At 53.1% G+C, this 115,343-nt stretch carries 116 protein-coding genes and 3 pseudogenes (1 of these 119 running past the window's edge); 20 read left to right on the forward strand and 99 right to left on the reverse strand.

Annotated elements, in window-relative coordinates; translation table 11 throughout:
* The 22 genes from GSF01_RS19610 to GSF01_RS19715 form a co-directional block, all read right to left on the reverse strand.
* The coding region (locus GSF01_RS19610) for an IS110 family transposase (RefSeq protein WP_201305441.1) at positions 1-584 on the reverse strand (584 nt) is incomplete at its 3' end.
* Between the two features lie 998 nt (positions 585-1,582).
* Positions 1,583-2,476 (reverse strand): ribosome biogenesis GTPase YlqF, encoded by an 894-nt coding sequence (gene ylqF / locus GSF01_RS19615; protein ID WP_159886991.1) that lies wholly within the window; start codon positions 2,474-2,476, stop codon positions 1,583-1,585.
* A 47-nt stretch (positions 2,477-2,523) separates the two neighbouring features.
* The gene (gene lepB, locus GSF01_RS19620) at positions 2,524-3,114 is read right to left on the reverse strand and encodes a signal peptidase I (protein WP_159886992.1); all 591 of its coding nucleotides are present in this window, start codon (positions 3,112-3,114) and stop codon (positions 2,524-2,526) included.
* A 75-nt stretch (positions 3,115-3,189) separates the two neighbouring features.
* On the reverse strand, positions 3,190-3,531 hold the full coding sequence (gene rplS, locus GSF01_RS19625; protein ID WP_159886993.1) for a 50S ribosomal protein L19: 342 nt from the start codon (positions 3,529-3,531) through the stop codon (positions 3,190-3,192).
* Between the two features lie 245 nt (positions 3,532-3,776).
* Entirely contained in the window at positions 3,777-4,517 is a 741-nt protein-coding gene (gene trmD, locus GSF01_RS19630; RefSeq protein ID WP_159886994.1) for a tRNA (guanosine(37)-N1)-methyltransferase TrmD, read from the reverse strand.
* Entirely contained in the window at positions 4,514-5,038 is a 525-nt protein-coding gene (gene rimM / locus GSF01_RS19635) for a ribosome maturation factor RimM (RefSeq protein WP_159886995.1), read from the reverse strand. Before rimM ends, trmD begins: the two co-directional genes overlap by 4 nt.
* 73 nt (positions 5,039-5,111) lie before the next feature.
* Positions 5,112-5,342, reverse strand: coding sequence for a KH domain-containing protein (locus GSF01_RS19640; protein ID WP_159886996.1), 231 nt, complete (start codon positions 5,340-5,342; stop codon positions 5,112-5,114).
* A 28-nt stretch (positions 5,343-5,370) separates the two neighbouring features.
* Positions 5,371-5,643 (reverse strand): 30S ribosomal protein S16, encoded by a 273-nt coding sequence (gene rpsP, locus GSF01_RS19645; protein WP_159886997.1) that lies wholly within the window; start codon positions 5,641-5,643, stop codon positions 5,371-5,373.
* A 39-nt stretch (positions 5,644-5,682) separates the two neighbouring features.
* Positions 5,683-7,050 (reverse strand): signal recognition particle protein, encoded by a 1,368-nt coding sequence (ffh, locus tag GSF01_RS19650; RefSeq protein WP_159886998.1) that lies wholly within the window; start codon positions 7,048-7,050, stop codon positions 5,683-5,685.
* Between the two features lie 43 nt (positions 7,051-7,093).
* A complete protein-coding gene (locus GSF01_RS19655) occupies positions 7,094-7,444 on the reverse strand; it encodes a putative DNA-binding protein (protein ID WP_159886999.1) in 351 nt (116 codons plus the stop codon).
* A 117-nt stretch (positions 7,445-7,561) separates the two neighbouring features.
* A complete protein-coding gene (gene ftsY / locus GSF01_RS19660) occupies positions 7,562-8,551 on the reverse strand; it encodes a signal recognition particle-docking protein FtsY (protein WP_159887000.1) in 990 nt (329 codons plus the stop codon).
* A gap of 81 nt (positions 8,552-8,632) precedes the next feature.
* Positions 8,633-12,208, reverse strand: a complete 3,576-nt coding sequence (gene smc / locus GSF01_RS19665) for a chromosome segregation protein SMC (protein WP_159887001.1) — start codon at positions 12,206-12,208, stop codon at positions 8,633-8,635.
* Positions 12,209-12,327: 119 nt separating this feature from the next.
* On the reverse strand, positions 12,328-13,032 hold the full coding sequence (rnc, locus tag GSF01_RS19670; protein ID WP_159887002.1) for a ribonuclease III: 705 nt from the start codon (positions 13,030-13,032) through the stop codon (positions 12,328-12,330).
* A gap of 97 nt (positions 13,033-13,129) precedes the next feature.
* Positions 13,130-14,368: a beta-ketoacyl-ACP synthase II gene (gene fabF / locus GSF01_RS19675; protein WP_159887003.1), complete on the reverse strand. Its 1,239-nt coding sequence runs from the start codon at positions 14,366-14,368 to the stop codon at positions 13,130-13,132.
* 183 nt (positions 14,369-14,551) lie between these two features.
* The gene (gene acpP, locus GSF01_RS19680) at positions 14,552-14,785 is read right to left on the reverse strand and encodes an acyl carrier protein (RefSeq protein ID WP_072334722.1); all 234 of its coding nucleotides are present in this window, start codon (positions 14,783-14,785) and stop codon (positions 14,552-14,554) included.
* Between the two features lie 168 nt (positions 14,786-14,953).
* Positions 14,954-15,694, reverse strand: a complete 741-nt coding sequence (fabG, locus tag GSF01_RS19685; RefSeq protein WP_159887004.1) for a 3-oxoacyl-[acyl-carrier-protein] reductase — start codon at positions 15,692-15,694, stop codon at positions 14,954-14,956.
* A 65-nt stretch (positions 15,695-15,759) separates the two neighbouring features.
* Positions 15,760-16,704, reverse strand: a complete 945-nt coding sequence (gene fabD / locus GSF01_RS19690; RefSeq protein WP_159887005.1) for an ACP S-malonyltransferase — start codon at positions 16,702-16,704, stop codon at positions 15,760-15,762.
* 31 nt (positions 16,705-16,735) lie between these two features.
* On the reverse strand, positions 16,736-17,722 hold the full coding sequence (locus tag GSF01_RS19695; protein ID WP_159887006.1) for a beta-ketoacyl-ACP synthase III: 987 nt from the start codon (positions 17,720-17,722) through the stop codon (positions 16,736-16,738).
* Between the two features lies 1 nt (position 17,723).
* The gene (gene plsX, locus GSF01_RS19700) at positions 17,724-18,725 is read right to left on the reverse strand and encodes a phosphate acyltransferase PlsX (RefSeq protein WP_159887007.1); all 1,002 of its coding nucleotides are present in this window, start codon (positions 18,723-18,725) and stop codon (positions 17,724-17,726) included.
* Entirely contained in the window at positions 18,709-19,317 is a 609-nt protein-coding gene (gene fapR / locus GSF01_RS19705; RefSeq protein WP_159887008.1) for a transcription factor FapR, read from the reverse strand. The genes plsX and fapR overlap by 17 nt, the downstream gene beginning before the upstream one ends.
* 281 nt (positions 19,318-19,598) lie before the next feature.
* A complete protein-coding gene (gene rpmF / locus GSF01_RS19710) occupies positions 19,599-19,772 on the reverse strand; it encodes a 50S ribosomal protein L32 (RefSeq protein WP_159887009.1) in 174 nt (57 codons plus the stop codon).
* Between the two features lie 44 nt (positions 19,773-19,816).
* The gene (locus tag GSF01_RS19715; protein ID WP_159887010.1) at positions 19,817-20,341 is read right to left on the reverse strand and encodes a YceD family protein; all 525 of its coding nucleotides are present in this window, start codon (positions 20,339-20,341) and stop codon (positions 19,817-19,819) included.
* Positions 20,342-20,472: 131 nt separating this feature from the next.
* On the opposite strand from GSF01_RS19715, the gene GSF01_RS19720 reads away from it, so the two are divergent.
* Positions 20,473-21,762: a nucleotidyltransferase gene (locus tag GSF01_RS19720; RefSeq protein WP_159887011.1), complete on the forward strand. Its 1,290-nt coding sequence runs from the start codon at positions 20,473-20,475 to the stop codon at positions 21,760-21,762.
* Here GSF01_RS19720 and GSF01_RS19725 read toward each other — a convergent pair.
* Entirely contained in the window at positions 21,729-22,817 is a 1,089-nt protein-coding gene (locus GSF01_RS19725) for a SepM family pheromone-processing serine protease (protein ID WP_159887012.1), read from the reverse strand. The genes GSF01_RS19720 and GSF01_RS19725 overlap by 34 nt on opposite strands.
* Before the next feature lie 125 nt (positions 22,818-22,942).
* On the opposite strand from GSF01_RS19725, the gene GSF01_RS19730 reads away from it, so the two are divergent.
* Positions 22,943-24,223, forward strand: coding sequence for a nucleoside recognition domain-containing protein (locus GSF01_RS19730; RefSeq protein ID WP_159887013.1), 1,281 nt, complete (start codon positions 22,943-22,945; stop codon positions 24,221-24,223).
* Positions 24,224-24,226: 3 nt separating this feature from the next.
* Here GSF01_RS19730 and coaD read toward each other — a convergent pair whose 3' ends face one another.
* The 5 genes from coaD to GSF01_RS19755 form a co-directional block, all read right to left on the reverse strand.
* Entirely contained in the window at positions 24,227-24,751 is a 525-nt protein-coding gene (gene coaD / locus GSF01_RS19735; protein ID WP_159887014.1) for a pantetheine-phosphate adenylyltransferase, read from the reverse strand.
* A gap of 24 nt (positions 24,752-24,775) precedes the next feature.
* On the reverse strand, positions 24,776-25,330 hold the full coding sequence (gene rsmD, locus GSF01_RS19740) for a 16S rRNA (guanine(966)-N(2))-methyltransferase RsmD (RefSeq protein WP_159887015.1): 555 nt from the start codon (positions 25,328-25,330) through the stop codon (positions 24,776-24,778).
* A 286-nt stretch (positions 25,331-25,616) separates the two neighbouring features.
* Positions 25,617-26,300, reverse strand: a complete 684-nt coding sequence (locus GSF01_RS19745; protein ID WP_159887016.1) for a hypothetical protein — start codon at positions 26,298-26,300, stop codon at positions 25,617-25,619.
* Position 26,301: 1 nt separating this feature from the next.
* Positions 26,302-27,171: an ATP-binding cassette domain-containing protein gene (locus GSF01_RS19750; RefSeq protein ID WP_159887017.1), complete on the reverse strand. Its 870-nt coding sequence runs from the start codon at positions 27,169-27,171 to the stop codon at positions 26,302-26,304.
* Positions 27,172-27,178: 7 nt separating this feature from the next.
* Positions 27,179-27,547 (reverse strand): GntR family transcriptional regulator, encoded by a 369-nt coding sequence (locus GSF01_RS19755; protein ID WP_159887018.1) that lies wholly within the window; start codon positions 27,545-27,547, stop codon positions 27,179-27,181.
* 247 nt (positions 27,548-27,794) lie between these two features.
* Here GSF01_RS19755 and GSF01_RS19760 point away from each other — a divergent pair, with 247 nt between their 5' ends.
* The 3 genes and pseudogenes from GSF01_RS19760 (at position 27,795) to GSF01_RS19770 (ending at position 32,634) form a co-directional block, all read left to right on the forward strand.
* Positions 27,795-28,499: an ABC transporter ATP-binding protein gene (locus GSF01_RS19760; protein ID WP_159887019.1), complete on the forward strand. Its 705-nt coding sequence runs from the start codon at positions 27,795-27,797 to the stop codon at positions 28,497-28,499.
* 2 nt (positions 28,500-28,501) lie between these two features.
* Positions 28,502-30,829 (forward strand): ABC transporter permease, encoded by a 2,328-nt coding sequence (locus GSF01_RS19765; protein WP_159887020.1) that lies wholly within the window; start codon positions 28,502-28,504, stop codon positions 30,827-30,829.
* A 190-nt stretch (positions 30,830-31,019) separates the two neighbouring features.
* Positions 31,020-32,634, forward strand: a pseudogene (locus tag GSF01_RS19770) (IS1634 family transposase).
* 270 nt (positions 32,635-32,904) lie between these two features.
* Here the strand turns inward: GSF01_RS19770 and GSF01_RS19775 are convergent.
* The 3 genes from GSF01_RS19775 to GSF01_RS19785 all read right to left on the reverse strand — a co-directional run bounded on the left by GSF01_RS19775 (position 32,905) and on the right by GSF01_RS19785 (position 35,473).
* Positions 32,905-33,675, reverse strand: coding sequence for an HNH endonuclease (locus GSF01_RS19775; protein WP_159887021.1), 771 nt, complete (start codon positions 33,673-33,675; stop codon positions 32,905-32,907).
* Positions 33,676-33,934: 259 nt separating this feature from the next.
* Positions 33,935-34,471: a GNAT family N-acetyltransferase gene (locus tag GSF01_RS19780; RefSeq protein WP_159887022.1), complete on the reverse strand. Its 537-nt coding sequence runs from the start codon at positions 34,469-34,471 to the stop codon at positions 33,935-33,937.
* Between the two features lie 18 nt (positions 34,472-34,489).
* Positions 34,490-35,473, reverse strand: coding sequence for a hypothetical protein (locus tag GSF01_RS19785; RefSeq protein WP_159887023.1), 984 nt, complete (start codon positions 35,471-35,473; stop codon positions 34,490-34,492).
* Between the two features lie 197 nt (positions 35,474-35,670).
* Here GSF01_RS19785 and GSF01_RS19790 point away from each other — a divergent pair, with 197 nt between their 5' ends.
* Genes GSF01_RS19790 through GSF01_RS19800 form a run of 3 tightly spaced genes read left to right on the forward strand, consistent with a single transcriptional unit; the run spans position 35,671 to position 38,055 of the window.
* Positions 35,671-36,207 carry an ATP-binding protein gene (locus GSF01_RS19790; RefSeq protein ID WP_159887025.1) on the forward strand — a complete coding sequence of 179 codons (537 nt, stop codon included), beginning with the start codon at positions 35,671-35,673 and terminating at the stop codon, positions 36,205-36,207.
* The gene (locus tag GSF01_RS19795; RefSeq protein WP_159887026.1) at positions 36,207-37,706 is read left to right on the forward strand and encodes a PIN domain-containing protein; all 1,500 of its coding nucleotides are present in this window, start codon (positions 36,207-36,209) and stop codon (positions 37,704-37,706) included. Before GSF01_RS19790 ends, GSF01_RS19795 begins: the two co-directional genes overlap by 1 nt.
* The gene (locus GSF01_RS19800; protein WP_159887027.1) at positions 37,684-38,055 is read left to right on the forward strand and encodes an ASCH domain-containing protein; all 372 of its coding nucleotides are present in this window, start codon (positions 37,684-37,686) and stop codon (positions 38,053-38,055) included. Before GSF01_RS19795 ends, GSF01_RS19800 begins: the two co-directional genes overlap by 23 nt.
* A gap of 173 nt (positions 38,056-38,228) precedes the next feature.
* On the opposite strand, the gene GSF01_RS29780 is transcribed toward GSF01_RS19800, so the two are convergent.
* From GSF01_RS29780 to GSF01_RS19865, 13 genes are all read right to left on the reverse strand, one after another.
* Positions 38,229-38,462 carry a hypothetical protein gene (locus GSF01_RS29780; RefSeq protein ID WP_235941630.1) on the reverse strand — a complete coding sequence of 78 codons (234 nt, stop codon included), beginning with the start codon at positions 38,460-38,462 and terminating at the stop codon, positions 38,229-38,231.
* Positions 38,463-39,024: 562 nt separating this feature from the next.
* Positions 39,025-39,495: a YhcH/YjgK/YiaL family protein gene (locus tag GSF01_RS19810; RefSeq protein ID WP_159887028.1), complete on the reverse strand. Its 471-nt coding sequence runs from the start codon at positions 39,493-39,495 to the stop codon at positions 39,025-39,027.
* A gap of 59 nt (positions 39,496-39,554) precedes the next feature.
* A complete protein-coding gene (locus GSF01_RS19815) occupies positions 39,555-40,409 on the reverse strand; it encodes a MurR/RpiR family transcriptional regulator (RefSeq protein ID WP_159887030.1) in 855 nt (284 codons plus the stop codon).
* A gap of 27 nt (positions 40,410-40,436) precedes the next feature.
* Positions 40,437-41,321, reverse strand: coding sequence for an ROK family protein (locus GSF01_RS19820; protein WP_328803699.1), 885 nt, complete (start codon positions 41,319-41,321; stop codon positions 40,437-40,439).
* A 3-nt stretch (positions 41,322-41,324) separates the two neighbouring features.
* On the reverse strand, positions 41,325-42,014 hold the full coding sequence (locus tag GSF01_RS19825; protein ID WP_159887031.1) for an N-acetylmannosamine-6-phosphate 2-epimerase: 690 nt from the start codon (positions 42,012-42,014) through the stop codon (positions 41,325-41,327).
* A gap of 25 nt (positions 42,015-42,039) precedes the next feature.
* A complete protein-coding gene (locus GSF01_RS19830) occupies positions 42,040-42,885 on the reverse strand; it encodes a carbohydrate ABC transporter permease (RefSeq protein ID WP_159887032.1) in 846 nt (281 codons plus the stop codon).
* Between the two features lie 16 nt (positions 42,886-42,901).
* Positions 42,902-43,777, reverse strand: a complete 876-nt coding sequence (locus tag GSF01_RS19835) for a carbohydrate ABC transporter permease (protein ID WP_159887033.1) — start codon at positions 43,775-43,777, stop codon at positions 42,902-42,904.
* Positions 43,778-43,852: 75 nt separating this feature from the next.
* Positions 43,853-45,256 carry an ABC transporter substrate-binding protein gene (locus tag GSF01_RS19840; RefSeq protein WP_159887034.1) on the reverse strand — a complete coding sequence of 468 codons (1,404 nt, stop codon included), beginning with the start codon at positions 45,254-45,256 and terminating at the stop codon, positions 43,853-43,855.
* 101 nt (positions 45,257-45,357) lie between these two features.
* Positions 45,358-46,269, reverse strand: a complete 912-nt coding sequence (locus GSF01_RS19845) for a dihydrodipicolinate synthase family protein (protein WP_159887035.1) — start codon at positions 46,267-46,269, stop codon at positions 45,358-45,360.
* A gap of 282 nt (positions 46,270-46,551) precedes the next feature.
* Positions 46,552-48,132 (reverse strand): histidine kinase N-terminal 7TM domain-containing diguanylate cyclase, encoded by a 1,581-nt coding sequence (locus GSF01_RS19850; RefSeq protein WP_159887036.1) that lies wholly within the window; start codon positions 48,130-48,132, stop codon positions 46,552-46,554.
* Between the two features lie 159 nt (positions 48,133-48,291).
* Complete coding sequence (locus GSF01_RS19855; RefSeq protein WP_159887037.1) at positions 48,292-49,077, reverse strand: glycoside hydrolase domain-containing protein; 786 nt, start codon at positions 49,075-49,077, stop codon at positions 48,292-48,294.
* Positions 49,078-49,274: 197 nt separating this feature from the next.
* Positions 49,275-49,526, reverse strand: a complete 252-nt coding sequence (locus tag GSF01_RS19860) for a YolD-like family protein (RefSeq protein WP_159887039.1) — start codon at positions 49,524-49,526, stop codon at positions 49,275-49,277.
* A gap of 49 nt (positions 49,527-49,575) precedes the next feature.
* A complete protein-coding gene (locus GSF01_RS19865; RefSeq protein ID WP_159887040.1) occupies positions 49,576-50,238 on the reverse strand; it encodes a hypothetical protein in 663 nt (220 codons plus the stop codon).
* 143 nt (positions 50,239-50,381) lie between these two features.
* On the opposite strand from GSF01_RS19865, the gene GSF01_RS19870 reads away from it, so the two are divergent.
* Complete coding sequence (locus GSF01_RS19870; protein ID WP_159887041.1) at positions 50,382-50,600, forward strand: hypothetical protein; 219 nt, start codon at positions 50,382-50,384, stop codon at positions 50,598-50,600.
* An 88-nt stretch (positions 50,601-50,688) separates the two neighbouring features.
* On the opposite strand, the gene GSF01_RS19875 is transcribed toward GSF01_RS19870, so the two are convergent.
* From GSF01_RS19875 to GSF01_RS19890, 4 genes are all read right to left on the reverse strand, one after another.
* Positions 50,689-51,072: a hypothetical protein gene (locus GSF01_RS19875; protein WP_159887042.1), complete on the reverse strand. Its 384-nt coding sequence runs from the start codon at positions 51,070-51,072 to the stop codon at positions 50,689-50,691.
* Between the two features lie 39 nt (positions 51,073-51,111).
* A complete protein-coding gene (cyoE, locus tag GSF01_RS19880) occupies positions 51,112-52,029 on the reverse strand; it encodes a heme o synthase (RefSeq protein ID WP_159887043.1) in 918 nt (305 codons plus the stop codon).
* Positions 52,030-52,260: 231 nt separating this feature from the next.
* Positions 52,261-52,380, reverse strand: a complete 120-nt coding sequence (locus GSF01_RS19885; protein WP_159887044.1) for a sporulation protein YjcZ — start codon at positions 52,378-52,380, stop codon at positions 52,261-52,263.
* Between the two features lie 139 nt (positions 52,381-52,519).
* A complete protein-coding gene (locus GSF01_RS19890) occupies positions 52,520-53,485 on the reverse strand; it encodes a 3'-5' exoribonuclease YhaM family protein (protein ID WP_159887045.1) in 966 nt (321 codons plus the stop codon).
* 210 nt (positions 53,486-53,695) lie between these two features.
* Here GSF01_RS19890 and GSF01_RS19895 point away from each other — a divergent pair, with 210 nt between their 5' ends.
* Both GSF01_RS19895 and GSF01_RS19900 read left to right on the forward strand, forming a co-directional pair.
* On the forward strand, positions 53,696-54,463 hold the full coding sequence (locus GSF01_RS19895) for a sulfite exporter TauE/SafE family protein (RefSeq protein ID WP_159887117.1): 768 nt from the start codon (positions 53,696-53,698) through the stop codon (positions 54,461-54,463).
* 252 nt (positions 54,464-54,715) lie between these two features.
* The gene (locus GSF01_RS19900; protein WP_159887046.1) at positions 54,716-55,558 is read left to right on the forward strand and encodes a hypothetical protein; all 843 of its coding nucleotides are present in this window, start codon (positions 54,716-54,718) and stop codon (positions 55,556-55,558) included.
* A gap of 154 nt (positions 55,559-55,712) precedes the next feature.
* Here GSF01_RS19900 and GSF01_RS19905 read toward each other — a convergent pair whose 3' ends face one another.
* The 11 genes and pseudogenes from GSF01_RS19905 to GSF01_RS19950 all read right to left on the reverse strand — a co-directional run bounded on the left by GSF01_RS19905 (position 55,713) and on the right by GSF01_RS19950 (position 64,371).
* Positions 55,713-56,507 carry a (2Fe-2S)-binding protein gene (locus GSF01_RS19905; protein WP_407945781.1) on the reverse strand — a complete coding sequence of 265 codons (795 nt, stop codon included), beginning with the start codon at positions 56,505-56,507 and terminating at the stop codon, positions 55,713-55,715.
* A gap of 176 nt (positions 56,508-56,683) precedes the next feature.
* Entirely contained in the window at positions 56,684-56,815 is a 132-nt protein-coding gene (locus GSF01_RS30080; RefSeq protein WP_268893726.1) for a hypothetical protein, read from the reverse strand.
* A gap of 230 nt (positions 56,816-57,045) precedes the next feature.
* Positions 57,046-57,435, reverse strand: coding sequence for an SMU1112c/YaeR family gloxylase I-like metalloprotein (gene gloA2 / locus GSF01_RS19910; protein WP_159887048.1), 390 nt, complete (start codon positions 57,433-57,435; stop codon positions 57,046-57,048).
* Positions 57,436-57,454: 19 nt separating this feature from the next.
* The gene (locus GSF01_RS19915) at positions 57,455-57,889 is read right to left on the reverse strand and encodes a DUF350 domain-containing protein (protein ID WP_159887049.1); all 435 of its coding nucleotides are present in this window, start codon (positions 57,887-57,889) and stop codon (positions 57,455-57,457) included.
* Between the two features lie 16 nt (positions 57,890-57,905).
* Positions 57,906-59,225, reverse strand: coding sequence for a glutathionylspermidine synthase family protein (locus GSF01_RS19920; protein WP_159887050.1), 1,320 nt, complete (start codon positions 59,223-59,225; stop codon positions 57,906-57,908).
* Positions 59,226-59,286: 61 nt separating this feature from the next.
* Entirely contained in the window at positions 59,287-59,565 is a 279-nt protein-coding gene (locus GSF01_RS19925; protein WP_159887051.1) for a hypothetical protein, read from the reverse strand.
* Positions 59,566-59,644: 79 nt separating this feature from the next.
* Entirely contained in the window at positions 59,645-60,094 is a 450-nt protein-coding gene (locus tag GSF01_RS19930) for a hypothetical protein (protein ID WP_159887052.1), read from the reverse strand.
* Positions 60,095-60,404: 310 nt separating this feature from the next.
* The gene (locus GSF01_RS19935) at positions 60,405-60,848 is read right to left on the reverse strand and encodes a hypothetical protein (protein ID WP_159887053.1); all 444 of its coding nucleotides are present in this window, start codon (positions 60,846-60,848) and stop codon (positions 60,405-60,407) included.
* A gap of 81 nt (positions 60,849-60,929) precedes the next feature.
* A complete protein-coding gene (locus GSF01_RS19940; RefSeq protein WP_159887054.1) occupies positions 60,930-62,321 on the reverse strand; it encodes a sensor histidine kinase in 1,392 nt (463 codons plus the stop codon).
* A pseudogene (locus GSF01_RS19945) lies at positions 62,318-62,846 on the reverse strand (response regulator transcription factor). Before GSF01_RS19945 ends, GSF01_RS19940 begins: the two are co-directional and overlap by 4 nt.
* Positions 62,847-63,024: 178 nt before the next feature.
* On the reverse strand, positions 63,025-64,371 hold the full coding sequence (locus GSF01_RS19950) for a right-handed parallel beta-helix repeat-containing protein (protein WP_159887055.1): 1,347 nt from the start codon (positions 64,369-64,371) through the stop codon (positions 63,025-63,027).
* 93 nt (positions 64,372-64,464) lie between these two features.
* On the opposite strand from GSF01_RS19950, the pseudogene GSF01_RS29785 reads away from it, so the two are divergent.
* Positions 64,465-64,731, forward strand: a pseudogene (locus GSF01_RS29785) (glycosyltransferase); the annotation flags it as partial.
* A 161-nt stretch (positions 64,732-64,892) separates the two neighbouring features.
* Here the strand turns inward: GSF01_RS29785 and GSF01_RS19960 are convergent.
* The 5 genes from GSF01_RS19960 to GSF01_RS19980 form a co-directional block, all read right to left on the reverse strand.
* The gene (locus GSF01_RS19960; RefSeq protein WP_159887056.1) at positions 64,893-65,180 is read right to left on the reverse strand and encodes a stage VI sporulation protein F; all 288 of its coding nucleotides are present in this window, start codon (positions 65,178-65,180) and stop codon (positions 64,893-64,895) included.
* 119 nt (positions 65,181-65,299) lie between these two features.
* A complete protein-coding gene (gene recG / locus GSF01_RS19965; RefSeq protein ID WP_159887057.1) occupies positions 65,300-67,354 on the reverse strand; it encodes an ATP-dependent DNA helicase RecG in 2,055 nt (684 codons plus the stop codon).
* A gap of 63 nt (positions 67,355-67,417) precedes the next feature.
* The gene (locus tag GSF01_RS19970; protein ID WP_159887058.1) at positions 67,418-68,272 is read right to left on the reverse strand and encodes a DegV family protein; all 855 of its coding nucleotides are present in this window, start codon (positions 68,270-68,272) and stop codon (positions 67,418-67,420) included.
* 33 nt (positions 68,273-68,305) lie between these two features.
* Complete coding sequence (locus GSF01_RS19975; protein WP_159887059.1) at positions 68,306-70,126, reverse strand: DAK2 domain-containing protein; 1,821 nt, start codon at positions 70,124-70,126, stop codon at positions 68,306-68,308.
* A 59-nt stretch (positions 70,127-70,185) separates the two neighbouring features.
* Positions 70,186-70,548 carry an Asp23/Gls24 family envelope stress response protein gene (locus GSF01_RS19980; RefSeq protein ID WP_159887060.1) on the reverse strand — a complete coding sequence of 121 codons (363 nt, stop codon included), beginning with the start codon at positions 70,546-70,548 and terminating at the stop codon, positions 70,186-70,188.
* Positions 70,549-70,890: 342 nt separating this feature from the next.
* Here GSF01_RS19980 and rpmB point away from each other — a divergent pair, with 342 nt between their 5' ends.
* Positions 70,891-71,079: a 50S ribosomal protein L28 gene (gene rpmB, locus GSF01_RS19985; RefSeq protein WP_054798201.1), complete on the forward strand. Its 189-nt coding sequence runs from the start codon at positions 70,891-70,893 to the stop codon at positions 71,077-71,079.
* A gap of 194 nt (positions 71,080-71,273) precedes the next feature.
* Here rpmB and spoVM read toward each other — a convergent pair whose 3' ends face one another.
* From spoVM to GSF01_RS20080, 19 genes are all read right to left on the reverse strand, one after another.
* Positions 71,274-71,354, reverse strand: coding sequence for a stage V sporulation protein SpoVM (spoVM, locus tag GSF01_RS19990; protein WP_014652194.1), 81 nt, complete (start codon positions 71,352-71,354; stop codon positions 71,274-71,276).
* 390 nt (positions 71,355-71,744) lie between these two features.
* A complete protein-coding gene (locus tag GSF01_RS19995) occupies positions 71,745-71,993 on the reverse strand; it encodes a hypothetical protein (protein WP_159887062.1) in 249 nt (82 codons plus the stop codon).
* Between the two features lie 8 nt (positions 71,994-72,001).
* Positions 72,002-72,661 carry a ribulose-phosphate 3-epimerase gene (rpe, locus tag GSF01_RS20000; RefSeq protein ID WP_159887063.1) on the reverse strand — a complete coding sequence of 220 codons (660 nt, stop codon included), beginning with the start codon at positions 72,659-72,661 and terminating at the stop codon, positions 72,002-72,004.
* A gap of 2 nt (positions 72,662-72,663) precedes the next feature.
* Complete coding sequence (rsgA, locus tag GSF01_RS20005) at positions 72,664-73,602, reverse strand: ribosome small subunit-dependent GTPase A (protein ID WP_159887064.1); 939 nt, start codon at positions 73,600-73,602, stop codon at positions 72,664-72,666.
* The gene (pknB, locus tag GSF01_RS20010; RefSeq protein WP_159887065.1) at positions 73,602-75,785 is read right to left on the reverse strand and encodes a Stk1 family PASTA domain-containing Ser/Thr kinase; all 2,184 of its coding nucleotides are present in this window, start codon (positions 75,783-75,785) and stop codon (positions 73,602-73,604) included. Before pknB ends, rsgA begins: the two co-directional genes overlap by 1 nt.
* 8 nt (positions 75,786-75,793) lie before the next feature.
* The gene (locus tag GSF01_RS20015) at positions 75,794-76,567 is read right to left on the reverse strand and encodes a Stp1/IreP family PP2C-type Ser/Thr phosphatase (RefSeq protein ID WP_159887066.1); all 774 of its coding nucleotides are present in this window, start codon (positions 76,565-76,567) and stop codon (positions 75,794-75,796) included.
* A gap of 8 nt (positions 76,568-76,575) precedes the next feature.
* On the reverse strand, positions 76,576-77,661 hold the full coding sequence (rlmN, locus tag GSF01_RS20020) for a 23S rRNA (adenine(2503)-C(2))-methyltransferase RlmN (protein WP_235941631.1): 1,086 nt from the start codon (positions 77,659-77,661) through the stop codon (positions 76,576-76,578).
* A gap of 87 nt (positions 77,662-77,748) precedes the next feature.
* Entirely contained in the window at positions 77,749-79,356 is a 1,608-nt protein-coding gene (rsmB, locus tag GSF01_RS20025; protein WP_159887067.1) for a 16S rRNA (cytosine(967)-C(5))-methyltransferase RsmB, read from the reverse strand.
* Complete coding sequence (gene fmt / locus GSF01_RS20030) at positions 79,353-80,339, reverse strand: methionyl-tRNA formyltransferase (protein ID WP_235941632.1); 987 nt, start codon at positions 80,337-80,339, stop codon at positions 79,353-79,355. The genes rsmB and fmt overlap by 4 nt, the downstream gene beginning before the upstream one ends.
* A complete protein-coding gene (gene def, locus GSF01_RS20035; RefSeq protein ID WP_159887068.1) occupies positions 80,336-80,824 on the reverse strand; it encodes a peptide deformylase in 489 nt (162 codons plus the stop codon). The genes fmt and def overlap by 4 nt, the downstream gene beginning before the upstream one ends.
* Positions 80,825-80,870: 46 nt before the next feature.
* Positions 80,871-83,426 carry a primosomal protein N' gene (gene priA, locus GSF01_RS20040; protein WP_159887069.1) on the reverse strand — a complete coding sequence of 852 codons (2,556 nt, stop codon included), beginning with the start codon at positions 83,424-83,426 and terminating at the stop codon, positions 80,871-80,873.
* A complete protein-coding gene (gene coaBC / locus GSF01_RS20045) occupies positions 83,423-84,643 on the reverse strand; it encodes a bifunctional phosphopantothenoylcysteine decarboxylase/phosphopantothenate--cysteine ligase CoaBC (protein WP_159887070.1) in 1,221 nt (406 codons plus the stop codon). Before coaBC ends, priA begins: the two co-directional genes overlap by 4 nt.
* A 193-nt stretch (positions 84,644-84,836) precedes the next feature.
* Complete coding sequence (rpoZ, locus tag GSF01_RS20050) at positions 84,837-85,070, reverse strand: DNA-directed RNA polymerase subunit omega (RefSeq protein ID WP_159887071.1); 234 nt, start codon at positions 85,068-85,070, stop codon at positions 84,837-84,839.
* Positions 85,071-85,712, reverse strand: coding sequence for a guanylate kinase (gmk, locus tag GSF01_RS20055; RefSeq protein WP_159887073.1), 642 nt, complete (start codon positions 85,710-85,712; stop codon positions 85,071-85,073).
* On the reverse strand, positions 85,702-85,962 hold the full coding sequence (remA, locus tag GSF01_RS20060) for an extracellular matrix/biofilm regulator RemA (protein ID WP_009672664.1): 261 nt from the start codon (positions 85,960-85,962) through the stop codon (positions 85,702-85,704). The genes gmk and remA overlap by 11 nt, the downstream gene beginning before the upstream one ends.
* A gap of 74 nt (positions 85,963-86,036) precedes the next feature.
* A complete protein-coding gene (locus tag GSF01_RS20065) occupies positions 86,037-86,918 on the reverse strand; it encodes a YicC/YloC family endoribonuclease (RefSeq protein WP_159887074.1) in 882 nt (293 codons plus the stop codon).
* 29 nt (positions 86,919-86,947) lie between these two features.
* Complete coding sequence (locus GSF01_RS20070; protein WP_159887120.1) at positions 86,948-88,840, reverse strand: bifunctional homocysteine S-methyltransferase/methylenetetrahydrofolate reductase; 1,893 nt, start codon at positions 88,838-88,840, stop codon at positions 86,948-86,950.
* Between the two features lie 36 nt (positions 88,841-88,876).
* Positions 88,877-89,740 (reverse strand): diaminopimelate epimerase, encoded by an 864-nt coding sequence (gene dapF / locus GSF01_RS20075; RefSeq protein WP_159887075.1) that lies wholly within the window; start codon positions 89,738-89,740, stop codon positions 88,877-88,879.
* 185 nt (positions 89,741-89,925) lie between these two features.
* Positions 89,926-92,703 carry a calcium-translocating P-type ATPase, SERCA-type gene (locus tag GSF01_RS20080; RefSeq protein WP_159887077.1) on the reverse strand — a complete coding sequence of 926 codons (2,778 nt, stop codon included), beginning with the start codon at positions 92,701-92,703 and terminating at the stop codon, positions 89,926-89,928.
* Between the two features lie 158 nt (positions 92,704-92,861).
* Here GSF01_RS20080 and GSF01_RS20085 point away from each other — a divergent pair, with 158 nt between their 5' ends.
* On the forward strand, positions 92,862-94,700 hold the full coding sequence (locus GSF01_RS20085; RefSeq protein ID WP_159887079.1) for an Rqc2 family fibronectin-binding protein: 1,839 nt from the start codon (positions 92,862-92,864) through the stop codon (positions 94,698-94,700).
* 120 nt (positions 94,701-94,820) lie between these two features.
* Here GSF01_RS20085 and galU read toward each other — a convergent pair whose 3' ends face one another.
* From galU to GSF01_RS20110, 5 genes are all read right to left on the reverse strand, one after another.
* Entirely contained in the window at positions 94,821-95,693 is an 873-nt protein-coding gene (galU, locus tag GSF01_RS20090; RefSeq protein WP_159887081.1) for a UTP--glucose-1-phosphate uridylyltransferase GalU, read from the reverse strand.
* Positions 95,690-96,538 (reverse strand): PHP domain-containing protein, encoded by an 849-nt coding sequence (locus GSF01_RS20095; protein WP_159887083.1) that lies wholly within the window; start codon positions 96,536-96,538, stop codon positions 95,690-95,692. Before GSF01_RS20095 ends, galU begins: the two co-directional genes overlap by 4 nt.
* 67 nt (positions 96,539-96,605) lie before the next feature.
* Positions 96,606-97,517 carry a selenium metabolism-associated LysR family transcriptional regulator gene (locus GSF01_RS20100; protein WP_159887085.1) on the reverse strand — a complete coding sequence of 304 codons (912 nt, stop codon included), beginning with the start codon at positions 97,515-97,517 and terminating at the stop codon, positions 96,606-96,608.
* A gap of 148 nt (positions 97,518-97,665) precedes the next feature.
* Complete coding sequence (locus tag GSF01_RS20105) at positions 97,666-98,112, reverse strand: hypothetical protein (protein WP_159887087.1); 447 nt, start codon at positions 98,110-98,112, stop codon at positions 97,666-97,668.
* Between the two features lie 241 nt (positions 98,113-98,353).
* Positions 98,354-98,620 carry a YlbG family protein gene (locus GSF01_RS20110; RefSeq protein WP_159887089.1) on the reverse strand — a complete coding sequence of 89 codons (267 nt, stop codon included), beginning with the start codon at positions 98,618-98,620 and terminating at the stop codon, positions 98,354-98,356.
* A 51-nt stretch (positions 98,621-98,671) separates the two neighbouring features.
* Here GSF01_RS20110 and GSF01_RS20115 point away from each other — a divergent pair, with 51 nt between their 5' ends.
* The gene (locus tag GSF01_RS20115; protein WP_159887091.1) at positions 98,672-99,694 is read left to right on the forward strand and encodes an asparaginase; all 1,023 of its coding nucleotides are present in this window, start codon (positions 98,672-98,674) and stop codon (positions 99,692-99,694) included.
* Positions 99,695-99,804: 110 nt separating this feature from the next.
* On the opposite strand, the gene GSF01_RS20120 is transcribed toward GSF01_RS20115, so the two are convergent.
* From GSF01_RS20120 to GSF01_RS20130, 3 genes are all read right to left on the reverse strand, one after another.
* Positions 99,805-100,251 carry a YlbF family regulator gene (locus GSF01_RS20120; protein ID WP_159887093.1) on the reverse strand — a complete coding sequence of 149 codons (447 nt, stop codon included), beginning with the start codon at positions 100,249-100,251 and terminating at the stop codon, positions 99,805-99,807.
* A gap of 78 nt (positions 100,252-100,329) precedes the next feature.
* Positions 100,330-102,396 (reverse strand): helicase-associated domain-containing protein, encoded by a 2,067-nt coding sequence (locus GSF01_RS20125; RefSeq protein ID WP_159887094.1) that lies wholly within the window; start codon positions 102,394-102,396, stop codon positions 100,330-100,332.
* Positions 102,393-104,129 (reverse strand): DNA repair helicase XPB, encoded by a 1,737-nt coding sequence (locus GSF01_RS20130; RefSeq protein WP_159887095.1) that lies wholly within the window; start codon positions 104,127-104,129, stop codon positions 102,393-102,395. Before GSF01_RS20130 ends, GSF01_RS20125 begins: the two co-directional genes overlap by 4 nt.
* A gap of 189 nt (positions 104,130-104,318) precedes the next feature.
* Between GSF01_RS20130 and GSF01_RS20135 the strand changes: the two genes are divergently transcribed.
* Entirely contained in the window at positions 104,319-105,032 is a 714-nt protein-coding gene (locus GSF01_RS20135; RefSeq protein WP_235941633.1) for a thermonuclease family protein, read from the forward strand.
* Between the two features lie 61 nt (positions 105,033-105,093).
* Here the strand turns inward: GSF01_RS20135 and GSF01_RS20140 are convergent, their stop codons facing one another.
* Both GSF01_RS20140 and GSF01_RS20145 read right to left on the reverse strand, forming a co-directional pair.
* Complete coding sequence (locus GSF01_RS20140; RefSeq protein ID WP_159887096.1) at positions 105,094-105,531, reverse strand: CBS domain-containing protein; 438 nt, start codon at positions 105,529-105,531, stop codon at positions 105,094-105,096.
* 120 nt (positions 105,532-105,651) lie between these two features.
* Positions 105,652-106,848 carry a M20 family metallopeptidase gene (locus tag GSF01_RS20145; protein ID WP_201305445.1) on the reverse strand — a complete coding sequence of 399 codons (1,197 nt, stop codon included), beginning with the start codon at positions 106,846-106,848 and terminating at the stop codon, positions 105,652-105,654.
* Positions 106,849-107,070: 222 nt separating this feature from the next.
* Here GSF01_RS20145 and GSF01_RS20150 point away from each other — a divergent pair, with 222 nt between their 5' ends.
* Positions 107,071-107,418: a YugN family protein gene (locus tag GSF01_RS20150; RefSeq protein ID WP_159887098.1), complete on the forward strand. Its 348-nt coding sequence runs from the start codon at positions 107,071-107,073 to the stop codon at positions 107,416-107,418.
* Positions 107,419-107,431: 13 nt separating this feature from the next.
* Complete coding sequence (gene ftsW, locus GSF01_RS20155; RefSeq protein ID WP_159887099.1) at positions 107,432-108,583, forward strand: putative lipid II flippase FtsW; 1,152 nt, start codon at positions 107,432-107,434, stop codon at positions 108,581-108,583.
* Between the two features lie 90 nt (positions 108,584-108,673).
* On the opposite strand, the gene GSF01_RS20160 is transcribed toward ftsW, so the two are convergent.
* Both GSF01_RS20160 and GSF01_RS20165 read right to left on the reverse strand, forming a co-directional pair.
* Positions 108,674-109,072: an Asp23/Gls24 family envelope stress response protein gene (locus GSF01_RS20160; protein WP_159887100.1), complete on the reverse strand. Its 399-nt coding sequence runs from the start codon at positions 109,070-109,072 to the stop codon at positions 108,674-108,676.
* Positions 109,073-109,281: 209 nt separating this feature from the next.
* Positions 109,282-110,595, reverse strand: coding sequence for a hemolysin family protein (locus tag GSF01_RS20165; protein WP_159887101.1), 1,314 nt, complete (start codon positions 110,593-110,595; stop codon positions 109,282-109,284).
* Between the two features lie 240 nt (positions 110,596-110,835).
* Between GSF01_RS20165 and GSF01_RS20170 the strand changes: the two genes are divergently transcribed.
* Complete coding sequence (locus tag GSF01_RS20170; RefSeq protein WP_159887102.1) at positions 110,836-111,615, forward strand: DUF1836 domain-containing protein; 780 nt, start codon at positions 110,836-110,838, stop codon at positions 111,613-111,615.
* 86 nt (positions 111,616-111,701) lie between these two features.
* Positions 111,702-112,754 (forward strand): calcium/proton exchanger, encoded by a 1,053-nt coding sequence (gene cax / locus GSF01_RS20175; RefSeq protein WP_159887103.1) that lies wholly within the window; start codon positions 111,702-111,704, stop codon positions 112,752-112,754.
* A gap of 38 nt (positions 112,755-112,792) precedes the next feature.
* Here cax and GSF01_RS20180 read toward each other — a convergent pair whose 3' ends face one another.
* The 4 genes from GSF01_RS20180 to GSF01_RS20195 all read right to left on the reverse strand — a co-directional run.
* The gene (locus GSF01_RS20180; protein ID WP_159887104.1) at positions 112,793-113,083 is read right to left on the reverse strand and encodes a YlaN family protein; all 291 of its coding nucleotides are present in this window, start codon (positions 113,081-113,083) and stop codon (positions 112,793-112,795) included.
* A 196-nt stretch (positions 113,084-113,279) separates the two neighbouring features.
* The gene (locus GSF01_RS20185; protein ID WP_159887105.1) at positions 113,280-113,528 is read right to left on the reverse strand and encodes an HPr family phosphocarrier protein; all 249 of its coding nucleotides are present in this window, start codon (positions 113,526-113,528) and stop codon (positions 113,280-113,282) included.
* A gap of 132 nt (positions 113,529-113,660) precedes the next feature.
* Positions 113,661-114,779, reverse strand: coding sequence for an aminopeptidase (locus GSF01_RS20190; RefSeq protein ID WP_159887106.1), 1,119 nt, complete (start codon positions 114,777-114,779; stop codon positions 113,661-113,663).
* A gap of 19 nt (positions 114,780-114,798) precedes the next feature.
* Positions 114,799-115,343: the 3' portion of a TVP38/TMEM64 family protein gene (locus tag GSF01_RS20195; RefSeq protein WP_159887107.1), read on the reverse strand. 82 nt of this gene lie beyond the right edge of the window; 545 of the gene's 627 nt are visible here — the last part of the coding sequence; the start codon falls outside the window, past its right edge; the stop codon is at positions 114,799-114,801.

Consider the following 115,343-nt stretch of genomic DNA (forward strand, 5'->3'; position numbering starts at 1 on the left):
TTTACACTTTCGTCCACATCGTCAGCGTCGACGTATCCTTTTGTAATTAGTTTTTCGAGCAGATTACGCCCCGATACGCCAAATATATCGGTTGCGACTGTACCAAGTTTCACGTTACTCATTTCCAAGTATTTCTGGATGCGGTTTTTTTCTGCAGTAAGGTTTCCTATACGTTTCTTACGAAGACGGCATAGATCGCGAAGTTCTCGCAAGTCTTCGCAAGGTACAAAACTCGGCTCAATTAAACCGACCCGAAGCAACTTCGCAATCCATTCTGCATCACTTACATCCGTTTTCCGACCGGGGACATTTTTGATGCGATGAGCATTGGCAAGCGTCATGTCAAAGTAACCTTCCAAGATGTTGTACACCGGTTTCCAGTAAATTCCGGTGCTTTCCATGGCTACATGGCTTATCGACTTCGCCTCAAGCCACTTTAATAATTCAAACAAGTCTTTGGTCATCGTTCCGAACGTACGCGTCTCACTTTCCACTCGCCCATCTTCGCCAGTGATTAATGCGCAAGCTACTATTGTTTCCTGATGAACGTCCATTCCCACACATTGTGGGTACAATACTTCCATGTAACCGACTCCGATACTAAATGATCTCATGGTGAGGATGGGCTCGAGCTTTACTATTTTTCTGTTCGCAGTCACCTGAATGGGCAGTTCAGGGCTAGCAGGGAGTTGTTCACTGAACCCGTCCTTACAGTTTTCGTAAAGGGGTCAAACCACCATTAATCCTAACGTAGTATTTCACCATGGTGTTACAAGTATGGAGCGGTAAACATTACTGTAAACACATGCTGCTCATTTTCATGCTGGAGTTGTGCCTGAAAGGAAAGAAGACATGACTGTTTTCGTACAAAAACGGCTCATTTTCATCTTAAGCGGGCATATATATACGATTTTTCGTATAAAACGCAAACTTCGAGCAACTATATGCGCCTCTTTATACGATTTTTCGTACAAAAACGGCTCATTTTCATCTTAAGCGGGCATATATGTACGATTATTCGTATAAAACGCAAGCTTCGAGCAACTATATGCGCCTCTTTATACGATTTTTCATACAAAAACGGCTCACTTTCACCTTAGGCGGGAATATATGTGCGATTTTTCGTACAAAAACGGCTCATTTCACCTTAGGCGGGGATATATGTACGATTTTTCGTATAGAGCCGTTAGCGGTTGGGATGGACACGGATACAAATGTAAGGGACCTATTGGACCGGTAGAGCGACAATTTCTTGGTTTTTCCGGCGTTGGAGACCGCTAAGAGTACACAAAGGCCATGTCCGTTAGCTGATTCCGATACCCATTCAGGTAATGGGGAGGACCAGCAACGTTACCTCGGGAACGTTCAACTAGTCACTCGTTCAAGCTGAAAGCCGTCTCTCCACTCACCAAGCCGTACTGCTCTCTCTCTATACAAAAATAAAGCCGGCAAGCACGCTGCTCGCAACACGAGCGGCTTGCTTGCCGGCTTGGACAGACCGGTATTCCTTCCTTGGCTTCATCGAGCCCCAAGCACGCACAGAGGCATTCCTATGCTGACTTGAGTCCACGGCGATCCGCTTCTAGCCTTCCAATGATTGGACGGCCGGTTCCCCCTCGGGAAGCTCCATCGTAACACGGCCGAGCTTGCCTGCCCGCAGCTCGCGCAGTATCGCAAGCGATGCCTTCTCCAGATCGACCCGCCCGCCGCTGATCAGCGCTCCGCGTTTCCGGCCCACTTCCTCCATCAGCTCGACGACCGCATCCGTATCCGACGGATCCTCCGGAAGCTTCTCCACCCCGAAGCGCTCCTTCAAGGCGACGGGATAATGTGCGACCAGATAGCGCATAGCGAACAAGGCGATTTCTGCGGTATCCAGAATTTCTTCCTTGATCGCGCCCGTGGCCGCCAGGCGGAAGCCGACCGTCTGATCCTCGAACTTCGGCCACAGGATGCCGGGAGTGTCCAGCAGCTCCATCTCCGTGCCTACTTTGATCCACTGCTGGCCCTTCGTTACCCCCGGCTTGTCGCCCGTTGCGGCAATCTTGCGGCCGGCCATTTTATTGATCAAGGTCGACTTGCCGACATTCGGTATACCGACGATCAGTCCGCGCATCGTGCGCGGTTTCATCCCCTTGCGCAGCTGGGCTTCAATCTTGGCGGAGAGCAGCTGCTTGCTCCGCTGGATAATTTCGCGTGACGGATTGCCGCCTACCGCATCGATCGGTACCGCCTCCAGCCCTTTCTCCGCGAAATATTCGATCCAGCGGCGCGTTGCCTCCGGATCTGCCAGATCGCTCTTATTCAGCAGTACCAGCCTGGGCTTTTGCTGCAAAATCTCATCGATCATGGGATTTCGGCTCGACAGCGGAATCCGCGCATCAAGCAGCTCGATCGCCACATCGATCAGCTTCAGCTTGTCTTGAATCTGACGACGGGCCCTTGTCATATGCCCCGGAAACCATTGTATAGACATGTGGAATGCTCACCTCACTTTTATATGAAGTCAGCCTAACCCACAGATTAGTGGATCAGGCTGATTTTGTTGAGCGGCCAGTAGATGACATCCGCTCTTCCTACGATCTTTTCGAACGGAACGAAGCCAACGCGGCTGTCCCGACTATCCAAGCTGTTCGAGCGGTTATCGCCCATGGCGAACAAGCTGCCTTCAGGAACGGTCTGCTCCGCAAAGTTATTGAGACGGTTGTAAGGAGTGCCTCTCTTGGCCGCTTCCTCAAGCACGGATTGCAAATATTCTTCCGAGATTTGCTTATCGTTTACGAATACCTTATCTCCCTCGACGCGCACCTTGTCTCCAGGCAGCGCGATTACGCGCTTGATGTAATCCCGTCCGTCCGGAGCATGGAAGACGATTACCTCTCCGGCCTTCGGCTCTGCAAATCTATATAGAATTTTGTTAACGATCATTTTTTCACCGGTATAAAAGTTAGGCTCCATCGACGGACCATCCACGACGAACGGAGAACAAATCAGCCAGCGGATCAAGATGACGAGCACGGCGGCAATCAGCAGCGCTTTTGCCCATTCCCAAGCTTCATTCTTGATGCTAGTCGCTTTTTTAACGGTTTGTTGCTGCTCTTGCTCCTGCTCCATCAGCTTCCTACCCTTCGCACCATTATGCTAAAGAAAACGAACGGGGGCTTGATAACCAAGCCCCCGGTGTCCATTCTATCGGATTTCTTGAATTCTCGCTGCTTTACCGCGAAGACCGCGCAGATAGTAGAGCTTCGCGCGACGAACTTTACCACGGCGAGCCACTTCAATCTTGTCAATTTTCGGAGTATGCAATGGGAACGTTCTTTCAACGCCGACACCGTAAGAAATTTTTCTTACTGTGAATGTTTCGCTGATGCCGCCGCCGCGACGTTTAATAACAACGCCCTCGAACAGCTGAATACGTTCGCGCGATCCCTCGATAACCTTAACGTACACTTTCAAAGTGTCGCCGGCACGGAAATTCGGAATGTCGCTGCGAAGCAGTTCCTTTGTAATCTCTTGAATCAAACTCATGGATGACTCCCTCCTTCCACACAGGTGTTCTTGCCGCTTCTCCAGATGCCTGTCTTGTCAATAGTCACGCGCAGAGGACCACCGTACTCGTGGCGAATGCCACAACGTTAGATATCATAGCATAAATCAAATTGAAACTCAACTGAAACTATGAAAAAAATAGGAGACCATTCGATTGCCTTATCCGTGTTCGATTGAAGCCCCGCGAATGCTCGTCATTACTCCTCCGAGCCGGGGGCTCCGCCCTACTTGTCCTCCTGCTGGAATTCCGCCAGCCACTTGCGGTCCTGCGCCGTCAGCTCGATACGTTCCAGCAGCTCCGGGCGCTTCCTCCAGGTACGATACAGCGATTGTTTTCGTCTCCACTGGTCAATATGGGCATGATTGCCCGAGATCAGCACATCGGGTACATCCCAGTCCCGGAATTTGGCCGGCCGCGTATAGTGGGGATATTCCAGCAGGCCCGTACTGAATGAATCCGTAACCGCAGACGTCTCGTTGCCGAGCACTCCAGGCAGCAGCCTGACAACGCTATCGATAACGACCATCGCAGGCAGCTCTCCGCCGGTCAGCACATAATCGCCGATCGATATCTCGTCAGTAACCAAATATTCGCGGATACGCTCGTCATAGCCCTCATAATGGCCGCAAACAAAGATCAGATGGCGTTCCTGAGACAGCTCCTCCGCCTTCTTCTGCGAGAACGGTTCCCCTTGCGGGCACATCAGGATAACCCGGGGCTTCGTCTGTTCATCCACAGGCCTTATATCTTCAACGGCCGCAAAGATCGGCTCTGCCTTCAGCACCATGCCTCCGCCCCCGCCGTACGGGTAATCGTCAACCGTATTATGCTTGTTGTTCGAATAATCCCGAAAGTTAACCGTATTCAGCTCAACCAGGCCCTTTTCCTTCGCCTTGCCCAGAATGCTCGAATGAAACACCCCATCGAACATCGCAGGAAACAAAGTCAGCACGTCGATTCTCATAGGTCAAGCAAGCCTTCCATCAGACGAACCGTAACCTTCTTGTCCTTTACGTTTACATCAAGCACTACTTCATCGATGTACGGGATCAGCAGCTCCTTGCCTTGCGGACGTTTGATTACCCATACATCGTTGGCGCCGGGGGACAAAATTTCCTTGATCTCCCCCAGTACCTCCCCTTCCTCAGTAACGACCGAGCAGCCGATAATCTCGTGATAATAATATTCATCCTGATCCAGCTCAGACAAATACTGCTCTTCCACCTTCAGCAGCCAGCCTTTATACTTCTCAACCTCGTTGATATTACCGAATCCTTGGAATCGAATAATAAACATGAGCTTATGCTCCCGCGCCGACTCTACCGTCACCGGCAGCTTAGCTCCCGAATTCGGATCAACGAATACGAGTTTGCTATTCTTCGCAAACCGCTCGGCCGGAAAATCCGTCTCGGAAACCACCTTCAGCTCTCCACGGATTCCGTGCGTATTCACTATTTTACCAACCGTATACAGCTTATCGCTCATAGTACTTTTTATGCCTCCTTGCTGGCCAATGAGAAAAGAGTTAGGAAGCATCTCCTAACCCTCATCTTTTCCATTATGATACGATCTCAACCGAAACGCGTTTCGATTCTTTCACTGCAGCAGATGTGACTACCGTGCGAAGCGCCTTCGCGATTCGCCCCTGCTTGCCGATCACCTTCCCGACATCGGAAGGGTGAACGGACAGCTCGAACGTAATGCTGCGGTCGTCTTCTACGATATTCACACGTACATCCTCCGGATGATCGACGAGCGCCCTGGCAATTACAGATACAAGATCTTTCATCGGGATCGGACCCTCCCAATCTCACAGATTACTTCTGCAGTTTGGATTCGTGGAATTTCGTCATAATGCCAGCTTTGCTGAACAGACTGCGAACCGTATCGGAAGCTTGAGCACCAGTTTGAAGCCATTTCAGTGCTTTCTCTTCATCAATATTTACAATGGCTGGTTGTGCAACCGGATTGTAAGTACCAATTTCCTCAATAAAGCGGCCATCACGCGGGGAACGGGAATCCGAAACCACTACGCGGTAGAAAGGAGCTTTGTGAGCGCCCATACGCTTAAGACGAATGCGAGTTGCCATATTAAAAATTCACCTCCCTAGTAAGATAAACCAGAACGTTTAGAACGGAAATTTCATCCCGCGACCCATTTTCTTCAGCTGCTTCATCTGCTTGGCGCCCTTCGGCCCCATCATGCCGGAGAATTGCTTCATCATCTTGCGCATTTCGTCGAACTGCTTGATGAAGCGGTTCACATCCTGTACCGAGTTGCCGCTGCCCGCTGCAAGACGCTTACGGCGGCTTGGGGACAACAGGTCCGGATTTTGCCTTTCTTCCTTGGTCATCGACTTGACGATGGCCGCTACGCGGGACATCTGCTTGTCGTCGACCTTGACATCCTTCATTCCCTTGATCTTGCCTGCTCCTGGCAGCATATCGAGCAGTTGATCAAGCGGGCCGAGCTTCTTGACTTGCTCCATCTGCTCCAGGAAATCATCGAAGGTGAACTCCGCCTGCCTGAGCTTGCGTTCCATCTCCTTAGCCTTGTCCGCATCGATACCGGCCTGCGCCTTCTCGATCAGAGTCAGCATATCTCCCATACCGAGTATCCGGGAGGCCATCCGCTCCGGGTGGAACGGCTCAAGGGCATCCATCTTCTCGCCCATCGCCGCGAACTTAATCGGACAGCCGGTAACCGCCTTGACGGATAATGCAGCCCCGCCGCGCGTATCGCCGTCGAGCTTCGTGAGCACGACGCCCGTCAGCTGCAGCTGCTTGTGGAAGCTATCGGCCACATTCACGGCGTCCTGCCCTGTCATCGCATCCACGACGAGCAAGATCTCATCCGGCGATACAGCCTCGACGATCTGCTTAAGCTCATCCATCAAGCTCTCGTCGATATGTAATCGGCCTGCCGTATCGATGATCAGATAGTCGTGATGCTGGTCCTTAGCTTGTTGAAGCGCCTGCTTGGCGATCTCGACCGGGCTTACTTTATCGCCGAGCGAGAAAACCGGCACCTTCAGCTGCTCGCCGAGAACCTGCAGCTGCTTGATCGCAGCCGGACGGTAGATATCGGCCGCCGCCAGCAGCGGACGGTGATTCTGCTGCTGCAGCATCTTGGCCAGCTTGCCTGTCGTCGTCGTCTTCCCTGCGCCCTGCAAGCCGGCCATCATGATAACGGTAGGCGGCTTGTTCGCTTTAGCCAGCTTGCTGTTCGTACCGCCCATCAAGGCAGTCAGCTCTTTATTTACGATATCGACGACAATCATGCCGGGAGTAAAGCTATCCAGCACTTCCTGGCCGATTGCCCGTTCCTTCACTTTGGCCACGAATTCCTTGACGACTTTAAAGTTGACGTCCGCTTCGAGCAGGGCCAGACGCACTTCGCGAAGCGCCTCGTTAACGTCGTCCTCGGTCAGCTTCCCTTTGCCTCTCAGCTTGCTGAATACACTCTGAAGCCGGCTGGATAATCCTTCGAATGCCATCCGTGGTCACCACCTTCAAGGGAATAATTCTTTACCTCAGCAGTCAATCCAACGCCTGCAGCCTGTCCGCCAGCTCCTTCAGGGTCTTCCCCTGCTCGCCGGGCATCCCGCCCGCCAGCTCGTGCAGACTATGAAGCAGCTTCTGCCTCTGCTCATGCTTATCGAGCAGCCGCAGCTTGGATTCATACTCCTCGAGCACCGACTCGGCACGCTTGATATGCTCGTAAACGGCCTGCCGGCTAATATTGAATTCCGTTGCGATTTCGCCAAGCGAATAATCGTCGTGGAAATAATGCTTCATAAACGTTTGCTGCTTTTCCGTCAACAGCCGCTCGTAGAAGTCGAACAGCAGGTTGATCCGGTTTGTTTTCTGAAGGGCGCTTACTTCCGTCACTTTGCGTTACCCCCTTCGTTAAGGTAAATCCCTTGACACCTAAGCAACATCACCTATCATACAGAATCAGGCATAGGATGTCAAGTCTTTCTCCTTGTCAGCTATAGCCCTCGGCATTCAGTACTGCTTATCGGCCTCGGCTATCCACTTATTGAAGAGCGCGTGCACGAACTGGTCGGAGTCAAATGGCTGCAGATCGTCCTGCTTTTCCCCAAGACCGACAAACTTGACCGGCAGCTTAAGCTCTTGGCGAATAGCAACGACTATGCCGCCTTTTGCCGTTCCGTCCAGCTTGGTCAGCACGAGACCTGTCAGGCCCGACTTCTCGTCGAACAGCTTCGCCTGCATCAAGGCGTTCTGGCCTGTCGTGGCGTCGAGCACCAGCAGCACCTCGTGAGGAGCATCGGGCACTTCGCGGCGAATGACGCGGAAAATTTTGTTCAGCTCCTCCATCAGGTTCACCTTATTTTGCAGCCGTCCCGCTGTATCGCAGAGCAGCACGTCGGCGCCGCGCGACTTGGCCGCCTGCAGCGCGTCGAACATCACTGCGGCCGGGTCGGAGCCCGCTTGCTGCTTGATGACGTCTACGCCTACCCGGCGTCCCCATTCTTCAAGCTGCTCGATCGCGCCAGCGCGGAAGGTGTCGCCGGCCGCCAGCATAACCTTCTTGCCTTGCGATTTGAGCAAATGAGCCAGCTTGCCGATCGTCGTCGTTTTGCCGACGCCATTGACGCCGACAAACAGAATAACCGTCAAACCGGCATCCGCCATGTTGAGGCCCGCCTGCTCGTCGCCCTTGAGGAGAGCGATGATTTTCTCCGACAGGATGGGCTGCAGCTCACTCGGACTTTCAATTTTACGCTTGCGCACTTCGGCACGCAGCTCTTCAATCAGCTTGAGCACCGTGTTCACGCCTACGTCAGCGCCGATCAGAATTTCCTCTAGCTCTTCGTAGAATTCCTCGTCAATTTTTTTGCGTCTGGAAAACAAGTCATCCACACGCTCGATGAACACATCGCGCGTCTTGGCAAGACCTTCCTTGAACTTATTTGTTACCTCTTCCGTCTTCGAGGAAATGCTTTCTTTCAACCGTTTAAAAAAATTCATCCGCCATCACTGCCTTCATCTTTGAATTTATCTATGAACCCGGGGGGGAATATGCCTGCCCGGGCCCTGAATTTCCTAACTTTAGCCTGCCTCCATCACGGCATCGTCCTCTTCCAGTCGTACGGACACAAGCTTGGATACGCCGCCTTCCTCCATCGTCACGCCATAGAGCACATCGGCCTCTTCCATCGTTCCTTTGCGGTGAGTAACGACGATGAACTGGGTTTGCTCCGAGAACTCGCGCAAATATTCGGCAAAGCGCGTCACATTGGCTTCATCCAGCGCCGCCTCGACTTCATCGAGCACACAGAAGGGAACCGGTTTAACCCGGATAATGGAGAACAACAGCGCGATAGCAGTAAGCGCCCGCTCTCCTCCGGAGAGCAGCTGCAGATTTTGCAGCTTCTTGCCCGGCGGCTGTGCGACGATCTCGATGCCCGTATCGAGCAAATTATCGGGCTCGGAGAGGATGAGATCCGCCCGCCCGCCGCCAAACAGCTTGGCGAACACGATTACGAAATGAGAGCGAATCGCATCGAACGTCGTACGGAATCGCTTGGCCATCTCCTCATCCATCTCGCGAATGACGCCGTACAGCGCTGTCTTGGCTTCCACCAAATCATTCTTCTGCTCCGACAAGAAGGTAAAGCGCTCGTTCACGCGCTGGTACTCTTCGATGGCGCCCAGGTTAACCTCGCCGAGAATAGCGATTTCGCGCTTGAGGTCCCGCACCAGATTTTGAGTGCCGAGCACGTCCTCCGGCACCGGATAACGTTCCTTAGCGCGCTCGTAGCTAAGCTCGTAATCATCCAGCAGCTTCTTCAGCAAATTCTCCAGCTCCACGTCAAGCCGGTTCACCTTCACTTCCGTCTGCCTGAGCTGCTCTTCAATGCTGCGAAGCTGATTGCGCTGCTCGCGGGTTTTGTTCTCCTCCGCCTCTATCCTTGCATTCCAGCTTGCCCGCTCGGCCCGGTTCAGCTCCAGTTCCTCGGCTGCCTGCTGCTTCTTCAGCTTCAGGTCGTTCAGTTGCTCGATCTGGCGTATCGTCTCCTGATCATGATGCTCCATATCGTACTCCAGCTGGCGCAGGGACTCCCTGCATGTCTCCAGCTCTCCCGAAATCACATTCAGCTCGGCGACAACCCGGCGCTCCATCTCCTGCAGCGCTTGCTTGGCCTGCGACTGCGACGCGACCTGTACTTTAAGATCCGTCATCTGCGACTGCAGCTCCTCCTTGGCCGATTCGCTCGCCTTGCGGCGAATTTCGGCCTCGCGGATCGCCTGCTGCAAAGCCGCTTCTTCCTCCCGAAGCCGCTCCATCGCCGCCAGCGCCGCCTCCCGGCGACGCTGCAGGTCGCTGCGCTCCGCGCTCATCGACTCGTCATCGGCGCCATGAAGCGCAAGCTGCTCCGCCACCTGCCTGGACTCGCCCGCAAGCGGCTCCAGAGAGGCTCGGATCTGCTGCTCCTCGATCCGGCGCGCCTCCCCCAGCTCCCGCAGTTCGTCGAGCTGCTTGCCCGCGTCGCCGATCTCGCGCCGCATCGCATCGGCCTTAGCCTTATAGCTAGCCAGCTGTTCTTGAGATACGACGATTTCCTTATCCATCTCCTCGATCTGCCGCTGCCGGCTGAGCAAGCTCGTCGCCTTCCTCTGCTGGCTGCCGCCCGTCATCGAGCCCCCAGGGTTCACGACATCCCCTTCCAGCGTGACGACCCGGTACCGGTATTGAACGCGGGCTGCTATCTTGTTCGCCAGCTCCAGCGATTGGGCGATGATGACGTTGCCGAGGAGACTGCCGATGATCTGCCGGTATCGATCCTCGAACTGGACCAAATCGACCGCAATCCCGACGAACCCCTCCATGCTCTCGATACCCCGCTGTTCGCTTTCGGGGATCGAGCGTGCGCGGATGACGTCCAGCGGAAGAAAGGTCGCCCGGCCTAATTGACGACGCTTCAGGAAGCCGATCGCTTCTCGCCCGTGGGCCTCGCTTTGGACCACCACATGCTGAAGCGCACCGCCAAGCGCCGTTTCCATCGCCGTTTCCACATGGGCAGGCACCTTCACCAGCTCCGCGACCGCCCCGTGAATGCCTCGGAGATCCGCACGGTCCTTCGCCTTCAGTACTTCCTTAACCCCATGCATAAAGCCATCATAATCGCTGGCCATCTCATTCATCGTATCGCGCCGCGAGACCAGCGCCTCTATCTTCTGCTCCCACTTGCGCACAGCCGCCTGGGCCTCTTCCGAGAGCGCCTGCTTCTCCCGTACGCCTTGACTAAGCTCCAGATACCGGTTGCGCGCCTCTTGAATGCCCGCCAATGCCTTGTCCAGTCTCTTCTCCAGCGCGGACTTGCGGGCCGCGATGCTCTCCTGCTGATCGAGCCACTTACGGTTTTCGTCGCCCAGCCGATCCAGTCTCCGGCCAAGCGCCTCAAGCTGCTGCTCGGTATACCGGGCTTCGTTGCGAGCATTAGCCGTCTGGTTCAACACCTCGAGCAGCTCGCCCTTCAGCCGGTCCTCCTCCGCGCTGCTGATGCCGCCGGACACCCCGAGCAGACGGTCTTCCTCCGCCTTCAACTGCTGCTGAACTCCGGCCAGCTGATCGGCAACCACGCGCAGCTTCTCGCGAGCTTCACCGAGCTCAGCCTCCTTCTCCGCCATTCGGCCTTCCAGCTGCCGGGAATTGATCTGCAGTTGAGCGCGATTGGCGGAGTAATTTTTTTTCCGCTCCTTAAGCACCTCTCCCTGCCCTTCGCATTTCTCGAAGTCTTCGCTGATCTGCAGCAGCTTGCCCTGAAGCTCCTCGATCGCTTCCTCCTTACGGCGAAGCTCCCACCGATCCGTCTCCAGCTGCGCATCATGCGCGCTGACGAAGCCCGACAGCTCGAGCTGCGATTCCTTGAGCTTGTCCAGACGTTTGTTCGTCTCCTCCCAGGTCTGGTAGATCTGCTCGATCTGATACACATACATGGCGATCTCGCTGGACTTGAGCTCCTCCTTCAATTCCTTGAAGCGGATCGCTTTCTCGGACTGGGTGCGCAGCGGGTCCAGCTGATCCTCCAGCTCCGACACGAGATCGTGAATCCGCAGCAGATTCTGCTCGGTCTCCTGCAGCTTTTTTTCCGTTTCTTTCTTGCGCGATTTATATTTGACGATCCCCGAAGCTTCCTCGAAAATGCCCCGGCGCTCCTCTGATTTCGTGCTCAAAATCTCTTCGATCCGGCCTTGCCCGATAATCGAGTACGCTTCCTTCCCGATTCCGGTATCCATGAACAGCTCCGTGATATCCTTCAGACGGCAGGACTGCTTATTTATCAGATATTCGCTCTCGCCGCTGCGATGTACTCGCCTGGTGACGGTGACTTCCTGATAATCCAGAGGCAGAGACTGGCTGGCGTTGTCCAAAGTCAAGGATACTTCCCCGTAGTTCACGGCTTTGCGGGCATCGCTTCCTGCAAAAATAACGTCCTGCATATTGCCCCCGCGCAAGCTCCTTGCACTTTGTTCCCCGAGCACCCAGCGGATCCCGTCGGAGATGTTGCTTTTACCGCTGCCGTTCGGACCTACAACTGCCGTGATGCCCTGGACGAATTCCAGCTCCGTGCGGTCCGCAAACGACTTGAAACCCGACAGCTCAATACGCTTCAAAAACAAGTTGACTCACCTCTTAGCGCTATTGTATCATATCCGCCGCCCCGCGTAGAGCGTGCTTTTGTCTTCCGCTCAGCGCAAAAAGAAGCGGCGACCGATGGCCGCCGCCTGCTTCTCTTCCGCTATGATTTGGGCGCCCGAACCTTTAACGTATCCAGGGCGCCGGCGGCGGCATGCTGCTCCGCCTCTTTTTTGGAACGCCCCGTACCTTGCCCGAGTCGCTGATCGAACAAAAATACCTCCGCGATAAATTCGCGCTCGTGCGCGGGTCCACGCTCGTCGACAATCTTGTATTCGAGCGGCCCCATATTGTGCTGCTGGGTAAACTCCTGCAGGAGGGTCTTAAAATCCGCCGTCAGCAAGCGTCCCTGCTCAGGCAGCCGCGGAAACATGTGGGCGCTCAGAAAATCCCGCACGACCTCAAGGCCCTGGTCCAGATACAGAGCGCCAATGAACGACTCGAACACATCGGCCAGCAGCGCTGGCCGCGTTCGACCTCCGGTTAGCTCCTCGCCTTTGCCTAGCAGCACATACAAGCCGAATTCGAGCTGCTCGGCAAAACCGACAAGCGACGGCTCGCAGACGATCGAGGCACGCAGCTTGGTAAGCTCCCCTTCTGAGCGATCCGGGTATTTATTATACAAAAATTCGGATACCGTAAGCTCAAGCACCGCATCCCCTAGAAATTCAAGTCGTTCGTTATCCCTGTGATGCCCCATCCGATGCTCGTTCACATAGGAGGAGTGAGTAAATGCTTGCTTGAGCAGCTCGGGATTGCGGAACGGGATGGACAAGTCGGTCTGCAATTGCTTTAAATTCCGATGCATGGCGATCACCTTCGTGTCAGCTGATGGTTCCAGGGGGCTTCTCCACCCCCCGAAACATTGTGGTTAGTATAAGGCAGCCTTCATTAACTTATGCTTTTTATGCTTCGTATTTCTTCATAATTACGGTGGCATTATGTCCGCCGAACCCAAATGAGTTGGACATGACGATGTTAAGATCCGCCTCGCGCGGCGTATTCGGCACATAATCCAGATCGCATTCCGGATCCTGATTATCGAGGTTGATCGTCGGAGGAATAACGCCATGCTTCAGCGCTAGCGCACAGATCAGCGCTTCAACCCCGCCGGCAGCGCCGAGCAGATGGCCCGTCATGGACTTCGTCGAGCTGACCGCGAGCTTGTAAGCGTGTTCCCCGAAAGCCTGCTTAATAGCCGTCGTCTCCGACTTGTCGCCCACCGGAGTTGACGTGCCGTGGGCATTGATATAATCAATCGCCTCGAACGGTATACCGGCGTCCTTGACCGCCTTCACCATACAGCGGGCTGCGCCGTCCGGATCCGGATCGGTCATATGATGGGCATCCCCGCTCATCCCGTATCCGATGACTTCGCCATAGATGCGCGCACCGCGCTTCTGGGCATGCTCCAGCGACTCCAGAATCAGAATACCGGCGCCCTCTCCCATCACGAAGCCGTCGCGTCCGGTATCGAACGGTCGGCTTGCCTTCTCCGGCTCGTCATTGCGAGTCGACATGGCGCGTAGCGCGCAGAAGCCGGCAACGCCGGTCGGGCTGATCGTTGCTTCCGCACCGCCGCAGATCATAACATCCGCGTCGCCCCTCAGGATCGTTTTGAACGCATCGCCGATGGAATGAGTGCCTGTAGCACAGGCCGTGACAGCCGTGCTGTTCGGACCCTTGGCTCCGGTAATCATCGAGATTTGACCGGCTCCCATGTTGGCGATCATCATCGGGATGAAGAACGGACTTACGCGCTTCGGCCCTTTCTCCAGCAATATTTTATGCTGCTCTTCCCAGGTCGACAAACCGCCGATGCCGGAGCCTACATAGACGCCGACACGCTCGGGGTCCGTCTGCTCGCGGATATCCAAAGCGGCATCCTTCAGAGCGTTCATCGTTGCCGCAACGGCAAACTGAACGAAGCGGTCCATCCGGCGCGCTTCCTTCTTGTCTACATAGTTCTCAACCACAAAATCTTTAATCTCTGCAGCGATCCGCGTCGGATATTCGCTCACATCGAACGATTCAATGTTGCTGACTCCTGACTTGCCTGCAAGCAAGTTCGACCAGAACGTTTCCACATCTTGGCCGATGGCGGACATCACGCCAAGACCGGTAATCACGACTCTCTGCTTCACTCGATACCCACCTCTATGAATACGGCTTAGCGGCGGCCGGTCCTAAGCCCAAAGCAGCCGCTGTCGCCAGAATATACTACTTCATGTCATGCAACGATCCATCTGAAGGCCGCCAAGGCCCTTAAATGGACTGGATATGGAGATAAGTCCCGTCACTGAACAGCATAACGGGACTTATACGTCTTACGTATGAGATTTTATGTACTCAACTACTTGACCTACAGTAGCGATTTTCTCTGCGTCTTCATCAGAGATTTCCATATCAAACTCATCTTCCAATTCCATAACCAATTCCACAACATCGAGAGAATCGGCACCTAAATCATCTTTAAACGATGCTTCCAGGGTCACTTCCGCCTCATCGACGCCAAGACGGTCTACTACGATCCGCTTTACGCGATCTACAACGTCGGACATCCGGTTCACCTCCTCTTTGGTATTATACTGAACTTATGGACAAATTGCCATAGCTAGTGTGCCAGGCGGGCAAAAATGTATCAGCGCGTCCGCAGCGGGCTGCGAACGAGCTTCCACGCGGGGCCTTGCGCCCAAGAGACCCCCGCGTAATTTGCCCGGAAGGACCTGCTACATATACATGCCGCCGTCAATATGAATCGTCTGGCCGGTCATATAGCCGGCATCCTCGGATACGAGGAAGCGGACGGCCTTCGCAATATCTTCGGGCTGTCCAAGGCGGGCAAGCGGGATTTGCTTAAGCAGCCCGTCGCGCAATTCCTCCGACAGCTTGTCGGTCATATCCGTCTCGATGAAGCCCGGGGCTACGCAATTCACGTTGATGCCGCGCGAAGCCAGCTCCTTGGCCGCCGCCTTGGTCATGCCGATCACGCCAGCTTTGGCCGCCACGTAGTTGGCCTGCCCGGGATTCCCCAGCGCGCCTACCACAGACGAGATGTTGACGATGCGGCCCGAGCGCTGCTTCATCATCGGCCGGGTCGCTGCTTTCACGCAGTTGAACACGCCCTTCAGGTTCGTCTCGATCACTTGATCGAACTCCTCTTCCTTCATGCGCATGATCAGATTATCCCGCGTAATCCCGGCGTTGTTGACCAGGATATCGATCCTGCCGAATGCCTCGAGCACCTGCTTGAACATATCCTCGACTTCCTGAACCGAGCCCACGTTGGCCCGAATCTTGAAGGATCGGCGTCCCAGCGCTTCAATCAGTCCCACGGTCTCCGCTGCGGCAGACTCGCTGCCGGCATAGTTGACGACTACGTCGGCTCCCGCCTCCGCAAGCGTAACCGCGATGGCCCGGCCGATGCCGCGCGATGCGCCCGTTACGAGCGCCACTTTCCCTGTAAGCATTTCATTTCCCTCCCGAGGCGGAAAGTCTGACAAGAGGTTCTCCCCTGAAGACTCTCACGTGTGAGTTACTGCGCCGTGGCAAGCTGGAACTGCTCGAGCGCTTCCAGACTATTGATCGAATGCACCTTCACGCTGCGGTCGATCTTTTTGATCAAGCCGGCCAGCACGCTGCCGCTCCCGAACTCAATAAACGTGTCTACACCTTCGGCGATCAGGTAGGCTATGCTATCCTCCCACAGTACCGAGGAATGCACCTGATCGACCAGCAGGCGACGAATCTCGTCAGGCTCCTGCACAGGTTTGGCGTTAGCATTGGCGATAACCGGCACGGACGCGCGATTCATCTCCACTTGCTGCAGAACGGCTGCGAGCCGCTCCGAGGCCGGACGCATCAGCGAGGAGTGGAACGGCCCGCTGACTTCAAGAGGAATGACGCGCTTGGCGCCGGCCGCTTCTTTCCCCTGCTCGACGATAGCTTGTACCCCTTCGACGCTGCCGGAGACGACAATTTGACCCGGACAATTCAGGTTCGCCAGCTCGACCGGGGTTCCGCCTGCGCTGATGCGAGAGCAAAGCGCCTGAAGCGGTTCGCGATCCGCACCGAGGACAGCTGCCATAGCTCCCTGACCGCTCGGTACAGCCGATTCCATAAACTCGCCCCGAGCCCGGACGGTGCGTACGGCGTCGCCGAAGCTGAGTACTCCCGCCGCCACCAAGGCGCTGTATTCGCCCAGGCTGTGTCCGGCGACATAGTCGGGCTGCAGCGCATATTTAGCCTGGAACCGCTCGAGATAAGCAATGCTCGTCGTCAGCAGCGCCGGCTGCGTGTTCGCAGTTGCCTTCAAGTCCGCTTCCGGCCCTTCCAAAATAATGCGGCTGATCGGAAAGCCGAGCGCTTCATCCGCCTCGTCATACCGTCGCTTGGCCGCAGCGTCCGACTCGATTAAATCTTTCCCCATGCCCACGGCCTGAGCGCCTTGACCGGGAAATACGAATGCCACTTTACCCATAACCGTCAACCTCCTGCCAGTTCTCTCTCTCTTACCAAACCAATACGGAGGCTCCCCAGGTCAATCCTCCGCCGAAACCGACGAGCACCACGGAGTCGCCGTCCTTGACCCGGCCTTGCTCCACAGCCTCCGCCAGAGCAACCGGGATCGAGGCCGCCGACATATTGCCGTACTTATCTACATTGATCATGCACTTGTCAGCCGATAGGTCCAGCTTCTGCAGCGACGACTGAATAATGCGGATATTCGCCTGATGCGGAACGAGCAGGTCGATATCGCCCTTCTCCATGCCGGCCTTACGAAGCGCCTCCTCCGCTGCATTTCCCATGATGCGCACCGCGAATTTGAATACCTCGGAGCCCGCCATATAGATGTAATGCCCTTTGCCCGCGAGCGTCTCCGGCGTGGCCGGACAGCGCGAGCCGCCAGCAGCGACCTGCAGCAGCGGGCCGCCCGATCCGTCCGCGCCCAGCTCGAACGACTTGAAGCCGCGTCCTTCTTCTACTTGGCCCAGCACAACCGCTCCCGCGCCGTCTCCGAACAGAATGCATGTATTGCGATCCGTATAGTCCGTAATCTTCGATAAGCATTCCGCGCCGACCACCAGTACATGCTTGTACATGCCGGTGGCGATAAAGTTGGAGCCGGTCGCAAGACCGTATATAAATCCGGAGCAGGCTGCAGACAGATCGTATGCTGCCGCTTTCTTCGCTCCCAGCTTGTCCTGCAGGATACAGGAGACCGATGGAAACGCCATATCCGGCGTTATCGTCGCGACGATGATCAGGTCCAGCTCCTCCGGACTTACGCCTGCCGCCTGAAGTGCGGCGAGCGAAGCCTCATAAGCGAGATCGGAAGTAGCCTGCTCCGCAGAAGCGAGCCGACGTTCCCGGATCCCCGTCCGAGTGACGATCCATTCGTCATTCGTCTCAACCATTTGTTCCAGTTCCTGATTCGTTAACACACGATCAGGCACATACTTGCCGGTACCGATAATGCCTACAGGCAGTAAACTCATATTAGGACCTCTCGCTTCCATTGCTGATTTCTGCGCGTATGCCGCCGATCAAGTCGCTCTGGACGGCAATACGCGCCTGCCTTACCGCATTCTTTACTGCCAAGGCGCTGGAAGAGCCGTGGCTCTTGAGCACAAGCCCGTCCACCCCAAGAAGCGGTGCTGCGCCATGCTCATTGTAATCCATCTTATTGCGGAACTTGCCAAGTCCCTTCTTCACGGTGGCTGCTGCCAGCTTCGTATACCAGGTGCGCGTAAATTCTGCCTTGAGCGCAGAGAAGATGACCGAAGCCGCTCCCTCGAGAGACTTCAGCATAATATTCCCGGCGAAGCCGTCGCAGACAATGACGTCGCATGGCTTGCTCAGCACATCGCGCGATTCCACGTTACCGATGAAACGTACGGGCGCCTGCTCCAGCAGCGGGTATGCCGCCTTCGTCAGTTCATTTCCCTTCATCGCTTCCGTCCCCACGTTCAGAAGCCCGACCTTGGGCTCCCGGATGCCGTGCACTTTGCTGCGGTAAATGCTGCCCATGATCGCATACTGGACGAGCTGCTCCGGCGTGGCGTCCATGTTTGCGCCCAGATCCAGCGCCAGCACGCCCTCCCCGTCCATCGACGGCAGCATGGGAGCAAGCGCTGGCCGCTCGATTCCCTTCATCCGCCCGACGACGAGCAGACCGGCTGTCATCAGCGCGCCGGTATTGCCTGCCGAGATCATCCCGTCCACCGCACGCTCCTTCAGCATGCGTCCGGCTACGACCATCGAGGCGTCCTTCTTGCGGCGGACCGCCTTCACCGGCTCATCGTCCGCTTCAATCACCTCCGACGCGTGGACTACCTCCACATTCGCCGGCTTCCGGCCCTGAAACAGCGGTTCGATTCGGGCATTGTCGCCCACGAGCACGACGGTCGTATCCGGCCATTCGGCCGCTGCCAGCAGCGCACCCTCCACCGTGGCCTGCGGCGCGTGGTCCCCGCCCATCGCGTCAATCGCTATCCGCATGCAGGTCTCCTCCTTCGGAGCGTTCTTTGCTCGCATGATAAATAATGAAATTCCCTTGAAACACCATCTCTTCGCCTACGTAAGTGAAAACCTCCACCTTCGCCTTGCCTTTGGAAATGGAGCGGACATAAGCTTTGGCTATGCACTTCTCCGCAAGCCGGACAGAGCGTACGAACCGGATGTCCGCCGCTGCCGTCAGCGCAACCGAATCGTTGATCAGCGCGACGGCAAGCGAGTTGGCCTGAGAGAAAATATGATGGCCGCGCGCGATCTTCGTCCGGGAGAAGACATGCTCCTCCTTAATCTCAAACATGGAGATGCCGCTCTTATCGAGCTGCAGGTCGATGACGTCTCCGATGACCTCATGCAGAGGCAGCGAACGGACCTGATCATAGGACTGTTCGGCCATCAGCTTCATCCGCTCGCGAAGCTCGGGGATTCCCAGCTCCAGTCGATCCAGACGAATAGTCTGTATACTGACCTGAAAAAGCTTGGTCAGCTCCTCATCCGTAATGAACGGATTTTCTTCTATCGCTTTGGCCAGCTGCTGCTGGCGCTGCCGTTTGGGAAGGCGTTCGATCGCGAGCACCACCTTTTACCGTTTCAAACTGCTTCTGTCCAGATCCTTATGTAGCCAATCTATGAACTGACACTATATCTTATGACCAAGTCATAACGAAAAGTATACTGGATTCTGAAGCAAAAGGGAAGCGGAAAGCGGGGAAAACCGAGTCGCTCCGCTAGCACTTTCTGCGAAGATAGGTATAGAACCCGGACTAAACCCCGTCATTAATAAAGATGATATGACAAAAAAGACAAAAAAATAGCACTCAAGCCGAAGGGCGAGCACTATCTCTTTGACCTTGTATGAAATTACTGATTGATGATCTCTCTGCTCTTGTACGTGCCGCAAGATTTGCACACGCGGTGAGCCAATTTCATTTCGCCGCAATGGCTGCATTTCACCATACCCGGTACTTCCAATTTAAAGTGAGTCCGACGCTTGTCACGGCGTGTTTTGGACGTTCTCCTTTGAGGTACTGCCATATTTCCCACCTCCTTCAACGAATTCACGCGTACGGCGCCCCGTCCTACTCGTTCTTGAATAAATCTGCAAGACCTGCCAGACGCGGGTCGATCTTGTCCGTTCTGCAGCCGCACTCCCGCTCGTTACGATCGGTACCGCAGGAGGGGCACAAGCCTTTGCAATCTTCTTTGCATAGAGGAATGTACGGAAGCGAGAACATGACGCTCTCAGCCAGAAACGGCTTGAGCTCGATGCGGTCGCCCGACACGTACAGGACATCGTCAGCATCCTCGTCCTCTTCGTCCGGTTCTTCCGCCGCGTTCTCCTCGCCCTTCACAAACGTTTCATGAAAAGGAATCTCCACATGATCGTGAACAGCCGTCAGACAGCGGGAGCAGGAAAGCTCCACGTCCAGCTCCAGGTTGCCTTCCACCACGGCCGCGCCATCGACATCGCGCGCTTCGAGCTGCACGCTTAGCGGTCCGTACCCGGTTAGGCTTCCATCCTTGGGCAGCACGTCCGTCAGGTCTTCTTGACCCTCCAGCTTCAGCAGCCCTTTCGACGACAATTCCTTCCAATGTATAAACATAGTTATCACCCCAAACAAACAAAGATTATTATATCGATTAGTCTTACCTTTTGTCAACATTTTCACTTCATGATATAGTGATGAATCATAGGCCATTGACTGCGAAATGTCAATATGCGGAGGAATTATCCATGCGGACCGTCGGTCTCATCGTTGAATACAACCCGTTACATAACGGACATCTCTACCATTTCCAGCAGTCCAGGCAAGCTGCGGACGCCCAGGCCGTAGTCTGCGTGATGAGCGGCCACTTCCTTCAGCGAGGCGAGCCTGCCCTGGCGGACAAGTGGGCGCGCGCCGAGATGGCGCTGGCGATGGGCGCGGATCTCATACTTGAGCTGCCCGTCGCCTATTCGTCGCAGCCGGCCGAATGGTTCGCTTACGGAGCGGTCGCCACGCTGGAGGCTACCGGCATCGTGGACAGCCTCTGCTTCGGCAGCGAAAGCGGGGATCTTGGCGAGCTTGACGCAGCCGCCGCCTTGCTGCAGGAGGAGCCGCCGGCGTTCCGGGAGGCCCTCGCCGAAGAGCTGGCCGGGGGAGCTCCTTACCCGGCAGCCTACAGTGCAGCCGTGGCCCGGCTGCTGCCCGGCACCGACAAAGCCGAGCTGGCCAAGCCGAACAATACGCTCGGCCTTCATTATCTGATCGCGCTCCGGCGTCTTGGCAGCGCGATCCAGCCGTTGACCATCCGCCGCACCAAGGCGGAGTACAGTCAGGCTGAGGTGACGGACGCTCGGATCGCCAGCGCGACGGCCTTGCGCAAGCTGCTGCTGGAGAAGGGCACGCTGGATGAGATTCGGCCGTACGTGCCGGAGGCGACAGCGCGCATCCTGGAGCGCGAATGGCATGCAGGCCGTGCTCCGGTCCACTGGGAGCTGTTCGCCAAGCCGCTGCTGCAGAGACTGCTCACGCAAACGCCCGAGCAGCTCGCGTCGATCGCGGAAGTGACCGAAGGGCTGGAGCATCGCATACGCGCCGCGCTTGGCAGCTGTGTCCCGCCTCATACTCCTGTCGTCGATACGCTGCTGGGACAGCTGAAGACAAGACGGTACACCCGCACCAAGCTTCAGCGGATGCTGCTTCGCATATTGCTCGGCCATACCAAGGAAGAGCTTAGCGCCGACAAGCTCGCCCGCGGGATTTCGTACATTCGCGTGCTGGGCTTCAGCGAACGCGGACGCGGACTGCTGAAGCAGATGAAATCAAAGGCGAAGGTGCCCGTCGTCACCAAAGTCACGACCTCGCCTTCGCCTTTCCTGGAGATGGATATTCGCGCCACGTCCGTCTATTCGCTGGCCTTCCCCGAATCGTCGGCCCGCGACTGGCTGCGCGATTATTATGAACCGCCCGTCCGAACGGAAGAGGCGCCGGCTTCTGCGACGGACGATCAGGAAGCCTTGGGGGCCAGCTCCGCCAAATAGCGGAGCGCGTCCTCCACGGTGCCTACCGGCACGATCTTCATGCTCGTACCGATCTCCTTGCCGCGCTCCACGGCGGCGGAATAGTTAGGTATCGTAGCGCCGTTAGCCGCTTTGGCATCCTTCGGGGCGAAAAAAATCTCCGCTCCCGCCCGGTCCGCCGCAACGACCTTGTGCAGGATGCCTCCGATGACGCCCACCTTTCCGTCCGGATCGATCTCCCCGGTTCCTGCGATCCGATGTCCCTTGGTCAGGTCCTCCGGACTAAGCCGATTCATGATCTCCAGCGTAAACATCAGCCCGGCGGAGGGTCCGCCTATTTCGCCCGCCTGGATCGTGACCTGATGCTCCGGCTTGTCCGGCTGCACGCTGTGCACCTCAGCCGGCGCAATCCCAAGTCCTACGCGTCTGGCCGACGCCTCCACCTTCTCTTGATCCGGCAGAACAGCCAAAGCGATCTCCCGCGTTCTCGTCACATCCCCTCGTTTAAAGCCTACCCGTGCCGTGTCCCCGGCTTTTTTATTCTGAAGCGCCGCCCGCATCTCGTCATAAGTATGGATAGGCTTGCCTTCCAGCTCTACGATGGTATCTCCCGCTTGAAGCTCGCCCGCTGCCGGAAACCCAGGAAATACCTGCAAAACCACGACGGCATCCTTTCGGATGTGATAGGGAATGTGCAATTGGTTATATGCCGCTTGGATCGCATCCGCCTGCGACGTATGCATCACGATTTCTTGACGCTGGGAGTACTCCGCTTGGGTTTCGTTGTTTTTCAGCAGATCCTTCTTCGCTCTCAGCTCCTGATACGGCGTGAGGAAAGACATCATATACGCTGCCAGGTTAACTTCGCTTAATTGAACGGTCGTCAGCATGAACTGTCCCTTGTCCTCGCCGGCCGGCTCCTTGACCTGCACCATAGGCGCAAGCACCTCCGCCGTCCCCGGCTTGAGAATGTAATACGGCATCGGAACAAAATAAACGACGTATAAGAGTAAAATAGCCGCGAACACCGAAAATACGATGCGCGACGCTTTTTTTATGTGTCCGGTATCTTCCATAGCTCTCCCACCTCTGTCTGCACCGACTTCCGATTTGCCCTCTTGCCCTAGCGTACGCGCCACAGGTCTATTCCATGCAATCGGCGCGTAAACATGTACCAATCTGACAAGCCGGAGGGATTCGGATGCCCCGCTTATCCGCCCTGATCTCCCCCAGGCTGGCCACCTTTCTGCTCGGCGCCGGAGCTCTTGCCCTCGTGGTCAGCATCATTGCGTTCCCCGACCAAGCCTTCCGATCCTCGCTGCAAGGGCTGCATCTTTGGTGGAAGCTCGTCTTTCCCGCTCTGCTGCCGTTCCTGATCCTGACCGAGCTGCTCCGCGGCCTTGGCCTGATGCACGGGTTCGGCGTATTGCTGGAGCCGCTGTTCCGTGCGCTGCTGCGCATCCCCGGCATCGGGGGCTTCGTCATAGCGGTCGGCTTCACCGCAGGGATGCCGGCCGGGGCCGCCGCCGTCAGCGCGCTTCGTTCCAATCGCCAGCTGACGCGCGAGGAAGGCGAGAGGCTCCTGGCCGCCTCTCACCTGCTCAGTCCGGTTATTCTGATCAGCGTCGTCGGCGTGGGCTTTCTTAATAGCGCACCCGCCGGGCTGGCGCTCGCGGTCATCCATTATGGCACCGCCTTGATCCTCGCGGTCGTCCACCGTTTGAGGCTGCCGGCCCCTGCCGATAAGACCTATTCTGCCCGCCCAAATGCCGGTGTGTTCCGGCGTTTCTTCTCGGCATGGGAAGAAGCGCGAGAACAGGATGGCCGAACATTCGGCAAACTGCTCGGTGATGCCGTAGTCTCAAGCGTACAGCAGCTTTTCGTGATCGGCGGCTTCATGATGATGTTTTCGTTGATTCTTCAGGCCATTACGTTGACCGGCTTGGTCGAAGCGGCGGCGTCCTTCCTGCTGGCCTGGAGCGATGGAGCGCTGTCCGATCTACTAAGCCCGATACTTGCCGCCTCCGTCGCCGGGCTATTCGAGCCGCATCTGGGCGCCTACGCCCTTACCCGGCTGCTAGCTCCCGGAACGGAAGGCGGCCTCCCGTGGGGCATCGCTGCGCTCAGCGCTTTTCTAGCCTGGGGCGGCCTCTCTTCCCATGCTCAGGTGCGAAGCCTAACGGCCGCGACAGATCTACGCTTCTCGCGCTTCGTGCTGGCGCGTCTGCAGCACGGAGGCATCGCCTATATCGCGACCCTGCTGGCCTGGCATCCGCTATATGCGTATTTCGGCCGCCCTGCGGCCATCTCCGCCTGGGCCCCCTCGCTAGCTCAAAACCACAGCTGGCTGATGGAGCAACACCGCTGGTGGCCTTTTATCAGCCCGATGATGCTGCAGTTCGGCAGCACTCTGCTCGCCATGCTTCTGCTGTCCATTTTTGCGGCTTTCTTATTTCACCGGGGCCGCAAATCCTCCAAGTAGCCCTTACTCACTGCGCTCTTCGCCGTATTTCTCATGAAGCGCCTGCTCTACGACCGGTGGAACCAAATCGCCAACCGGTCCTTGGAAGCGGGCGATTTCTTTGACAATGCTAGAGCTTAGATAAGAGAACTGCGGGGAGGACGTCATAAAGAACGTCTCGATGTCCTCGCACAGCTTGCGGTTCGTAGACGCCATTTGCAGCTCATATTCGAAGTCGGAAACCGCTCGGAGTCCTCTGACTATCAAATGCGCATCCTTTTGCTTCATATAATTAATGAGCAGATCGCGGAAGCTATCGATCTCGACATTGGGCAGATCCGCCGTCGCGTGCCGCAGCAGCTCCATCCGTTCCTCTACCGAGAACAGCGGGTTCTTGCTGGTGTTATTCAATACAGCCACGATCAGCTTATCGAAAACATGAGCCGCCCGGTGGATAATATCCAAATGCCCGTTCGTTACCGGATCGAAGCTGCCCGGGTACACCGCAATCGTATAACGCCGTTCGGCCGGCTTATTCGTGATTTCCATCGGCAAGGTCATCTCCTTCTCTCTTTATCCGCCCATGCGGAACACGGTTATGGTCGTATCTCCATATTCCGCCCGGCGTATCGGCACCAGCTCACCGATCGGCTCTCCATAGTGATCGTCGGTATCGTGCTCCACAACCACCCTCGCCCCTTCCGTCAACAGCGCCTCGCCTGCAAGCTCCTCCAGAAGCTCTTGAATCACCTTTAACCGGTAGGGCGGGTCCACAAACACCAGATCGAAGGCATGCTCCCGCTTCGCCAGCGCCTTCAAAGCTCTTAGCGCATCGTTGCGGTATACCTCGGCTCGATCCTCGAAGCCTGTCGCCTTCAGGTTCATCCGAATCGTATCGATCGCTTTTTTGTCCATATCCGTCAATACCGCCCGCTGCATCCCGCGGCTAAGCGCCTCAATGCTCAGGCCGCCCGTTCCCGCAAACAGATCAAGCACGAGGCCCCCGTCAAAATACGGGCCGATCATACTGAATATGGCTTCCTTCACTTTATCCGTGGTGGGCCTTGTCCCCATCCCCGGCACCGCTTTGAGCGTCCTGCCTTTGGCGCTGCCCGAAATTACCCTCATGTTCGTGCATCCTTCCTTCTTCTAGCTGAATACCGTTATCGTACCATAAAGAGGAAACGTTGCACAAAGCGATGCGAAAAAAATGTGCGGCGCATGTATAGCTTTCCGTAATTTCGGCTATCCTACCATTATCGACATCCGAAAATGTCGTAGATAACCGCGGAGAAGGCTTACGTTCCCCATAAGCTCTTCGTCCGGTTTCTCCTCTCCCATGAATTTGGACCTCGTCGCGAGACGGGGTCCGATTTTTTATGGGTATTAAGGATGCTTTGGATCCGTGCCTCTTTTAATGCGCCCTTCCCCTCGTAAAAAGCAAACCGCCAGCCACGAATATCGCATATAGAATTAGGTTAAATCCGACTCCCAGCCATAGCGAGTCGTTGAATAGCAGTGCATTGAAAAAAGCAACGACATGAACGCGAAGTGACGGAATCGCCGTTCCGATCGGAATGAACGCAATGAGCAGCGCCCACATCAGCCAGCCCACAGGGTGGTAATAACCGGAGCTCAACATACTCAGAAGCGCCATTGCCATCAAGTAAAAGGCCGTTTGATAAAGGATGGAGCCTGCAAAACCAAAATCGTTCCAATGAAAAGCTTCAATTAGATCAACAGCGCTGGAGTAATTTCCGAACACATGGACTTGAAGCACAACCCATAAAGAGTTGCATAAAGCGACTGCTGCCGCCCAGACGGCAAAAACGGTATGGATCCCCATAAAATACTGCTCCCGGCTTGCACCCAAGCTCACGATACGCTTGTAATAACTGAGCGGCAGCACAATAGCGAGAAGCGGCAATATGAGAATCAGCAGATTGCTTTCCGATAGACGGCTATCTCCGATGTTCTCTATAGTGAGGTTAACGATAAGCTCCGCCAGCCTTCCAAGCAGGATCAGAAAAATAACGCACCAGATATAAATCCTCATTTGCAAGTAAGTTGCCTTTACATGAACGGCCGCTGCACCCAACTTAGGAACCCCCTTCGATTAAATACGAGAAAAACTTTTGAAGCGTCAGATTCTCAATCGAAATGTCCAACTGGCGCGCCTGCTGCCTGTCCCCATCATCCAGCTTCTCGTAAATAGCGGCAAGTGTGCCGCGGCCGTAAGCTTCGCTGTATAATACCCGCTTCTCAGCCGTAAACAAGGCCACTGCCTCGGAATTTCCCCGGATCAGATGAGCAGCCGTACGTATGTATTCCATGTCGTCATGAAGCAAGAAAGAACCGGCTTCCATGATATAGACTCTTTCCACGACAGGGGCAATTTCGTCAATCAAATGCGTGGAAAGTAAAATCGTACGAGGATGATTGGCGTAATCCTCCAACAGCGTCTTGTAAAATCGGTCTCGCATTAATACGTCGAGCCCAAGTACCGGCTCATCGTATAAAGTAAGCGAAGCCCGGCTGGCCAGACCAATGATGTTTCCTACGAGTGACTCCGTGCCCCTTGAAAGCTGTCTGATTTTTTTTTGCGAATCGATCCGAAAGATGCTTAGCAGTTCATGTGCGTACGTCCAATCCCATCGAGGATGGAACTTCGCGGCAAACTGCAAAATTTCGATAACCCTCGCTCCTCCAAAGTGTTTATATTGGTCGCGTACGTAACAGAAATCTGTTGGAAGCTCCCCTCTGCCCAGCTGTTTGCCATGGACCTCAATTGTGCCGGAGTTTGGCAAGATTCCACCCGCGATTGTGTTAAGCAACGTGGTTTTTCCAGCTCCATTCCGTCCGAGCAAGCCATAAATTAAATTTTCCTCCAATTGAAGGTCCAAATTCCGCAAGGCGTGGGTTCGACCGTATTTTTTGTTCAAATTGCCGCATGCCAAGGCTATACTCACGGCTCTCTCAGTCCTTTCTCAGCTGTTTGATCATGTCGATGATCTCTTCAATCGTCAGGCCAAGCTTGTCTGCCTCGCTTAGAAGATCCGACAACAGTTCTTTATGGAAACGATCTCTCCGTTTCAGTTGGATCTTCTGTTTCGCCTCCGGTGTGACAAACATGCCAAGCCCTCTTTTTTTGTACAGAATACCTTCATTTACGAGCAGGCCGATCCCTTTGACTACCGTGGCCGGATTAATTTGAAACAGCTGAGAGAATTGCGCCACGGAAAGAATTTGTTCGTCCACGTGGAAAGTGCCGTTCAGAATATCATCCTCAATGATGTAGGCGACCTGTTGAAAAATCGGTTGCTTATCGTCAAAAGTAACGTTCATTTTGTCACCATTCACCCTATTAGTATGTTACCTGTATAGCACACCATAATAGAAACGGAAACAGTTGTCAACATTCCAAATCTCGCTCATGCTGCATCGTCATCGGGATTAAGCGCGAACAAACGATCGTGTATTGACAACCAAACAGCGAGGTATTATGGTATGTTATATGAGTAGTACACTAATACACAGACATTGAAGATTCCATTCATGGGATTAAAGCAGATGATTAAGGGAGATGGAAGAAGTGAAAAAGCTAATTGAATTCAAACAGGTCACGAAGGAATATCAGGTGGGGGAAGTGCTAATCAAGGCGCTGGACGGCGTTGATTTTTCCATATCGGAGGGAGAGTTTGTCGTCGTGTTGGGAGCGAGCGGTGCGGGAAAAAGCACGATTCTGAATATACTGGGCGGCATGGATACCGCTACCTCGGGCGAAGTGATGGTTGGTGATCAGGACCTTACAAAATTAAGCGAAAACAAACTAACCCAATATCGCGGCGAGAAGGTAGGCTTTGTTTTTCAATTTTACAACCTGCTCCCGAATTTAAGCGCCTTGGAAAATGTTGAATTTGCTACTGAAGTATGCAGGAACCATCTGAATGCCAAAGACGTTTTGCATCAAGTCGGCTTGAGAGATCGGATCCGAAACTTCCCGTCCCAGCTTTCCGGAGGCGAGCAGCAGCGAGTGGCGATAGCAAGAGCCGTCGCCAAAAATCCTTTGCTTTTGCTTTGCGACGAACCAACCGGCGCTTTGGATTATGTGACGGGCAAGTCCGTTTTAAAGCTTCTTGAAGATTTGAACAAGGAAACGAACAAATGTGTCGTCCTGGTCACGCATAATACAGCGATTGCTGCTATGGCCGATAAAGTGATCAAGGTGAAAAGCGGTAAAATCGAAAGCATTACGATGAACGACAGAAGACAAAGCGCTGAAGGGATTGAATGGTGAGTATGACATTATTCCTAAAACTATTGCGGGATATAAAAGGATCCGCCGGGCAGTTCCTGTCCCTTGCACTGGTTGTGGCTGTTGGGGCATTTTTCTATACGGGCCTGGTCACCTTGAGCGATAATTTGAACGCTTATACGAAGGCCTACGTGAGCAAGCATAATTTAAGCGACTTGAATGTGTACTTCAGCCAAATTTCCAAACAAGAGGTGGCGGGTTTAAGCGAAGTGGAAGGCATCAACAAACTAGAAGGGCGCTATACCTTTGATGCTACGGAAGCTTTTGACGGATACAACGCCGCACTGAAAGTTCATTCGATCCCTCCCAACCATGAGATCAATACGCTTGCAATGATGGAAGGCAGCCTCCCGTCGGGCCGAGGGGAAATTGTTATAGATTCCCGGTATGCCATGGAGCATCAGTACCGCGTCGGCGATGAGATCCAGCTGCGGGCGAACGGTAAGGAATGGGGGTTTACGATTAGCGGCTTGGGCGAAAATGTGGAGCATGCGAAAAAGAACGACATTCAAGACCATAAAAACCACGGCATCGCTTATGTTGGGGAAGAAATGATCCCTGAGGTGGCGGGAGGCTTCTTCTATAATGAAATCCTGGTGGATGTAAAAGAAGGTTACAATACCGACAAAATAGGGGAATCCATTGAAGAAAAGTCCAAGCAGCTACCTTACTTAAGCCAGGAAAGCAAGGAACGGTCGTTCAGTTATTCCCGGATACAGGCTACGCTTCACAATAATAGCTTAATGAGCAAGGTGATTCCGTTGGTTCTGTTTTTGATCGAAGCGATTATCTTGTTTCTAGCTATGTCGAGGATGATCGATTCTCAACGAAGTCAAGTCGGGGTCATGAAGGCAGTGGGGGTGAAAAACAGCAGCATCATGCTTCACTATATGGGATACCCTGTGCTAGTCGGGTTGGCAGGCTCGATCTTGGGCTATGTCATGTCCGCTACGGTATTTGTTCCTTTCATAGCGGTATCCAATGCAAGGTCCTACACGCTGCCAGGCATTGAATTCTCGCTCTCCTATTATTCGATCCTTCCTCCCCTCCTTGTCTCCAGCGTGTTCGGGATGCTTGCCTGCTACTTAAGCGGCAGAACTATATTGAAGGAACGCGCGGCTCAGGCCATGCGCCCAAGGCCGCCAAAAGCGATGAAGCGAATACTCCTGGAAAGAATTCCGGGCTTTTGGGGCCGTATGCCTTACAGCTACAAGCTCATCTTGAGAAATATTTTTCTGAATAAGCAAAAAGCTCTGGCAAGCTCGGTTGGCGTGGCGGTCAGCACGGTATTATTGATAACGGCATTCGGCACTCAAGCCTCCCTGCAGAAGGTAGCGAACCAGTTCCAACAGGTGTATACCTATGATCTACGAGTCGATTTCAAGAAGGGAGAATCCGCGAACACAGCCATTTCTCTCCCCGACGGCGTAAAAAACAGTTTTTTGTTGTCCACCTTGCCTATTGAATTGAAACAAGGAAATCAAACCGAGAAGGCTTCTCTCGTCGTAACGGAAAAAGAAAACAGTCTCATTCATTTCTTTGACGAAAAGGATAACGCGATAAGCCTCGAAACTAACGGTGTGCTTGTCCCGAAATCTTATGCCGATCACTATAATATTTCGGAAGGGGATCTTGTCACCATCCTGTTTGCAGCGCCGGAGCTTCGGAATAAAACGGTGGAGATGAAGGTTCTGAACATTTCTACGCAGTATTCAAGCCCGTCGTTTTATATCACGCCCGCATATTTGGAAAGCTTTGGACTGGATTACAATCCGACCTCGCTTCTCGTGGAAGCCGATCAAGCAGCAGCTCTGCCAAGCATTCGCGGTTATTTCGAACAACATCCCCATGTAGATACGATCGCGGACAAGACGGACCTGAGGAAAGAAGCGCGGTACATTTTGCAGCAAAACAGCTTCGTCTTTATCATGTTCATCATTTGTTCCGTCGTCCTCTCCTTCGGCGCTATTTACACGATATCTTCCATCAACATATATGAGAGGAATCGTGAGCTTGCAACCCTTAAAGTATTGGGCTATCAAAAAAATAAAATCAACCGGCTTATCTTTTTTGAAAATATCATCATCACCACGTTTGCAGTACTTGTAGCTCTGCCGGTAAGCGGCTATGTTTATACGCTGGTAGTAAAGGCACTGTCGAGCACGCATCAACAAATCCCGGATCAATTGAATGTACTCATTATCTCGCTGTCGGCTCTCCTTGCATTCGCGCTTACCATTCTCTCAAACCTGCTGCTTCGGAGAAAAGTGACCGGCATTCATATGATTGAAGCATTAAAGAGCGTTGAATAGCGGTTAAGTGATAATTAGCCGGGGTTCGACAGTTTGAAACCCTCTGTAGGCACCTATGGATAAATTATTACCTTTTTGGGCGCGGATTTTTTAACTTGCTTGGTCTTGCTTGGAGCATCGTGCGGCTTTTGGGGAGCGCCTAATGTCGAATAACCTGGATTCCCGTCAACCATAACGAGGTGAGAGGCAGATGGCAACTATCGTTTACCAAAAAGATAAGCGTTCAGGGATAACTTACGCATACGAGTCCGTGTCCTACTGGGACAAAGAGAAGAAACAATCCCGTGCTAAACGTACACTGATTGGCCGGGTAGACCCACTTTCAGGGAAAATCATCCCCACTGATGGCAGGGGGCGAAAACAAGCGCAAAAGGCCCCCGCCACTGCAAAAAGAGGGCCAGTTCCCTCGACCCAAACAGCGAGGAAGTTTTACGGCACTACTTATTTGCTTGATGCCATTGGAGAAAAGCTGGGCATTGCTCAAGACCTGGAGAAATACTTCCCAGGCTTAGTTCAACAACTCTTATCGATCGTCTACTATTGGATCCTTGAGGATAAGAATCCACTGTACCGCTTCGAAAAATGGAGCCATATACATAAGCACCCGTACGGAGACAATAGCTCCTCCCAACGAAGCAGCGAACTATTTGCTTCCATAACCGAAGAAGCCAAAAGCCAGTTCTTCCGCTTGCAAGGAAAGCGGCGAGTAGTCAAAGAATATTGGACTTATGACATCACCTCTATCTCCAGCTATTCAGAGGGGTTGCGCCAAGTCCAATACGGACGGAATAAAAAAGGTGATCCGCTCGCGCAGCTGAATTTGGCGTTGGTGTTTGCAGAAAGCTCCAACCTGCCGTTTTATTACCACAAGCTGGCGGAGAACATTCCTGGCGCGAAGACCATTACGAATTTACTCTCTGATTTCTCTACATTCGAGTTCTCTAAGGTGAAGCTGGTCATGGACCGCGGATTCTACAGCGAAAGCAACATCAACGCGCTTTATAAGGCACACTTAAAGTTCTTGATTTCGGCCAAAATGTCTCTGGCATTCATTCGGAAAGAATTGGGCGGCATTTATGATCATTTCTGCTCCTACGAACAATTTAATGAAAAGTATGAACTCTACTGTCATACCGTGCCGACGCAGTGGAGTTATACCGAGCACCGTCCCTACAAAGGAGACACGCTTACGGAACCGAAGTGCAAGTATATCCACTATTATTACAACATAGACAAGGCTGCTGAGGATGAAAAAGCCTTTGATCGTAAATTGATTTGGCTGCTGCAGGTACTGGAGTCTGGAAACAGAGTCCCAGAGCACGAACCGCAGTACAAGAAGTACTTTAGAAGTCAAAACCACGCCTAAACGGGGTGCGCGTGTTACGATGAAAGAAGACGCTGTGGCCAAGGCCAAAAGGTATTATGGTTACTTCGCCTTAATCACCAATGAAACAATGGATGCCGAGACCGCGCTAGAACTATACCGAAATAAGGACGTTATGGAGAAAGCCTTTGGCAACTTAAAGGAACGGCTCAATATGCGCCGTACATTGGTTTCCTCCGAGCAGAGCCTGGATGGAAAGCTGTTTGTTGAGTTCGTGGCCCTCATTTATCTTTCATACATTAAGAAACAAATGCAATATACCGTACTATTGAAGAAGTACACGATGCAAAGTGCACTAGATAAGCTAGATGTCATTGAATGCTTTGAAGCGCCCGGCCAACAAGTGCGTGTCGGAGAACTGCTGGAGAAACAAAAAGAGATCTACGCTAGCCTTGGAATAGACCCGCCATCCTCGTTATGAGTGCTCGGGAATCTAGGTTGAATACCATTTTCCTAAGGAAAATAAAGTTTCAGATTGGCAAACTTTTTGATTGCGGGTTTCACCTCACAAATCGGCAGCATTCATTAAATAATTTTTGACTGACACTGACCTCCGTTATAAAAGCACTGAGTTTACGACATGACAAAATTGGCCTATAAGAATGCTCAGCGAAAAACCTGCCTAATCAATTTTTTAACCAGCACTTATAGAATTATTCATCGTATAGTGCCCCAGTCCAACATTAGGGCTCTATGTTGCTTTTGTCTTTACTATAGTCATTTTTATTGAATTAAGAGCATTAAAGCCTTCAACATACTCCTCTACTGAAGGAGACGTAAGATTGCAGGCGAAAAGATGGTTACGAAAAGCAAAAAATAGTATAATATCTCCACTTGTCATTTTCCCAATTTCGTAATGATAGATTTGATGAGTAATAAGTTCTCCATAATCATCATATCTAACAGACAATGTAAGGTCTTCCTTTTCCGGATAAACAGTATATCCAAACTCCCAAAAGCTACCTGGGTCTGCAAACCGTGAAAAACGTCTGGCTCTGTCGTGATCAGAAGTATAAGGATCAATATTTCCTTCAGTTAGCAATGCTTCGAGCCCAATCTTTAATAACATTCTAACTATAAATGAATCTTGCTTATGGCTATGCTTAGGAATAAGTAACGATGTACTATCAGTTTTGATTAAGACATTACTGTATTCACCAGTTAATATAATATGATCTAATCCTAACGGATAAATAAATAAATTTGAATCTAATTGAGCCAAAGGACTCTTCTTCTTTTTTGTTTTTATGTTCGCAGCAACTCTCTCAATATTAAATGGAGGATTATTTAATGCCTCTCCTTCTATTTTTGAACCAAAGTACTGGTTGCACGAATCACAAACATATCCTAACGGCAGTACTAAATCATCATTGCCCAATGATTCAGGAATGACATGTTCTATTTTTAAAAAAGATACATCTCTTCTCAAACAAAATAAACATCTACCCCTTGGAATTTCCAATTAATTATCACCTCTTCATCTTAAAATCCCAAATCCATTTGAGGCTCTACTTAGTATCCGTATCCTTCCAAACATTAATTTAACTAAAATCCATTTATTATTGATATTTTCCGATTAAGAGTATTGTCTGAACCGGAAATATGTCCTTCAATTGTAGTAACAGGTAAAGGAACGGTAGTTCCACAACTCAATTTGAGTGCGGCGCTACCGTTCTAGCAATATTCTGTTAATTTGTTTAGTTTGTCATTACCAGTTTTAATTATTTCAAGTACCCGTTAAATACATACTCAATTGAATCTGGTTTATATATTCCGCAAATTTCTTGTGTTTTTTCGAATTTGTATTTTTCAATGTGATACATAAACATTTCAATTCGGTCTTCCGAGATAGTTATAATTGGTTTTCTTGTGCCTAGGTATTCAAAACACCTTTCAAAAAGTTCTGTACCTATTCCTTTATTTTTATAATCTTGATGAACACGAAAAGTACAAATTTTCTTTTCATCCTTTGTTTTTTTAAGAATAGCAATTCCACTAAGAATTGCTTGAGGATTCCCCTCAATCTCGGAGAGAACAACCAATATTTCCCTCTGTCCATTCTTTTTTTCAACTTCAGGAATCACAACATTATAAAACCACTCTTCAAATTGCGGATAGCTCTCTGACAAGTCTTTTAAATAGTTATATAACTTATCCTTAGACTTTTCGCCTATTTCACTAATAATAAATTTTCTTAATTCACTCGGTTCTATTTCAGATATTTTGAGAAATATATTCTTAACAATGGATACTTCCACTATTGGAAACATCTCCTTTTAATTAAAAAGAAACTGAGACAACCAATTTCCACCCACACCAGCAAATGTCCCAAGAAGAACAATTCCTCCTATGTAACAAGAAATAACAAAGGTCGTGCCCTTTTTGTATTGAAATCGGGATAAATCGGAAAAATCTTCAACATATTTTTTTATAGACTCTCCTGTATGAGGATCAATGACTTTCTTAGCCTTGCTCTTCATATGATAAGCGATAATGTTGTAATCAACTCCTTCTATATAATCTTTCCACAGATCGTTCTCTAACATCCTACTATTAATGTCTTTACCATACTGAATAATTACATCATTAGCATTTCTCAGTATAAGATAGTGTACTGCTAAAAAATTAAATTTATATCCTTTTTGAAACTGTTCCCTTAACTCTTCACTACAACTACGAATATCATTTAATCTAAAATCAATAATCTCAGTGTTTGTAAAATGGTCATTTAAAAAGCTCACTCCTTGAATTTCATTGTTAATTAGCTTAATATCATTTTTATTGACTTTTAAACGGAAGCGAAAATAATATCTTTTTATTACATCTAGTTTAATTCCTTTAATGTCTAATTCAATTATCGTACCAGGAGTAACTGATCTACTTTTACACTTTCTAAGTATAAGTTGGTCTTCCTTATCTAAGGAATAGATGATAAAATCCGGTTTATTTTTCACACCGTTTACAATAAGCCGTTTTGGTTGACCTTCAGTAGTAGTAAAATCTTCATTAAAAATTGCGTTGACTAATTGATTGTTTGAAATAACACTACCAAGATCAGTAATTTGAGTGCTATCAATCTTAAATGGTGCATACAAAAAGACTTTATCGATTTTTGTAACATCCTCAATCAAAAGACCAAAGTCAAAACAATACGTCTTATTCTTTACGTTCTGATCCCACAAATTAATATGTACAGTTGCTTCTTTATTTGGGTCAAGATTGGAATCCTGTACTGAATACCATAAAGCAAAACTTCTCAAATCTAACACCTCATTATCTTAAACTCTTCTCAAGCATTACTTCAAGTAGAATCAAGATGCTAAACACCTATATTATACTTACTATACTCCTGTTTATTCAATCTTGATTTACATGCCCTCTCACACAAGTAAAATGATTCCAATCAAAAGGGTTCATGATATAATAAACATGTAGAGTTTTAATTGGAGGGAAATGAATGAAAAATCTCATCTTCATGGGAGGAATACATGGAGTAGGAAAAACAACTTTTTGCAACGAACTCTCTAATAGGTACCCGCTATCATCATTCTCAGCGAGTAGAATTATTTCTGACATAAAAAAACAAAAATTCACTTCAAACAAGCAAATCACAGATATAGATAAAAATCAAGATTTTCTTATACAAGGAATTGAGCAAATAGAATCAGCTTCTATAATCAATATTATTGATGGTCATTTTTGCTTAATTGATAAGAAAAACAACATCTCAAGAATACCTAAAGAAATATTTACTAAACTTGAACCTATTCTACTGATTGTTGTGATAGATTCGGTAAATAAAATCATAGACAGGCTTCAAACCAGAGATAAACTAGTCTACTCCCCATTATTCATCGAATCTTTTCAAAATGAAGAAATCAAGTATGCAAAGATGATAGCAGAAATGCTAGGCAAACCGCTCTTCATTTTCAATAATACGCCCGAATCAAAACTCGAATTACATGAATTTATCACCGAGCTGGGAGTGATATAATGAGAGTTTTACTAGATACAAACATCATTATACATAGAGAAACAAGTTCAATTGTAAAGAATGAAATTGGAATCTTATTCAGATGGCTTGACAAACTAAAATACTCTAAGTGTGTGCACCCACTAACAGCTAGTGAGTTGCAAAAACATAGAGATCAAAAAACTGTTAATTCTATGTTGATAAAACTTGATAGTTACCATCTATTAAAAACTGAAGCACCGTGGAATACATATTTACAAGAATTGTCACATAAATACGACAAAAATACGAATGATGTCAACGACTCGAAAATTTTAAACGAGTTAATTGCAGGAAGAGTCGATATTCTTATCACGGAAGACCGAAAAATGCATTTTAAAGCCGCAAGGCTTAAATTTGCTGATAAAGTGTTTACAATTGATTCTTTCTTAGAGAAGGTTACCAGCGAACATCCTGAATTAATTCAGTACAAAGTCCTCGCTGTCACAAAAGAGTACTTTGGCAATATTGATATTAAGGATGATTTTTTTAATAGTTTAAAAGAAGATTACCCTGGGTTTGAAAATTGGTTTAATAAAAAGTCTGATGAAATGGCCTATATATGTAAAATTGACGAAAAGATCTCCGCCTTCCTATATTTGAAAATTGAAGGAACTGATGAGAACTACAGTAATATTACTCCCCCGTTTGCCAAAAAACGTAGGCTAAAAATAGGCACATTCAAAGTCACTCTAAATGGTTACAAACTCGGAGAACGGTTTATTAAAATTATTATAGATAATGCATTAAAAGCACGGGTAGACGAAATTTATGTTACTATTTTTGATAGAACAATTGACCAAATTAGGTTAATCAACCTTCTTTCCGACTACGGCTTTACCAAACATGGATTAAAGGATGGTTGTGAACTTGTTTATACACGCGATTTTTTGCCCGCCTTTGATGAAAGCAATCCAAAGTTTACTTTCCCATATGTTAGCTCGAACAAAGAAATATTCCTAGCGCCTATTTATCAAGAATATCATACAAATCTCCTGCCCGACTCTATCTTACGAACTGAGTCACCTAAGAATTATGTTGAAAATGAACCATTTAGAAACGCGATTAGCAAAGTATTTATCTCTCGTTCAATGGAAAGAAATTTATGTCCAGGGGATATAATTATCTTCTATAGGACGGGAGGTTACTACACAAGTGTTGTCACTACTCTTGGCATTGTTGAAAGTGTTAATAATAATATAGCTGACCCGGAGCAATTCATCTCTCTCTGTAAAAAAAGAAGTGTTTTTAACGATAACGAACTTCTAGAATTTTGGCATTTCAAAAGGAGCAAACCCTTCATTGTAAATTTCTTGTATTCATATACTTTTCCAAATCGGATCAATATGAAAAGATTAATTGAGTTAGGAGTTATCCAAAATGTTCATTCCGCCCCGAGGGGGTTTATGAGAATAACATACCAAAATTTCAAGGACATCATTCGGGAGGCGCAAGTCGATGAACGTATTATTATCAATTAAGCCTGAGTTTATTGATTTAATTGTCTCGGGTGAAAAACAATATGAATTTAGAAAAACTATATTTAAGCGAAAGGATGTCTCTACAATAATAGTCTATGCGACTACGCCAGTCAGTAGAGTTGTCGGAGAGTTTGAAGTAGATTACATTCTTTGTAAAGATGTTAACTCGTTGTGGGAAGAGACTAAATCTTTTGCAGGAGTAGATGAGGATTTTTTCTTCAATTATTTCAACAACAAAGAAAAGGGGTATGCTATTAAGATTAAAAACTTCAACCAATATCCTGAACATAAAATGTTAACTGAAATATATCAATCGCCCCCTCCTCAATCATTTGCGTATATTTCCTAGTCTAACACAATAATCATGAAAGGCCATCTCCGTTTTGCTTGCGAAGGTGGCCTTCATGCCGATTTATTGCCGATTCCCATGTTTTTCATTCACCTCGTAAAAAACGGAATAGCGGATTCGTAATATCCTCTTCATACGTATCCTTATTGATAAACCGTCCCACCGATGGGTCATTAGTACCTTGCCCTTAGGTAATACAGCCCTGTCTCAGCGTCGTACATTTCCCCAGCATATTTGAACGGATTGCTTACCTGCTCGACAGGGAGGCCGACCAGATTGCCCCATTCGTCATACTGGTAGCTGTTTTTAATCGTTCCCTGCGTATCGACAATCTGCACAACATCGCCATGCCCATTATACAAATAGTAATAGGACTGAAATGTAGCGCGATACCATTTGGCCAGCAAGCAATCCGGTCCCCATTTTTCAGGCGAAGTCCATCGGGCTCGGGTGCATAGTCGAATTCCACGACAGAACCGTTTTTCTAGACATTCGTCAGTTGATCCCACACATTGTATGAATAGTGGCTTAAATTCGGTGCAAACAGGTCAGCGGAGTTCTGAACAGTTGTACGATTACCGCGAGCATCGTATGCATACTTGATCACTTCCACAGCTAACCCACAGTATATTCCTACTCATATCATAAGTATAACGGTATTCGGATAAGACGACTGTGCCTTTTTGGGTTGCTATCTTTGGTCAGCCGGTTGATTTTGTCATACAAAAAGGTAGACTACAGATATGTCCGCTCGGTCACTTGACCTGTTGCATCTGTCACACGGATAAACCGATTAAGCTCGTCATATGCATAGGTGGTACTGCACGAGCGCGGATCAACGTTCGTCTTCTTCAAACCTGCTAGCATATGAAGACTACTAAGAACGACCTCCTCTATTTTCCAATATATAACAAAAGAAAAGACAGAGCGCCTCCCTTCAGCGCTCTGCCTACATTCAATTATTCCAGTTTATCCTCTGAGCAACCCCACATGAATCTTCACTACCGCTTTCTTGATTTTCCCCGGCTTCCCCATGCCTGGCCTGTGAATATCATGAGGGAAAAAGACGGCGAACATGCCAGGCTTAAGGTGGAGCAAATTTTCGTCGGATACGGGCGCATACAGCGCATAATCCTGTTCCGGGTCATAGCTCTTAACAGCTTCGCTATCCGCTCCCCAGGACCAGTAGCCGATCGTCTCTTCCCCTTCCATCAAATACTGGAGATCGATGTACGACTCATGCTTCTCGGCCAGATGATCTTCCGGCGACTTGGCGTCGAATTCCATAATCGATACATACATCTGATCTCCATCGATCTCCGTGCGCCCTAGAGGCGGGTTTCCTTTGAGCAGGCTCTGAAGCTTTTCCATCGCGGCTACGATGACTTTATGTTCATAGTGACGTTGTTCTTCCCAGGATGACATAGAACCTAAAATCATTCTTCCATTCCTCCAAATCACGCATCTCGTTTCAGAAAGCCTTACTTCAGACCAATCGATTAGAGCAGCTTCACCGCAACCGATGCCGCCGTTAGTTCCTTATTTCTTATGGAATCCGTATAAGTTCGTTTAAAATACTCGACATAGAGCACATCCAGCAGGTACAGCTGCGAAATTTTCGCGGATAAGGAACCGCCCTGCAATGGCCCTTCATTCGCGCCGCAAAGCAGCGTAAGATCCGAATAGGAGGTGAGCGGAGACTTCACGAAGCGGGTGATGGAAATAACAGTGGCCCCCGATTCTTTGGCCCTCTTGGCCAATTCAATCGTATCCTTGGTCGAACCCGAATACGAGATGATAACGGCCACATCCCGGTCCGTCATCAACGCCGCGGACATCATCTGCAGATGAGAATCGATCGTGCACTCGGTCTTATTGGTAATGCGCATAAACTTGATTTTGGCTTCCATGGCCGTCATTAAGGAAGATCCCACGCCGAAGAAGATGATGCGTTCAGCTTGAACAAAATAATCAATAGCTTGGTTCAATTTATCGTAATCGACCAAGTTAAACGTCTCGTTCAACGCGCTGATATTGGACGCCAGCACTTTGGAAGCCACTTGATTAAGCGTATCATTCATCAGAATCTTATCGGTGAGCTGCGGAATTTCATTCTCTACGGTGATGCTATGGGCCAGCGCAATCTTGAAATCCTGGTACCCCTTGTAGCTCAGCGATTTGCAAAACCTGAATATACTGGACTCTCCTACTCCGCAAGCATCCGCGAGGTCGGTAATCGACATGTATACCACATCTCTCGCGTTATTCAGAACATAGTCGGCCACTTTGACTTCCGTATTGGTCAGGTTGTTGTACTTGGAATGAATTGTTGTAAAAATATTGACAGCACGCAACCTATCACCTCCATGAGTTCCAGACAATCAGCGTAAAAACAAGGACGCGGCGCCTAATAAACCCGCTTTATTCCCCAAGGCTGCCTTGAGAATCTTCACATCGGCAAAGCTCGCCATAATCAAATCCTTGGTTTGCCTTCCGACTAGTTCAACCAGGTCATCCCGCTCCATAACCCCGCCCCCTACAATAACCGCCTGCGGATTAAAAACATGAATGAGGGATGCGAGTCCTGCCGAAACCTCCGTTACCCAGGCTTGCAGAATGTGATTGAGCTTCTCATTTCCTATCCTTATTTTATCAAAAAAAACTTTCCCGTCCACCACTTCCGGATCCGCCTGCTGAGCCATTCGCACCAAGGCTGTCGTAGAAGCAAACGTTTCAAAGTAAGGTTTCCGCGCTTGGCCATCCCTTTCGGATAACGAACGGGTATACATATGACCGAACTCGGCCGCCGACCCGTTGGCCCCCCGGTAGATTTGATGATTGATCACGATGGCGCCTCCGACCCCGGTACCGAACGTAAGGCAGAGGAAATCGCGATAAGAAGCGGCAGCACCGAAGACGGCTTCGCCGAGCGCAGCCGCATTGACATCATTTTCTACCTTAACGGGCTTCCGAAACCTGGATTCAAGTATGTCCTTTATTTTCATCCCCGTATAATCCGGAATATTTTCGTTAGCATAGGCAATAAGGCCTTCTTCCGCATTCACTTGCCCGGCCGTACTGATCGCGATCGCATCGAAATCCTCATAAGCCCCTATCTGATCCATCAATCTCTTCATCAAATGGGGACCGCCCCGCTGAGCCTCTGTCGCATATTCCTTGAACTGATCGATGTTCCCCAGCTCATTGCAAATCCCCATTTTCGTGTTGGTTCCGCCAATATCCGCAGCTAGAATTTTCATACTCATTGCCTATTCGACAGCTTTAACGAATTTTTTAGTTATATCCATCGGTCGTGTAATGGCCGAGCCCACCACTGCCGAATAAATGCCCAGATCAAATAGCTTCTTCAATTCTTCCGGCGTGGAGATACCGCCCTCTGCGATGATAGGAACGTTCAGAGTACTCACAAGCTTCTCAACCAATCCAAAGTCAGGCAACGTGTTGTCTTTGGTCGCTTCCGTATAACCGCTTAACGTCGTTCCTACCAGATCGAACCCCAGTTCAGCAGCCGTGACCGCTTCTTCATAGGTGGAGCAATCCGCCATAAACAGCTGGTCCTTATACTTCTCTCGGATGAGCGGGAACAGCTCGGCGATAGTTGAACCGTCAGGTCTGATTCGGTCTGTCGCGTCCATCGCGATGATCTCAACGCCCTCCTCGCAAAGCGCATCGACTTCCTTCATCGTAGGCGTAATAAAAACGGGACAATCCCCGTAAACTTCCTTGATAATGCCGATAATCGGCAGATTGACCGTTTGCTTGATTTCTTTGATATCCGCAACACTGTTAGCTCGAATCCCCGATGCTCCGCCTAGGAAGGCCGCATACGCCATTCTTCCCATTATAAACGGACTATGAAGCGGTTCGTCCGGCAGAGCCTGACAGGACACGACCAGCTTTCTTTTGATTTGCTCGAATACGTCGTTTTTTGTTTTCATTGGTTTACACTCCACAACTCTTTATTTATTCCTTGACCGCTCCGGCTGTCATGCCTTGGGTAAAGTACTTTTGGAACAACAAGAAGATCAACAGCATGGGGATGGCGGCAACGGTAGCTCCGGCCATTTTGTAAGCGAAGTTCGGATTCAGATCCTGCATAAGAGTTGCCGTACCGACCATCAACGTTTTCATATTTTTCTCTTGTCCGATGACTAACTGCCACAAGTAATCATTCCATACTTGAACAAAGCTCAAAATGAACAACGCCCCGATACCGGGCTTAACAATAGGCAGCATAATCTGAGTGAAGGTTCTCCATTCCCCGGCCCCGTCGATTCGGGAAGCTTCTCTTAATGCATTAGGAGTGGCATCAAAAAAACCTTTTAATAAGAAAACGCCGAATGCTGTAGCTACGTTCGGCCAGATCATCCCCTGGTAGCTGTTAACCATTCCGAAATCTTGAATGATCCGGAACAAGGGTACGATCATGATTTCCTTGGGAATCATCAAGCTCGAAATAAAAATAATAAAGATGATATTTTTACCCTTGAAATTAATCTTGGAGAACGCATACGCGGCCATTGCCCCTACCATGATAACAAGAGCCGTAGTTACCCCGGACACGACTATACTGTTGATTGCCCATCTAACAGCAGGCTGGCTCTGGAACACATCCACATAGTTAGAGAAAGTAATGGTGGTTGGCCACCAGTCTGGCGGCATCTTGACAACATCCGAGCTGTTCTTCAGCGAGCTTGTAAACAACCAATATAGAGGAAACAAGTTAAGAATCGCTAAGAGGGTAACCAGCACATTTGAAACAACGTCAAACCGCTCCCTCTTCTTCTTCCTATTCGTAGTATGCGACATGCTGTAACCCCTCACTTTACTTATCCTTAATCAAAGCTCTCAGCTGAGGCACCGACAACAGCAACGTTATGAGGAACATGATGACCCCCACCGCCGACGCCGTACCGAGCTGATTATATTTGAAAGCATTATTGTATAAATAGTACATCAGAGTTACAGATGCATTATTCGGGCCGCCGCCCGTCAAAAGCTGAATAACGACAAATATTTTCAAAACGGCAATGATGTTGATGATCGCAATATAAATCGTGGAGGAGCTTACGGAAGGAATCAAAATTTTCGTAATGACATGCCATCTGTTCGCTCCATCGACTTCCGCAGCCTCAAACAAATCTTTAGGCACGCCGATCATCGCTGCGATATACAGGATAATCGCTTGTCCCACATTGGTTGCGAATGTCACGAATATTATTACTGGCATAACCGTCGTTGTTTTCCCAAGTAAATTGACCGAACCAAATCCCAGTTCTTGTGATAAGTAAGAAATTAGCCCATTAGCCGGGTTAAGCAAAAAGCTCCATACCATACTCATAACAACCATAGATACCATAACCGGCACATAGAAGCTACCACGGATAAACGAAACATATTTGGCGTTCTTGTCGAATACAGCGGAAGCCACGAAAAGGGCAAAGCCTACGGTAAGAACAACGATAAACACCACAAAGATTACGGTATTGAATAGCGCCTTAAAGAATACAGGGTCGCTAAATAGCGTCACGTAATTGTCCAGGCCAACAAACTTCTCGCTTGTATAACTGATCTGATACAGGCTGAGTCTTATACCTTCAATGATCGGATAGACCAGAAAAATCAAGAATATCAAAATTTGGGGCGAAATGAACAAGTAGCCGGTTAAGCTTTCTTTGAAGGATTGATTGCGCAATTTCATATCGCGTTCCTTTCTAATTAGCAGCCTCAAGGTCCTGTCGGCCTCGAGGCTGTTAATCGTGTATGGATTGTTCGTTTACTTTTGGTAAATAACAGAGCTTGCCTTGTTCGTTTGAATGACTTTGTTGCCTTTGCTTTGATAATCTTTCACGGATTGTTCAGGCGTTTTGGAGCCTGTATATAGGGCTTGAAGCTCTGGATAAAGCACTTCTCTAAGCTGGCTGTATCCTGGAACGTTACCGGTGAAGTTGAACAGGTGCTTAGAGTTAGCATCGTAAGCGGCGAACAGCGGTTTCTCCGATTTGAACTGGTCAACAACGGAGCTTCTTACCGGAATACTGTTTTTCGATGCTTTTACGAGTTCCGGGTCCGTCGAGAAGAACTTCACGAATTCTTTGGCCACTTCTACTTTCTTCGCATCTTTGGATTGGAACACGCTTGCTCCGACCACATACGTGAAGGATAGCGGATTTCCGCTTTCGGATGGAATGTTAGCAAGGCGAATATCGAATTTGTTCGCTTTGCCGCTTGCCATATCGGCTCTCATGTTGTTGAACAGGACCGGATTCGTAAAGCTAATCGCGAGCTGTTGATTCTGGAACATGCCGTTGACATCATTCGACGATACCGACTCCGGACCCGGGTTCGTGAAGCCTGCATCCTTGATTTTTTTCAACCATGCTGTGGCCTTAGCGCCGTTCGCATCATCGAGTACGATATTCCCTTGGTCATCAAAGAACTTGTTGCCGAACATTCTCAGGTAGGCGAGGTTCCATGTATCGCCTTGCGTATTCATAGCGAACAGGCCCATCGGATAAGCGTTGGAATATTTGTCCTTAGGCAGATTGGCTTTCAGCCCTTTCAGGATCTCTTCATATTCCGCGAGCGTCCAAGTTTTGATTTCATTTTCGCCGCCAACGAATTTCTCAAGGCCAGCTGCCTTTAGCATATCTGCGTTGTATACTAAGGTTCCCGGATTATGCTGGAACGGATAGAAGTAAATATCTTTACCGAAGGTGACCGCGTCCCAATAGCTTTGGGCAATATCACCTTTGGCGCTTGAATCCACCATGTCGGTCAGCGGTACCAAAGCGCCCCGGTGGACATAGTCGCCCATCGCGAAAATACTTTCAAAGAATACGTCAGGCGGCGTATTGCTGCTCAAGTTAACGTTGAGGAGCTGGTCGCGCTGATCGCCTGCGATCACTTCCACATTGACCTTGACATCATATTTGTCGTATTGCTTGGTGAATTTGTCAGCGGCGTATTTCAAGAAGCTGTCATAGTCGGCGCCTGCTTCCGAGGCATCCATAACGCCTTTCCATTGCGGCGTCAGCCAAGCTTTGATCTCGACCCTTTCTTTTCCGGTCGTTCCTGCGCCCGTATCGGTACCGGGAGTATTATTGCTTGCACATCCGACTGCCATGGAAGTCAGCAAAACCAGCGAGATACCCGTTGTGAGTAAGCGTTTCCTTTTCATCTAAACCTCTACCCCTTTTGTCATTTTCTTGGTGATAGTCAAACCTGCAGCACTTGGAAGCTATACCCAGACAAGCCAGGTCAGTAAAGCCTGCCTTCGAATCACTTGCAGTAACGTGTAACCGCTTGATCGATCATGGTCACGATGCCACCGATGGATGTCTGATCCTCCTCGGTTATGCCTTCAAGAGGACTTCTTACACTACCGATATGGACTCCGCGCCGATTCAGTACTTCTTTGATTACCGCATACATGGAGCCTTGTTGAGAGCAAAGGGCGACGATAATATCGTTAATATCACTCTGAATATGCTTGGCCTCTTCAAAATTCCCTTGTTTGACAAAAGTATTCGCTTGCAGGAATAGCTCGGGCATAGCTCCATAAGTACCGCCAATACCGGCATCGGCGCCCATTAAGCGACCCGCGACATACTGTTCATCCGGTCCGTTAAAAACGATACAATCGTTTCCGCCAACTTTTTTGAAGCGTTCGATATCCATGGTCGGCATGGAAGAGTTTTTCACTCCAATGACTTTTTTATTCATCAGAAGCTTATCGAATAACGATGTCGTTAACGTGTATCCGGTAGTCTGAGGAATGTTATAAATAATGAAGTCCAATGGAGTAGCATCGATGATAGCGCTCCAATATTTATATACGGCGCTGTCCGGCAGCTTGAAATAAATAGGAGGGATCGCAGATAGAGCGTCATAGCCCAAGGCTGCGGCATGCTTCGCCAATTCTATGCTGTCTCTGGTGGAAGGGGCTCCCACATGCGCGATAAGCGTCATTTTGCCTTTCAAACGATCGGCTACATAGCTTAGCACCGCTTTGCGCTCGTCCAGACTTTGATAAATACACTCCCCTGAGCTTCCCCCGACGTAGACGCCTTGAACTTTTTTGTCTTCCAGGTAATCGCATAAGGCATGGGTGCGAGCTTCTGAGATATTCCCTTCATCGTCATAGCAAGCATAGAACGCCGGTATGATGCCATGGAACTTTTCTAAACTCATTGAAATCCCTCCTGATGTTCAAAATCTTAGGCAAGATCAACATATCATAATTTATCGATATTGTAAATTAATTTCACCTTTAATTTAATTACGAAAAATATTTCCACCATTGTTGAGAGGTAATAAGTATTTCCTCACCTGAGAGTTAGGTTCAATTTGAACCTTAGTATTTATCGTTTCGCCAAAGATATACATGGTTATATCGTATATGGTTGGTTTTCTCCATGAAAAAAACTCTGGCTGATCGGCCAGAGCTGATGAACGCTATCAAGCGTCGCTTGCTTATATGGCTGAGCGCTCCGTCCCGGCCCCTCCATCTTCAAAAAGCCGCACCTGATTGCGCCCTTCCCGCTTCGCTTGATACAAAGCGGCATCCGCATCACGCAGCAGCACCTCCAGAGAGTTGCCCGAGCCTGATGAATGAGAGATTCCAAAACTCGCCGTAATAACAAGCCGTCGATCATCGATCTCCAGCGGGTGTTCTTCCAGCGTGTGGCGAATGCGCTCCCCCGTCTCACCGGCTTCGCGGATCGATGGAGACGGAAGGAGGATAACAAATTCCTCTCCTCCGTATCGGCCGAAAAGTTCGCCCCGTGACAACAGGCGCTGAATAACGGCAACGACATGCACGATCGCCCTGTCACCCGCATCATGTCCATAGGTATCATTGATATGCTTGAATCGGTCGATATCGAGCAGGATGCAGGCGATCGGATGGCCCTCCTGCTCCGATTGTCGCAGCAGCTCTTGAGCTCGATGTATAAAGGTAGCCCGATTCAAAATGTCGGTTAGACCGTCATAATAAGCGAGCTTCTTCAGCTGATCCTGAAGCCTTCTTTGCTCCGTCACGTCGATCAGCATCAGCAGGCTGCCCACACGCTCCCCCGCCCGGCCACGCAGACTGGAATACCGGACTTGATAATATGACTCCTGCTCCTGTGCAAACCAGACAAGCTCCTCCTGAACGTCCCCCTCTCCTAACTTGACGGGAAATGGATAGCCAGCTAGCCGGATCCAGGCTTCATCCAGCTTGATACCGATCATGCTCGAACTCAAACCCGGCAGCATACGGGCCGCCGTGCCGTTATAATCGATCAGGCGCAAGGAGGAATCGAGCACAAGGACTCCTTCCCCCATACTTTCAAAAATAATCTCCTTGGCAATAGGTACGACGGTCAGCATCTGGGTGGACACCATGGCCCAAATATACAAGGCTGACGTCACAAACAGTACAATCGGTACAGGGTCGATGCCGTAGGGGGTCATCCCCATCAGATAGACAAAGGCAGCAAGCAGGGGAAGAAATTGGCCGAAAATGAGCGTAACCAGCTGCCGCCGGTAATTCTTCCTCGTTTCCCTCCACACCCTCATCAGCAATATCGCCGCAGTCATCATACAGGCGAGCGTGAACAAGCCATGAACGATGAAATACGGCCCGATGTCCATATTAGCGATGGGCCCCGAGGTTTCAGTACCGAATTCGACAGACGTATACATTAAGAGATGGACATCATTGGTCGTGACCATAATCATCGTGAGGATAGGGATGACAAAGAGCAGAGCAATACCCTTACGTGAAACCGGCTTCCCGATATAGTTCAATACGAGCATCAAGCCGAGTGCCGGAGCTGTCGAGATGCCTATGTATTCGACGACCGTCCACCTTTTGACCTCTTCCACGGAAGCGCTTGCCATTTCGAAGGCACACGCGAAAATATAGACCGACTGGGCAGCCGTATACAGGACAAAGGTCCTATGCCCTGACAATTCCTGTCTTTTCACAATCGCGTACAGGCACAGAAACAAAGTTAATACGCCGGAAGTCGCCACAATCGTAATGTACATCGTGATAGAATGCTCCATTTGTCTCTCCCAGGATTAAAGTTGTATAGGTATGTTGGACTATACCGGATTGCTTATACTCACTATACCAAATATAACGTGCCCGAGCATTATACTTTGAAAAAAATACCCCTGACAGCCAAAGCTGACAGGGGGAGATTTTTGCAGGCCTTGCCCTGCTCATTCACGCGGCAAACCCGAAGCGTCTCTTAGCGCATTTGCCAATTGATTGTAATATTTTTGCTGCTCGGTCAATGCCAGGATCTTGTCAGCCGTTGCGCCTTGCTTGGCGGCCTCAGCCTCCGCCCAGGATTTTTTTATCCACGTGTTGATCACCGTCTGCGCAACTCCAGGATCGAGTACCGGCTTCGGTAGGATAGCCATCCCTTTCTTCCACCCTCCTGCGTCCCCATTGGACTCATTATAATCAATCCCGATACCGTTAACGATTACATCGTTTTTATATTGATAGATGCTAATAGGATCATACTTCAGGCCGCGGCTCCAGGCGTAGGTTTGCATAAGCTTGGAAGCAAGTCCGCGTTCGTGCATAGCCTTGACGACACGGTAAGAGCCATAGACGCCCAGCTCGTAGCCGACGATTGCCGCATCGAATGCCTCCAGATACGCAGCGATCGCAGGAAAGTCGCTTGGCGGAGCGTCATAATCCACGGCCGCATAGATCGCAGAGCCGGGAGGTTGTCCGACTTCTCGCGCATATTGGAGCGCCAGCCTGCCGTCTGCAGTGCCGGCCGCGGCTCCTTCACGTACTCGATTGGCATAGCGTTCAAAGAACGAAACGATATATAAGCCGGCTTCCATGATCAGCTGCGCCTCGGAGGGCGACAACCCTTTCCAGGAGCCTGCTTCGGCCAAATACCGACCCACGAACGTAAAGCCCTGGCTGGCAAACAACTTAGCTGTTGCTGCATTCAGCGGTGCAGCGCAATCAAAGCCTTTGGCCATAGTTCCATTCCCCCTCCACCCGACAGCTTTCGAAGCTTTAGCCCCCAGACGACTGCTTATCCCTTTCTATGGATAAGATATTCCCATTGACGCCTGTCCGTGTGGGCCCTTCAGGTGGATGGGCTGGCAAGCTAGCGCTTTGATGAACAATAAAAACAAAAAAACAGGCCTTCTCCTGAGAGAACCGCCTGCATAGTTTAATCCCGCGGATATTCTACTTTCATAATGTCCATAAAAGGAACCTTCGTGACTTCCTCATGAAACGAGATATGGACCATCTTGGTGCGCGAATCCATCTGAACGATCGTTCCCCGCACCTGTTCCTCCCAGCCCCATACCGTCAGCACAATTTCCGAGTCCTCATTCTTAGCCTCAACCAACTGATTACCCAACTCTTCCAATTCGAATTCATCTCGTGTAGGCCGCTTGGCCACCTTTGCCTTAGCCATTCCTTCACCTCCCGATTAATAACTTATCTAGCTGAAGCTCTGGCCTTGATCACGCCTTGCTTTCTTCCTGATAGGCCAAATAAATCAGCCCGGCCAGCACCGGTATGCCAGTGAAAATAATAATATCGAGCGCTCTGTCTCCAAATCGCACGACCCAAACCATCCCGCCGGCCAGGATCAGCACAGCCAGAAAGTGAAAGATAAACGAAAGCGATCGAACGGCATAGATGGACCGGACTTGCGCATACGGAGGGCCTGTCACGAATGTAAAACCCAGTCGAAGCTTGTACAGCATATAGGATAACGCAATCCCGGTAAGCTGACTAAGCATTTGCGGGATAAAAGCCCCGATACCCTTGATATCGACTCCAATCTCCATACTTAACATGCCGAAGACGCCCAGCCCCTTCAATACGAGAGATTGAACGACCGCAAAGGCCAGGCAGCCGGTTATGGACAAAGTCCAAGCATGATAGAGAGGCACCTTCAGCGAGTAAATCAAGCCAAGGATCACGATCGAGCCTTGGATGATCACGTCCCACTCAGGCGCACCGATTATATTTCTCATCACATAGGACTCGACAGAGCAAAGCACGGCAATAAGCAGAAGTCCCTTCCAATATCGGAAAAACGGCCACCGGAAAATCTGGAGCATGAGTGCCAGCAAGACCATAATATCGATGGAGCCCAAGATGATATAGATCAGATCCACACTTGTACCCCCTCTTTACGACGGATCTGCAGACATTCGTTTCCATGATCCTGCCCTGGCAAGGTCCTGACATTGAATCACTTAAACCCCGAATGGGTAATGTAAGGTATATTCTAAAAAGTATGGGAAAGGAACGATGCCGAATGGCTAACCACAAGAGAGAACCCGATGTATCCGGCACCTTCGCCGGGATTACAACGCCGGAGGATCAGCAGGATATCGCGGCAACCGATAAAATAAGCGATTACGTAGAGGCTATGATGGATCAGCTAGAGGGGGAGGACGAGGAAGCTCCCCGTTCGGATTCTGATCATGGACACGCGACCAATAATGCCTCGGGAAAGCCACGTCTCGGACGCTGACTCCCGATTCTCGTTTCTATCCAAGTATGCTGCCGCAGCCTGACTCACCAGTGGTCCGGAGGCGGCTCTTTCGCCTGCCGCTACAGCCTTATCTCCTTTTCTCCGCGCGATTTAATTTGTTATGAATCCGATCGAGGAGGTGGACGGCCTCTCCTAATCCGATCAGCAGCATGCCTGCCGTGAGGCCCAGTGCCATCCATAAGACCGCAGCCTCAATATGGAAGGGAGAAACGGACATACCCAGCAGCATGCCGTAGATGATGCCCAGCGCGACCAAGAGGATCCCTAAGATCATCAGCGAAAGGCTGACTCCATTACGCTCTGAGCTGGTATCAAGCTCCACATCCGTATGACCCTCCTCCAGAAGCAGACCAAGCCGTTCATCCGCTGAGGAACGAATGTGAAACTTGATTTCTTTCCGGATCTGGTCGTCTTTGTCCAGGTACTTTACGATAAATGCCAGGTTAGACACCCCTCTTCGGCTATTGTGGCGCGAGCAGCTTGCTGACTGCTATAGATCGAACAAAATACCCATCAGGGAGTAGATGATGACCGTCGAAAATAAAACCGTCATATGAAGAAGAGAGTAGAGGAACATGGACTTTGCCCATTTTTCCGAGTTCATTCTTGAATAGCCCAAGACACTTAAGAGAAGCCACGAAATACTTAGAAGAAGAGCAACCAGCATAAGACCGCTGCTCAAGGTGACAAACAGAAAACTGCTGGCAATCAATACAAGTAAATAAATATTCGTTTGGATATAGGTTCTCCTCATCCCTTTGACAACGGGAAGCATGGGAACCTTGGCCGCTTTGTACTCATCGTGCTTGCGGATCGCTATCGCATAAAAGTGAGGCATCTGCCAAATAACGGTAATCGCAAAAAGTCCAAGAACTGCAGGATGTGTGACGTCCGGGTAAATAGCCGCCCACCCGATCAGAGGAGGCATGGCCCCGGATATACTTCCGATCTCCGTATTATAAATCGTTCTTCGCTTACTCCACATGGTATAGGGTACGATATAGAAAAACAAACCTAGAAAACCGAGTAGAGCAGCTAGCGGCGTTGTGAACGCAAGTGCTGTCAAACCCAATATAGTCATGAAGATAGCAAGCCATAGAACGGTACGGGGGCTAATCTCACCGGTAACCGTCGGTCTTTGTTTCGTTCTTTCCATAATCGAGTCAATATCGCGATCATACAGGTTATTAAAAGCCCCTGCCGCCCCCATAACTAAAGCGGAACCGATCAAGGCCAACAAGATTTCGGGAAGCTTGTCCAGCAAACTAATCCGATATGTATATAGAGCCAATGTCAATCCGGCAAACATAGGAATAAGATTTGATTTGATGATCCCGGTTTTAACCGTCTGAGCCAAAATTTTGGACATGGGCTGCTTAGCCGACGTGAGGCCCTCTCCCCTTTGCATAACATATTCCCCTTTTCCTTTACGCGAGATGAACTATCGTATCGTAATCTATCTATCAAGTAAAATATACACTATATGGCATGTTAATTCTATGTCCGAAGATTGTCAATTAAAGAAGCTAGATCGCTCCACGCTAAAAAACAGCCGGATGTTCTGGCTGTCAGCTGACACTGCCTGTATTCATATAGGAGAAACGGGGCTGCGTGTCTACAGCCCCTTCCAGTTATCCTGTTAAATAAAGAATGCACGGGTTATGATAACCAATAAAATGAAGAGCACCAGAATCTCACCCGTGGAAGTAAAACCGCCGAAGCCACCGCAGCTTGCCCCTGCACCGCCAACAAAACCCATTTAGGAAAACCTCCCTTTACTGAAGATAATCCATCATATTACACGGTGTCTTCTACTGACTGTGCATTTGACCAGTTCCGCCTTTATTGTTTGGATGCTTATACCGGTCAAGGCTTACTTCATTAAAATGGAAACCGGGTTACATCCCCGGCGACTTCATCCGGTAAAGAGGCTTGTTCTCCAATACCCGTACCGGCGCGGTCCATTCGTCCGTATCGTTCATCGAGGCCAGCGCATCCTCGGCTGCTTGAAGCTTAGCATCCAGCTGGTCGATGTGATGCAAGGCTACCGCCTCCGGAAGCTGGGGCTGCACAGGGCTTCCCCATTCCCCAAGATTGTGATGGGACAGCACCAGATGCTGAAGAGCGACCAGCTTCTCTGCCTCGGAATCCAGCCCCAGACGAATAGCGGCCTCGGTAATCCAGCCGGATGCGATCGATATGTGGCCGAGCAGCTTTCCTGTTAAACTGTACTCCCGCACAACGCCTAGCTCCGCATTCAATTCCTCGGTTTTGGCTATATCATGCAGGATAATGCCGGCCTTCAGCAAATCAGCGTTCAGAAACGGCCGCTGTCCGGCAATGAACTCGCCAAGCTCCAGCATACGCGCCGTATGGTAAGCGAGGCCCGAATAGTAGGCGTGATGCATACCTTTGGCAGCCGGATAATGCAGGAGCTTATCGCCTGCCTTGGCTATACAGAAGTCGACGACCGCCCGGATATCTGTGTCTCGAATGCTTGCAGCCGCGCTAGCGATCGCGGCAAGCAGATCCTCCGCTTCCACCGGAGCAGTGCGAAGGAAATCCTTTATGGAGCAGTTATCCTCAGGAGTTACCTTGCGGATACGCGCTATTTTTAACTGAAGCCTGTCTCGGTACAGCTGCACCACGCCCTGAACCTTTACCAGCATCATCGAGAAAAACGTTTCCCTGTCCGTGCTTGAAATGTCCCAAAGCTTGGCTGAAATTTCTCCGGTGCTGTCCGCAAGGACCAGATCAAAATAAGCTTTTGGCGGTGTAGCGTTCGTTTGCTTAACCTCTGCCAGTTTTAATAAAAAATAACCGGTGACCTCTTCGCCGTCCGTAAAGCTCTTAATGGATGTCATTAGTCTTATTCCCCTCTCTTGCGCCAGACCTTCCCGCCAACATGCGACAAGGCCGCTTGCCCCAACTTAACCCTTATTTAACTGTAAGGCATGCGGGCGCCCAGATCAAGCTTATCGTCTTTTCGGAACAAATGAGCAGACAAGTCATGTTTCCCCGTGCTTTGCATAGTGTTAATACAAGCACAGAGCATGTACAAGGGGGGATATGCGATCGAACTCGAGCTCATGGCAATCGGCGCATTTATCGGTATATTGATCGGCCTGACCGGCGTGGGAGGCGCTTCGCTGCTCACTCCTCTTCTAGTAGCAGCAGGCGTGCAGCCTCTGGCAGCCGTCGCCACCGACTTGGTTTATAATTCGGCTACGAAGCTGTTCGGCAGCATTCAGCACTTGCGCCAGAGAACGGTTAATCTCGCTTTGGCCCGGCAATTCGCGCTAGGCAGTTTACCCGGCGCAGCAGCATCAATCCTGCTGTTGAAATGGTACCCTCCGCTTCATACGTACCAGGATCTGATTATTCGTCATGCACTGGGATATATGCTGGTCATCGTCGCCCTCTTGAATCTGATCCAGTTCATGATCAAAGAAGGCCGCACTTCCGCTCTCAAGGAGCTCCCGCTCCAGAGGAAGCTTCCGCTTACGATCACCATAGGCTTTGTGCTTGGCTTTCTGGTTGGCTTCACTTCGATAGGCTCGGGCTCCTTGTTTGCCCTGGCCATGATGTGGTTCTACCGGCTCTCTTCGGCAGAGCTGGTCGGGACTGATGTGGCCCATGCTTTTCTGCTCGTAACCGCCGCCGGCTTGCTGCATATAGGCTTCGGCCACGTCCAATATGGACTGGTCTTTCAATTGCTGATCGGCTCGATTCCCGGTGTTCTGCTGGGCAGCAAATGGTCATCCCGAATGCCGGCAAAACCGCTCCGGCTAGCTATTACGGTGCTAATTCTAATCAGCGGTATCAAGCTGATCATCTCTTGAGCGGCTTTGGCTTCCCTCTGTACTCGCTGCTTGCCCCGCTTACTTAAAAAACGAGGGTTCGACAGCCTGTCGTTTTGTGAAAAACCTTACGTAATCCGCTTGACTTGATACATAATGTAACATATATTTACCTATGTAAGAGTTGCTATCAACCATTATTTAATCAAGTTAAACAATAGCTTATCTCGTTTCATCGCAGCTAATTTAAGTTACACTTAGTATCATAAACATGACCCTTGAAGGGGGATATCCATGTCCTATTTGCTGGAGCTGAATATTGCCGAGCACCGTTTGGCCGTTGAGCTTCCTTCCGAAACCATCTATACCTGGGCATTACGTACATTTAGCGCAGTACCGGCCACAAGCTACACCTTTGCCTCACGGCTGGACATGATCATCAGCGTCAATATGGGCTATGGCTCACCCAAGGATTCCCGTCTGCCGCAAATCAGGTTTACGGCTGACCGTATTCGTTACTCCCAAAGTGATCTGTTGATTACGGCCTCTCGCGACTGCTCTGAGGCTGCGATCGAAGCCTACGACGAATCTGCTTTGGAATACGCCCTGATTCTGCTGTACAACGCCTTGATTACTCAGCGCGAATGGGGCTTGATTGTAGGCGCCTCCACGATCGCCGAAGGCAGCAAAGCCTACTTGTTCATGCTTCCTGCCGGGCGTCCGGAGGCAGGGTTCCTGCCGCCGCCACCCAAGTGCGCGCTATTGTCCGATGAAGTGGCAATCCTCAAGGTATCGGGAGGAGAAGTACGCGCCTTTAATTCTCCATTTCGCAAAGGTACCTGCCGCCAGCCGGAGGACATTCATCTTACATGCGAGGTTGGCGCTTATTACTCGCAGCGGCCTTCGCCGCTCATCCGCCATTCGCCAGTGGGACGCACGGATGCCGTCCAGCAGCTCCAAAGCTGCCTGTATCTCAAACCACTGGACCCCAGCGATACAACTAAAACCATCGCCATGTGCCGAAAAGCAATCGAGAAGGTACCCTTCTATGAACTGTACGCCCCAACGCATGATTTATTCTGGCAGGACATGGTTGCTTCCGTCGATGTCCAGGCCAAGCACCTGCAGCACGGCTGACTTCGGCTGCTGCGCCGGCCTTCCTTGCCTATCAGGATGGAACGTCCGGTCGAAAGGGGGTAAACGCCAAAAGAGAGGGGGTTCACTTCCCCCTCCCTTAGCTCCCATCCGCCCTGCTCGATAAGTCTCTTCTGATCAGCTGCTTGGAGAACGGCTAGACCGAGGCCGCCGCCGCTCTGGCTTGCTCCCGACGCTCGGCACGTTCCTCTTCCTTCATCCTAGGACATGTGTAGCAATAGTAGCCGCCTTCCGTACGGTAGAACTGACAGCAGGCATTTTTAATCCTCACCTGCTTATCCGGATGTTTCATATCTTCGATATAGCGTATCTTCACATCCATCGGGTTTTTACTGCGCCCGAACACTTCCGCCGGAAGCTCCTCGCGCAGATACCGATAATCTTCCTTAATCCGCTCACGCAGCTCCTCTTGGAGGGCATCGGCCAACCAGAAGTCCATGTTATAGTTGAACTTGGTTGGAAATTGCCCCCACAGCTGGCCGACCGCTACGCCTCCAGCCTCCGCCGCCGATTCCAGCAGCGGTCTAAGCGTGCCGCCGTATAGAGCTTCGAACGACGTCCGCAGCCAATCTTCCCGCTCGCTCGCTTCAGCGGGAGCGTTGACTATGCCTGCTTGCCCCAGCTTGAAAGAGAACAGCGTGCGGCCCTCTTGTTCGAAGAGCTGAATGTCCAGACTACCCAGCGACAAATCCAAAGACTGATTATACGTCGACACGGCGTACTGCTGTCCCAAAGCCAGGAAACCGATCCAGCTGCCGAAATAAACGGCCGCCGCCGCAGGTTCAAGCGCCTTGATTCTTTGGCCGTACAGCTCAAGAAAACGGCTCATTTTGTCGGGCTTTAGCAGCTTTGCTGCAGGACATGACCAGAGCAGCTGGCCCGGCTCTGCGGTTCGAATATAAAATTTATTCTGCATTAAGGCATGATCCATCACGACTTATCGTCCTCCTTCAAGCGTCAACCATTCTGAGTCGACTCATGAATCGATTATGTATGATAACGATTTTCATTTTCAATTATAATCGAAACGCGGATCATTTTCCATCCCGTTGGAAAAAGAAATATCGTCGGACGGAAGCCCATTGGTCGAAATGGAGAATCGTAAGCCTAACCCGTGAAGCCATGAATAGCTAGAGCCCCTAAAGCAGCCAGCCACCGAAGCCATCCGATCACCGATATCCACAAGGGGATACTCAGCAGCACCCCAAAAACAACACCTACCGTAAGCCGATTCTCCATCCCCTTGCCTCCCGCCTGAGCGCCCTGCCTAACTGCCAAGCCGCATCTTTTTGTTAGGTCAAGCATATCAAAGCTTTGTTGGAAATCTGTTAGGGCAGCGTTAGATTTCGGTAAGCGGACTTCCTCGAGGAGCAACGCGAAGAAGGCCGCATCGGAAAGTCCGATGCAGCCCAGCCTAGCGTCTCATATAATTCGATCAAATTAATGATTCCGGAAGAAGACTTTCGCACCTAATATTCATACAGCTCAAGAGGCAGGCCGTCCGGGTCAGCGAAGAAGGTAAAGCGTTTGCCGGACGTTTCATCCGTCCTGATCTCCTCGACCTCAATGCCTTGGGCCGTAAGAGCGGCCACGGCCGCCTCGATATCGTCCACCTCGAAGGCGAGATGCCGCAAGCCGCGAGCTTCCGGATAGCTGAGCCGTTCAGGGGCGTCAGGAAAGGAGAACAGTTCAATCTGATCTTGCTCCCCTACTCTTAAATCGAGCTTATACGATTTCCGCTCGGCGCGGTAAGTTTCATTCACAATGCCCAGACCGAGCACATCGACGTAGAAGCGCTTCGATCTTTCATAATCCGAACAAATGACAGCAGCGTGATGGATACGCTTGATTGATAGCATGAGCTTGATTCTCCTTCGATTAGTAACTTATGAGCGATGCCATCAGCAGGCCTGAAGCAAGGCTTAGGCAGAACGAGAAAATACCCACCGATACATTCCCCTTGGGAATTTCGGCCGTCACACGAAAGGGCGTCAGCAGCTCGAAGAGATAGAATACGATGATCTGGAACGCAATCCCAAGCAGTCCCCAGATGATCAGATCAAGAATACTAACGGAGTGGTAAACCGCCGAGGCCAGCACAAACACCTGCCCGATCAGCTTGCCGCCCAGATCATAAGCAGCGGCTTTGCCTGCTGCGGCTTTTGCCGGATTGGCCACTTCCCCTGCCTCGCGGATCAGCTTGAATTCATTATAAGGGGTAACCAGATTAAAAAAGAAGATGCCCAGCCCCATCAAGGGAACCGTCACTCCCAGGTAAATCAAAAAGCTTAACACATTGTCCAACTGGCTCACGACTCCGACCTCCCGCTTATGTAACGTTTTCCATTTCCTTCAGGGCGCATGGCAAATAATACGCCATATTGCTCGTTATATTCCCTCCGACCCGCGCAATCACCGCAGAGCCGACTCCGTCGATAAGGAAGCAGCCCCAAAGCAGCCGCCCCTCAAACGGACCGTTCAACGTTTCCACCCGGACGCGCGGAAGCTCGACGAACGGCTGATAGACCATGGGCTGCTCCGCATAGTCCAGCTCACCGCTGGTCTCGAGGATTTCCCCGCCGCCATCGTAGATCGTGACGCCGCTGCCCTCGCGGCCCAATATCGGCTTGCCTACGTAAGAAGCCCCGGCCAGCGGGCCAGGCTCCATATAAGTCGGGAGCATGTACCGTCCGATTACAGCCTGTTCCTCTTCCGTGTAGAACTGTCCCGTCTCGTGCAGGCTCCAGATCAGAGCCTGCATAGCTTTCGTCTGAGCGGCGAAGCCCGAGGGCGGATTCATAATCGCCAGTCGCCCCTCCCCGATCAGCTCCAGTACACGGACTCCTGTCGGATATCCGTCGGTGTCCTGATCCTCGGCGAGCTTCTCCAGCGCGTGAAGTCGGTACCATACATCGACCGGCTCCATAGCAGGCTCGGCGGAGTCCCTAGCTTCCGGCAGCTTATCCAGAGGAGCCAGCAGCCGGTCATCCTGTACGCGCAGCTCCTCCAGAGGTACAAACCCCGCTCCCGGCAGCCCCGAGAGCTTCATCAGATAGCGCGTCGTTCCCGCATCCTCTTCATGCCAGCCAAGCGCGCTGAATACGATCCTTTCCGTCGGATAACCTTCCTCCCGGTAGCGGTTCAGCATATCCTGAAAAGCTTCGGTCAGCTGCTCCTCGCAGCCCTCGTTCGGATCGGCTTCGCCACAGGCCGCGCAAATAACGCCGTTGGCATGAAAGGCCTCTACGATGCCCGTCGGCGTATCGCTATTGAACTCCAGCATCTTCCAGCCTTCCCTCGTCCTCGCAAAATCGAACCTTCCGATCATCGTCGCCACGGACTCATCAAACCGCAGGCGCAATGTATCGAAGGCTGCAGCCGGTAAACCTAATTCCGCCCACAATGGCGGACCGCCCTGCTGTACGATGCTCACCGTCTTGGCGTAGATACGCCCCAATGCCTCCGCGGCCTCCCGCATCTGCGCAAGCTCCCCGGGGCTGATCGGGTATAGATCGGCCAGTGCGTATTCTTCACCGTACATGCGATCCCATGTGAATACGCCGTCGCGGCGCAGCGGCTCATAAAGCGTCTCGCGCCGGGCGGCGTATCCGGAAGGCAGCTCACGGCCGGCTTCCTTGTCGCGTTGCATCCCCTGCACCTCCTTCGTCGTAAGAGCTTACTTTGGCTCCAGCCATCCGCTTCCGCCCTTGTTAGGAGCTGGAGCTTCCGCTGCTGCCGATGCCTCCCTTACTGATGCCGGATGATGTGCCGGTTGAGGCGCCGTTTTTCAGCTGGTTGCCGGAGCTTCCGCCGCTCCCCCCGCCGTAATAGCCGGAACGCCCTCCGCCTCCATCGTCACAATACCCGTCCTTGTTGCGGTCGACGCACTTATTGTCCGAGCAGCCCGCTGTACCGGCTGCCACGAGCGCGGTGGCGACGAATAGAGACAGCATGCGATGCGTCCGGCCGCTGCCCTTCCAAATATCCAAGTTGAACTCCCCTCTCCGCTGTTCATATACGAACCGACTAACACTACCTGTAAGAAGCTTCTTCCCTCGTTGCCATTCCTTACACGGGCTCCGCATAGAAAACATACGTCTCGCGGTCTTCATCGACCTCCGTGCTTGACCTTTCCCATTCGCGATCCTCGGCGTACAAGTAATTAGCCTGCATATGCAGCATCGCATCGAGAGTATCGGCAAACCTGAACGTCTCCACAAGCCGGTAATCGGCCGTGCCCTCCCGGTATTCCCTCAGCTCCATATAGATGCCTCGCGGTCCGTCCTGGTCCGGCCTTCGCCAAGGCATAGTACACTCATCCGAAGCTTCCTTGACATAGATGACATAAAGCTGCTCTTCTACTGCGCAGGACGTTTTCTCAAATACCCGACCGTCCTTGACGAAATAGTCGCATGCGAACCGGAGCGCAGCCTCATCCCTTCCGATCTGGTCGTACTCGTAAAGAACCGGGAACGTTTCGCTTCTCTCCTTATACAGTCGATACTCCAAGCGCGCCAAGCCCTCTCCTCCTCTGCCAAAATCCATATTTATCCGTTCATACCCATGATATACGGACGAAATAAGAACCGGATTCGTTTCTTTGCTCAATCTAAGGTGGTTTCCTTTGGCTTAGACGCAGTTATCCGTTAGAAAGTTGCGACTTGGACTCAGACGGTTACAACAACCGAACAACCGGGCAACTCTTGGCAGCCTGTCCTCTATAAAGACTAGCGGATGCATCATCGCGAACATCGCAAAAAGGAGAGCGTTAAAGACCGCTCCCCCTCTATAAACTATTAGGCAGGAGGGGCCAACCCCCGAACACCTGCTAGATTTTGATACTGACTGCCAGCATAACCCCCGCAATCAGGATGATAAAGGCAGAGACGATCGTGATATAGCGGGAGGCATGAGAGTTTCCTGCTTGGCCGCCTTCCGCCAGCTTCTTCGTCAGCCGACTTCCCATGATGCCCAGCACCACCAGGGCCAACAGGATCAAAGTCCCGCCGCCTTTCTCCATCACTTCCAGCCAAAGAGGCTTGTTCTTCCCGAGATCCATACTGACGATCATAACCACGCCGCTTGCCAGCACGGCTACCGCTCCCGAATGGCCGAGCCCTTGGAAAATCTTTATCAGTCGCATCCCCAGGGTCCGCAGCTCCGAGGAGCCCTGCTGCCGCTTCCCTGCCGACAAAACCACGACTATAGCCAGCAGCGCACCGAGCCAGACGAATAAGCCTGAAAAATGAAGAAATAACATAAAACCGAACATCTTGCAGCCTCCGTTCTCTTGTTGGTGTCCTTCACCCCTCTCATTGTAGAACCGCTTTATAAACGGACGGTAAACAACGCCTTACGATTCGGACTCCCCCCTAAGAGGCAAGCTAACTCGAAAGACAGCCCCCTGCCCAGGTTCGCTTTGCGCGTCTATTGTTCCGCCATGAAGGGCAACGATCTGCCAGGCGATGGACAGCCCCAATCCGCTGCCCGACGACTCGTCACGACTCCGGGTTTTGTCGGATTTATAAAACCGCTCGAAGATATGAGGCAGATCCGTTTCGGGTATGCCCGCACCCGAATCTCGGATAGTTACAACCGCTTCCTCGCAACCGGCTGGCAGGCTGATCCAGATCGAGCCCCCTACCGGAGTAAACTTGATCGCATTTGTAATCAGATTGAGCCAAACCTGGAATAACTGCTGGACATCAGCCGCTATCTTGACTTCCTCCAGTTCGGGCTCCAGAGTCAGCTGTTTTTCCGTCCACTGCCATTCCGTCACGATCAACGCCTGCCGGATCTGCTCATCCAGCCGGAAGACGGATGTCTTTTTGACGCCCTCTTCCTTGTCGAGCGCTGCCAAAGTTAACAGCTGCTTGCCAAGACCGGATAAGCGTCGGCTTTCCTTTTCGATCAAAGCCAGGTACCGTTCTGCATCCTTCCCCGTGGCCTCTCCCGAACGCATCGCCTGTGCAAAGCCCTGAATCGTCGTTAACGGAGACTGGATTTCGTGGGAGACATTAGCTACAAATTCCTGCCTCATATCATCGAGCTGCTTTAGCGACTCAGCCATTTGGGCGAAGTGACGGGACAGATCGCCCAGCTCGTCCTGCCGGTCGATCGTGAAGGAATAGTCACCCCCGGCCAGTACTTTCGTAGCTTGCGTGAGCTGCTTGACAGGCTTGACAAGGTAACGGGTACATACCATCATGAACAAAATACTGAGTATAAACGACAATCCCAGAAGTACCGCCAGCAAGTTCCGGACCTCGCCGATCTGCTGCTGCATATCAGGGCGTACGAACAGCGCATAAGTCTGCCCGTTCGACTCTATACTAAGTCCCACCGTATTCGCCAAGCTATTTTCAAAATAACCTCTGACCATCAGCAGCCGGCTTTCCTCTACTAAACCCTGATAGGTCTCACCGCGAAGTACCCGGCGAATAGACTCCTCGCTCAATTCCGTATTCCGGAAAGGAGTGCCGTAGAATGACCCTTGCAGCTGTTCGTCGACCGCATAGATCTGAAAGCCCATGTTTCCCATCTTGGACAAATAGACAGCGAGGTCAGCCCCGGTCAGTTCCTCATATAAGGAGCGGAGCTCGCTCGCCAAGTGAAGCGCCTTGCGCTCGCTGACGGTCCTTAAAGCATCGAGATAATACCAGTTAGTCAACAAAAGCGCCAGCATACCGCTTACTATGGCAATGACTACATAGGTGAGAAAGATTCGGATATATAATGTCTTCATCCTACGGGCACCTCGAGCTTATATCCCAACCCCCTCATCGTATTGATGGTAAAATCGTCCGTCTGCTTCTGAAAACGGTCTCGTACCCTGTTAATATGAACGTCGACTGTCCGGCTTCCCCCTTCATAATCCCCTCCCCAGATCAATTGAAGCAGCTGCTCACGGGTGAAGATCCGGCCCGCATTCGCAGCCAGCTGAGCCAGCAGTTCGTAGCTCCTTAGGCTCAAACGGCTTCACCAAGTAGTCGTCCGTGCCGGACAGAAATCCTTGCTCCTTGTCGACCAATTCTCCCCGGGCCGTCAGCATAATAATAGGGATGTCGTAGTTTTCGCGAATGTCGCGGCACAGCTCCCAGCCATCTCTTACCGGCATCATCACATCTACGATTGCCAGATGCACCGAATCCGTCTCTAGCAGACCGGCAGCCTCTCCCCCATCCTTCGCCTCATATACGAGATAACCCTCCCTTCTCAGGACGAGCCGTAGCAGCTCACGTATATGAGGATCATCATCTGCAACCAATATTCGGGTTCTCTTCGCTTACACTCCTCCTCATGCACTAGGCATAAGCCCGCCTTTTCTTACGTTAGCCGTGACCTCTATGTATTACAGGACTTTCAGATCGCTCTAATAGTATGCCCTGTTCATGCGTACAACGCAAAAGAAGCCCGGCTGGGCGCCGGACTTCTGAGTCATTCCTTAGTTAGAACCCGCTGCGAATCGTATCCTGTCCTTCGTCTTCGATGGCTTCGCCATTGCCCGTGCCGCCATTGCCGAATACCGCATTGGACCGGCAGCGTGTCGAAGCGATCTTGATACCCGCCTCCTTACAGCGGAACAGCGTGTTGCCGGAGATGACGTTATCCCGGCAGACCGAGCCGGCTTTTTCGCCTAACACTGCCAGACGAATACCTACCTTGGACCGACGTACGTCATTACCGGTCACGGAGTTGGCGTCGCTGTTCATCAGTGCAATGCCCGTAGGGCAGTCGGTTAGCTGATTGCCGGTGACCAGGTTGCCCTGCGGACGCTCTGTAGCCGCAGCGGCATCTCCCTCCAGGAAAATGCCGGCTTCCCCCATTCTAGCGATCATATTGCCTGCAATCACATTATCGGCGCAGTAACCGCGGAGCACGATCCCATGCTTGCCGTTCGTTTCCCCTTTGGGCAGTCCGGCGGAAAGCACCTGATTGGCTTCGATTCGAAGATGCGTGCAAGGCTGAAGTGGAGACGAAACCGTAACGAGCGCCGCCTTACACTCCTCAGCCACATTGCCGGCAATAACCGAGTGAGAGCTGCCTGCCGATACATAAATGCAGGACTTGTCCAACTGTTTGAAGCGGTTGTTTTGCAAGGAGTTTCGTTCTCCCGCTTCCATAAAGATGCCATACTCCTGGGAAGCGCTCTCGGTGGAGTTCAATTTTTCGAACATGCAGTCCTCCACCGTTATCTGGCGGCAGTTTCTTATCCCTACCCCGCTCGCGATCCAATAAAAGGAACAATTCCGAACAGTCACCTGCTCGGAATCCTTCAGGTCGACCCCGCGCTCGATCAGCTCCATCGTCGTGTTCGTAAGCGTACCGAACCCTTCAAGCGAAAGACGCTCGATCATCGCCTTTTTTAGCTGATGTCCAATAATAATCGGAATTCCTACTTGGCCTGAAATAATCGTAGTAGCTCCAATCCCGTCTCCCACCAGCTGAACATTGGATAACAGGACCAGGCTGGATTCAACCCGATATTTGCCTGCTGGCAAGTAGACCGTACCGCCAAACCGCCCCCTACCCGCAGCATGAATAGCGGCTTGAATAGCTGGCGCGTCATTATCATAAGGATGGCCGTTACCTTTCGCTCCGTAATCCTTCACGTTCAGCCATCCGGGGGCGGCCCCGCCGCTAGCTCCAGGTATGGAAGATAGCGGAGCGGCCGCGGCCACCGGCTGCAAACTCCCTCCGCCGAGCACGAGTCCAGCCGCCGTCGTCCCCATAGCGGCAATCAGCTTGCGGCGAGACCATCTTTTCTCCCGCAAAGAATCCGAATCCATCGACATGCGATCCCCCCAATAGTCAAATTCTAGTTATCTATAAAAATTATAGCTTTCCCCTACTCTTTTTACAATTAAGAGTTAAACAAATTTCCCTTCTGGACTAGAAGCTACATCGTAAGCGCCATTGCGGGGCTGGATGATCAGAAGGACGTCCTGGACAGGCTGCTTAAAAATCAACAGGACATCGGTGACGCGATCAAACCGTACTATGGAGACGAAGCTGGAAATAAGCTGGCTGGACTGCTCAAGGAGCACATTCGTATCGCCGGGAAAGTGGTTGACGCTGCTAAAAAGGGCAACCAGGCGGAACTGAAAAAGCAAAACGAAGCTTGGCATCGCAATGCCGACGATATCGCTACATTTGCCGACACGCTGTCGAGAGGGATAATCCAGCAATTTCCGCAAAAATTTTAGTCGAAGAAGCAGGCCAGCGCAATCACAGCACGCAAAAAAGGACCGGATACAAACTCCGGTCCCTTTTGCGTACGGCCTCTTGGAAGATAGCTCCTTCCTGAATGAGAAGCCTAGCGGAACATCGCCCACAGTTTAATCAAATGAAACGTATTGTTCGGATCGATTCGCTGCGAAATGACGAAATTCACCAAATGCTCCGTTTGCTGGTCCGTCACTTTCTCTCCGAGCGCCTTTGTCAGCATGCCAACGAACCGGCGAACCTTGATTCTGTCCTGCAGATCAGCCTTCGTTACGCCATGCAGAATCATTTTCACCCGCTCTTTCGTTTCCGGATGCTTCATCTTCTGCTTGATCCGTTCGATCTGGACAGGATCGAAACCGTATTTGAGATAGCTCACGGTGCGCACCTCCGTTCCATTCCGACTTTGTCACCTAACCCTACAAAGTAAGTCTATGACGGAGGGCTTGACCATGTGTACCGATTTATGGGGATTCGTATCGTTAGGCTGCCGGCGGATCAGTCCAATAGGTCGCTATCGAAGATATGCTCCCGCTGGAGGAAAGCCCGCAGAGGAAGGTAAGGGGCTCCGGTCCAGAACTCAGTCGTTCTGACCAGTTCTGCCGCGTCGTCGCGCGCCTGCTCCATCGTATCGAAGTCGACAACCATATCGGCAAGACGGAAATCAGGCACCCCGCTTTGCTTCGTCCCGAAAAAATCGCCTGGACCCCTCAGCTCCAGATCGCGCCTGGCGATCTCAAAGCCGTCGTTCGTATCGGTCATCGCCTTCATTCGTTCCTTGCCGACCTCATTCTTCGGATCGGCGATCAGCACGCAATACGATTGGTGCTCCCCTCGTCCGACACGCCCCCGCAGCTGATGGAGCTGCGATAGCCCGAATCGGTCTGCATCGTATACGATCATCAGCGTGGAATTCGGCACGTCGACCCCGACCTCGATGACCGTCGTCGAGACGAGCACCTGAACGCGCCCTTCACTGAATTCGCGCATGACCTCGTCCTTCTCGGACGGAGTCATACGCCCATGCAGAAGCCCCACCCGATAAGCGGGAAATGCAAATTGCAGCTGGGCATGAATATCGATCGCATTCTGAACGTCCAGCTTCTCCGACTCCTCAATCAGCGGACAGATCACGTAGGCCTGACGCCCGCTCTCTACCTCTCGATTAATAAAACCGAGTACCCTCTCCAGCATCGAATGAGGCACCGAATAGGTTAAAATCGGCTTTCGTCCCTTGGGCAGCTCACGCAGCGTCGAAACATCGAGATCCCCGAACGCCGTAATCGCCAGCGTGCGCGGGATCGGCGTCGCCGTCATCGATAGAACGTCGGGATTCATTCCTTTGCGCCGCAGCACGCTTCGCTGATTAACCCCGAAGCGATGCTGCTCATCGGTCACAACAAGCCCCAGTGCGCGGAAAAATACGTCCTCCTGGATAAGCGCATGTGTGCCGACGACGATATCGACCAGCCCCATTTGCATGGAGCCCAGCACCTCTCTACGCTGCCGGGCCGTCAAGCTTCCGGTCAGCAGCGCCGTCTGAATCCCGTAAGGCTCGAATAGCCGGTCTAGAGAGCGTTTATGCTGCTCCGCCAAGATTTCAGTCGGTACCATCAGCGCCCCTTGATAGCCAGCCTTAACGACAGCGAACAGCGATATCGCGGCAACGACGGTTTTTCCCGCACCTACATCGCCCTGAAGCAATCGATTCATGCAATACGGTCTTTGCAAATCATCCAGAATTTCAGCGGTTACCTTCTTCTGGGAATCGGTCAACGTAAACGGGAGCGAACGAACAAACGCGCGAACGGCGGGCAGGTCCACAGGATGGGCCACCCCATCGGCCCGTTTGTGATTCAGCGCCCGATAAGCTTGCATTTTGAGCTGAAACAGAAACAGCTCCTCGTATACCATACGCCGCCGTGCTTTTTGCCCCTGCGCAAGCTGGCCGGGCATGTGCAGCAAGCCAATCGCCGTCTTTCGAGGCAGCAGCTCATACTTTCGGATCAGCTCCGGCGGCAGCACCTCGGGGATCAACTCGGCATATTGGGTCAGCGCCTGCTTGGTAATTTGCCGAAACCACTTTTGCGTCAGCGCGGCCGTCAAGGAATATACCGGCTGCAGCGTCCCCGTCTGGGAGCCCCGTTGACCCGGAAACTCAGCTTCCGTCACCGTCAGATGCGAGCGTTTCTGATCCCATTTACCGGTTAAGACGATTTCCGTCCCGTTCGTCAGCTTGTCCTTCATGAAATGCCGATTAAACCAGACGGTGGTTACAAACCAAGTGTCCACCATCACTTTGCAGGTCATGCGGGATTTCGTACGGCCATACATCTGCACTTGAGGCAATCCTATAATCTTGGCCTGAACCGTAATTTTGTCTCCATCCTTCACCTCGGTCAAGTCGCGCAGCGTGTAGTCTTCATAACGGAAGGGATAATAATCAAGAAGCTGCCCCACGCTTGAAATCCCAAGCGCGTGCAGCTCCTCCAGCTTTTTGCCTTTCACGCCGACGACTTGACTGACCGGAACGCTGTATAAATCAATAGACATGGTCAGTCACTCCTAAATAATGGCTCCCCCAAAATCTCTTAACACACGCTTATTCAGCGCGTACTAGCTTCCAGGGAAGGCGAATACGGCGATCGTTCCCGGGCCGGTATGCGTGCCGATCACGGAGCCGATCTGAGTATAAATGATACTCTCGACTTGAAGCAGAGGCTTCAGCTGCGCCTCCAGCTCCTGCACGTTCTCCCGCCCCGTCGTATAAGCGAGAGCCAAACGAACCTTCCGGTCTCCGTAGTCCTTTTGCAGCATTTCCGCTATGCGGGCTATCGCTTTCTTACTACCGCGAACCTTATCGACCGAATGGACCTGGCCATCATCGCTGATCGACAAAATCGGTTTGATGTTCAGAATTGAACCGACCAGGGCAGCCGCTTTGCCGATTCTACCGCCCCTCTGTAAATATTCCAGAGTATCGACAAGAAAATAAATATTCGTGCCCTCTCGCAATCTCTCGATCAATGCCACTATCTCTTCCTTGCTTTTCCCTTGCCTGGCCGCCTCTGCGGCCGCCACGACAAGCAAGCCGAAGCCGTAGGAGGCTGACTTGGAGTCGATTACCGTCACATCCGCCTTGTCCTCAATCATCGACTTGGCAAGCTGCGCCGACTGGTACGTACCGCTCATCGCCGAAGATAAGTGTATGGATATAATAGGCCCCTCGCCCATATCCGCCAGCCTCTGGTATACATCCATAAATTCGGCAGGCGAAGGCTGCGACGTCGTCGGCGAAACCTTGGATCCTGCCAGACGCTCGTAGAAAGCATCCGGGCTAATATCTACCGCATCGCGGAAAGCTTCGGTGCCGAACAACACCTGAAGCGACACCATCTCGATGCCGAGCTCCTTGCGCAGCTCCGCCGGGACGTCCGAGGTACTGTCGGTAACGATACGTACTTGGCTCATAGGCCTCCCCCTGACCGTTCATCTTCCGGCTGTCTATTCCGCCGAGATGATGTAATAATAAAGCGGTTGTCCGCCGTCATGCACTTCTACCTCAGCATCGGGGTATGCCCCTTGCGCATAGTCCACCAGACGCTGAGTCATTTCGTTCTCGGCGTCCAAGCCCTTATACAGGGTTAGAATTTCTGCTCCATCTGCAAGCAGGCTGTCGATTAGTCGGCTGCAGGAATCGAACAGATCAGGATCGGAAGCGACGATCTTGCCGTTATGAATGCCGATGTAATCCCCTTGCTTGATATCGATACCGTCCATCTGCGTGTCCCGGACCGCGTAAGTTACCTGTCCCGCTTGAACTTGCCCGAGAGCCAGCTTCATAGCCGCTTCGTTCTCATCCGGCGCTGCGTCCTCCTGGAAGGCAATGACCGCAGCAATGCCCTGCGGAATAGACTTGCTCGGGATGACGATCAGAGTTTTATCCTCGATAAGCTCCGCCGCCTGCTGCGCGGCCATGATGATATTCGAGTTATTCGGCAAGACGAACACCGTCCTGGCCTTTACCTCCGACACCGCTTTGACAATATCTTCGGTGCTTGGATTCATGGTCTGCCCGCCATGCAGCACTTTGTCGACCGCAAGGCTGACGAAGATGCCGCTTAGCCCTTCGCCGGCCGAGACGGCTACGAACCCGTAGGGCTTATCCACATCTTGGGCGGAGACTTCTGTCTCGGAGGCGGGGGGAGCAGCGGATGAGGCGACTGCCGATTCCGCATGTACGGCGCTCCCTTGTCCTCCCGCATGCATCTCCGATTCCAGAATATGCGTGTGCTGATCCCGCATGTTCTCGATCTTGATCCGGCTAAGCTGCCCGTATCGCTGCGCGTGCGTCATGACCGTGCCCGGGTACTCGGCATGAATGTGTACCTTGACAATATCGTCATCCGCTACCACGAGCAGCGAATCTCCAAACTCCGACAGCTCATCTCGAAATCTGCCTTCATCGAACACCTGTGAATCGGGTCCTGCCGTGTCCAGACGCACCATAAACTCGGTACAATAGCCGTATTCAATATCCTCGGTGGCCATATGCGCCTGTGCGCTCCTAGGCTCCGTGCCGGCATAAGGAGACATAGAGGCCGACGGCTTCACCGACTCCACCAAATCTCCCAGCGGTTGTACGGCTCCGAAGGCCACATATGGCATATCTGCAGGCTCTACAATGTCCTGCTCCGACTCCAGCACCGACAAAAACCCTTCATAGATCAGCATAAGGCCTTGTCCGCCGGAGTCGACTACCCCGACCTGCTTCAACACAGGCAGCAGCTCCGGTGTGCGGTTAAGCGCATCCTGCCCATGGCGGACCAGCTCCGCAAGCACGGCCGCGACATCCGTCTGCCGCTTGGCCGCTGCTACGGCATGCTTCGCCGCTTCCTTGGCGACGGTCAGGATCGTCCCTTCGACCGGCTTGACGACTGCCTTGTAAGCCATATCGACGCCATTCTGGAACGCGGCCGCCACCGTCTGCGCCTGGGCCGTCTCCTGATCGGCTACCGCTTTGGCGAAGCCGCGGAAAAGCTGCGACAAGATGACCCCCGAGTTGCCGCGGGCTCCCATCAGCAAGCCCTTGGCAAGCGCCTCAGCCGCCTTACCCAGATGAACGGATGGCTTGCGGCGCAGCTCCTCGACCCCTGAGGTCAATGTCAAATTCATATTCGTGCCTGTATCTCCATCCGGAACCGGAAAAACGTTAAGCGCATTGACCCGGTCAACATTCATCCGGAGCCGGAGTGCTCCTTCCTCCACCATGCGGATAAAATCCGTTCCGTCTATTTCAATGAAGCGCTTACTCAAAAAGACCATTCCCCTTCCTGCTGTTCCCTGCCGCGCCGTCTGCCGGTCGCCGTGCTGCCGTAGTAGTCTTATTGCGCAATACGTACGCCTTGAACGAAAATATTGACAGCTTCGACCTGAAGCCCAGCCACCTCGCGCAGCATATATTTAACCTTGGTTTGTACGTTATGGGCAACGACGGATATTTTCGTGCCATAGCTGACGACTATATAAAGATCGATGGCTAGTATTCCGCTATCGTCGCGGTGTACCTCGACCCCGCGGCTGAGATTGTCCCGGCGCAGCAGCTCGGCGATCCCGTCCTTGAACTGATTGCGCGAGGCCATTCCGACCAAGCCGTAACAATCAAGCGCGGCCGATCCGGCAAGTATAGAGACAACATCGTCCGTCACGTAAATTTTCCCGTATGGTGAAGCCAGCTCAATAGCCATCTCCAGAACTCTCCTTTTAATTGAAATACGATGGGCTATGTGTATAGATACCAGTCGTCTGAGAAGGCGCCAAGAACAGCTCCGGCAGCCCTCACGGATCAAGAGGCCACCTAACACGAGGCACCGCATCAAAGCTTGCAAACTTCACTGAGGAGAAATGTTGATTTTGTAAACACGCCCTCTAAAAGCTTTTGTTTCATTGTACACTAATTATAAAAAGAAATAAACAAACAACCTGGGACTACGGTAAGATTCGCCTGCGTTACATTGACGGCCTAATCGCTCTATGCTATGATATTCGAGTATGTTTATGAGTGCGCATGTTGTAAGGAGGTGTAATATATGTCCCGCAAATGTTTTATCACTGGCAAAAGTCCTAGCACCGGTAACCATGTGTCCCATGCCAACAACAAAGCAAAACGCACATGGGGAGTCAACGTCCAGAAGGTTCGTATTCTGGTGGACGGCAAGCCTAAGCGTGTTTGGGTAAGCACCAAGGCTTTGAAATCCGGTAAAGTTACCCGTGTGTAACTTTTCGCTTGCAGACAAAAAGCACCTGGCCTCAGGTGCTTTTTTTGTTGGCTTCCCTCCCCGGAGGCCGCTGAAGGGACGGCCGGCTCGAGGATAGTAAACACGCCCGAGCTAGTGGAGTTGGATGGCGTAGTTCTACGAGGTCACGAATAGGCCGCCTTGTCTGCCGCTTCTCTTCCTAAGCCGCGGAATCTCTAGTTCTTGCTGAATGTATTCAGTACCGCCTTCACGAATCCACCCAGGAACTTCGGAAGCTTGATTGTGTAAAATTTCATTTTGCACCCTCCTTCCAAGCTTTGCTTGCAACGCCGCTTCGTCAGCAGGTCTACCGCGGCCTAGCTTCTCCGGGCATCTCTCCCGCTATGCTCTGTCACTGGCAGGCCGGATGCGGAGCCTTTCTTCGCCTCTGCGCAGCCGCCTTCCGCCCGTACGGGCACTGCCCGCGCCACCGCCTCCTCAGAAGTATATTCCGCCGCCCGCCAAAACGTGACTTGAATCCTTAGGTCAGCAGCCGCTTCATAGCTTCTCCATTCCGAAACCGGTTTCCGGGGGTTCAGTCCACAAAAAAAGGCTACAAAAGCCTTTCAACTTTTGTAACCATGTTATGCCGACAATCGGCTGATTATGCTATTTTTTGTCCCAGGCAAACCCTTGGCAGCGAAGCGCTAGACCGGGGGAGACAGCTGGATAAATTGATAGATGGCATAGAAAAAAACATAGATGAAATAAAAGCCTACGGACGCACATACAAAGCCGATTCTCATACCGCGGGAATCGTTGCGGGTAAAAAACTGGTAGCCTATGTAAAGCGCCCCGAGCGAGAAAACATACTTCAAGAGATCATCCCAGATCGAGAAAACAAAGATCAGACCTCCGCATAACATGCCGAACAAGATGACTTTCAACACACGCATGAGGCCGATCAGCTTCCTTCCCCGCGAATGGCCCGGATGGCTGCCGCTCGATCCGGCTGTCCGAATACCGCATTGCCTGCGACCAGAATGTTAGCCCCCGCGTCGATCACCTGACGGGCCGTGCTTGGATTAATCCCGCCGTCTACTTCGATATTGACATGGGACAAGCCCCTGCCGTCAAGCAGCTCCCGCAGCTCTTTGATCTTGCCCAGCATACCGGGAATAAAGCTCTGACCACCGAAACCCGGGTTAACCGTCATGACGAGCACCAGATCGACGAGCTCCAAGGGCGCATATTCGATCGCCGTAAGCGGAGTGGCCGGATTCAATACGACCCCCGCCTTCACGCCCGACTCTCTGATGCTATGCAGCGTACGGTCCAGATGTTGGCAAGCCTCTGCATGGACGGAGATGAGGTCGGCTCCCGCACGGGCAAAATCCGCTATATAACGGTCGGGCTTCTCGATCATCAGATGGACGTCGAGCAGCAAGCTGGTATGGGGGCGAAGCGCTTCGACCACAAGAGGACCGAACGTGATATTGGGTACGAAGTGTCCGTCCATGACATCGACATGCAGCCAGTCGGCACCGCCCCGCTCCACATCGGCGACCTCAGCGCCGAGCTTGGAAAAATCTGCAGATAATATGGATGGTGCAATGCGCAGCAACGCTAATACCTCCTTTTTTGATCTCGAATTTCTTCGAGAAATTGTTGATAGCTGGAATAGCGCGAAGCGGCTATCAAGCCTTGCTCATGCGCTTCCTGCACTTTGCAGTCAGGCTCATGCAGATGCAGACACCCGCGGAAGCGGCATTGCGACGCATACGGGGCGAACTCCCGGAAACAAGCTCCGAGTCCCTCCGCATCTACCTGCAAGAAGTCAAGCTGGCTGAATCCGGGTGTATCTGCGACGATCCCGCCGCCCGGCAGACGCAGCAATTCGACATGACGGGTCGTATGCTTGCCTCGGCCCAGCTTCATGCTGATCTCGTTAGTCTCCAGACCCAGTCCCGGAATCATCGCGTTCAACAACGACGACTTGCCTACGCCCGACTGTCCGGCGAAGACGCTGATTCGCCCGGCTAAACGATCCAGCACCTGATCGACGCCGATGCCTTCTTTGGCGCTCGTCATAATAACCGAGTACCCTATCGATTCGTAAAGGCGTACGACTTGGCCCAGCTCTCCCGTATCGCCCGCTTCCTGCTGCCGGGTGTCTTGAGCTAGTCCGGAATCCGGGGTTGACCAGAGATCCCGTTTGGTTAGGCAGATCAGGGTATCCAGCCCCGCACTTTCGGTATGAACCAGGAACTTGTCCAGCAGCGGTAAGTTCAAGGCCGGCTCATTTACCGAAAACACGAGAACCACTTGATCGACATTGGCGATCGGAGGGCGGATCAGCTCGGACGAACGGGGAAAAATTTCGGTGACGGTCCCCTCTCCGTTATCGGTCAGCTCATAGCCGACGCGGTCCCCGACAAGCGGGGACAATCCCCGCTTCTTGAACACCCCCCGGGCCCTGCACTGAATGGATTCGAGCTCGTTCGCATGCTCCGGAAGCACATAATAATAACCGCTCAAAGCCTTGACGATCAGTCCGTTGGGCATTATGAAGTCCGGCCTCCCGTCGTATTATTCGCTCCTGACCCTCCGGCCGGCGCGTCGGTTCCGCCTGCAGGCGGCTGCGTCCCACCGTTGCCGCCGGTCCCTGATGGCTGTTTCCCCTCCGTTGACGGCTTGGCGGAGTTCCCTGTCGTCGTGCTCGCCCCGCTAATCGGCGCGCCGGTGTCCGGAGCGACAGGCTTCCCGTCTTTTTGCATTTTGTAATCCTGATAGGTCACGGTAATCAGATCATCCGTACTGCCATCCACCTCGACTTGAATAACAGCGTTCTTATCCGGGGAGACGACCAGCTTCACCTGCAGCATCTCCGTATTCGTTACGTTCGATAGCGTCTGATATTCGTATGGCGTATCGTGGACCGCATCCGTCAGCATGATCCTGATCTTGGACGGCTTGCCCTCTGCAGCCGGCTTGATCTGAATATCCACCGACATGGGTCCTGCTTCAGGCGGCAAGCCCGAGCTGACCGTGATGGATACTTCTGTCCCCGGGGGCACGTCAGCGTTCGGATCGTAAGGGAACTGCTTGATGACCTTGCCCTTGGATTGCTTATAGCTCGCTTCCTGAGTAATACCATCCTTGGCCAGCTTCAATTTGCTCACCTGAATCAGATTTTTGGCTTCATTCTCTGTTTTGCCGATTAGGTTGGGCATTTTCACCTTTTCCGGCCCCTGCGACACGGTCAGCTTGACCATGACCGCCGCTGGATCCAGAAATTCGGTCGCCGCTTCAGGCTGCTGGGCCACGACCGTGTCCGCCTCGACATCCAAAAATTTCGGATCGACCACAATGTTCTTTTCCGGAATACCCATATCCATCAGCTGCGCTTTAGCGTCGCTCAGCTGCAGCTTGCTCAGATCGGGAATTTTTAACTTATCCGGCCCTTGACTGACAGAAAGCTTTATTTTAGTTCCTGCATTGACCTTCATATTTTCAGGATTCTGCTTGAACACGGTATCTTTGGGCGAATTATTCCCGTCTTTCCCATATTCGTATTCCGGCTCAAGCCCCGCATTCAACAGCTCCTGCTGAGCCTGCACTAGTGTTTTGCCGACCACATAAGGAACGTCAACCGTCTGAATCGCTACCCGTTTCTTGACCTCACCGACGGCGGCCCACATTCCACCGAGCAAAGCTAACATCACGATAATCAGGATGAAGGGCTTGACCCAGCGTTTTTTCCGGCGGGGCTCCTCCGCCTCTTCCTCCTCATCCTCGGCCTGACCGGCAGGGCCGGCTGACGAGCGGCTGATCTCATAGCTTCCCGGCCGAAGCGCCGGCATCACGCGCGTCCGCTCCTCATCCAGCTCGTCTTCGTCCAAGAAGCTGACCTTCGGCTCATTGCGCCGATGCGGAAGCAGACAAGTTTCCAGATCCGCCAGCATATCGATCGCCGAGCGATAGCGCTCCGACGTACTCTTGCGCATCGCGCGCAGGATGACGTTCTCCACGCTTTGCGGGATCAGCGGGTTAACCTTGCGCGGCTCCTCTACATCCTCTTGCAGATGCTTCAACGCCACGCTGATCGGACTTTCTCCGAGGAAAGGCAAGCGGCCCGTCAGCATCTGGTACATCACGATGCCCAGCGAGTACAGGTCGGACTGCTCCCCGGTCGGCGTACCTTTGGCATGCTCCGGCGAGAAGTAATGAACCGAGCCGACCACAGAACCGGTCTGAGTAATCGTAGAGGAAGTAACGGCCCGCGCGATTCCGAAGTCCGTAACCTTGACGCGTCCGTTCTTGCCGATCAGAATATTGTGAGGCTTAATATCGCGGTGAATGATCTGATTATGATGAGCATGGTCGAGAGCGTCGCAGATCTGGCCGGCAATATGAACGGCCTCCTCCACCTGCAGCGGAGCTCGCGCTTTTATCAGATCGTTGAGCGTCGTCCCCTCGATATACTCCATGACTATGTAATGGATATCTTCTTCCTGACCGACATCATAGATGCTGACTACATTCGGGTGGGATAAGGAAGCGGCTGCCTGAGCTTCCCGGCGGAAGCGCTGGATGAACTCCTCGTCGTGCACATACTGCTGACGAAGTATTTTTACGGCCACATGGCGATGCAGGAGCATGTCCAAGCCTTTATATACGATAGCCATTCCGCCTCCGCCGACCCGCTCGAGAACTTCGTATCTTCCTCCTAGCTGTCTGCCGATCATTCCGTTCCTCACCCCGCTTCCCCGTCAGATTGTACCGCTTCCGGCTCTGCCGCATTCTCGATCAGAATAACGGTAACATTATCGTCCCCGCCTGCAGAGAGCGCTTCCTCCACCAACAGGCGCACCTTGTCCTCAAGCGTGCCTTCCGTTCGGATCGCTTGGAGCATCCGGTGCCGCTCGACCAGACCGCTTAAGCCGTCGCTGCACAGCAGCAGGACATCGCCCGGCTGCCATGAGATCTCCTGGACGTCTACCTCGATGGAGGACTCTGTCCCAAGCGCCCGCGTCAAAACATTGCGACGGGGGTGATGCTCGGCTTCCTCTCGAGTGATCTGGCCGTTCTTGACCAGCTCGTTGACGAGCGAGTGGTCCTCGGTCAGCAGCTCGATCTGTTCATCGCGTACCCGATAGGCCCGGCTGTCCCCGATATGGCCGATCACGGCATGGTCCCGACTGGCCAATACGGCCACTACCGTCGTTCCCATGCCATGATAATGCTCCCGCTCCGATGCGAATTCAAAAATTTTACCGTTGGCAGCTTCGATCGCAGCCCGCATCCGCTCTGCCCGCTGTTCTCCCGTCAAGGCAGATTCCAGAGACTGCAAGCCTCTAGGGATCCACTCGATCGCCATTCGGCTGGCGACATCGCCGGCCTGATGGCCCCCCATGCCGTCTGCAACGATAGCCAGAGACCAGCCGTCTCCCTGCTCCTGAACGAAGGCGCTATCTTCATTAACGGCTCGAACCAGTCCCACGTCGGATAAATAGGCCACTTTCAGCATCGCTCTCGTCACCTCGCACCCGATTCCATATGTTTCGCCCGGAGCTGCCCGCAAGCTGCCGCAATATCGCTCCCCTGCTCGCGGCGGATCGTGGCGTTGACTTTATTTTTCTCGAGTATGCGCTGGAAAGCAAAAATGTCGTTACGCGGCGTACGCACATAATCCCGCTCCGAGACAAAATTGACAGGAATTAGATTGACATGAGCCATAGGGAAAGTTTTCAGCACCTGGGCCAATTCCTCCGCATGCTCGGGACGGTCGTTGACCTGGCCCATCAAGGCATATTCGAACGTAATCCGGCGTCCTGTCTTCGCCACATAATACCGGCAAGCCTCCAGCAGATCTTGGAACGGGAACCTGCGGTTGACCGGCATCAGCTTGGAGCGCAGCTCGTCGTTGGGCGCATGGATCGAGATCGCCAGATTAATCTGGGTATCTTCATCCGCGAACCGGTAAATATTCGGTACGATGCCGCTTGTCGAAACCGTAATATGGCGTTGGCCGATATTCAGCCCCTTAGGGTGAATCATGACGTGAAGGAACTTCATTACCGCATCGTAATTTTCGAACGGCTCGCCGATTCCCATGATCACGATGCTGCTCACCCGCTCCTCTGTCGCATCCAGCAGCTGCTGAGCCTTCACCACCTGGGCGATAATCTCGCCCGGGGTCAGGTTACGCTTCAAGCCGCCGAGCGTGGACGCGCAGAACGTACAGCCGACCCTGCAGCCCACCTGCGTCGTGACGCAGATGCTGTTGCCGTAGCTGTGCTTCATGATGACCGTCTCGATCGCATTCTTATCGGTCAGCTCGAAGAGGAATTTGACCGTACCGTCCTTGGAACGGTAATGAGCGACTTCATTGAGCGTGACAAAATCGAACTGCTCCCGCAGCTTGTCCCTCAGCGACTTCGGCAGATTCGTCATCTCGTCGAAGCTTGATATTCTTTTCACATATAACCAATCGAAGATTTGTCCGGCCCGAAAGCCCGACTCACCCTGCTCCTTGATCCAAGCCTGCCAATCCTCAAGCGTGTAGTCGTATACGTATGGCTTAAGATTGGAAGGCATCTTGCTCGCTGGCAATTCCATCATTTATCACAACCTGTTTTGTCTAAAGTGAAGGCCTCTCGGACCTTGCGCCCGAAAAGGCCACATGTTATTTTACCACAACTTGAGGGATTATGCTCGCTTGCGCAGTCTCGCGATAAAAAAACCATCCGAGCCATACTCGTACGGCATAATCTGCCGCATCGCCTGCTCTTGTCCGGCCGGATCGGATAATTCTGAAGCTGCTCCCGCTGGCGTAACTCCGCTGACGGACGACGGCGGCAAGCTGCCTGCTTCCGGAACAGACAAAGACGGCGCTTCTAGCGCGAAGTCCTCGTGATCGCGAAGAAAACGCCTCACCGCCTCCTCATTCTCGCTCCGCTCCACCGTGCAGGTGCTGTATACCAGCACCCCTCCGGGCTTGAGCAGAGGAGCAACGGCATCCAGCAGCTCCCGCTGAATGCTTCCGATCTCCGCGATCTCGATCTCCGACTTGCTCCACTTGAGATCCGGCTTACGGCGGATGACGCCCAAGCCGGAGCAAGGAGCATCGAGCAGGATGCGGTCAAAGCTGGCAGGCGGATAATGCTCGGACAGCTTCCTGGCGTCGGCCGTCAGCGTCCGGATCGACGTCAAGCCGAGCCGTTCCGCCTGATCCGTGATCAGTTGGCGCTTATGCTCATGCAGATCGCAGGCGACCACTTCCCCCCGGTCGCCCATCTTCTCCGCCAGGTGCGTGGATTTGCCGCCTGGCGCGGCGCAGCAGTCCAAGATGCGCTCGCCCGGCTGCGGATCGACCCATTCGGCCACCAGCATAGAGCTTTCGTCCTGCACCGAGAAGAGGCCGCGGGTAAATTCAGGCGTCAGCGCCATGTTGCCCCCGCCCCGGATGACGATGCCGGACGGGGCAAGCAACGAAGCTTCGGCTTCCAAGCCTTGCCCGCGCAGCCGCTCGATCAGCTGCGACGGCTCGTTCTTCAGACGGTTGGCGCGCACGCTGACGCGAGGCGCCTCGTTGTTGGCGCGGCATATGGCTTGAGCCGCTTCCTCGCCATACTGGGCGATCCAGCGCCGCACCAGCCACTCGGGATGAGACTCCTCAAGCGCGATCCGCGCAGCAGGGGCCAGTCCTTGCGGCAAGACCAGCTCCGCCTTCTTGCGGATCACACTGCGCAGCACGCCGTTAACCATCCCCGCGATGCCCGCATGCCCGCGTCGTTTGGCCAGGTTGACCGCCTCGTTCACTACCGCATGCTCCGGTATACGGTCCAGATAATACATTTGGTAGAAGCTGAGTCTAAGCAGGCTGCGCACCCAAGGCTCCAGCTTCGCCAGTCCTTTGGCCACGAACGGCTCAAGGAAATAATCGATGGTATTCAGACGCTGGACCGTGCCGTAAGCAATCTCCGTGGCGAGTCCCGCGTCCGGCTTGTCGAGCTTATACAGCTGAAGGGTCTGGTTCAACATCAAGTTGCTGTAGGCCTTGTCCGTTTCTACACGGGTCAGCACGTCCAGTGCCGCTTCCCTCGCCGTTCCCCGCACTTGCTTGCGGGCCGGCGCTCCTCCCCCGCGAGACTTGCTGCCCGCTCCGGGCGATGATCCGGACGTCCGCCGAGGTGCGGCTCCGCCTTTGGAAGAGGCTGGTGAGCCTTGGCGTAGCCCACCGCTCGAATCAGGCTTACGATCCTTTCCGGCCGTTCGATTCGAATGCGGCTTCGGGTTCGATGTATGCTCGCTCACTGGTCTCCATCAGCTCCATCCTCGTTCGGCTGTCCCAATACCGTACCTGCGGCCAACTGGCCGCCACGCGCGAAGGTTGCGGCATCCATCGCCTTTTTGCCGGAAGGCTGCAGCTCGGTAATGCGCAGTACGCCGAGTCCCGTAGCCACCTCGATGCCGTCCGGGCCTACGCTAAGCACCGTCCCCGGCTGCTTGGGCGAGGAAAGCGCCGGTTCCGCCGGCTTGCTGCAAGCCCATATTTTCAGTACCTCTCCATTCCATAGCGTGAACGCGCCAGGTCTTGGATGAAGCGCTCTGACCTGCTGCCAGATCCGCAGAGCAGGGTCGTTCCAGTCGATCTGCTCCTGCTTGCGCGTGATATTGGGGGAATAGACCGCAGCTTCGTCATCCTGCGGCACCGCTTGGACCGTCCCGGCCAGCAGCCCGGGAAGCGTCCTCTGCAGCAGCTCCGCTCCCGCCGTGCTGAGCTTGTCGAACATCGTGCCGGTCGTATCGTCATCCCCGATCGGCACTTCGACCCGGCTGATCATATCGCCGGTGTCAAGCCCTTCTTCCATGTACATGATCGTGACTCCTGTCTCCGCGTCGCCGTTCATCACCGCATAATGAATCGGTGCGCCTCCTCGGTAACGAGGCAGCAGCGAAGCATGGACATTGATGCAGCCAAGCCTTGGCAGCTCGAGCACCGCCTTCGGCAATATTTGACCGTAGGCCGCCGTTACGATTAAATCCGGCTTCAGCTCGCGCAGCTCCTCCACCGACTCGCCCCGCCGCAGCCTCTCAGGCTGGAGCACGGGCAGTCCATGAGCCAAGGCTTCCACCTTAACTGGTGTCGGAGTCAGCACACGCTTGCGGCCAACGGGACGATCCGGCTGGGTCACGACGCCGACGACCTGAACGGACTCATCGGCCAGCAGCGCCCGGAGCGAGGGAACCGCAAAGTCAGGAGTTCCCATAAATACGATTCTAGCCTTGTCGCTCATGCTTCACCCTGCTCGGGCTCATCGACCGCGCGATACAGCGACTCCGCCAGATCGGTGTACAGAATGCCGTCCAGATGATCGACCTCATGCTGGATGCATCGTGCAAGAAGCTCCGTCCCCTCAATGATGATTTCCTCGCCGTCACGGTTCAGCCCCTTGACCTTGGCCCGTGCGGCCCGCTTCACATCGCCGCGCAGCCCCGGGATGCTCAGGCATCCCTCTGCGCCGAGCTGCTCGCCTTCCAGCTCGATAATCTCGGGATTGATCAGCTCGATCAAGCCCCCGTGCTCATCGCCGCAATCCATCACGATGACGCGCTTGAGGATGCCGATCTGCGGAGCCGCCAGCCCCACGCCCTCCGCGTCATACATCGTATCGACCATATCGTCAAGCAGCTTCCAGATATTCCTCGTTATTTTCGGCACCGGCTTGCTTTTCTCGCGCAATACGGGATCCGGATCCTTGACAATGATTTTAATAGCCATCTATACCTGCACCTTTCTGTGGTTTCATCTATCCTTGATCTTCCGGCTACATCAAAATCTGCGGGTCCACGTCGATCGACACGATCAGCTTGTGCTGCTTCACCGTCTCATCGAGTACGGAAGCCGCCTGCCTGACCAGTCCGGCGATCGGATTTTCTCCCCGATATTTTATCATGCATTGGAAGCGATATCTATCCTTGATCCGCGAGATAGGCGATGCCACGGGACCAAGAACCTCCATTTCCTCGGTATCCTTCGGCAGCTCCTGAGCCAGCGACTTCAGCCTTGCAGCCAGCGCTTCCCCGGATCGGATCAGCAGCTGCACCTGCTCATGGGACAGCGTAACCAGCACAAGCTGGTGGAAAGGAGGATAGTTATGCAGCTTGCGCATCAGCATTTCCTTACGCATAAAACTCATATAATCATGACGGCTGGCATGAATAATGCTGTAATGCTCAGGCGTGTAGGTCTGAACGAACACCTCCCCGGGCAGGTGATGCCGGCCGGCCCGACCCGCTACCTGCGTCAGAAGCTGGAAGGAGCGCTCCGCCGCACGGAAATCCGGCAGGTTCAGCACCGAATCAGCCGCCAGCGCGCCCACCAGTGTCACATAGGGAAAGTCCAGACCTTTCGCCACCATCTGAGTGCCCAGCAGCACATCGGCCTGCCGGTTGCGGAACAGCGTCAGCCACTTCTCGTGCGAGCCTTTCTCCGAAGTCGTATCCACGTCCATCCGGATGACCCGGATGCCGGGAAACAGCTTGCCCAGCTCCTCCTCGACCCGCTGCGTACCCGTGCCGAAATGTCGAATATGCTCGCTCCCGCACTCCGGACAAAGCGATGCCTCGCGCTCGGCGTAGCCGCAATAATGGCAGCGCAGCGCCCGAGAGCTTTGGTGGTAGGTCAGCGAGATGTCGCAGTGCGGACACTGGGCTACATAGCCGCAGGTGCGGCACATGACGAATGTCGCATACCCGCGCCGGTTCAGCAATAAAACGATCTGCTCCTTCTTGTGTAGCCTTTCTTCGATGGCTTTATACAAATCCCGGCTAAACATCGACCGGTTGCCATTCTTCAGCTCCTCCCTCATATCGACGATCCGTACGGGAGGCAGCGGCCGGCCTTCCACGCGGCTTGGCATCGACAGCAGCTCGAAGGCAGGCCGCTCTTCCGTAGCCAGCCGCGCCGCCTCAACGCTGGTCCGGTACATGCTCTCCAGCGAGGGCGTAGCGGAACCGAGTACGACCGATGCGCCATGCTCGCGGGCCCGGGCGATAGCCACGTCGCGTGCATGGTACTTCGGGCTTTCCTCCTGCTTGTACGTCGACTCGTGCTCCTCGTCGATCATGATCAATCCGATATTGCTAAAAGGAGCAAATATAGCGGAACGGGCTCCGATCACCACACTAACCTCGCGCCGGGTAATCTTTCTCCATTCGTCATAACGTTCTCCGTTCGAAAGCCGGCTGTGCAAAACAGCGACCTGATTGCCGAATCGGCCTTTGAAGCGCTCCACCATCTGCGGCGTGAGCGAAATCTCGGGCACCAGCACGATCGCTTCCCGACCTTCCTCGAGGCAAGTTTGGATCGACTGAAGGTATACCTCCGTTTTCCCGCTTCCGGTTACCCCATGAAGCAAAAATACCTTTCGCTCCCGCGACAGCACCGCTGAGCGGATACGATCGTAAACCCCTTGCTGCTCCGGCGTTAGCGGCAGAGGCGTCGTAGGGCGAAAGGTACGGGCTGCGTACGGATCGCGCTGCACTTCCACGTCCTCCAGACGAATCCAGCCTTTCTCGGCAAGCCCCTTTACGGCAGACGCCGTCATATGCAGCCGCGTCAGCAGCTCGGTTAGCCTGACAGGTCCCGGATGCTCGCGCAGATAGCGCAGCACCTCCTTCTGCTTAGCTGCCCGGTCGGGAAGCTCCGCAATCCAGCCATCGAGCTGCGAAAGATCGTCAGGAGGAAGCACGGTTAATGCTTTTTTAACCTTCATCCGGTCTTTTACCATCTGCTGCTCCTGCAGAACGCCTTCCTCCAGCAGCTGCCTGATGCGCAAGCCTTCCTCCGGAAACCGGTTCAGCAGCGTCTCCAGCTCGACCGCTTCCTGCTTCCTTATATACGCGATGATGGCCTGGTCCTGCGGAAGCAGCAGCTCCATCTCCTGGGCCACGAGGGATTCCGGCTTGCCTGCTGCAGACCCGGCTGCAGTGGCGACGGCAGAGGATCCGGCCGGAGGCAGGCGGTCGGCTACCGACACCTGGCGTTCGTATTTCGCTTTCAACGCTCCCGGAATCATCGCCTGCAGCGCAGTAATATCATGACATACATAGGTGCGCCCGATCCATTGCGCCAGCTTGACCAGCTCGGGCGTAAGCGGAGGCGTCAAGTCCAGTACCTGCTTGATGGCTTTTATTTTGCCCGGCGCGAGCTCGGAGTCCTGCTGCAGCTCGATCACAAAACCCTGCACAACCCGCGAACCGAACGGCACGCCAACCCGGCTGCCGACGGCAATAAGCCCGCGCAAAGGCTCGGGCACCGAGTAATCGAACGCACGGTTCGTAGGCTTGGCAGGTACGTCAACAATCACCTTGGCGATCATGTATCTGCCGTTTCCCCCTTTCCGAGCCTGTCCGCGATAAGATGAAGCAGATGCGTGGCTACTTCGCGCTTGCCCATCATGGGCAAAGCCTCCACGAAGCCGCTGCGGTCGTACACGCTGACGATGTTTGTATCGGTTCCGAAGCCGGCCCCCTCTGCGGAAACATCATTAGCGACCAGCAAATCACAACGCTTCCGGCGCAGCTTATCCATGGCAAACGCCTCGATATTGCGGGTTTCCGCGGCAAAGCCTACGACGAACTGGTGCGTCTTCAGCTCTCCGATTTGCTGCAGAATATCCGGATTTTTTATCAGGGTAAGCGTCAGCTCGTCATCCGACTTTTTCAGCTTATGCTCATGCCGCTCCGCAGGTCGATAATCCGCGACAGCCGCCGCTTTAATAATGACATCCTGATCCGGCAGTCTCGACATGACCGCCTCCAGCATGTCGAGCGCAGAATCCACGCGGACCAGCTTAACCCCGGAGGGTGCGGGTATGGCTGCCTTGCCGCTAATGAGCGTCACCTCGGCTCCCATGCGCACAGCAGCTTCCGCTAGCGCATAGCCCATTTTGCCCGAAGAATCATTGGTCAGATAGCGTACCGGGTCGATGCGCTCCACCGTTCCCCCAGCCGTGATCAGCACCCGCTTGCCCGTCAGACGCCCGCGCTCGGCAAAATGAAGCTCCACCGCCCGTACGATGTCCTCCGGCTCGGCAAGCCTGCCCTTGCCCACATAGCCGCAGGCCAGTTGGCCCGTACCCGGCTCGATGAAGCGAATGCCGCGATCGGCCAGCGTCCGCATATTTTGTTCCACGGCCGGATTGGCATACATATGAACATTCATCGCCGGAGCGACCAGGATCGGGGCCGTAGTCGCCAGCAGGGTCGTACTCAGCATATCGTCACCCAGGCCAAGCGCTATCTTGGCTATCGTATTGGCGGAGGCCGGCGCCACGATAACCAGGTCCGCCCGGTCGGCCAGGTCGATATGCTGGACTACCGAGGCATCCTTCTCATCGAACGTATCTATCGCAACCTCATGCCTGGACAAGGTTTGAAAGGTTAGCGGCGCAACGAATTTAGTGGCCGAAGCGGTCATGATGACATGAACCTTGGCGCCTGCTTGCGTCAGCTTGCTGCATAATGCAGCTGCCTTAAAGGCGGCTATACCGCCGCACACGCCAAGCACGATCGTTTTTCCGTTTAAGGCACTCATAGTTAACTCCCCTTTGAAATTCCAGCTTTTCTCCCCAATTTACCCCTCAAAGCGAATCTCTAGCTTCACAGCCTTGTCAAGTTCTTGCGTGAAGTCGGAGATTCATATCTCCGGTTAATTACAGCCCGAACGCCTCTCAACTCGCCCGGGCTTCTCCAATCTTGATAAAAAAATAACAACCCGAAGGTTGTTTTTACTTTAAGTCTGCTTTTTCTCTATCTTTTTCTTTGCTCGGAAGCTTTTCGTACGAAATAAAATCTTCATAGATTTCTTCCAGCGCATGGCCTACCTGCTTGTGGGAGCGTTTGTTACGAAGCTCGCTTTTGGCGCCGTCGCGCAGCATGCGAGCGCGTTTGGAAGCAGCGACGACCAACGAATACTTGCTGTCCACTTTATCAAGCAGACGGTCGATTGAAGGATACAGCATTTATTTTTTCACCTCAGCCATCCATTGTTGGATTTTACAAACCATGCGGTCCTTGCGGCAGTGCTCCGCTGTCAGGATGCTGCGGATCCGCGAGCAAGCCAGGTCGACCTGATCGTTTACGATCGCATAGTCATACTGTTCCATCATTGCGATTTCATCCACAGCGACGGACATACGGCTCCGGATGGACTCCTCTGACTCAGTACCCCGACCCACGATCCGGCTTTCCAGCTCGGGCAGCGAAGGGGGAAGCAGGAAAATAAACACGCCATTCGGAAACTTCCGCTTCACTTTGAGCGCTCCCTGCACTTCGATCTCAAGGATAATATCTTTACCGCTGTTCAGCGTGTCTTCCACAAATTTGCTCGGCGTGCCGTAGTAATTGCCTACATATTCCGCCCACTCCAGCATCTGGTCCTGATCGATCAACTGCTGGAATTGTTCCCTGCTCTTGAAAAAATAATTCACTCCGTCGATCTCGCCTTCTCTAGGCGTCCGCGTCGTAGCCGATACCGAATACACAATATCGGGAGCACAGGCGCGAAGCGCCTTGCATACGGTGCCCTTGCCCACGCCGGAAGGTCCGGACAGAACGATCAGAATGCCCTTCTCCGAAGGGGAAACCCCTACTTTACTCGTCATGATCATCGTCCTTATTCGAAAGTCGGTGTGCTACCGTCTCCGGCTGGACGGCCGACAGGATCACATGATCGCTATCTGTTATGATCACAGCACGGGTACGGCGACCGTAAGTCGCATCAATCAGCATATGGCGGTCGCGCGCTTCCTGGATAATCCGTTTAATCGGCGCCGATTCCGGGCTGACAATGGAAATGATTCGGTTCGCGGAGACGATGTTCCCGAAGCCGATATTGATAAGTTTGATCGCCATAGTATACGGTTCCCCCTGGTTCATCGCATCCCTCATACGACTGAAAGGACAACGCGAAGAAAAGTAATCCACATTTATTCGATATTTTGAATCTGCTCCCGCATCTTCTCAAGCTCCGCTTTCATGTCGACCACGATCCCCGCAAGAGCTGCGTGGTTCGCCTTGGAGCCGATCGTATTGACCTCCCGATTCATCTCCTGGACAAGAAAATCAAGCTTGCGGCCGACCGGCTCCGAGTCTTCGAGCATTCGGCCCAGCTGCCCAACATGACTGCTCAGCCTTGTCAGCTCCTCATCGATGCTGGCCCGATCGGCCATCAGCGCGACTTCCATCGCCAGACGGCCCTCGTCCGGCTCGGGCTGGCCCAGCATCTCCTGAATCCTTAGCTTCAGCTTAGCCGCATATTCCTGCACGATCTGCGGAGCCAGCCTGTGCGCCTGCAGCCGAAGCTGCTCCAGCAGCTGCAGCCGCTGAGAGAGATCTTCCCGCAGATACGATCCCTCCCGCTGCCTCATCGCAGCCAGCCGGGCAGCCGCCTCTAGGGCGCAGGCCGCGAGCTCGGCCTCCAGCGCCTCGTCCGCCACGTCCGGCTTGTCGCGGAATGTAACAAGTCCCGGCAGCGAAAGCAGATCATGTATCGTCAGCCCGCCGGATAACGCGAGTCTGGCACGCAGCGCATCGGCAGCCTGGGTGTAGCTTTCGGCAAGGGCCCAGTCCACTTCAAGCGCCGGCGCCTCACCGCGATCCCGTTCCACAGTAACGAACACATCGACACGGCCCCGCTTCACATGCTGCTGAACCGCCTGCTTCACCGTGTTCTCGTAACGGACAAACTCCCGCGGCAGCCGTACCGCCACTTCGCAGTAGCGATGATTGACCGATTTCAGGTCAACCTGCAGCCGAAATCCCGCGACAGAACGCTCCGCTTGTCCGTAGCCGGTCATACTCGTTACCATGGCTCTCACATCCGTTATCCTATTTTAATTCATTTTGCAAGAGGGGACAAGTGGTAATCACGGCGTCCGGATTTCTCCCAGACATAGCGGGTCAAGTCCACTGTCATCTCATAAGCCATGAATGGCGTCATCAGGTAGATGCCGTTGAAGTGCTCGATAGCCACATCCAGCAGCTCGCGCGCAATCTGTACGCCCATCGCCCGCCCTTCCTCGCCCTTCAGTCCGCTCATGCGCCGGCGTACCTCATCGGACAATAACACGCCAGGCACCTCGTTGTGGAGGAACTCGGCGTTCCCACCGCTGGCCAGCGGGGCGATACCGATGAAAATCGGCACTTCCAGATGCTTCGTCGACTCACGGACAGCCTCGATCAGCTTCGGGTCGTACACAGGCTGAGTCATGATATAGTCAGCGCCGGCTTCGATCTTGCGCTCGAGCCGCTGAACCGCTTTATCCAGATGCTTGACATTGGGATTGAATGCCGCCCCGACAATAAAGTTGGCCCGCTTCTTCAGCGGCTTGCCCGAGAAGGCAACCCCTTCGTTCAGTTGCTTGATCATCCTGATAATCTCGAACGAGGTCAGATCATACACCGAGCTGGAGCCCGGCAAATCGCCGAATTTCGCCGGGTCGCCCGTAACGGCAAGCACATGGTCGATATCCAAGGCATGAAGCCCCATCATATGCGACTGGGTGCCGATCATGTTCCGGTCACGGCAGGCGATATGGATCAGCGGGCGGATCCCCACCTGCTCCTGGACGAGCGAGCCAAGCGCCATATTGCTCATCCGGGTGACAGCAAGCGAGTTATCCGCCATCGTCAACGCATCAACCCCGACTTCCTTAAGAGCGGCGGCCCCTGCCATGAACTTGGCGATATCGAGATCTCGCGGCGGGTCGAGCTCCACGATGACCGTGACGCGTTCCTTCACCAGATCGACAATATTCGGCTTCGGTTGCTGTCCGCCAGCCTGTCCGCCGCTGACCTGGACAAGCGGCTGCGGCTCTGCGACAGCAACGGCAGCCGTCCTGTTAGCGGCATGCGGCTCCGGGATATAACCGGCCAGCGAGGAGGCGATCGCAGCGATATGCTCGGGCGTAGTCCCGCAGCATCCGCCTACGATACGAGCCCCTTGATCGACAAACCGGCGGGCCGTTTCGCCGAAATATTGCGGCGTTGCAGCGAATGTGTAACGACCGTCTTCATAATCGGCTAGTCCGGCGTTCGGGAATACCGACAGAGGAGGCGCATCCGGCAAGCCGGCCACCTTCTCCAGCGAGCGCATCAGCCCGTTCGGACCGCTCCGGCAGTTGAAGCCCACGACATCGGCTCCGGCCGCCAGCAGCCGGGCGAAGGCTTCCTTCAGAGGCACGCCGTCCATCGTGGCCCCTGCACCCTCCGTCGCAAACTGACAGATGACCGGCAGCGGCGACAGCTTACGGACCAGCTTCAGCACTAGCAGCATTTCCTCCAGATCGTAGAACGTTTCCAGCAGCAGTCCGTCGACCTTCGCATCCAGCAGCACCTCGATCTGCTGGCGCAGATCTTCCTTGATTTTGGCGGTGCGGACGTTTTTCCGTTTGCCCGCTCGCAGCGAACCGACTGCCCCGACGACGTAAGCATCGTCTCCAACGGCTTGTCGCGCCAGCTCCACGCCGGCCCGGTTAATAGCTTCCACTTCGTTTTCCAGACCGAATTTGGACAGTCTTTCGCGATTGGCGGAGAACGTATTCGTCTCGATCAGTCTGGCCCCCGCCTCATAATAGCGACGGTGTACGTCCCGAATAACGTCCGGCTTCAATAAATTCAATTCCTCATACGAGATGCCGACGGGAAAACCCATTTGGTACAAATAAGTGCCCATCGCGCCATCCCCGACCAGTACTCCATTCCGAAGTGCTTCCCTCAAATCCGGCTTCACACGAGGCTCCCCTTCCCATGCTGTATTCTCCATCTATTATATCTGCTTCCCGCAGGCTTCCAGCGTCCATGTGCCCGAAAACACCGTCTCCGCCGGACCTGTCATGTATACGCGGTTATCCGCTTCCTCCCACTCGATCAACAGCTCGCCGCCAGCCAGCGATACGACGCCTTTGCGTTCCATTCTGCCGGTCAGCACCCCTGCCACAAGCGTAGCGCAGGCTCCCGTTCCGCATGCCAAGGTAGGTCCTGCCCCACGCTCCCACACGCGCATGTCCGCATAGTCCCGGCTGCGCAGCGAGGCAAACTCCACATTCGCCCGTCTCGGGAAGTAGGGATGTGTCTCCAGCACCGGACCCCATGTCGACAGCTCCACGGATGGAGCGTCATCCACGAAAATAACGCAGTGCGGATTGCCCATCGATACGGCGGTAAACCGGAACTCCCGATCCCCTGCCGCAATCGGCAGCTCGATAACAAGGTCTTCATCCAAAGTAGTCGGAACGGCCAGTCCGCTCAGGATCGGCTCGCCCATATCGACACGGACGCTGCGGACCTTGCCGTTCTCCACCTGCAGCCGCACCGGCTGCACGCCGGCGCCGATCGTCTCGATGGTCAGCTCTCGCGCGAACGGCTCCACTAGCCCGTTTTCATATAGATAGGCAGCAGCGCAGCGAATCGCATTGCCGCACTGCTCCGCCTCGGATCCGTCGGAATTGATTATTCGCATCATATAGTCAGCCCGGCTGGAGGGCAGCAGATACACCAGTCCGTCCGCGCCGACTCCGAAATGGCGGTCGCACCAGCGGATCGCCTGTTCGGAAGCCTCGGCCGGAAGCAGGTCGAAACCCGCTAACACGATGAAATCATTGCCCAAGCCATGCATTTTCGTAAATTTCATCGATAAAACTCCTAAATTTGCGGTTTATCCCCTACTATAGCGCAAATGCTCGGGTATGCATAGCGATTCCGCAAAATTTTAACTCATTCCCCTCTAAAAAGCAAACGGCCGGATATCTTCGCCTGCAGGCAAAGAGTCCAGCCATTTCGTTAGTTGGTTAATATCCCCTTTTTCCCCTTTTCGTACTAACGGGCGATAGGCTTCAGCGACTTGGGTCCGCCCTTGCGAGGTGTTGGTCTGCGCTTCGAGGTCGAGAGCACGCTGCCGATTCCCATGAGGAAGGTCGGGATTCCTGCGAAGGCAAGGACGAGCAGCCAATCCGCTATCCCGAGAGGGACTGTCTTGAAAATCGGCTGGAGAGCGTCCACGTAGAGCACGGGAAACATCAGCAATAACGAAGAAGCGACGGCGAGCACCAGCCAGACGTTCTGCAGCGGATTCCGGTGGAAAATCGACCGGGAGCTCCGGCAATCGAATACGTGAATAAGCTGAGCCATCACGAGCGTAGCGAACGCCACCGTCTGTGCCTTCATCAGAGCACCTGCGCTGTCCGCTCCCGCTGTCAATGAGATATAGAAGGCCGCGAGCGTACAAAGACCGATCAGAATGCCCCGGCTGACGATTTTCCAGCCCAGCCGCCGTGCGAAAATATTTTCCTTGGCGGAACGGGGCTTCTGCGTCATCAGGTCCTTCTCGGCCTGATCGACTCCAAGCGCCATCGCGGGCAGCCCGTCCGTCACCAGATTCACCCACAGAATCTGAATCGGAACAAGCGGCAGCGGCAGGCCGGCCATCATCGCGAGGAACATGGTCATAATCTCGCCGACATTCGATGCAAGCAAATACCGGATAAATTTGCGGATATTTTCATAGATGCCCCGTCCCTCTTCGATCGCCGCGACAATGGTAGCGAAATTATCGTCGGAGAGTACAAGCGCCGACGCCTCCTTGGACACATCCGTGCCGTTGATGCCCATCGCGATTCCGATATCAGCCGCTTTGATGGCCGGCGCGTCATTGACCCCGTCACCGGTCATCGCCACCGTATGCCCCTTGCGCTGCAGCGACTTGACGATCCGCAGCTTATGCTCGGGCGAGACACGGGCGTAGACGTACACCCCTTCGACGTGGCGGTCCAAGTCGTCGTCGCTCATCGCAGCCAGCTGCTGGCCGTTCAAAGCTTTGCCGTCCTGGGGCAGGATACCGAGCTGCCGGGCGATGGACTCGGCCGTCGTCTGATGATCGCCCGTAATCATCACGGTCTTGATCCCGGCGCGGCGGCATTTTATGATCGCATCCCGGACCTCGCGACGCGGCGGATCAATCATGCCGGTCAAGCCGATGAAGACGAGCTGGCATTCGATCCCCGCTTCGTCCAGCTGCCGATCCGATTCCTTCAGATCGCGATAGGCGAGCCCCAGCACGCGCAGCGCATTTTGGGCCATACCTTCGGCGGCCGCACTCACCTTCTGCTTCAGCGTCGGAGTAAACGGAATGACCTTTTCATCCCACAGCACATAAGCGCACTGCTGGATCAGCAGATCGGGCGCCCCCTTCGTGCAGGCCATCCGCCCGCCCTGATGCTCCACGACAACGGACATCCGCTTCCGCTCCGAATCGAAGGGCAGCTCAAGCGTACGCCGGTAAAGTCCTTCCAGCGAGCTCTGCGTCATACCTGCTTTGGCTCCCAGCACGACGAGCGCTCCCTCCGTCGGGTCGCCCTTGATCGTCCAGACTCCTGAGCCCTCCTCTTCTTTCTTCTTATCGGGCTTTTCTTCATGCAGCGAGGCGTTGTTGCACAGCACGGATACCTGAAGCAGCCGCCTCAGCATCTGGTTATTGCGCAGATCGACCGGCTTGCCCTCCTTGACGATCGCGCCCTGGGGCTCATAGCCGTCTCCGGTGACCTCCAGCGCTTGACCGCCCACCCAGAGATGAGTGACCGCCATTTTATTTTGCGTCAGCGTGCCCGTCTTGTCGGAGCAGATCACCGAAGCGCAGCCAAGCGTTTCGACGGACGGCAGCTTGCGGACAATGGCTTTGCGCTGGATCATCCGCTGAACGCCCAACGCCAGCGCGATCGTGACAATCGCGGGCAAGCCCTCGGGAATAGCCGCTACCGCCAGGCTGACCCCGGCCAGGAACATGCCGTAAGGCTCTTGTCCATGGAGGATACCCGCTACGACAACCAGCACGGTGAGCACGAGCGCCACGATAATCAGGATTTTGCCGAGCTGCTCCAGGCGGCGCTGAAGCGGCGTTTCCATCGCATCCGTATTTTGGATCATGTCGGCTATTTTGCCCATCTCCGTCTGCATGCCCGTGCGCACGACAACGCCCTTGGCGGTGCCGCGCGTAATCATCGTCCCCATAAACCCGAGATTGCGCTGGTCGCCTAGCGGGATCTCGTCCTGCTCAAGGACAGACGTATGCTTGGAAACGGGAACGGATTCGCCCGTTAACGCCGACTCCTCCGCATATACCCCCGACGATTCGATAAATCGGATGTCGGCAGGAATGCGGTCTCCGCTTTCCAGCACGATCAGATCCCCCGGCACCAGCTCCCGGGCCGGTATGGACGAAACCTTGCCGTCCCGCAGCACCTTGGCATTCGGCGCCGACAGCTCCTTCAACGCGCGCAGCGACCGTTCCGCGCGAAATTCCTGCAGAAAGCCGAGAATCCCGTTCATAATGATAATGGCGATAATCGTGACGGCATCCAAATATTCGCCCAGCAAGCCGGATACCAGAGTAGCCCCTACAAGCACCAGCACCATGAAGTCTTTGAATTGATTGAGGAACAGCGTGACCGGCGATACGCTCTGGCCTTCCGCCAGCTCGTTCTTGCCGTGCGAGGCCAGCCGCTTGTCCGCCTCCTCCGAGCTCAAGCCTTGCGAGGGCTCGGTTCCCGACGACTGCAGGATCTCCTCGGACGTCCATTGATACCATGGTTTCTGACTCATCTGCTCATTCCCTCCCAAAAGGTTGTCTAGGGTAATGTATTCAGACAAGCCGCAAAATAGCACGTTTTCCTGGAAGCTCCGAGAAAGACCTTAAGTTTTTCGCAAAATTATGGCATGATAGGAAATGACGTTTACTCAGATTGGAGTTGTTCTCATCTATGTCCTTCGACGGTCTTGTCATTCACGGCCTCGTACAGGAGCTGCAAGCGCTTCTTCCATGCCGTATCAATAAAATCCAGATGCCCTCCGGCAATGATATCGTGTTTCAGCTTCGGGCCGCCGGGCGCAATGTCAAGCTCATCTTATCGGCAAGCCCTACTTATCCGCGCGTACACCTCACCGAGGAGAGCTTCGTTAACCCGCAGGAAGCGCCGATGTTCTGCATGCTGCTCCGCAAGCACTGCGAAGGAGGCATGATCGAGTCGATCGAGCAGCCGCAGATGGAGCGGGTCATCCGCTTCAACATCCGGCAGCGCGACGAGCTCGGCGACCTGAGCCTCAAAACCGTCATCGTCGAAATTATGGGCCGGCACAGCAACCTGATCCTGCTCGATCCCGCTTCCCATACGATCATTGACGGGATCCATCATATTACGCCGTCCATCAGCAGCTATCGGGTCGTCATGCCAGGCGTCCCGTATGTCAACCCGCCGGAGCAGCATAAGGCTAACCCGATGGATTGCGCGGACGAGGACTCGTTCGCTATGCTGCTTGACTCTACGGCGCAAGCCCTTGCCGCGGAAGGGCTTGCGCCCGGTCACAAGCTCTGGGAACAGGCTCTCGTGCAGCGCTTTAGCGGCTTCAGCCCGCTGGTGGCGCGCGAGCTGGTGTACCGGGCGTTCGGCAGCGGCGACAGTCTTGCGGCCCTGGCGTCCTCCGCTGACGCGGCAGCGGCCGAATCGGCAGCCGGCAGCGACGATAACGAGGCCGCCCGCAAGCTGTGGCCCCATTTTCGCGAGCTTACTGACCGGCTCCGCAATCGTCAGCCCGACCCTGTCATTACCACCGTACCCGCTTCGGGCAAAAGCTACTTTTCGATTACCGACCTGACGCATCTGCAGGGGGAAACGCGCCGCTTCGAATCGATCAGCCGTTGTTTGGAGACGTACTACAGCGACAAAGCGGAGCGCGATACGGTCAAGCAGCGGGTGAGCGATCTGTTCAGACTATTGTCGAACGAACGAAGCAAAAATATCAAGAAGCTGGAGAAGCTGGCCGAGACGCTGGAGGACGCGCAGCAGGCCGACCGATTCCGTATCCTGGGGGAGCTGCTGACCGCCTCCATGCATCAGATTCGCAAGGGCGAAAGCAAGATCGAGGTCATCAACTATTACGACGAGGAGCAGCGGCCGGTGGAAATTGAGCTTGATCCCCTGCTCTCGCCCTCGGACAACGCCCAGCGGTACTTCAAGAAGTACACAAAGGCCAAGAATAGTCTGACTGTCGTGAATCAGCAGATGACCCAAGCCCGGGAAGAGATCGTCTATCTGGATAGCCTCCTTCAGCAGCTTTCCGGCGCAGGCATGCAGGATATCGAAGAAATTCGCGAGGAATTGGTGGAGCAAGGGTATCTGCGCAGCCGGGGCCGGAAGCTGAAGCGTAAGAAAGCAAACGCAAAGCCCCTGCTTGCCTGCTATACGTCCAGCGAGGGCATTCCGATCTATGTCGGCAAAAACAACACGCAGAACGAATATGTGACGAACCGGCTTGCGCATTCGGGCGATACCTGGCTTCATACCAAAGATATTCCCGGCTCCCATGTGGTCATCCGCAGTGCGCAGTTCGGTGACGACACCCTGATGGAGGCGGCTCAACTGGCAGCCTACTACAGTCAGGCCAAGGAATCGAGCTCGGTTCCCGTCGACTACACGTTGATCAAGCACGTACGCAAGCCAAGCGGCGCCAAGCCGGGCTTCGTGATCTACGATCATCAGCGGACCTTGTTCGTGACACCGGATGCCGAGAGGCTGAAGCAGCTGCCGTTGACGATCAAGTAACGCTCCATCCCGCTCTATTCCGCACGTTCCAGCTTCTCCAGACAAAAAGGGCTGCCATGCAGGTCGTTTATCCCTGCAGGCAGCCCTTTCTTCCATGTCCGGACACCTATCGGCAGCTTACTATGGCTGCATGCCCAGCCGCTTGCGCAAATAGGCCTCAAGCGGTCCCTTCAGCTCCTCGCGCTCCAGCGCGATCTCGATGGTCGCTTCTATGTAACCCAGCTTATCCCCGACATCGTAACGGCGTCCCGTGATCGGGTGCATCACCATCCTCTGCTTGCCGTTTAATACACGGAGAGCATCGGTCAACTGGATTTCCCCTCCACGGCCCGGAGCGCTTGTTTCCAAAATATCGAAGACATCCGGCGTCAGTACATAACGGCCGATAATCGCCTGATTGGACGGAGCCGACTCGCGATCCGGCTTCTCGATCAAATCTTCGATCCAGGCATAATCCGTGGACCCCTGCGCCGGAGACAGAATGCCGTATTTATTGACATCCTCCCAAGGAACCTCCTGGGACCCGATCACCGACGTTCCCGTTTCCTCGAACAAATCGATCATCTGCTTAAGGCACGGAGGCTCGGACTGAATAATATCATCCCCCAGCAGAACGGCAAATGGTTCATCGCCAATAAATTTACGTGCGCATAGCACGGCGTGACCTAGACCTAGAGGTTGTTTTTGCCGGATATAATGGACATCCGTCAGATTAGAGATGGACTGGACCATCTCAAGGAGCTCCTGATTCCCCTTCTCCTGAAGCACGGCCTCCAGCTCCACCGACCTGTCAAAATGATCCTCGATCGCGCGCTTGTTACGACCGGTTACAATGATAATATCCTCGATACCCGAGGATATCGCTTCCTCCACGATATATTGAATCGCCGGTTTGTCGACGATGGGCAGCATTTCCTTCGGCTGCGCCTTGGTGGCCGGCAGGAACCGTGTTCCAAGTCCTGCCGCCGGTATGATCGCTTTGCGTACTTTCATGACCGTTCTCCTCTTTGTTCATATAATTGATCGATAATAGCTGATTCGACACGGCGCGTCCCAATCGGCGCATGGAAGACGACGCCCCCCCGCTCCCCGTGATAGTCGGAGCCTGCCGTAATCAAAAATCCGTGCTCCGCTGCCATGGCAGCGTATGCCGCTTCCTGCTCAGGCGTATGATCCGAATGATAAGCCTCCAGCCCTGCAAGCCCTTGAGCTGCAAGCAATGGGATCAGCTCGTCGCAGCCGTACAGCCCCGGGTGCGCCAGCACCGGAGAACCGCCGGCTTCACGGATCCAGCGGATCGCTTCGAAGGGGGAGATGCGCGGAGGATTCGCATAAGCGGCTGCCCCCCGGCCCAAAAAACGGTCGAATGCCTCGGCCATCGACCCGACATAGCCTTTGCGTACAAGCGCATCGGCGATATGCGGCCGGCCGATGGTATCACCATCGCGCTTCAGCAAGCTTGCCGAGGCCACGACGTCTGCCATGGTAATGTCCATGCCCAGGCTGCGCAGACGGTCGACGATCATCTCATTACGGCGATCTCTGACGCTCCGAAGCTGCTCCAGCCTCTCCAGGAAAAGGGAATCCTGCCAGTCTACCCAGTACCCTAGCACATGGATATCGAGGCCTTCATGAATCGTGCTGATTTCAATGCCGGGGACTACGGTAATCCCGTACCTCTCTCCCGCCTCAAGGGCTTCCTTCAATCCACCGACCGTATCGTGGTCCGTGATGGCTATCGCCTCGAGTCCGGCGGCGGCGGCCAATCTTACATTATCCGACGGCGTTCCCGTTCCGTCAGACGCTATGGTATGCGTATGCAGGTCGGCATAAGGCATGGCGCAATCCTCCTTATTGAAATTTTGCTTTCGTTACAGCTATACGCAGCCATCAAGCAGCCTCTTCCTACAGCCACTGGCTCAGATCCCGTTCCCGCAGAAAAGTCAGGAAGGTAACGGCCGAGATCGGCAGCAGCGTCGAGCTTAGATAGATCGCATGGAAGCTGCGCGCGAAGCTGACGCCCTCCACTTCCTTGACCTGAAGCACGCCAAGCGCAGCCTCGTGTTTAAGTGAAGATTGCGACAACACCGAGATGCCGAGGCCCGCCTCGACCGCGGACTTGACGGCTCCGGTGCTGCCAAGCTCCATCACGATCTTGAGCGAAGAGACGTCACAGCCTGCCCGCGCGAGCTCTTCCTCCATCACCTTTCGTGTTCCCGAGCCCTGCTCCCGCAGCACGAACGGATAGTCGCGCAGACTTTCGACCGGTATTCGATCATATTGGCCGAGCGGATGATCCTTCGGCAAGATCAGCTTAAGCTCGTCGCTAAGCACCGCTTCCGTGTGCAGATCGGGGTGATTGACCTCGGCCTCGACAAGTCCGAAGGTCAGCTGATGGCTCAAAATCTCCTCCAAAATCTGCTTGGTGTTAATAACCTTCATGCTTACCGAGATGCTCGGGTATTCCTGTCCGAAGGGGCCGAGCAGCCGCGGCAGGATGTATTCGCCGACGGTCAGGCTCGCGCCGAGGTGGAGTCTCCCTTCCAGCATATGGGTAAATTTGGACATCCCCACGTCCGTTTCCTTGATCAATTCGATGCTCCGCCGTGCGAAAGGCATCAGCGCGCGTCCGGCCTCCGTAAGCTCTACTCGCTTCGTAGAACGCACGAACAGCTTCGTGCCGAAGTAATCCTCAAGCGACTGGATCTGCATCGTCACGGCCGGCTGGGTCATATGCAAAGCGGCCGCCGCATGCGAGAAGCTGCCTTTCTCGGCAACCGTATAGAAGATATGAAGCTGATGAAAGTTAAGCGCCATGACTACCTCCGCAAAAAGCGTATTCCTCCAGATTATATATAAAAAAACGGCAAGAGGCTATCTGCGCAGGCAAAGATTAGACAAAAAGGAATAGGCATGCCGCATCGGCGGCATACCGGATGGATGTTTCGTCATAAGAACGCTACCGTTATCTTCGCTTACGGCCGTTCTTTATAAGCGTCATCCGGCGTGAATGACGCAGCCACGAATAGTAGGAGCGAAGATCGCGCAGCTCCATCGTCTCGGACATGCGGCCGAGAAAAGTAATGACGATCATTTTGCAGACGGGCATTCTCTGGGATTGCAGGCGAGGCTTATCGATTTCCGCGAACTCGGCAACCATCACCAGATCGTCATCGATCAGAAAGACGTCCTGCTCGTTCTTATAATACGTTCGAACGGAACAGGAGAGAAGCTTGTCCCGCAGAAACTCGGCAATATCGGAAAAACCTGTTTTCTCTGACTCGACGCGATCTGCCCAGCGGGTGCGTGCATGGTGAGTGATGACAATGTCCGAGATCACTCTCCCTCCAAGCACCATGAAGTCAGTTTCTTGATGATGTTTAGCAGATTCGCCGGAATGCAAGTTAGCCATAGCCCAACCCTCTTCCTGCAAAAATGGTCCTAAAAACCTATGTACTTCATACCTCCTTTTATTTTATCGCAATGTCGTATAGAATCAACTTAAAAAATCTTTAGGTTCTTTATGGGATACAGAAAAAGGCACAGATAGCTCATCATCATGAGGGTCTGTACCTTTCCGTAAAAGAGCTTCTGCCGTGGCCTCTATAATCCATGCATAGACTTCCGAAAGAGACTGATGGTTTCTCGGAGCCTTACAGGGTGTAGAATCTTGTTTTGTCAGGCATATTACTATTGTACTCCGTCGGAATCTCTTGCCGGTGGGAGCGCTCCACTTTCTTGACGAAAGGCAGCCGCTGCAGCTGCTTGATCGTTTCCTCCAGCCGGCTGGCATAAATATACATAGCGGCATAATGAAGCTTCTTGGAGATGAAATGGACGTTCCCGTATTTCTCCAAATGCTTGGCAGCCGCTTTTACATCGGACACCCATACAATGATGCCGGCTCGTTCGGTAAACATGGCATGACCTCTTTCTGCTGTTTATTTTTAGGAAAGGACTGATCCTTCAATATGTCATATTGTGCTTCTGAAGCTCTCGTAGCCGTAACGCGCGGACCGATTACGGAAAGCATCCATCGCGGCCACCTGGCCGCAGTCGAATCATCAGGACGGTTGATTGCCAGCCTGGGGGACGCTCAGTTCTATACTTACGCTCGCTCGACCGCCAAGCTGCTGCAGGCGATCCCTTTGCTCGAAATGGGAGGAGCCGAGCGGTATGACCTGTCCGATAGCGAAATTACGCTGCTGTGCGCCTCCCACAACGGAGAGCCCGCTCATACGATAGCGGCCGCTTCTATTCTAGCCAAGGCCGGTCTGGATGTAAGCGCTCTAGACTGCGGACTTCAGGAGCCGATGCTGAAGCGAGAGGCGGACCGGCTTAAGTATGAGCATAAGGCTGTCCAAGCCGTGCATAATAACTGCTCCGGGAAGCATGCGGGGATGCTAGCCTTGGCCCGACTTCTGGAAGTACCTATTCACCAGTATACTCGTCCCGAACATCCTGTCCAGAAAAAAATGCTGCAAGCCGTCAGCGAGATGTGCAGCGTGCCTGCCGATGAAATCCAGCTCGGCATCGACGGCTGCGGGGTCCCCGTCTATGCGCTCCCTTTGTCTGCCCTGGCCCTCGGCTACGCCCGTCTCGGACGCCCGGAAGCTCTTGCTCCCGCGCGCGCTGACGCCTGCCGCCGGATCTTGCGGTCTATCGGACAAGAACCGTTCTATGTCGCGGGCACCGATCGGTTCGATACGCGTCTTGCAGAGGTAACCGGAGGCCGGATCATCGGCAAGATGGGCGCCGAGGGAGTGTTTGCGGCGACGGTTCCCGAGAAAGGAATCGGCTTGGCGATCAAGCTGGAAGACGGCTCCGAGCGCGCGTTGTACCCGGCCGCCGCCGAAGCGTTGCTGCAGCTCGGATTCCTTGCCGAGCATGAAGCGGCAGAGCTTGCCTCCTATCATCGTCCGGTAGTGGTGAACCGCCGGGGCGAATCGGTCGGCGTTCTTGCCCCCGTATTTCGGCTCGCCCGATCAGACTGACCAAGGGCGCACATTTTTTCGAGCGATATAGGCTACAGTATCGAATACCCCTCATGCTTGGCGATGTAACAGCTTCCAGCAATAAAAAAGAGGCCCACGGGCCTCTTTCACTAGCCGCACTTGCCGCTGCAGCTGCCTCCGGAAGAGCATCCCCCGGTACTTGCAAGCGGATCGTTCGAGGGCACCTTAATCGAATCGGACACCGCCCGAGCGATCGTCTCCGATACGGAGTAAAGCAATTCATCGAGCTTGCGCTCCGCTTCCTTGAATCGGCGAACCGGCTCCAGCTCATCCAGTTGAGCCTCAACCGCCCTTACCTTGTCCAGCGCCTCGTGATAATTCGGATGGTAATGTCCGAAGCGCTCGCACTCCTCGAACCGTTCCTTGCTCTTCCGAAACTCTATGACCAGCCGCTTCACCTTCTCATCGGCATCCTTCAGCTGCTTCCAATATAGATAATCCGCCGTTTCCGCGGAGTTTTTGATCAAATCGGCCAAATCGTACGCTTCCATCAGCATGACCGACATATCGAGCGTGCGAGATTCCATAACTGCCATCAACAGCACCTGCCTTTCGGTACGGAAAATTAGGCTTGCTCTTCTATTATACCATACCCGCCTGCTAGGATGCGTCTATTATTTATCGTTAACCCCCGGTAATATCAACTTCATCTCCTGCCATTCCCCGCTCAACAGCCGTATTTCCGCAGATCGCCCACGGTCTTCCGCCCTGCGGAGAGCAAGCTCGACCCGCTCCGGGTACCTCTCCGCCTCCATCCCCGTCAGGCACCACGTTCCCCTCGTCTCCTGAAGCTTACGCGGTACGATCCGATGATCGGCGCCATCCTTGCGAATCTGCAGAATCGAGCCCAGTTCTATCGCCTTCTCCACCATCTCCTTGCGGATTGAGGGATGATAGCTGCGGTACTCCTTCAGCCAGGCAGCGGGAATGTCTCGCAAATCCGGATACAAATCGGATGTTTCAGGCAGATGGGAGTCCAGCTGAAAGTAGCCTGCCGAATGCCGTGCGTATACAAGCCCTTGTCCCTTCCTCTGGAGCTCAGGCCAGATAGCCGTCGGTGAGCAGAAGGTTTCGTGGGTAAAGGCCGGGTATTCCTTCGAGCCGCCTAACTCGGTGGAACTGGGCAGCCCCGCCATGAATCCGGCTTTCTCCAGCGCTGCGGCCAGCGCCTTCACATCGCCTGTATGGATAAGATAATCCTTATCGCCCAGCGGCTCCCCGAGCAGCCCGGATACTGCCGGCAATCTGCCAAGCGTCCTCGCAGTGTCGGCATCGGCGCACCGGAGCAGGGTCACATGGGCAATATTCGTCAATCCAAACGGCTTAGCCCATTGCTGAATAGTAAGCCTCACGTTCTCAGGCAGCCCGTAAGCGCCTTGACGTTCCAGGAAAGCAATCACATCTTCTGCCGTTCGTCCGTTCTGAAGCGCAAACTTGATACTGGACTTGGTCAGCTTGCTAACGCTGAGCACGTCTCGGGCAGGCTCTTGCGCCAAGCTGCACAGCTCCCATTGGACAAGCAGAGGCACATCGGGAGGCACGAGAATGTCGAAGTCCGGCTGCACAACCAGCCGCCCAGCCTCACCGTCTGCTCTGTCATCCGGCTGCCCCGGATGCCTCACCCAGCGGTAATGTCCGGTGCCGGGAGATCGGATATCGGAATCCGGTCGGCCCGCTGGGTCCGTTATCCGCTCCATCCATCCAAACACGCATAAGGGCTCCAGCCAATGGAGCTGAAGCAGGCGTATCCGTTCCTCCAGCTCCTGGGGCTCCTCGGGAGCCGCCAACAGTCCTGCGCCAGCCAATAGCTCTACGATACGCCAAGACTCGAAGGGTTGCGCGACAGGCCAGGCTTCAATAAGCAGTACGGCATGCTGCAGCCAAACGGCGCTCGGGAAAGAGATATCTTTCCACCACTCGTACAGCCTGTTATTTTGTGCGGAACGAGGCATGGCCAGAAACTCATACAGCGCATCGGTTTGCCACTCAAGCTCTTCATCCCGGCGGATCAGCAGGTTAAGCTTTAGTCCCATATCCAGCGCAAGGGCAACCTTCAGAGGGTAAACGTCGGCAAAGACGTATTTCAGGGCAAGCCCCTGCAAGCCTGGCTCCTGCCAGGAAACAAGCTCGGCGATCCGCTGTATGGCGCGCTTGGTCAGCGTTCCGCTTCTCGTCAGCTTCAATCCATGCTTGGCTGCGTAGACGAGAAGATCGAAAAGAGGCAGCACCGGATCCAATCCGTCCTGCAGCTCTTCGGGCGGCTCGGTTGCTTGCGGAATCCGGTACATATTGCCGTACAGGATCCGCTGCCAGCGGGCGAAGCCGTCCTCCGGGAGCAGATAAAGAAGCTCTCCCCAAGATTTACGGAAAGCGAATATCAATCCTTTGCGGCGCAGACCGGCGCAGCCGGCGCGTATCTCAGCCTTGGACAAGCGGGCCTCTGCGGAACGCACCAATAGCGCATCGTCAAAAGGAGTGCAGCCCATCCGCCGGACGATAAGCTCCAGCAGTTCTCGTTCCGCCGCCGATAGGCGATTATAGACCGTTTCCAATACGACGTCATCCTGCCATAGCCGCTCCAGCGAACCGCCCGTCTTCAGCCATGGCGTATAAACCGTCTCGCTCTCTATTCTCTCCCGCAGTTCCTGGGGCAGCATGCCGGCTAACTCGATGTAGTTCATGGCCGCACCGCCTCTCTGAGCGTCTTGGCCTTCTCTTGCACACCCATGTACTCAGAATCCGCTTGTACGTCTATAGTCCGGTACGAATAGCCTTGCTCGATCAGAAACAACTGGCGGTTCATCGCAAACTCCTGCTCCTTCGTATCCAAGCTGACCAAGGAATAGAAGAAGGCCTTATTGTCCCCCTGCTTGGGCCTTAGAATTCGTCCCAGCCGCTGCGCCTCCTCCTGCCGGGAGCCGAAGCTTCCGGATAGCTGTATGGCAACCGCGGCATCCGGAAGATCCACCGCAAAGTTGGCGACCTTCGATACGATTAATACGGAAAGTTCTCCGCTCCGGAATGCTTGGTAGAGCGCTTCCCGGCTTTCATGGGCCATTTCCCCGCTGATCATCGGCGCACCCGTACGCATTGCCAGCTCTTTCAGCTGATCCAGGTAATGTCCGATCAATAAGATTTGCTCTCCTTGATGCCTGCGGAGCAAAGCCTCGGCGGCCGTTAGCTTAGCCGGGTTGCCGCTGGCGATACGCATCCTCTCCCGCTCTCCGGCCATCCGGTATGCTTCCATCCGGTCAGGCGGCAGCGGGATCTGAAGCTCCACGCACTCAACGGAAGCAATCCAGCCTTGATTTTCCAGGGTCTTCCAGGGCATCTCATAGCGTTTCGGTCCGACGAGCGAAAACACATCCTCCTCCCGTCCGTCCTCCCGGATTAACGTAGCCGTCAGTCCCAATCTGCGGGTAGCCTGAATATCAGCGGTAATCCGGAAAACAGGAGCAGGCAGCAGATGCACCTCGTCATAAACGATAAGTCCCCAATCTCTTTTTTTAAACAAATCGATATGGAGAAACGGACCGTTTTTCGACTTGCGGTAGGTTAATATTTGATATGTAGCTATCGTCACGGGACGCACTTCCTTGACCTCGCCCGTATATTCGCCTACCATGTCTTCCGACAGATCGGTCTTGCTTAAAATTTCCCGCTTCCACTGCTTTACTGAGGTGCTGTTTGTCGTTAAGATCAGCGTAGCGCATGAGAGCTTTCCCATCGCGGCTATGCCGATAACCGTTTTGCCGGCTCCGCACGGCAGTACCAGCACCCCGCTGCCGCCTTGCAGCGAGCCCTCTCGGTAAAAGGAATCGACGGCGCAACGCTGATAGTCCCGGAGCTCGAAGCTGGAATCCCTCTCCGCACCCGCGCGCAGCCGGATCGGCAAAGCTTCGCCGGTACTGTACCCGGCCAGATCCTCTACCGGAAAGCCCAGCTTGATCAGCTCCTGCTTGAGCAGCCCCCGATACTGCGACGAGAAGCGGAGGGTCCGGGCATCGGTTTGCACCAAGCCGTAAGAGCGGAGCGATTTGAAGGACACCATTTCCTTGATGACGTCGAGATCATCCGATATGAGCAGCAAATCTTCGCCCATTCGCTCCAGCCTGACCAGCCCGTACCGCTCGATAAAGCGGACAATGTCCTGCCTGACGACAGCCGGAACGCCGAACTTAGAGTGATGATCCAGGAATTCGACCACTTCCTCCGAGGTCATGCCGGATGCCGCCGCATTCCACAGCGATAAGGAGGACATGCGGTACGTATGGATGTTGTCGGGGGACTTCACCAGCTCTGAGAACCTGGCAAGGCTCGCGCGCAGCTTCTCCATTTCCGGATGGCGCGCCTCAGCCAATATGCAAAAATCATGCTGCACGATCAACGGTCTGTCTTTCCGGTAAACAGCCAAGGTCGATCCCTCCAAACTTTAACAGATAGTTTTAGTATGAGAGAACGAACCAAGATTTAAACCTGCATGCTGCGAGCAGACCTTCCATATAAGAAATTCGCTTGATTATACCCGTCTTTTATGGAAAAATGTGAGTCGGTGGTTTCCTGCCGTAACGAATCGTTGTATAAGGAAGGGATTGGATTATCAGTGAAATCCTATGTGCTGAGCCTGCTGCTAGCCGGGCTGATGATAGCGGCCGCCGGTTGCGGCGTGATGAATACCGGCGCTTCTACACAGGAAAGTGTTTTTTTGCAGGACATTTACAAGAATTATCCAGAACTGCGCGAAAAAGTGCATGAAATCATCCAGGTTAAGCGGGTAGTGGACGGCGACACCTTCGAGACCTCCAGCTTGGACAAAGTTAGACTAATCGGCGTGAACACACCGGAGAGCATCGGTAAGGTGGAGCCGTACGGCAAGGAAGCGAGCGAGTATTCCAAGAAGCAATTGACTGGCCAGACCGTGTATCTGTTTCCCGACACAGGGGACACAGACAAGTACGGCCGGCTTCTGCGTTATGTATTCAAGGAAGGCGAACCCGACATGTATAATGAGAAGCTGGTTCGCGAAGGGTATGCCAATCCCATGACCGTCCCGCCGAATGTCATGTACGCCGAGCGATTCACCAAGGCCGAGAGAGAAGCAAGAAAAACCGGCAAGGGCTTGTGGTCCTTGTCTTCCCCATCGCCCGCGAGCGACGCGGCCTGTTCCCATCCGCAGATTAAGGGAAACATCAATAGCAAGAAAGAGTTCATCTACCATATGCCCGGAGGCAAGGCGTACGAGCAGACCCAGGCGGAACGCATGTTTTGTACCGAAGAAGAAGCGAAAGCGGCTGGCTTCCGCAAAGCGGGGAAATAAAATAACCATTCTCCCCTGACGCGGTTTGGGAGAATGGTTTTCTTTAAGTTTATTTAAGTAATTACATGACCGGCTGTTTGTTGCTCTCCGAGATTTTGCTAAGCGCTTCCCCGGCCTCATCCTCGAACTTATCCCTTACCGCCAGGTCGCCGATCGATACGATACCGACAAACTCGCCATTCTCGACGATCGGCAGACGGCGGATTTGTTCCTTGGCCATAATCCTGGCAGCCTCGTCGACCGTCGTTTCCGGAGGAACGGAGACCACGCGGTCACTCATGACTTCCTTGATCGCCGTCGAGCCTTCCTTCTTCTCGGCAAACCCCCGGATGACCAGGTCGCGGTCCGTCAATACGCCGATCAGCCGGTTTCCGTCCACCACCGGGATGAAGCCCGTGTCTTCCTGTTTCATTTTGACCGCGGCTTCATATACATTATCCTTCAACGTCACCGTTATACAATCCTTCGTCATGATTTCGCGAAGCGTTCTGGATGCCATAGCGCTAATTCCTCCTGAGATGAAAGTTCGGGGCGTCAACTCCGTGCCTCAGTTTCCGCTTAAAACCCCGTCTCTCTTAGATTCTCCCTCAGGCTAAGCGTTCATCCTCCCGCAGCGCTGTTACATATCGGAAAAGGTTCCCTCGGCAGTCTTCATATAATCCAGTGTCATATCCACAAACAACTGGGCTGCATAAAGCATGGATCTTTCATCGATATCAAACTTCGGATGATGATGAGGATGAACGATTCCTTTAGCTGGATTGCCGGCTCCTACGAACATGAAGCAGCCCGGAACCTTTTCCAGATAATAAGCATAATCTTCTCCCGCCATAATTAACGGGGAACGCTTCGTTCTCTCCATGCCGAATGTACGCGGCGCAGCCCGGGCAAAGCGCTCAGCTTCCTCGGCCGCATTGATCACCGGGGGATAGCCCATCTTGTAATCGAGCTCATAGCTTGCCCCGTTCATGAGACAGGTTTGCTCGACGATGGTTTCAAGCCGCTGTCTTACCTTATTGCGTAGCTCCTTATCGAAAGTGCGAACGGTCCCCTTCAGCACGGCGGTCTCTGCGATCACATTGAAGGTCGTGCCGCTGTGTATGGAGCCTACGGATACTACGCATGGCTCTGTCGGGTCGGCCGAGCGGCTGACGATCGACTGGAGGTTGACCACCAGCTGGGATGCCACGAAGACGCTGTCGACCGCTTCATGCGGCAAGCCTCCGTGCCCTCCTTTGCCTCTTATCTCGATCACGAACTCATCCGCTGCCGCCATCGCAGGCCCCGGCTTACAAGCAGCCGTCCCTACTTCGAAGGGGGTCCATAGATGGATGCCGTACATCACGTCAACCTGGTCGAGCAAGCCCTCCTCGATCAAGCCGAGCGCGCCTCCGGGAGTCGTCTCCTCGGCAGGCTGGAAAACAAACATAACCTGCCCCCGCAGCAGGTCGGCATGCTCGCTCATCGTCCGGGCCACAGCCAGCAGCGTGGACGTATGCGCATCATGTCCGCAGGCGTGCATGACGCCCGGCACAACGGATGCATAGTCGCAGCCTTTCTCATCCTGGATCGGCAGCGCATCCATATCCGCCCTCAGGGCCACGGTCGGCCCCTTCCTCGCCCCCCGTAGCACGGCCACCAAGCCGTGACCGCCTCCCGCCTGCTCGCGGACTTCAAGTCCCCAGCTGCGCAGCTTGCCGGCTACGAATGCCGCTGTCGCCGTTTCGCCGTAGGACAGCTCCGGATGGCGGTGCAAATACCTCCGCCATTCCACCATTTCCGGATAAGCAGCTTCCAAAGCTTCATATATAGTCATAAGAATGCCTCCGATTAGGGTTCTGTGAAGTGAGCTATTATATAGTTTAACAAAAGCCCGAAATGGTTTCATCCCTCGAGACATAATTTTTTGTGTCACAATTTTTCAAACTTTCCCTTTGGAGCGACCTCTGCCCCCATGCATTAGGCTTGCACAAGTAAGGGAAACATACTATCATGGGTAAAGTGATAAAGTGATGTACATAGATTAGGAGGGCTTGCTGTGATTATTGAAAACAGTGGTTTGAAGGGCTTGAAAAGCGATCTGGCCCACTTGGACGAAAGCATGGAGCAGCTTGGCTTCGTACGCTGGCAATGGGAGTACTACCGTGCTACCTATGACCTGAAGCTGGAAGATAAAGCAACGGGCAACGATTACTTTCTTCGCGTCAACACGCGTGTGGAAAGCGGCAAGCTTGAATCCCCTTACGCCATTCTTTACGTAGAAGAAACTTATATCGGGAGAGCTACCTTCCCGCACGGACTCGATTACAACTCGCCTGTTCCGGACTCCATCATGAAGACGGTTGCCGGTAAGCTGGCTGAGCTGAAATCGAAGCTGACCCATTAGGCGGAAGCTGTCGATGAGCGCCCCGCGACGAGGAACGCCTGACTTTCTGTTGCTTTTTCTGACGTTTTTACTCGTTTGCTTCGGTCTGGCGTTTGTTTTCAGCGCAAGTGTGGCCGAGAAAGATCCCTGGTCATTGGTCATGAGCCAGGGCAGCAAGGTTTTGCTCGGAACTCTCATCATGTTTTTTTGCATGAATGTGGACTTTCGCAAGTTTCAGAAGTGGGTCGCCCCTTTTCTGACCTTCAGTATCATATTGCTGCTGCTCGTGCCCATCATAGGGACAGAGATCAACACTGCCAAAAGCTGGCTTTACATTGGTAGTTTCGGCGTGCAGCCGACGGAGTTTGCCAAGCTTGCGGTGATTCTGTATTTGGCTGCCCTGATCAGCAAGAAGGGCGACAAGATCCAGGATTTCAAACGCGGGCTTGCTCCGCCTCTGCTGGTCGTCGGCTTCATCTGTTTGCTGATTATGCAGCAGCCCGATCTGGGCTCTACGATGATTCTGGTTATGGCTGCGGCGCTGGTCATTGTTGTCGGCGGTGCCAGCCTGAGACACATCTTTACGCTTGGCATGGGCGCTTTTATGGCCGTCTGCGTCATCGGTGTCGTTTACTTTCTGAAGACCAAAGGGGAAAGCTACCGGATCGGTCGGTTCACGACCTACCTTGATCCGTTCTCGGATAAGCAGGACACAGGTTATCAGATCGTGCAATCGCTCTTCGCTTTCGGACATGGCGGGCTGACAGGCGCAGGGTTCGGACAAAGCATCCAGAAGCTGCATTACCTGCCCCTGGCTTATAATGACTTTATCTTTGCAGTCATCGGCGAGGAGCTAGGCTTTATCGGAACGGCGTTGTTCCTGCTCGTCTACCTCCTGTTCCTGCTTCGCGGACTTGTCGTAGCGCTTCGGTGCAAAGAGCTGTTCGGGATGCTGACGGGAGTCGGCATCGTCGGAATGATCGGTATCCAGGCCTTTATCAATATCGGCGGCGTTACCAATACGATTCCGATGACAGGCGTTACGCTTCCTCTTATCAGCTATGGGGGTACCTCCATGATCGTGACGCTGATGAGCTTGGGGATTCTGCTCAGTATTTCGCGAGAACAAAACGTACCGGCCAAAGAATCGCAGCAGCGGGTACATGGCCGCAAGAGAGCCCTTTGAGGCTCTTTTTTGCGTTCGCATCCAAGAGTGCGTAATGTCACAAATAAAGCAGGGAGCCGCCCATAAGCTTCTCCCTGCTCTTGTTCCGGTTTATTTCACTCGATGCTGCAAGTCTTCTGTCGTATGTATCGTTTCCTTCTCCTCTTCGCGGAAAGCCACGCCTTCCACTTTCACATTGACTTCGACCACGGATAGGCCTGTCATATTCTCTACGGCTTCCCGAATATTCTCTTGAAGATCGCGGCAAACCTCCTGGATCTTGCTTCCATAGTTCACGATCACTCGCAGATCGATAGCTGCCTCGACCTGGCCTACTTCGACGGAAACGCCGCGTTGAACGTTTTTACCGCTCAGCCGCTTCGCTAGCCCTTCCGAAATTCCTCCTGACATGGCGGCGATCCCCGGCGTCTCCAAGGCAGCGAGACCTGCTATAGTAGCAACAACGTCATCTGAAATGCGAATTAGTCCTGTCTGAATTTCTTCGCTCATGAGGATCACTCCTTTAAGGATATGACTCTATTGTAATAAGTTCCGGGTTGGAAAGCAAATACAGCTATCCAGAGACTTGACAATGTAAACCTACCAAGTTATATACTCGTACAGCCCGGCTTCAAATCTGGTATCCTTCCGCTTGCGTCCGCTTCGGCCAACAAAAAACGCCTCCCTAAGAAAGAAGGCGTCTTTCGTCAAAGCTTGGACTACAAGCTCTCAATCGGTTCTGCGGCTGCCTCCACCTTCGTGACCCGGACACGGCGGATTCGATGACTGTCTCTCTCCAGTACCTCGAAGGACAGGTCGCCATCCGTATGAAAGGAACCGGGAACAAGCTCCGGATTCTGCATGAACAGCCAGCCCCCGATCGTATCGACATCGTCGTTGTTCAAGTCAACGCCCAGCAGGTCGTTCACCTCGTCCAAGAGCACCTTGCCCTCAAAGACGTACTGATGCTCATTGAGCTTCTCAATCGCTTTAACCTCGTCAGAGTCGAATTCATCCCGGATTTCTCCGACGATTTCCTCCAAAATATCCTCGATGGTGATGAGACCGGCTGTTCCTCCATACTCATCAATCAGAATCGCGATATGAACTTGCTGCTGCTGCATTTTCTTCAATAACGATTTGATCGGAATCGAGTCCGGTACCGTCAGCACCGGTTGGATAAGCGATTGGAACGTGAAGTCGTCTCCACGGCCATCATACCTCAGGAAAAATTGTTTCGTATTGATGATTCCCACGATCTTATCCTTGCTTTCTGAAGCAACCGGAAACCGTGTATATTGCTCCCGGCGAATAATCGCCACATTCTCTTCCAGCGTCAAATTCGTATATAAACACGACATATCCGTTCTAGGCACCATGATCTCCCTGGCCAGCAGATCGTCAAAGGTAAAGATTCGGCTCACATAGCCGTATTCTGTTTTATTGATTTTCCCGCTTTGGTAGCTTTCGGACAAAATAATTTGAATCTCTTCCTCCGAATGCGCATCTTCGTGCTCCTTGGCAGGCTTCATGCCGAATAATCGGATCAACGAGTTGGCCGACCCGTTTAAAAGCCAGATGAACGGGTACATAATTTTATAGAAGTACATGATCGGTTTTGCTACGAGCAGGCTGATTTGCTCCGCTTTTTGGATAGCTAGCGATTTGGGCGCGAGCTCGCCCAGCACCACATGAAGATAAGTAATGGAGATAAACGCGATAAGGAAGGAAATAACTTGAGCGGCCTCGGCACTGAGCCCCATCGAATCAAACAGCGGATGAAGCATCTTTTCTACAGTAGGCTCACCAAGCCAGCCAAGGCCGAGTGCCGTAATCGTAATGCCCAATTGGCAGGCGGATAAGTAGCCATCCAGATTGCGTGTGACCTGCTGAACCGCGAGCGCGTTACGGCGACCCTCCATCACGAGCTGATCGATACGGCTCGGGCGCAGTTTGATAATGGCAAACTCGGTAGCGACAAAAAAAGCGGTCAAGAGAATCAAGAGTGCGACTAAGATCAGGTTTAATATCATGGGTACCTTCCTTTTCTGATAGAACCGTTCAAATAACTAGTTCTTATGAACTCATTATATGATCTTATTCGTGCAAGCACAAACGATCTTTTAGCCGATTCTGAACGATTTTCGTTCAAATTAAGCTTCTTACAGCCATCTCTAGGGGTGGGACGCTGATTATTTCTTTTGACATCCTATTTGCTAAATCTTAAGATGAGTTCATATGAACTTCAGTACACAGAAACCGAGGTATACGCTATGGAAACCTTCACTCTTACCCGGAAGGAAATGTCCTCTCTGCTGGTCTCGCTGCAGGGGCGCTCCGGTAAAAAACCGATTGCTATCCTCCAGGAAGCCTGGTCCAAGCACCATCAGCCCGAGCTTCGCCAAGGCGGAAGCCTCACCGCCTTCTTGTCTACTCGGCTGCCAGGCGTTTTCGAAAAGCTGCTCAAAACCGGTCGGGTGGACGGCTTCTCGCTGCAAGAAATCGTTGCTTTGGGCAACCAGATCGAATATACGAATTTTTCGGTGACCTCGGTACAAAATTGGGTCAAACGCGATTTCAAGGAATTTCTGGGCGCCCCTCAGGCGGGTAAAAAATACTCGCTTCAGCAGGCCGCTCTGCTGTTCATCGTTGAGGACTTGAAGAATAACCTGGACTTCGTCTCCATCCGCAGCCTGTTTCAAATCTTGTTTCGCAAGCCCGAGGTGGAGCATGACGACTTGATCCGGCCGCTGGATTTATATGAGGCTTATACTCATCTTTTCGAAGAGCTTGACCAGAACAACGATCAGATGCTTGACGTTCAGGGACATGGGGACGGGGTGCGCAATCACGATGTGCTTATGGAGAATATGCTTCGCATTCGCTCCGATCAATATGTAAGGCATCTGTCAGGATTAACCTCCGAGCAGCGGGAGGCTGTGCGCAATGTCTTGTTCATCGCGATGGTATCGATCCAAACGGCGTATTTTCATTCGCTAGCAAGGCAATACCTAAACGCCACCTTATTTTTACATGATTTGCAGGAAAGGTAGCTTCATCATCTCTCCCCGGGGATGACAGGATTCGAATAGATTTTATCTATTTGAGGGATACTTTCCCATAGATCGAGGTGATTGGTTTGAAACGCCAATGGTTTACCATCGGGCTTGTCGGCAGCTTTGCGCTGAGCGGCATCGCCCACTATACAGGAGCTGCCGTGTTCAGCTCGACTGTTCAATTTTTTATTTCGGCGGTATCGATCATCTTTGTAGCTGGCTTTCTGGGGAAGGCGACAGAGAGCGTGGCTCATTATGCCGGGGAACGTATCGGGGGATTTCTCAATGCCACGTTCGGAAATGCCGCGGAGCTGATCATTTCGATTTTTCTGATCAAAGACGGGCTGTTCGATGTCGTTAAAGCGAGCATTACCGGTGCGATTATCGGGAACATGCTGCTGGTGCTCGGCCTCAGCGTGCTGATTGGCGGATTGAAGTATCGGGAGCAAACCTTCAATCTCAAGCTCGCCGGTCATAACGGGTCGCTCATGCTGCTTGCCGTCATCGCCCTTTTCATCCCGGCTGCCTTCTCAAGAAGCCTGACTAGCACGGAAACGGTTAATCTGAGCCTCATCGTCTCGGTCATCCTGATCATTGCTTACCTGCTTTGGCTGCTCTTCTCTATGGTTACCCACAAGGAGGATTTGACCGATCCGGTTGTGGAACACGGCGAGGCCGCCTGGTCGAAGGGGCGATCCGTGCTGTACCTGATCCTGGCTACCGTCATGGTCGGCTTTGGCAGCGAATGGCTGGTCGGCACCTTGGATGAATTCAGCCGCCAGTTCGGCTTATCCGAGCTGTTCGTAGGGGCCTTTCTGATCGCAATTGTCGGGAATGCCGCCGAGCACAGTGCAGCCATCATCATGGCCCGCAAAAATAAAATCGGAGCGGCTATTGAAATAGCTATCGGCAGCTCGCTCCAGGTTGCCTTGTTCGTTGCTCCGCTGCTGGTACTGCTGTCCATGCTTTTCGGCAGGTCGATGGACTTGGTGTTCACCACCTACGAGCTGATTGCCATCGGCGTTGCCGCTTTTATCTCCAAATCCATCTCCCAGGATGGGGCCACCACCTGGTATGAGGGCGTGCTGCTGCTGGTCGTTTATATCGTGCTGGGGATCGCCTTCTATCTAGTATGAAGCTTAAGCAAAACAAAGGGTAACCTTCGTCATGAAGGTTACCCTTTGTTTTGCAGCTCCATCGCCTCATAGAGAGAAGCCAGGTTGCGTTCAAGCTTCACAAGAATCTGCTTGCCGGTCGACTCTGTGATCAAGTCCGCCCGAATGGCAAAGTCGATTTCCCGCGATAGTCCGTAAATTTGCGTATCTAAGACCTCTTCATACAGAGGACATTTGCGTGTGGTCAAGTTTTCCATCTGTACCTCAATCAGCTTCTCGATCTTATCCGCATCCTCTTGCAGCAGATGCAGCGCTTTCTGCGATAAGCTGAGCAGCACATCCGACGACATGGCGCTCCCCCCTGTAATCCCCGTAAGCATGATCCCCGAGCCATCAGGTGATCGCCCGAGTTGTTCCGAAACCATGCGAAGCTAGAATATGGCTTGTTAGTTTTATATTAGTCTAAAATGGGTTATTACACAAGTCCAACTAAAACAAAAAGGCATCTCCGCTTGCGCGAAAACGCCTGTACCGCCTTTGCCTTCTTTAATCCTGAATGCTGTTAATAATCAGACCATGCTTGGCGAACACTTCCGCCATCGCTTTTTTGGCTTCCTCGGCATCCGGTCCATGCACATGCAGATCATACTGGCTCGAAGTGAGCAGTGTTGTGAATAAGCCTAGAATGCTCTTCACATCAATGAACTTATTATCATACTGAAGAACAATGGAAGATCTGAATTTGTTAGCGGTTTGTGAGATTTCCACAATAGCAGCATTATTAGCGTTCGGCATCTAAAAATCCCTCCAAGCTTTAATCAAGCAAATGAACATAAATAAATCGCTTTCTTTCTATGATAATACATGGGAAAACAGGAACTTGCAACTGAATTTTTAGACGTTCAGCCCGAAGCTCTGGAAATCATTTTATTTCAGGCGCTCCGGATTCAGCCCTTCCAGCTCGGGAATGACGAAGCGGCCGTCCTTCCTGATCAGGCGGTCGTCGAAGTAAATGCTACCCCCTCCGAACTCTGGCCGTTGAATTAATACCAGATCCCAGTGTACCGAGGAGCGATTGCCGTTATCCGCCTGCTCATAGGCTTGCCCGGGCGTGAAATGAAGGCTGCCGTCAATTTTCTCGTCAAACAGCGTGTCCTTCATCGGAGTCGAAATATACGGATTAAAGCCCAGACTGAATTCGCCGATATAACGCGCACCCTCATCCGTATCGAGAATATCGTTCAATCGCTCGGTATCGCTCGATGAGGCTTCTACGATTTTACCGTTCTCGAATCGAAAGGTGATGTTCTCAAAGGTCGCATCCGAATGAATGGAAGGGGTGTTGTAAGCAATCACTCCGTTCACTGAATCGCGGACCGGGGCCGTGTACAGCTCGCCGTCCGGAATATTGCGGCGACCGCAGCATTTCACCGACCCGATGCCCTTGATCGAGAAGGAAAGGTCCGTAGCTCCGGGTCCGACGATCCTGACCTTGTCCGTCCGGTTCATCAGCTCCTGCAGCGGGTCCATGGCACTCGACATAGCCGCATAATCGAGATTGCATACATCGAAATAAAAATCCTCGAACCGTCTCGTGCTCATGCCGGCCAGTTGAGCCATGGACGCGTTAGGATAGCGCAGCACCACCCACCGGGTCCGCTTTACCCGCTCCTCCAGATGCACGGGCTTCGCATACACTTGCTTGTACAGCTTCATTTGGGCCGCGGGGACATCTGCCAGCTCGCTGACATTGTCCGAAGCCCGGATCGCGACATAGCAATCCATCTCCTTCATCCGGTCCAGGTCCCGGCGTGCCCAGTCTTCAAGCTGCTCCCGGGTAACTTCGGCAAGCAGCGCAGCCTGCACACGCGGATCGATGAGTTCCGCATACGGATGGCCGCCGCACGCATATACCTCTTCGATCAGGCAGGCTACCAGTTCTCTGTCGCCGCCCGTCATTTCGATCAAGACCTTCTCCCCACGCTGAACATCCAGCGAATACCGGACGATATTGCGAGCGAGGGTATGCAACCGTGGATCTCGCATCTGTTAGTCTCTCCTTCATCTACCGTTTGGTAGGTTTCGTTTTTCCGCTATCGCGGGCGCTCCCCGAAGAGCTTGTCCGGGTCCACTTCCTCCGGAAGTACGTTCCCAGAGCGAACATCACCAAAAGTACAGCTCCAAGTACAAGCAGACGCTCTTTATGCTGTCCAAAATGAATCAGATCATGTCCTACCATCGATTCCAGCCATATCATAGGTGCGTTGCCGATCAGGGTACCGAGAATAAAATGTCTGGTGCGTACCTTCATGAAGGCTGCGCCGATGCTGACTACCGAAGACGGAAGCACGGGTACGACGCGGCTAGCTGCAATGCACCACAGCCCGTAGCGTTCCAGCAGGCCGTTTACTTTGCCGAGAAAGCTGTAGCCCGCCAGCTTGCCCTGTACCCAGGAGCGACCCAAATTCCGGGCAAGGAAATACGCGAAGACAGCGCCTACGCAAGCACATATATAATTGACCGCAAATCCGCCCCAAAAGCCGAATAGCAGCACATTAACGCCGGCCGCCACGACAAAAGGGATGAACGGCAGCACCGCATGCAGCAAAA

Origin of the sequence: Paenibacillus puerhi (genome assembly GCF_009846885.1) — a bacterium.
Classification (GTDB): Bacteria; Bacillota; Bacilli; order Paenibacillales; family NBRC-103111; genus Paenibacillus_G; species Paenibacillus_G puerhi.

What these genes read in the sequence shown, in the direction of transcription:
- ftsW (WP_159887099.1), top strand. Translation starts at nt 107,432, where the DNA reads ATGAGCGCCCCGCGACGAGGAACGCCTGACTTTCTGTTGCTTTTTCTG.
- fmt (WP_235941632.1), bottom strand. Translation starts at nt 80,339, where the DNA reads ATGAGCGACAAGGCTAGAATCGTATTTATGGGAACTCCTGACTTTGCG.
- GSF01_RS20180 (WP_159887104.1), bottom strand. Translation starts at nt 113,083, where the DNA reads ATGTCGTCGGATGTGCTGCTCAGCTTATCGCAGAAAGCGCTGCATCTG.
- coaD (WP_159887014.1), bottom strand. Translation starts at nt 24,751, where the DNA reads ATGGAAATCACGAATAAGCCGGCCGAACGGCGTTATACGATTGCGGTG.
- GSF01_RS19820 (WP_328803699.1), bottom strand. Translation starts at nt 41,321, where the DNA reads ATGAGTATGAAAATTCTAGCTGCGGATATTGGCGGAACCAACACGAAA.
- GSF01_RS19825 (WP_159887031.1), bottom strand. Translation starts at nt 42,014, where the DNA reads ATGAAAACAAAAAACGACGTATTCGAGCAAATCAAAAGAAAGCTGGTC.
- GSF01_RS20125 (WP_159887094.1), bottom strand. Translation starts at nt 102,396, where the DNA reads ATGAACTACATCGAGTTAGCCGGCATGCTGCCCCAGGAACTGCGGGAG.
- GSF01_RS19840 (WP_159887034.1), bottom strand. Translation starts at nt 45,256, where the DNA reads ATGAAAAGGAAACGCTTACTCACAACGGGTATCTCGCTGGTTTTGCTG.
- GSF01_RS19860 (WP_159887039.1), bottom strand. Translation starts at nt 49,526, where the DNA reads ATGGCTAAGGCAAAGGTGGCCAAGCGGCCTACACGAGATGAATTCGAA.
- ftsY (WP_159887000.1), bottom strand. Translation starts at nt 8,551, where the DNA reads ATGAATTTTTTTAAACGGTTGAAAGAAAGCATTTCCTCGAAGACGGAA.
- rimM (WP_159886995.1), bottom strand. Translation starts at nt 5,038, where the DNA reads ATGAGCGATAAGCTGTATACGGTTGGTAAAATAGTGAATACGCACGGA.
- GSF01_RS20145 (WP_201305445.1), bottom strand. Translation starts at nt 106,848, where the DNA reads ATGACTATATATGAAGCTTTGGAAGCTGCTTATCCGGAAATGGTGGAA.
- GSF01_RS20170 (WP_159887102.1), top strand. Translation starts at nt 110,836, where the DNA reads ATGGAAACCTTCACTCTTACCCGGAAGGAAATGTCCTCTCTGCTGGTC.
- trmD (WP_159886994.1), bottom strand. Translation starts at nt 4,517, where the DNA reads ATGAGAATCGACGTGCTGACTTTGTTTCCTGCGATGTTCGATGGGGTG.
- ylqF (WP_159886991.1), bottom strand. Translation starts at nt 2,476, where the DNA reads ATGTCTATACAATGGTTTCCGGGGCATATGACAAGGGCCCGTCGTCAG.
- GSF01_RS19835 (WP_159887033.1), bottom strand. Translation starts at nt 43,777, where the DNA reads ATGAAATTGCGCAATCAATCCTTCAAAGAAAGCTTAACCGGCTACTTG.
- GSF01_RS19755 (WP_159887018.1), bottom strand. Translation starts at nt 27,547, where the DNA reads ATGAACGTTACTTTTGACGATAAGCAACCGATTTTTCAACAGGTCGCC.
- def (WP_159887068.1), bottom strand. Translation starts at nt 80,824, where the DNA reads ATGGCTATTAAAATCATTGTCAAGGATCCGGATCCCGTATTGCGCGAG.
- GSF01_RS19935 (WP_159887053.1), bottom strand. Translation starts at nt 60,848, where the DNA reads ATGTTCGGTTTTATGTTATTTCTTCATTTTTCAGGCTTATTCGTCTGG.
- GSF01_RS19920 (WP_159887050.1), bottom strand. Translation starts at nt 59,225, where the DNA reads ATGCAACGCGACAAGGAAGCCGGCCGTGAGCTGCCTTCCGGATACGCC.
- GSF01_RS20085 (WP_159887079.1), top strand. Translation starts at nt 92,862, where the DNA reads ATGTCCTTCGACGGTCTTGTCATTCACGGCCTCGTACAGGAGCTGCAA.
- priA (WP_159887069.1), bottom strand. Translation starts at nt 83,426, where the DNA reads ATGATCGCCAAGGTGATTGTTGACGTACCTGCCAAGCCTACGAACCGT.
- GSF01_RS19850 (WP_159887036.1), bottom strand. Translation starts at nt 48,132, where the DNA reads ATGGAGCATTCTATCACGATGTACATTACGATTGTGGCGACTTCCGGC.
- GSF01_RS19715 (WP_159887010.1), bottom strand. Translation starts at nt 20,341, where the DNA reads ATGTTTATACATTGGAAGGAATTGTCGTCGAAAGGGCTGCTGAAGCTG.
- GSF01_RS19870 (WP_159887041.1), top strand. Translation starts at nt 50,382, where the DNA reads ATGGCTAACCACAAGAGAGAACCCGATGTATCCGGCACCTTCGCCGGG.
- rpmF (WP_159887009.1), bottom strand. Translation starts at nt 19,772, where the DNA reads ATGGCAGTACCTCAAAGGAGAACGTCCAAAACACGCCGTGACAAGCGT.
- plsX (WP_159887007.1), bottom strand. Translation starts at nt 18,725, where the DNA reads ATGCGGATAGCGATTGACGCGATGGGCGGGGACCACGCGCCGCAGGCC.
- recG (WP_159887057.1), bottom strand. Translation starts at nt 67,354, where the DNA reads ATGTCTATTGATTTATACAGCGTTCCGGTCAGTCAAGTCGTCGGCGTG.
- GSF01_RS19695 (WP_159887006.1), bottom strand. Translation starts at nt 17,722, where the DNA reads ATGAGTTTACTGCCTGTAGGCATTATCGGTACCGGCAAGTATGTGCCT.
- GSF01_RS19830 (WP_159887032.1), bottom strand. Translation starts at nt 42,885, where the DNA reads ATGTCGCATACTACGAATAGGAAGAAGAAGAGGGAGCGGTTTGACGTT.
- GSF01_RS20100 (WP_159887085.1), bottom strand. Translation starts at nt 97,517, where the DNA reads ATGGCGCTTAACTTTCATCAGCTTCATATCTTCTATACGGTTGCCGAG.
- GSF01_RS19845 (WP_159887035.1), bottom strand. Translation starts at nt 46,269, where the DNA reads ATGAGTTTAGAAAAGTTCCATGGCATCATACCGGCGTTCTATGCTTGC.
- galU (WP_159887081.1), bottom strand. Translation starts at nt 95,693, where the DNA reads ATGAAAGTACGCAAAGCGATCATACCGGCGGCAGGACTTGGAACACGG.
- acpP (WP_072334722.1), bottom strand. Translation starts at nt 14,785, where the DNA reads ATGTCCGACGTTGTAGATCGCGTAAAGCGGATCGTAGTAGACCGTCTT.
- GSF01_RS19970 (WP_159887058.1), bottom strand. Translation starts at nt 68,272, where the DNA reads ATGAGCCAAGTACGTATCGTTACCGACAGTACCTCGGACGTCCCGGCG.
- GSF01_RS19950 (WP_159887055.1), bottom strand. Translation starts at nt 64,371, where the DNA reads ATGTCGATGGATTCGGATTCTTTGCGGGAGAAAAGATGGTCTCGCCGC.
- GSF01_RS19640 (WP_159886996.1), bottom strand. Translation starts at nt 5,342, where the DNA reads ATGAAAGATCTTGTATCTGTAATTGCCAGGGCGCTCGTCGATCATCCG.
- GSF01_RS19975 (WP_159887059.1), bottom strand. Translation starts at nt 70,126, where the DNA reads ATGGTCTTTTTGAGTAAGCGCTTCATTGAAATAGACGGAACGGATTTT.
- coaBC (WP_159887070.1), bottom strand. Translation starts at nt 84,643, where the DNA reads ATGAGTGCCTTAAACGGAAAAACGATCGTGCTTGGCGTGTGCGGCGGT.
- GSF01_RS19940 (WP_159887054.1), bottom strand. Translation starts at nt 62,321, where the DNA reads ATGAAGACATTATATATCCGAATCTTTCTCACCTATGTAGTCATTGCC.
- GSF01_RS19725 (WP_159887012.1), bottom strand. Translation starts at nt 22,817, where the DNA reads ATGGAAGATACCGGACACATAAAAAAAGCGTCGCGCATCGTATTTTCG.
- GSF01_RS19720 (WP_159887011.1), top strand. Translation starts at nt 20,473, where the DNA reads ATGCGGACCGTCGGTCTCATCGTTGAATACAACCCGTTACATAACGGA.
- GSF01_RS19980 (WP_159887060.1), bottom strand. Translation starts at nt 70,548, where the DNA reads ATGGCTATTGAGCTGGCTTCACCATACGGGAAAATTTACGTGACGGAC.
- GSF01_RS19790 (WP_159887025.1), top strand. Translation starts at nt 35,671, where the DNA reads ATGAAAAATCTCATCTTCATGGGAGGAATACATGGAGTAGGAAAAACA.
- spoVM (WP_014652194.1), bottom strand. Translation starts at nt 71,354, where the DNA reads ATGAAATTTTACACAATCAAGCTTCCGAAGTTCCTGGGTGGATTCGTG.
- GSF01_RS20140 (WP_159887096.1), bottom strand. Translation starts at nt 105,531, where the DNA reads ATGGCATCCAGAACGCTTCGCGAAATCATGACGAAGGATTGTATAACG.
- GSF01_RS20190 (WP_159887106.1), bottom strand. Translation starts at nt 114,779, where the DNA reads ATGCGAGATCCACGGTTGCATACCCTCGCTCGCAATATCGTCCGGTAT.
- pknB (WP_159887065.1), bottom strand. Translation starts at nt 75,785, where the DNA reads ATGATCGGCAGACAGCTAGGAGGAAGATACGAAGTTCTCGAGCGGGTC.
- GSF01_RS19810 (WP_159887028.1), bottom strand. Translation starts at nt 39,495, where the DNA reads ATGATTTTAGGTTCTATGTCATCCTGGGAAGAACAACGTCACTATGAA.
- GSF01_RS19890 (WP_159887045.1), bottom strand. Translation starts at nt 53,485, where the DNA reads ATGACATCCATTAAGAGCTTTACGGACGGCGAAGAGGTCACCGGTTAT.
- rlmN (WP_235941631.1), bottom strand. Translation starts at nt 77,661, where the DNA reads ATGATGGAATTGCCAGCGAGCAAGATGCCTTCCAATCTTAAGCCATAC.
- GSF01_RS20160 (WP_159887100.1), bottom strand. Translation starts at nt 109,072, where the DNA reads ATGAGCGAAGAAATTCAGACAGGACTAATTCGCATTTCAGATGACGTT.
- GSF01_RS20095 (WP_159887083.1), bottom strand. Translation starts at nt 96,538, where the DNA reads ATGCCTTATGCCGACCTGCATACGCATACCATAGCGTCTGACGGAACG.
- GSF01_RS20110 (WP_159887089.1), bottom strand. Translation starts at nt 98,620, where the DNA reads ATGTTTACCGAACGAGCCGGCATCATTGTATGGGTGTCCGATGTAAAA.
- rpoZ (WP_159887071.1), bottom strand. Translation starts at nt 85,070, where the DNA reads ATGCTGTATCCTTCAATCGACCGTCTGCTTGATAAAGTGGACAGCAAG.
- GSF01_RS30080 (WP_268893726.1), bottom strand. Translation starts at nt 56,815, where the DNA reads ATGGAGAATCGGCTTACGGTAGGTGTTGTTTTTGGGGTGCTGCTGAGT.
- GSF01_RS19905 (WP_407945781.1), bottom strand. Translation starts at nt 56,507, where the DNA reads ATGGATCATGCCTTAATGCAGAATAAATTTTATATTCGAACCGCAGAG.
- rplS (WP_159886993.1), bottom strand. Translation starts at nt 3,531, where the DNA reads ATGAGTTTGATTCAAGAGATTACAAAGGAACTGCTTCGCAGCGACATT.
- GSF01_RS19900 (WP_159887046.1), top strand. Translation starts at nt 54,716, where the DNA reads ATGTCCTATTTGCTGGAGCTGAATATTGCCGAGCACCGTTTGGCCGTT.
- GSF01_RS20080 (WP_159887077.1), bottom strand. Translation starts at nt 92,703, where the DNA reads ATGAGTCAGAAACCATGGTATCAATGGACGTCCGAGGAGATCCTGCAG.
- rpsP (WP_159886997.1), bottom strand. Translation starts at nt 5,643, where the DNA reads ATGGCAACTCGCATTCGTCTTAAGCGTATGGGCGCTCACAAAGCTCCT.
- GSF01_RS19795 (WP_159887026.1), top strand. Translation starts at nt 36,207, where the DNA reads ATGAGAGTTTTACTAGATACAAACATCATTATACATAGAGAAACAAGT.
- GSF01_RS19885 (WP_159887044.1), bottom strand. Translation starts at nt 52,380, where the DNA reads ATGGGTTTTGTTGGCGGTGCAGGGGCAAGCTGCGGTGGCTTCGGCGGT.
- dapF (WP_159887075.1), bottom strand. Translation starts at nt 89,740, where the DNA reads ATGAAATTTACGAAAATGCATGGCTTGGGCAATGATTTCATCGTGTTA.
- GSF01_RS20015 (WP_159887066.1), bottom strand. Translation starts at nt 76,567, where the DNA reads ATGCTGAAAGTGGCCTATTTATCCGACGTGGGACTGGTTCGAGCCGTT.
- remA (WP_009672664.1), bottom strand. Translation starts at nt 85,962, where the DNA reads ATGGCGATCAAACTTATCAATATCGGCTTCGGGAACATCGTCTCCGCG.
- GSF01_RS19765 (WP_159887020.1), top strand. Translation starts at nt 28,502, where the DNA reads ATGACATTATTCCTAAAACTATTGCGGGATATAAAAGGATCCGCCGGG.
- GSF01_RS19730 (WP_159887013.1), top strand. Translation starts at nt 22,943, where the DNA reads ATGCCCCGCTTATCCGCCCTGATCTCCCCCAGGCTGGCCACCTTTCTG.
- lepB (WP_159886992.1), bottom strand. Translation starts at nt 3,114, where the DNA reads ATGGAGCAGGAGCAAGAGCAGCAACAAACCGTTAAAAAAGCGACTAGC.
- cyoE (WP_159887043.1), bottom strand. Translation starts at nt 52,029, where the DNA reads ATGCAAAGGGGAGAGGGCCTCACGTCGGCTAAGCAGCCCATGTCCAAA.
- rnc (WP_159887002.1), bottom strand. Translation starts at nt 13,032, where the DNA reads ATGCATCGGAATTTAAAGCAATTGCAGACCGACTTGTCCATCCCGTTC.
- GSF01_RS20185 (WP_159887105.1), bottom strand. Translation starts at nt 113,528, where the DNA reads ATGCCGAACGCTAATAATGCTGCTATTGTGGAAATCTCACAAACCGCT.
- fabG (WP_159887004.1), bottom strand. Translation starts at nt 15,694, where the DNA reads ATGCTTACAGGGAAAGTGGCGCTCGTAACGGGCGCATCGCGCGGCATC.
- GSF01_RS20120 (WP_159887093.1), bottom strand. Translation starts at nt 100,251, where the DNA reads ATGGCAGTTATGGAATCTCGCACGCTCGATATGTCGGTCATGCTGATG.
- ffh (WP_159886998.1), bottom strand. Translation starts at nt 7,050, where the DNA reads ATGGCATTCGAAGGATTATCCAGCCGGCTTCAGAGTGTATTCAGCAAG.
- GSF01_RS20105 (WP_159887087.1), bottom strand. Translation starts at nt 98,112, where the DNA reads ATGGCTAACTTGCATTCCGGCGAATCTGCTAAACATCATCAAGAAACT.
- GSF01_RS20165 (WP_159887101.1), bottom strand. Translation starts at nt 110,595, where the DNA reads ATGATATTAAACCTGATCTTAGTCGCACTCTTGATTCTCTTGACCGCT.
- rpmB (WP_054798201.1), top strand. Translation starts at nt 70,891, where the DNA reads ATGTCCCGCAAATGTTTTATCACTGGCAAAAGTCCTAGCACCGGTAAC.
- rsgA (WP_159887064.1), bottom strand. Translation starts at nt 73,602, where the DNA reads ATGCCCAACGGACTGATCGTCAAGGCTTTGAGCGGTTATTATTATGTG.
- fabD (WP_159887005.1), bottom strand. Translation starts at nt 16,704, where the DNA reads ATGGGTAAAGTGGCATTCGTATTTCCCGGTCAAGGCGCTCAGGCCGTG.
- rsmD (WP_159887015.1), bottom strand. Translation starts at nt 25,330, where the DNA reads ATGAGGGTAATTTCGGGCAGCGCCAAAGGCAGGACGCTCAAAGCGGTG.
- GSF01_RS19800 (WP_159887027.1), top strand. Translation starts at nt 37,684, where the DNA reads ATGAACGTATTATTATCAATTAAGCCTGAGTTTATTGATTTAATTGTC.
- GSF01_RS19995 (WP_159887062.1), bottom strand. Translation starts at nt 71,993, where the DNA reads ATGCGTGTGTTGAAAGTCATCTTGTTCGGCATGTTATGCGGAGGTCTG.
- GSF01_RS20115 (WP_159887091.1), top strand. Translation starts at nt 98,672, where the DNA reads ATGTCATATTGTGCTTCTGAAGCTCTCGTAGCCGTAACGCGCGGACCG.
- GSF01_RS19855 (WP_159887037.1), bottom strand. Translation starts at nt 49,077, where the DNA reads ATGGCCAAAGGCTTTGATTGCGCTGCACCGCTGAATGCAGCAACAGCT.
- gmk (WP_159887073.1), bottom strand. Translation starts at nt 85,712, where the DNA reads ATGACGAGTAAAGTAGGGGTTTCCCCTTCGGAGAAGGGCATTCTGATC.
- GSF01_RS20065 (WP_159887074.1), bottom strand. Translation starts at nt 86,918, where the DNA reads ATGGTAACGAGTATGACCGGCTACGGACAAGCGGAGCGTTCTGTCGCG.
- gloA2 (WP_159887048.1), bottom strand. Translation starts at nt 57,435, where the DNA reads ATGCTATCAATCAAGCGTATCCATCACGCTGCTGTCATTTGTTCGGAT.